Annotated in this window: 99 protein-coding genes, 3 tRNA genes, 1 other RNA gene and 8 pseudogenes (2 of these 111 only partly in view); 88 read left to right on the plus strand and 23 right to left on the minus strand. The window is 38.4% G+C overall.

Translation table 11 applies throughout. From position 1 onward, the window contains the following. The 9 genes from folB to C0J00_RS04355 all read left to right on the plus strand — a co-directional run. On the plus strand, positions 1 to 87 hold the end of the coding sequence (gene folB, locus C0J00_RS04315) for a dihydroneopterin aldolase (RefSeq protein WP_104967718.1). 273 nt of this gene lie to the left of the window's left edge; only the last 87 of its 360 coding nucleotides appear in the window; its start codon lies beyond the left edge, outside the window; its stop codon occupies positions 85 to 87. Beyond that, entirely contained in the window at positions 84 to 563 is a 480-nt protein-coding gene (folK, locus tag C0J00_RS04320; RefSeq protein ID WP_104967719.1) for a 2-amino-4-hydroxy-6-hydroxymethyldihydropteridine diphosphokinase, read from the plus strand. The genes folB and folK overlap by 4 nt, the downstream gene beginning before the upstream one ends. A 78-nt stretch (positions 564 to 641) precedes the next feature. Then, a complete protein-coding gene (gene murB / locus C0J00_RS04325; protein ID WP_104967720.1) occupies positions 642 to 1,541 on the plus strand; it encodes a UDP-N-acetylmuramate dehydrogenase in 900 nt (299 codons plus the stop codon). Positions 1,542 to 1,705: 164 nt separating this feature from the next. Then, positions 1,706 to 2,860 (plus strand): ABC transporter ATP-binding protein, encoded by a 1,155-nt coding sequence (locus tag C0J00_RS04330; RefSeq protein ID WP_104967721.1) that lies wholly within the window; start codon positions 1,706 to 1,708, stop codon positions 2,858 to 2,860. Then, positions 2,844 to 3,638 (plus strand): ABC transporter permease, encoded by a 795-nt coding sequence (locus C0J00_RS04335; protein ID WP_104967722.1) that lies wholly within the window; start codon positions 2,844 to 2,846, stop codon positions 3,636 to 3,638. Before C0J00_RS04330 ends, C0J00_RS04335 begins: the two co-directional genes overlap by 17 nt. After that, positions 3,635 to 4,411: an ABC transporter permease gene (locus C0J00_RS04340; protein WP_104967723.1), complete on the plus strand. Its 777-nt coding sequence runs from the start codon at positions 3,635 to 3,637 to the stop codon at positions 4,409 to 4,411. Before C0J00_RS04335 ends, C0J00_RS04340 begins: the two co-directional genes overlap by 4 nt. After that, on the plus strand, positions 4,404 to 5,471 hold the full coding sequence (locus C0J00_RS04345; RefSeq protein ID WP_104967724.1) for an ABC transporter substrate-binding protein: 1,068 nt from the start codon (positions 4,404 to 4,406) through the stop codon (positions 5,469 to 5,471). The genes C0J00_RS04340 and C0J00_RS04345 overlap by 8 nt, the downstream gene beginning before the upstream one ends. A 355-nt stretch (positions 5,472 to 5,826) precedes the next feature. Continuing rightward, positions 5,827 to 6,315 carry a GNAT family N-acetyltransferase gene (locus C0J00_RS04350; protein ID WP_104967725.1) on the plus strand — a complete coding sequence of 163 codons (489 nt, stop codon included), beginning with the start codon at positions 5,827 to 5,829 and terminating at the stop codon, positions 6,313 to 6,315. 2 nt (positions 6,316 to 6,317) lie between these two features. Beyond that, on the plus strand, positions 6,318 to 7,475 hold the full coding sequence (locus C0J00_RS04355) for an Mbeg1-like protein (protein ID WP_104967726.1): 1,158 nt from the start codon (positions 6,318 to 6,320) through the stop codon (positions 7,473 to 7,475). A 30-nt stretch (positions 7,476 to 7,505) separates the two neighbouring features. Here C0J00_RS04355 and C0J00_RS04360 read toward each other — a convergent pair whose 3' ends face one another. From C0J00_RS04360 to C0J00_RS04390, 7 genes are all read right to left on the minus strand, one after another. After that, complete coding sequence (locus C0J00_RS04360) at positions 7,506 to 8,045, minus strand: DUF3278 domain-containing protein (protein ID WP_104967727.1); 540 nt, start codon at positions 8,043 to 8,045, stop codon at positions 7,506 to 7,508. A gap of 311 nt (positions 8,046 to 8,356) precedes the next feature. Then, entirely contained in the window at positions 8,357 to 8,689 is a 333-nt protein-coding gene (locus C0J00_RS04365) for a hypothetical protein (protein ID WP_104967728.1), read from the minus strand. A gap of 5 nt (positions 8,690 to 8,694) precedes the next feature. After that, complete coding sequence (locus tag C0J00_RS04370) at positions 8,695 to 9,225, minus strand: DUF3278 domain-containing protein (protein WP_104967729.1); 531 nt, start codon at positions 9,223 to 9,225, stop codon at positions 8,695 to 8,697. A 21-nt stretch (positions 9,226 to 9,246) separates the two neighbouring features. After that, positions 9,247 to 9,774, minus strand: coding sequence for a DUF3278 domain-containing protein (locus tag C0J00_RS04375; protein ID WP_104967730.1), 528 nt, complete (start codon positions 9,772 to 9,774; stop codon positions 9,247 to 9,249). Next, entirely contained in the window at positions 9,771 to 9,977 is a 207-nt protein-coding gene (locus tag C0J00_RS04380) for a helix-turn-helix transcriptional regulator (RefSeq protein WP_104967731.1), read from the minus strand. Before C0J00_RS04380 ends, C0J00_RS04375 begins: the two co-directional genes overlap by 4 nt. Positions 9,978 to 10,169: 192 nt before the next feature. Then, positions 10,170 to 10,790 (minus strand): Pr6Pr family membrane protein, encoded by a 621-nt coding sequence (locus C0J00_RS04385; RefSeq protein ID WP_104967732.1) that lies wholly within the window; start codon positions 10,788 to 10,790, stop codon positions 10,170 to 10,172. Positions 10,791 to 10,860: 70 nt separating this feature from the next. Beyond that, positions 10,861 to 11,808, minus strand: coding sequence for a hypothetical protein (locus C0J00_RS04390; protein ID WP_104967733.1), 948 nt, complete (start codon positions 11,806 to 11,808; stop codon positions 10,861 to 10,863). Positions 11,809 to 11,918: 110 nt separating this feature from the next. Between C0J00_RS04390 and serB the strand changes: the two genes are divergently transcribed. The 3 genes from serB (at position 11,919) to C0J00_RS04405 (ending at position 14,114) form a co-directional block, all read left to right on the plus strand. Then, complete coding sequence (serB, locus tag C0J00_RS04395) at positions 11,919 to 12,563, plus strand: phosphoserine phosphatase SerB (protein ID WP_104967734.1); 645 nt, start codon at positions 11,919 to 11,921, stop codon at positions 12,561 to 12,563. Positions 12,564 to 13,033: 470 nt separating this feature from the next. After that, positions 13,034 to 13,396, plus strand: coding sequence for an iron chaperone (locus C0J00_RS04400; RefSeq protein WP_104967735.1), 363 nt, complete (start codon positions 13,034 to 13,036; stop codon positions 13,394 to 13,396). Further along, entirely contained in the window at positions 13,386 to 14,114 is a 729-nt protein-coding gene (locus C0J00_RS04405) for a pseudouridine synthase (RefSeq protein ID WP_104967736.1), read from the plus strand. Before C0J00_RS04400 ends, C0J00_RS04405 begins: the two co-directional genes overlap by 11 nt. A gap of 58 nt (positions 14,115 to 14,172) precedes the next feature. Here C0J00_RS04405 and C0J00_RS04410 read toward each other — a convergent pair whose 3' ends face one another. After that, complete coding sequence (locus C0J00_RS04410; protein WP_104967737.1) at positions 14,173 to 15,414, minus strand: aminopeptidase; 1,242 nt, start codon at positions 15,412 to 15,414, stop codon at positions 14,173 to 14,175. Between the two features lie 165 nt (positions 15,415 to 15,579). Between C0J00_RS04410 and C0J00_RS04415 the strand changes: the two genes are divergently transcribed. The 4 genes from C0J00_RS04415 to C0J00_RS04430 all read left to right on the plus strand — a co-directional run bounded on the left by C0J00_RS04415 (position 15,580) and on the right by C0J00_RS04430 (position 18,212). Continuing rightward, positions 15,580 to 15,711, plus strand: a complete 132-nt coding sequence (locus tag C0J00_RS04415) for a DUF4044 domain-containing protein (protein WP_018379768.1) — start codon at positions 15,580 to 15,582, stop codon at positions 15,709 to 15,711. A gap of 45 nt (positions 15,712 to 15,756) precedes the next feature. After that, complete coding sequence (gene obgE, locus C0J00_RS04420; RefSeq protein ID WP_104967738.1) at positions 15,757 to 17,070, plus strand: GTPase ObgE; 1,314 nt, start codon at positions 15,757 to 15,759, stop codon at positions 17,068 to 17,070. Between the two features lie 411 nt (positions 17,071 to 17,481). After that, positions 17,482 to 18,036: a GNAT family N-acetyltransferase gene (locus C0J00_RS04425; protein ID WP_104967739.1), complete on the plus strand. Its 555-nt coding sequence runs from the start codon at positions 17,482 to 17,484 to the stop codon at positions 18,034 to 18,036. A gap of 14 nt (positions 18,037 to 18,050) precedes the next feature. Then, the gene (locus tag C0J00_RS04430) at positions 18,051 to 18,212 is read left to right on the plus strand and encodes a hypothetical protein (protein ID WP_104967740.1); all 162 of its coding nucleotides are present in this window, start codon (positions 18,051 to 18,053) and stop codon (positions 18,210 to 18,212) included. A gap of 96 nt (positions 18,213 to 18,308) precedes the next feature. On the opposite strand, the gene C0J00_RS04435 is transcribed toward C0J00_RS04430, so the two are convergent. Further along, positions 18,309 to 20,063: a glycerophosphodiester phosphodiesterase gene (locus C0J00_RS04435; RefSeq protein ID WP_104967741.1), complete on the minus strand. Its 1,755-nt coding sequence runs from the start codon at positions 20,061 to 20,063 to the stop codon at positions 18,309 to 18,311. Positions 20,064 to 20,127: 64 nt separating this feature from the next. Beyond that, positions 20,128 to 21,633, minus strand: a complete 1,506-nt coding sequence (locus C0J00_RS04440) for an ATP-binding cassette domain-containing protein (protein WP_104967742.1) — start codon at positions 21,631 to 21,633, stop codon at positions 20,128 to 20,130. Positions 21,634 to 21,867: 234 nt separating this feature from the next. Here C0J00_RS04440 and C0J00_RS04445 point away from each other — a divergent pair, with 234 nt between their 5' ends. Next, a complete protein-coding gene (locus C0J00_RS04445; protein WP_104967743.1) occupies positions 21,868 to 22,371 on the plus strand; it encodes an AAA family ATPase in 504 nt (167 codons plus the stop codon). A gap of 30 nt (positions 22,372 to 22,401) precedes the next feature. Here the strand turns inward: C0J00_RS04445 and C0J00_RS04450 are convergent, their stop codons facing one another. Both C0J00_RS04450 and C0J00_RS04455 read right to left on the minus strand, forming a co-directional pair. Beyond that, positions 22,402 to 23,142 carry an amino acid ABC transporter ATP-binding protein gene (locus C0J00_RS04450; RefSeq protein WP_104967744.1) on the minus strand — a complete coding sequence of 247 codons (741 nt, stop codon included), beginning with the start codon at positions 23,140 to 23,142 and terminating at the stop codon, positions 22,402 to 22,404. Continuing rightward, positions 23,142 to 25,322, minus strand: coding sequence for an ABC transporter substrate-binding protein/permease (locus C0J00_RS04455; RefSeq protein WP_104967745.1), 2,181 nt, complete (start codon positions 25,320 to 25,322; stop codon positions 23,142 to 23,144). The genes C0J00_RS04450 and C0J00_RS04455 overlap by 1 nt, the downstream gene beginning before the upstream one ends. A gap of 374 nt (positions 25,323 to 25,696) precedes the next feature. On the opposite strand from C0J00_RS04455, the gene C0J00_RS04460 reads away from it, so the two are divergent. From C0J00_RS04460 to C0J00_RS04470, 3 genes and pseudogenes are all read left to right on the plus strand, one after another. Continuing rightward, complete coding sequence (locus C0J00_RS04460) at positions 25,697 to 26,623, plus strand: CPBP family intramembrane glutamic endopeptidase (protein WP_104967746.1); 927 nt, start codon at positions 25,697 to 25,699, stop codon at positions 26,621 to 26,623. A 455-nt stretch (positions 26,624 to 27,078) separates the two neighbouring features. After that, entirely contained in the window at positions 27,079 to 29,070 is a 1,992-nt protein-coding gene (gene uvrB, locus C0J00_RS04465) for an excinuclease ABC subunit UvrB (protein WP_104967747.1), read from the plus strand. Between the two features lie 19 nt (positions 29,071 to 29,089). Further along, a pseudogene (locus tag C0J00_RS04470) lies at positions 29,090 to 29,772 on the plus strand (GNAT family N-acetyltransferase). Positions 29,773 to 29,809: 37 nt separating this feature from the next. On the opposite strand, the gene C0J00_RS04475 reads toward C0J00_RS04470, so the two are convergent. The 3 genes from C0J00_RS04475 to C0J00_RS04485 form a co-directional block, all read right to left on the minus strand. After that, positions 29,810 to 30,646 carry a sugar ABC transporter permease gene (locus tag C0J00_RS04475; protein ID WP_104967748.1) on the minus strand — a complete coding sequence of 279 codons (837 nt, stop codon included), beginning with the start codon at positions 30,644 to 30,646 and terminating at the stop codon, positions 29,810 to 29,812. After that, entirely contained in the window at positions 30,646 to 32,007 is a 1,362-nt protein-coding gene (locus tag C0J00_RS04480; RefSeq protein ID WP_104967749.1) for a carbohydrate ABC transporter permease, read from the minus strand. The genes C0J00_RS04475 and C0J00_RS04480 overlap by 1 nt, the downstream gene beginning before the upstream one ends. A gap of 357 nt (positions 32,008 to 32,364) precedes the next feature. Further along, on the minus strand, positions 32,365 to 33,597 hold the full coding sequence (locus C0J00_RS04485; protein WP_104967750.1) for an extracellular solute-binding protein: 1,233 nt from the start codon (positions 33,595 to 33,597) through the stop codon (positions 32,365 to 32,367). A 693-nt stretch (positions 33,598 to 34,290) separates the two neighbouring features. Here C0J00_RS04485 and C0J00_RS04490 point away from each other — a divergent pair. From C0J00_RS04490 to C0J00_RS04510, 5 genes are all read left to right on the plus strand, one after another. Continuing rightward, positions 34,291 to 35,316 (plus strand): LacI family DNA-binding transcriptional regulator, encoded by a 1,026-nt coding sequence (locus C0J00_RS04490; protein WP_104967751.1) that lies wholly within the window; start codon positions 34,291 to 34,293, stop codon positions 35,314 to 35,316. 159 nt (positions 35,317 to 35,475) lie between these two features. Next, positions 35,476 to 37,017 carry a 4-alpha-glucanotransferase gene (gene malQ / locus C0J00_RS04495; protein ID WP_104967752.1) on the plus strand — a complete coding sequence of 514 codons (1,542 nt, stop codon included), beginning with the start codon at positions 35,476 to 35,478 and terminating at the stop codon, positions 37,015 to 37,017. Beyond that, entirely contained in the window at positions 37,010 to 39,271 is a 2,262-nt protein-coding gene (glgP, locus tag C0J00_RS04500) for a glycogen/starch/alpha-glucan family phosphorylase (RefSeq protein ID WP_104967753.1), read from the plus strand. Before malQ ends, glgP begins: the two co-directional genes overlap by 8 nt. Positions 39,272 to 39,477: 206 nt before the next feature. Further along, a complete protein-coding gene (locus C0J00_RS04505; protein WP_104967754.1) occupies positions 39,478 to 40,278 on the plus strand; it encodes a transporter substrate-binding domain-containing protein in 801 nt (266 codons plus the stop codon). A gap of 424 nt (positions 40,279 to 40,702) precedes the next feature. Then, entirely contained in the window at positions 40,703 to 41,521 is an 819-nt protein-coding gene (locus tag C0J00_RS04510) for a transporter substrate-binding domain-containing protein (RefSeq protein ID WP_104967755.1), read from the plus strand. 156 nt (positions 41,522 to 41,677) lie between these two features. Here the strand turns inward: C0J00_RS04510 and mnmE are convergent, their stop codons facing one another. Then, entirely contained in the window at positions 41,678 to 43,045 is a 1,368-nt protein-coding gene (gene mnmE / locus C0J00_RS04515; RefSeq protein WP_104967756.1) for a tRNA uridine-5-carboxymethylaminomethyl(34) synthesis GTPase MnmE, read from the minus strand. A 15-nt stretch (positions 43,046 to 43,060) separates the two neighbouring features. Next, the gene (locus C0J00_RS04520; RefSeq protein ID WP_104967757.1) at positions 43,061 to 43,777 is read right to left on the minus strand and encodes an XRE family transcriptional regulator; all 717 of its coding nucleotides are present in this window, start codon (positions 43,775 to 43,777) and stop codon (positions 43,061 to 43,063) included. Between the two features lie 138 nt (positions 43,778 to 43,915). On the opposite strand from C0J00_RS04520, the gene rpiA reads away from it, so the two are divergent. The 6 genes from rpiA (at position 43,916) to C0J00_RS04550 (ending at position 49,046) form a co-directional block, all read left to right on the plus strand. Continuing rightward, complete coding sequence (gene rpiA / locus C0J00_RS04525; RefSeq protein WP_104967758.1) at positions 43,916 to 44,587, plus strand: ribose-5-phosphate isomerase RpiA; 672 nt, start codon at positions 43,916 to 43,918, stop codon at positions 44,585 to 44,587. Between the two features lie 104 nt (positions 44,588 to 44,691). After that, entirely contained in the window at positions 44,692 to 45,903 is a 1,212-nt protein-coding gene (locus tag C0J00_RS04530; RefSeq protein WP_104967759.1) for a phosphopentomutase, read from the plus strand. A 12-nt stretch (positions 45,904 to 45,915) separates the two neighbouring features. Continuing rightward, positions 45,916 to 46,323, plus strand: a complete 408-nt coding sequence (arsC, locus tag C0J00_RS04535; RefSeq protein ID WP_104967760.1) for an arsenate reductase (glutaredoxin) — start codon at positions 45,916 to 45,918, stop codon at positions 46,321 to 46,323. A 16-nt stretch (positions 46,324 to 46,339) separates the two neighbouring features. Continuing rightward, positions 46,340 to 47,149, plus strand: a complete 810-nt coding sequence (locus tag C0J00_RS04540) for a purine-nucleoside phosphorylase (RefSeq protein ID WP_104967761.1) — start codon at positions 46,340 to 46,342, stop codon at positions 47,147 to 47,149. Positions 47,150 to 47,566: 417 nt separating this feature from the next. Next, complete coding sequence (gene deoD, locus C0J00_RS04545) at positions 47,567 to 48,277, plus strand: purine-nucleoside phosphorylase (protein ID WP_104967762.1); 711 nt, start codon at positions 47,567 to 47,569, stop codon at positions 48,275 to 48,277. Between the two features lies 1 nt (position 48,278). Then, positions 48,279 to 49,046 carry a LytR family transcriptional regulator gene (locus tag C0J00_RS04550; RefSeq protein WP_104967763.1) on the plus strand — a complete coding sequence of 256 codons (768 nt, stop codon included), beginning with the start codon at positions 48,279 to 48,281 and terminating at the stop codon, positions 49,044 to 49,046. A gap of 11 nt (positions 49,047 to 49,057) precedes the next feature. Here C0J00_RS04550 and C0J00_RS04555 read toward each other — a convergent pair whose 3' ends face one another. Continuing rightward, on the minus strand, positions 49,058 to 49,969 hold the full coding sequence (locus tag C0J00_RS04555) for a LysR family transcriptional regulator (RefSeq protein WP_104968836.1): 912 nt from the start codon (positions 49,967 to 49,969) through the stop codon (positions 49,058 to 49,060). A gap of 295 nt (positions 49,970 to 50,264) precedes the next feature. Here C0J00_RS04555 and pyrF point away from each other — a divergent pair, with 295 nt between their 5' ends. The 10 genes and pseudogenes from pyrF to C0J00_RS04605 all read left to right on the plus strand — a co-directional run bounded on the left by pyrF (position 50,265) and on the right by C0J00_RS04605 (position 58,166). Further along, positions 50,265 to 50,963, plus strand: a complete 699-nt coding sequence (gene pyrF, locus C0J00_RS04560; RefSeq protein WP_104967764.1) for an orotidine-5'-phosphate decarboxylase — start codon at positions 50,265 to 50,267, stop codon at positions 50,961 to 50,963. Between the two features lie 33 nt (positions 50,964 to 50,996). After that, entirely contained in the window at positions 50,997 to 51,626 is a 630-nt protein-coding gene (pyrE, locus tag C0J00_RS04565; protein ID WP_104967765.1) for an orotate phosphoribosyltransferase, read from the plus strand. An 81-nt stretch (positions 51,627 to 51,707) separates the two neighbouring features. Beyond that, positions 51,708 to 53,150: an amidase gene (locus C0J00_RS04570; protein WP_104967766.1), complete on the plus strand. Its 1,443-nt coding sequence runs from the start codon at positions 51,708 to 51,710 to the stop codon at positions 53,148 to 53,150. A 101-nt stretch (positions 53,151 to 53,251) separates the two neighbouring features. Next, the gene (locus C0J00_RS04575) at positions 53,252 to 54,118 is read left to right on the plus strand and encodes a transporter substrate-binding domain-containing protein (protein WP_407697199.1); all 867 of its coding nucleotides are present in this window, start codon (positions 53,252 to 53,254) and stop codon (positions 54,116 to 54,118) included. Between the two features lie 64 nt (positions 54,119 to 54,182). After that, complete coding sequence (locus C0J00_RS04580; RefSeq protein ID WP_104967768.1) at positions 54,183 to 54,851, plus strand: amino acid ABC transporter permease; 669 nt, start codon at positions 54,183 to 54,185, stop codon at positions 54,849 to 54,851. A gap of 87 nt (positions 54,852 to 54,938) precedes the next feature. Then, positions 54,939 to 55,439 carry a YbhB/YbcL family Raf kinase inhibitor-like protein gene (locus C0J00_RS04585; RefSeq protein WP_104967769.1) on the plus strand — a complete coding sequence of 167 codons (501 nt, stop codon included), beginning with the start codon at positions 54,939 to 54,941 and terminating at the stop codon, positions 55,437 to 55,439. Between the two features lie 9 nt (positions 55,440 to 55,448). Beyond that, positions 55,449 to 56,102 (plus strand): uracil-DNA glycosylase, encoded by a 654-nt coding sequence (locus C0J00_RS04590; RefSeq protein ID WP_104967770.1) that lies wholly within the window; start codon positions 55,449 to 55,451, stop codon positions 56,100 to 56,102. Positions 56,103 to 56,115: 13 nt separating this feature from the next. Beyond that, positions 56,116 to 56,478 (plus strand): annotated as a pseudogene (locus C0J00_RS10625) (DUF1398 family protein); the annotation flags it as partial. Between the two features lie 51 nt (positions 56,479 to 56,529). Next, positions 56,530 to 56,868 carry a MazG nucleotide pyrophosphohydrolase domain-containing protein gene (locus C0J00_RS04600; RefSeq protein WP_104968837.1) on the plus strand — a complete coding sequence of 113 codons (339 nt, stop codon included), beginning with the start codon at positions 56,530 to 56,532 and terminating at the stop codon, positions 56,866 to 56,868. A 29-nt stretch (positions 56,869 to 56,897) separates the two neighbouring features. Next, a complete protein-coding gene (locus tag C0J00_RS04605; protein WP_104967771.1) occupies positions 56,898 to 58,166 on the plus strand; it encodes a dihydroorotase in 1,269 nt (422 codons plus the stop codon). Between the two features lie 56 nt (positions 58,167 to 58,222). Here the strand turns inward: C0J00_RS04605 and plsY are convergent, their stop codons facing one another. Beyond that, entirely contained in the window at positions 58,223 to 58,858 is a 636-nt protein-coding gene (gene plsY, locus C0J00_RS04610; protein ID WP_104967772.1) for a glycerol-3-phosphate 1-O-acyltransferase PlsY, read from the minus strand. A gap of 379 nt (positions 58,859 to 59,237) precedes the next feature. Between plsY and parE the strand changes: the two genes are divergently transcribed. The 9 genes and pseudogenes from parE (at position 59,238) to C0J00_RS04655 (ending at position 67,695) form a co-directional block, all read left to right on the plus strand. Beyond that, on the plus strand, positions 59,238 to 61,187 hold the full coding sequence (parE, locus tag C0J00_RS04615) for a DNA topoisomerase IV subunit B (RefSeq protein ID WP_104968838.1): 1,950 nt from the start codon (positions 59,238 to 59,240) through the stop codon (positions 61,185 to 61,187). Between the two features lie 38 nt (positions 61,188 to 61,225). Beyond that, entirely contained in the window at positions 61,226 to 61,654 is a 429-nt protein-coding gene (locus tag C0J00_RS04620; protein ID WP_104967773.1) for a YkvA family protein, read from the plus strand. A 294-nt stretch (positions 61,655 to 61,948) separates the two neighbouring features. Next, on the plus strand, positions 61,949 to 64,408 hold the full coding sequence (gene parC, locus C0J00_RS04625; protein ID WP_104967774.1) for a DNA topoisomerase IV subunit A: 2,460 nt from the start codon (positions 61,949 to 61,951) through the stop codon (positions 64,406 to 64,408). Positions 64,409 to 64,633: 225 nt separating this feature from the next. Beyond that, a pseudogene (locus tag C0J00_RS04630) lies at positions 64,634 to 65,659 on the plus strand (branched-chain amino acid aminotransferase); the annotation flags it as partial. A gap of 116 nt (positions 65,660 to 65,775) precedes the next feature. Next, complete coding sequence (locus C0J00_RS04635; RefSeq protein ID WP_104967776.1) at positions 65,776 to 66,006, plus strand: DUF2969 domain-containing protein; 231 nt, start codon at positions 65,776 to 65,778, stop codon at positions 66,004 to 66,006. A gap of 58 nt (positions 66,007 to 66,064) precedes the next feature. Further along, positions 66,065 to 66,145 (plus strand) — tRNA-Tyr (locus tag C0J00_RS04640). 5 nt (positions 66,146 to 66,150) lie between these two features. Then, positions 66,151 to 66,222 (plus strand) — tRNA-Gln (locus C0J00_RS04645). Positions 66,223 to 66,344: 122 nt separating this feature from the next. After that, positions 66,345 to 67,553, plus strand: coding sequence for a 30S ribosomal protein S1 (gene rpsA / locus C0J00_RS04650; protein WP_104967777.1), 1,209 nt, complete (start codon positions 66,345 to 66,347; stop codon positions 67,551 to 67,553). A gap of 70 nt (positions 67,554 to 67,623) precedes the next feature. Beyond that, positions 67,624 to 67,695: transfer RNA gene (locus C0J00_RS04655), tRNA-Arg, on the plus strand. Positions 67,696 to 67,924: 229 nt separating this feature from the next. Here the strand turns inward: C0J00_RS04655 and C0J00_RS04660 are convergent. After that, complete coding sequence (locus C0J00_RS04660; protein ID WP_104967778.1) at positions 67,925 to 68,551, minus strand: DUF3862 domain-containing protein; 627 nt, start codon at positions 68,549 to 68,551, stop codon at positions 67,925 to 67,927. A gap of 106 nt (positions 68,552 to 68,657) precedes the next feature. Next, a complete protein-coding gene (locus tag C0J00_RS04665; RefSeq protein ID WP_104967779.1) occupies positions 68,658 to 69,266 on the minus strand; it encodes a TVP38/TMEM64 family protein in 609 nt (202 codons plus the stop codon). A 77-nt stretch (positions 69,267 to 69,343) separates the two neighbouring features. Between C0J00_RS04665 and ssrA the strand changes: the two genes are divergently transcribed. From ssrA to C0J00_RS04735, 14 genes are all read left to right on the plus strand, one after another. Beyond that, positions 69,344 to 69,691: a transfer-messenger RNA gene (gene ssrA / locus C0J00_RS04670) on the plus strand. Between the two features lie 74 nt (positions 69,692 to 69,765). Further along, a complete protein-coding gene (locus C0J00_RS04675; protein WP_104967780.1) occupies positions 69,766 to 72,870 on the plus strand; it encodes a DNA polymerase III subunit alpha in 3,105 nt (1,034 codons plus the stop codon). Between the two features lie 80 nt (positions 72,871 to 72,950). Next, complete coding sequence (pfkA, locus tag C0J00_RS04680; RefSeq protein ID WP_104967781.1) at positions 72,951 to 73,958, plus strand: 6-phosphofructokinase; 1,008 nt, start codon at positions 72,951 to 72,953, stop codon at positions 73,956 to 73,958. A gap of 74 nt (positions 73,959 to 74,032) precedes the next feature. Then, the gene (pyk, locus tag C0J00_RS04685; protein ID WP_104968839.1) at positions 74,033 to 75,535 is read left to right on the plus strand and encodes a pyruvate kinase; all 1,503 of its coding nucleotides are present in this window, start codon (positions 74,033 to 74,035) and stop codon (positions 75,533 to 75,535) included. A 235-nt stretch (positions 75,536 to 75,770) separates the two neighbouring features. Further along, entirely contained in the window at positions 75,771 to 76,328 is a 558-nt protein-coding gene (lepB, locus tag C0J00_RS04690) for a signal peptidase I (RefSeq protein ID WP_104967782.1), read from the plus strand. A 408-nt stretch (positions 76,329 to 76,736) separates the two neighbouring features. After that, positions 76,737 to 78,548 (plus strand): glutamine--fructose-6-phosphate transaminase (isomerizing), encoded by a 1,812-nt coding sequence (gene glmS / locus C0J00_RS04695; protein ID WP_104967783.1) that lies wholly within the window; start codon positions 76,737 to 76,739, stop codon positions 78,546 to 78,548. 133 nt (positions 78,549 to 78,681) lie between these two features. Further along, the gene (locus tag C0J00_RS04700; protein WP_104967784.1) at positions 78,682 to 80,451 is read left to right on the plus strand and encodes a PTS mannitol-specific transporter subunit IIBC; all 1,770 of its coding nucleotides are present in this window, start codon (positions 78,682 to 78,684) and stop codon (positions 80,449 to 80,451) included. Between the two features lie 86 nt (positions 80,452 to 80,537). After that, positions 80,538 to 82,487 carry a BglG family transcription antiterminator gene (locus tag C0J00_RS04705; RefSeq protein WP_104967785.1) on the plus strand — a complete coding sequence of 650 codons (1,950 nt, stop codon included), beginning with the start codon at positions 80,538 to 80,540 and terminating at the stop codon, positions 82,485 to 82,487. 1 nt (position 82,488) lies between these two features. Beyond that, on the plus strand, positions 82,489 to 82,926 hold the full coding sequence (locus C0J00_RS04710; RefSeq protein WP_104967786.1) for a PTS sugar transporter subunit IIA: 438 nt from the start codon (positions 82,489 to 82,491) through the stop codon (positions 82,924 to 82,926). A 13-nt stretch (positions 82,927 to 82,939) separates the two neighbouring features. After that, positions 82,940 to 84,091: a mannitol-1-phosphate 5-dehydrogenase gene (locus C0J00_RS04715; RefSeq protein WP_104967787.1), complete on the plus strand. Its 1,152-nt coding sequence runs from the start codon at positions 82,940 to 82,942 to the stop codon at positions 84,089 to 84,091. Positions 84,092 to 84,202: 111 nt separating this feature from the next. Beyond that, the gene (locus C0J00_RS04720; RefSeq protein WP_104967788.1) at positions 84,203 to 84,535 is read left to right on the plus strand and encodes a zinc ribbon domain-containing protein YjdM; all 333 of its coding nucleotides are present in this window, start codon (positions 84,203 to 84,205) and stop codon (positions 84,533 to 84,535) included. 260 nt (positions 84,536 to 84,795) lie between these two features. Beyond that, positions 84,796 to 85,437 carry an amino acid ABC transporter permease gene (locus tag C0J00_RS04725; protein ID WP_104967789.1) on the plus strand — a complete coding sequence of 214 codons (642 nt, stop codon included), beginning with the start codon at positions 84,796 to 84,798 and terminating at the stop codon, positions 85,435 to 85,437. A gap of 50 nt (positions 85,438 to 85,487) precedes the next feature. Continuing rightward, positions 85,488 to 86,117 (plus strand): amino acid ABC transporter ATP-binding protein, encoded by a 630-nt coding sequence (locus tag C0J00_RS04730; protein ID WP_104967790.1) that lies wholly within the window; start codon positions 85,488 to 85,490, stop codon positions 86,115 to 86,117. A gap of 15 nt (positions 86,118 to 86,132) precedes the next feature. Next, positions 86,133 to 86,969, plus strand: a complete 837-nt coding sequence (locus tag C0J00_RS04735; protein ID WP_104967791.1) for an amino acid ABC transporter substrate-binding protein — start codon at positions 86,133 to 86,135, stop codon at positions 86,967 to 86,969. A gap of 95 nt (positions 86,970 to 87,064) precedes the next feature. On the opposite strand, the gene C0J00_RS04740 is transcribed toward C0J00_RS04735, so the two are convergent. Further along, a complete protein-coding gene (locus C0J00_RS04740) occupies positions 87,065 to 87,736 on the minus strand; it encodes a hypothetical protein (protein ID WP_104967792.1) in 672 nt (223 codons plus the stop codon). Positions 87,737 to 88,065: 329 nt separating this feature from the next. On the opposite strand from C0J00_RS04740, the gene guaC reads away from it, so the two are divergent. The 13 genes and pseudogenes from guaC to C0J00_RS04815 form a co-directional block, all read left to right on the plus strand. Next, positions 88,066 to 89,049 (plus strand): GMP reductase, encoded by a 984-nt coding sequence (gene guaC, locus C0J00_RS04750; protein ID WP_104967794.1) that lies wholly within the window; start codon positions 88,066 to 88,068, stop codon positions 89,047 to 89,049. A gap of 163 nt (positions 89,050 to 89,212) precedes the next feature. Beyond that, a complete protein-coding gene (locus C0J00_RS04755) occupies positions 89,213 to 89,794 on the plus strand; it encodes a xanthine phosphoribosyltransferase (RefSeq protein WP_104967795.1) in 582 nt (193 codons plus the stop codon). A gap of 97 nt (positions 89,795 to 89,891) precedes the next feature. Beyond that, positions 89,892 to 91,433, plus strand: a complete 1,542-nt coding sequence (locus tag C0J00_RS04760) for an ABC-F family ATP-binding cassette domain-containing protein (RefSeq protein WP_104967796.1) — start codon at positions 89,892 to 89,894, stop codon at positions 91,431 to 91,433. A 227-nt stretch (positions 91,434 to 91,660) separates the two neighbouring features. After that, positions 91,661 to 94,036, plus strand: a complete 2,376-nt coding sequence (gene ldcB / locus C0J00_RS10735) for an LD-carboxypeptidase LdcB/DacB (protein WP_104967797.1) — start codon at positions 91,661 to 91,663, stop codon at positions 94,034 to 94,036. 285 nt (positions 94,037 to 94,321) lie between these two features. Beyond that, positions 94,322 to 95,029, plus strand: a complete 708-nt coding sequence (locus C0J00_RS04770; RefSeq protein ID WP_104967798.1) for a CPBP family intramembrane glutamic endopeptidase — start codon at positions 94,322 to 94,324, stop codon at positions 95,027 to 95,029. 167 nt (positions 95,030 to 95,196) lie between these two features. Next, complete coding sequence (locus C0J00_RS04775; RefSeq protein WP_104967799.1) at positions 95,197 to 95,619, plus strand: DUF1801 domain-containing protein; 423 nt, start codon at positions 95,197 to 95,199, stop codon at positions 95,617 to 95,619. A gap of 243 nt (positions 95,620 to 95,862) precedes the next feature. Next, complete coding sequence (locus C0J00_RS04780; protein ID WP_104967800.1) at positions 95,863 to 96,036, plus strand: hypothetical protein; 174 nt, start codon at positions 95,863 to 95,865, stop codon at positions 96,034 to 96,036. Position 96,037: 1 nt separating this feature from the next. Continuing rightward, a pseudogene (locus C0J00_RS04785) lies at positions 96,038 to 96,163 on the plus strand (replication initiator protein A); the annotation flags it as partial. Beyond that, positions 96,162 to 97,239: pseudogene (locus tag C0J00_RS04790) on the plus strand (phage tail tip lysozyme); the annotation flags it as partial. The pseudogenes C0J00_RS04785 and C0J00_RS04790, both read left to right, overlap by 2 nt. A 106-nt stretch (positions 97,240 to 97,345) precedes the next feature. Then, positions 97,346 to 97,939, plus strand: coding sequence for a type IV toxin-antitoxin system AbiEi family antitoxin domain-containing protein (locus C0J00_RS04795; RefSeq protein ID WP_104967801.1), 594 nt, complete (start codon positions 97,346 to 97,348; stop codon positions 97,937 to 97,939). Next, positions 97,936 to 98,778: a nucleotidyl transferase AbiEii/AbiGii toxin family protein gene (locus tag C0J00_RS04800; RefSeq protein WP_104967802.1), complete on the plus strand. Its 843-nt coding sequence runs from the start codon at positions 97,936 to 97,938 to the stop codon at positions 98,776 to 98,778. Before C0J00_RS04795 ends, C0J00_RS04800 begins: the two co-directional genes overlap by 4 nt. 6 nt (positions 98,779 to 98,784) lie before the next feature. Continuing rightward, positions 98,785 to 100,179: pseudogene (locus C0J00_RS04810) on the plus strand (hypothetical protein). A gap of 188 nt (positions 100,180 to 100,367) precedes the next feature. Further along, positions 100,368 to 102,286: pseudogene (locus C0J00_RS04815) on the plus strand (SspB-related isopeptide-forming adhesin); the annotation flags it as partial. A gap of 444 nt (positions 102,287 to 102,730) precedes the next feature. Here C0J00_RS04815 and C0J00_RS04820 read toward each other — a convergent pair. Continuing rightward, on the minus strand, positions 102,731 to 102,991 hold the full coding sequence (locus C0J00_RS04820) for a metal-sensitive transcriptional regulator (protein ID WP_104967803.1): 261 nt from the start codon (positions 102,989 to 102,991) through the stop codon (positions 102,731 to 102,733). A gap of 154 nt (positions 102,992 to 103,145) precedes the next feature. Between C0J00_RS04820 and C0J00_RS10655 the strand changes: the two genes are divergently transcribed. The 11 genes and pseudogenes from C0J00_RS10655 to C0J00_RS04870 form a co-directional block, all read left to right on the plus strand. Further along, a complete protein-coding gene (locus C0J00_RS10655; RefSeq protein WP_324761710.1) occupies positions 103,146 to 103,334 on the plus strand; it encodes a rhodanese-like domain-containing protein in 189 nt (62 codons plus the stop codon). Then, a complete protein-coding gene (locus C0J00_RS10660) occupies positions 103,303 to 103,476 on the plus strand; it encodes a rhodanese-like domain-containing protein (protein ID WP_324761711.1) in 174 nt (57 codons plus the stop codon). The genes C0J00_RS10655 and C0J00_RS10660 overlap by 32 nt, the downstream gene beginning before the upstream one ends. A 1-nt stretch (position 103,477) precedes the next feature. After that, positions 103,478 to 105,119: pseudogene (locus C0J00_RS04830) on the plus strand (FAD-dependent oxidoreductase). Then, positions 105,112 to 105,408, plus strand: coding sequence for a rhodanese-like domain-containing protein (locus tag C0J00_RS04835; RefSeq protein ID WP_104967804.1), 297 nt, complete (start codon positions 105,112 to 105,114; stop codon positions 105,406 to 105,408). Before C0J00_RS04830 ends, C0J00_RS04835 begins: the two are co-directional and overlap by 8 nt. Before the next feature lie 166 nt (positions 105,409 to 105,574). Further along, positions 105,575 to 105,988, plus strand: coding sequence for an Ohr family peroxiredoxin (locus C0J00_RS04840; protein WP_104967805.1), 414 nt, complete (start codon positions 105,575 to 105,577; stop codon positions 105,986 to 105,988). A gap of 185 nt (positions 105,989 to 106,173) precedes the next feature. Beyond that, positions 106,174 to 107,274, plus strand: coding sequence for an LLM class flavin-dependent oxidoreductase (locus tag C0J00_RS04845; RefSeq protein ID WP_233995874.1), 1,101 nt, complete (start codon positions 106,174 to 106,176; stop codon positions 107,272 to 107,274). Positions 107,275 to 107,482: 208 nt separating this feature from the next. Further along, entirely contained in the window at positions 107,483 to 110,482 is a 3,000-nt protein-coding gene (locus C0J00_RS04850) for a type I restriction endonuclease subunit R (protein WP_104967807.1), read from the plus strand. 312 nt (positions 110,483 to 110,794) lie between these two features. Further along, positions 110,795 to 112,186: a HEPN domain-containing protein gene (locus C0J00_RS04855; protein WP_104967808.1), complete on the plus strand. Its 1,392-nt coding sequence runs from the start codon at positions 110,795 to 110,797 to the stop codon at positions 112,184 to 112,186. Between the two features lie 508 nt (positions 112,187 to 112,694). Next, positions 112,695 to 113,537 carry a hypothetical protein gene (locus C0J00_RS04860; RefSeq protein WP_104967809.1) on the plus strand — a complete coding sequence of 281 codons (843 nt, stop codon included), beginning with the start codon at positions 112,695 to 112,697 and terminating at the stop codon, positions 113,535 to 113,537. 118 nt (positions 113,538 to 113,655) lie between these two features. Next, positions 113,656 to 114,885: a restriction endonuclease subunit S gene (locus C0J00_RS04865; RefSeq protein WP_104967810.1), complete on the plus strand. Its 1,230-nt coding sequence runs from the start codon at positions 113,656 to 113,658 to the stop codon at positions 114,883 to 114,885. 15 nt (positions 114,886 to 114,900) lie between these two features. Continuing rightward, positions 114,901 to 115,343, plus strand: the start of a protein-coding gene (locus tag C0J00_RS04870) for a P-loop NTPase fold protein (protein ID WP_104967811.1). The gene runs 1,441 nt beyond the window's last position; the window shows 443 of its 1,884 coding nt (coding positions 1-443); it begins with the start codon at positions 114,901 to 114,903; the stop codon falls past the right edge of the window.

The following is a 115,343-nucleotide window of genomic DNA, read 5'->3' on the forward strand; positions in this document are numbered from 1 at the left end:
TCAATCAATCTTGAAATTACCAAGGAAAATCCCCCTATCAATGGGCATTATGATGCTGTAGGAATTAGTTTGGAGCGACGCAGATGACAGTGGTTTACTTGAGTTTGGGTTCCAATATGGGAGATAAGCTGGCTTATTTGAAACAGGCTATTCAGCGTTTATCGCAATTACCCAAAACACGATTTGTAAAGGCGTCGTCTTTTTTCCAAACAGCAGCTTGGGGGAAGACTGATCAAGATGATTTCATCAATGCTGTTGTGCAGTTAGACACTGACTTAGAAGCCATAGAACTGCTTTATCAATGCCAAGAGATAGAGAAGGATTTAGACCGTGTTCGTCATGAACATTGGGGGCCACGTACCATTGATATTGATATCTTGTTGTATGGTGAGGCTACCTATCATAGTCCAGAGTTGATAGTGCCACACCCTTATATGATGGAGCGGGCATTTGTGCTCGTTCCTCTAGCTGAATTAACTGAGGATTTCGTGATACCAACTACAGGACAGACTATCTTGGAAGTATTGGCACAAATCAGTCATGATGATGTGGTGAAAATATAGAAATATACTGTCATATCAGTGATTTTTTGGTATAATGTAGCTTGGCTATGCCAATTTTGTCTGTATGAGGAAACTATAATGTTAAAAGAAATGGAAGAGGCCTTATCGGGTATTGATATTCGTGTCGATGAGCCTTTGAAAAATTATACTTACACCAAGGTTGGGGGACCGGCAGATTATCTTGCCTTTCCTCGCAACCGTTTTGAATTGGTTCGTTTGGTTAATTTTGCCAACAAGCATGATATTCCTTGGTTGGTCTTGGGAAATGCTAGTAATTTAATTGTCCGTGACGGCGGTATTCGTGGTATGGTGATCATGTTTGATCGTTTGAAGACAACGACAATTGATGGCTATGTTATGGAAGTTGAAGCAGGTGCTAATCTTAAGGAAACAACTAAGGTAGCGCGTGACCATAGCCTAACTGGTTTTGAGTTTGCTGCGGGGATTCCAGGGAGTGTTGGTGGAGCTGTTTTTATGAATGCCGGCGCTTATTGGGGCGAGATTGCCCATGTGCTTGTATCAGCTCAGGTTTTAACACGAGATGGTCAAGTCAAAACACTCGAAGCAAGAGACTTGAAGTTTGGTTATCGTCAATCAGCCCTTCAAACTTCTGGTGACATTGTCATTTCGGCTAAGTTTGCCTTGAAACCTGGTGACTATACTGTGATTAAACAGGAGATGGATCGTTTAAATCATTTGCGTGAACTCAAGCAACCCTTGGAATACCCATCTTGTGGATCTGTTTTTAAACGTCCACCAGGACATTTTGCAGGTCAATTGATTACAGAGGCTAATCTTAAAGGCTATCGCATTGGCGGTGTAGAGGTTTCTGAAAAGCATGCTGGTTTCATGATTAATGTTGACAATGCTACAGCTAAAGATTATGAAGACTTGATAGCCTATGTTATCGATACCGTTGAACAAACCTCAGGAATTACGCTCGAACGTGAAGTTCGAATCATTGGGGAATCACTTTAAGAAAAAATTTCAGCTCAGAAAGCTTACTTTCTGGGCTGATTAGTAGTTTAGAGTCTTTATGGCAAAAATGAACAGGATAACTGTTCAGACTATGCCTTTAATAATGAACAATTAAAAAAATATCACAGCTATAAGCTAGAAAATCTATGGAGGATTTATGACCATTGACTAATCCAATTATTGCCTTCAAAAATGTTTCAAAGACATTTGAGGATAGTGCGACGACCGTTTTAAAAGATATAAATTTTGAATTGGAAGAAGGGAAGTTTTACACCCTTCTTGGAGCCTCTGGTTCTGGGAAATCAACAATTTTAAATATTATCGCTGGACTTCTAGATGCTACGTCTGGGGATGTTTTATTGGATGGCAAACGCATCAATGATGTCCCAATCAATAAACGTGATGTTCATACCGTTTTTCAATCTTATGCGCTTTTCCCACATATGAGTGTTTACGAAAATGTTGCTTTTGCTTTAAAACTTAAGAAAGTGGCTAAGAAAGAGATTGACCAACGTGTTAAGGATGCCCTAAAAATGGTCCAACTTGAAGGCTATGAAAAACGCTCTATTCAAAAGCTCTCTGGTGGTCAGCGTCAACGTGTCGCTATTGCACGCGCTATTATTAATCAGCCAAGAGTTGTTCTCTTAGACGAACCCTTATCAGCGCTTGATTTGAAGCTTCGTACAGAGATGCAGTATGAACTGCGTGAATTGCAACAACGTTTAGGTATTACCTTTGTCTTTGTTACCCATGACCAGGAAGAGGCACTTGCTATGAGTGACTGGATTTTCGTCATGAATGAAGGTGAGATTGTTCAATCAGGAACACCGGTTGATATTTATGATGAACCCATTAACCATTTTGTCGCAACCTTTATTGGAGAATCAAACATCCTACCAGCGATCATGATTGAGGACTATTTGGTAGAATTCAACGGCAAACGTTTTGAAGCTGTTGACGGTGGTATGCGTCCTAATGAACCTGTTGAGGTTGTGATTCGTCCTGAAGATTTACAAATTACCCTACCAGATGAAGGAAAACTTCAAGTAAAAGTGGATACCCAACTTTTCCGTGGTGTACACTATGAAATCATTGCTTACGATGACCTTGGTAATGAATGGATGATTCATTCAACCCGTAAGGCTATCGAGGGTGAAATTATTGGGTTGGATTTCCAACCAGAAGACATTCATATCATGCGTCTCCATGAGACAGAAGAAGAATTTGATGCCCGTATTGAAGAATATGTTGAAACGGAAGAAGTAGAAGATGGATTGATTAATTTCATTGAGGAGGAGCGTCATGAAGAAAACGGCTAGCTTTTTCTCTGTACCCTATTTTCTTTGGGTCTTTCTCTTTGTTTTAGCACCAGTTGCTATGATTATCTGGAAGTCATTTTTTGACATCTCTGGTCATGCAACGTTAGGAAATTATCAAACTTTTTTTGGGTCTTGGACTTATTTAAAAATGAGTCTGAATTCTATCCTTTATGCTGGTTTGATAACCTTGGTAACTCTCGTGATTGCTTATCCGACAGCTTTCATTTTAACCCGTCTCAAGCATAAACAGCTTTGGTTGATGTTGGTTATTTTACCAACTTGGGTTAACCTTTTATTGAAAGCCTATGCCTTTATGGGGATTTTTGGCCAGCAAGGAAGTGTCAATACCTTCTTGAGTTTCATGGGATTGGGACCGCAGCAGATTCTTTTTACTGATTTTTCCTTTATCTTTGTAGCCTCATATATTGAAATCCCTTTTATGATTTTACCGATTTTCAATGCCTTAGATGATATTGACAGTAATCTCATCAATGCTAGTCGAGATTTGGGTGCAAATGATGTTCAAACCTTTACCAAGGTGATTTTTCCCTTATCCTTAAATGGGGTTCGTTCAGGTGTCCAGTCTGTTTTTATACCAAGTTTGAGTCTCTTTATGTTGACTAGACTTATTGGTGGTAACCGTGTGATTACGCTTGGTACAGCTATTGAACAACATTTCCTAACGACTCAAAACTGGGGAATGGGATCAACGATTGGAGTGGTCTTGATTGCTGCCATGTTAATGATTATGTGGGTAACGAAGGAGAGAAAATCATGAAAAAATTTGCTAATATCTATCTGATTTTTGTCTTTGTCCTCTTGTATGCGCCCATTTTTTATTTGATTTTTTATTCATTTAATAAAGGCGGCGATATGAACGGCTTTACCGGTTTTACTCTGGAACATTATCAGACCATGATTTCAGATAGCCGTCTTATGCTTATTCTGGCACAAACTTTCTTTTTAGCCTTTTTAAGTTCATTGATAGCGACTGTTATTGGTACATTTGGAGCTATCTTCATTCATGAGAGTAAAAAACGTTATCAAAATAGCATGTTATCGACTAATAATATCTTGATGGTAGCACCTGATGTTATGATTGGAGCCTCCTTTTTGATCTTGTTTACAACTATCAAGTTTCAATTAGGATTTGCAACAGTCTTACTCAGTCACATTGCCTTCTCGATTCCAATTGTTGTTCTCATGGTTTTACCAAGGCTAAAAGAGATGAATCAGGATATGATTAACGCGGCTTATGATTTAGGAGCTAGTCGTTCTCAAATGCTTAAAGAAGTTATGTTGCCTTATTTAACGCCAGGGATTATAGCGGGATATTTTATGGCTTTTACCTACTCTCTGGACGATTTTGCGGTCACTTTCTTTGTGACTGGCAATGGTTTTTCTACGCTTTCTGTTGAGATTTATTCTCGAGCTCGTCAAGGTATTTCGTTAGATATAAATGCCTTGTCAACCTTGGTCTTTTTCTTTAGTATTTTGTTAGTCATTGGCTATTACTTTATTTCTCAAGATAGGGAGGCTAAAGATGCGTAAATTAACAACCTTTCTGACGGGAATTATTGCCATTATTATCCTTTTGTGGGGAACTAGTTTTCTTCTTCAGAAGCAATCGGGTGATGTTTCAGACAAATTGGTTATCTATAATTGGGGTGACTATATTGATCCAGATCTGTTAACCAAATTTACCAAAGAAACAGGTATTAAGGTTCAGTATGAGACGTTTGATTCCAATGAAGCTATGTATACCAAGATTAAACAGGGTGGTACCACTTACGACATTGCAGTTCCAAGTGATTATACGATCGACAAGATGATTAAAGAAGATATGTTGATCAAATTGGATAAATCAAAAATAAAAGGTCTTCATCATATTGGTAAAGAATTTTTGGGCAAAAGTTTTGATCCTAAAAATGATTACTCCATCCCCTACTTCTGGGGAACGGTTGGTATTGTCTATAATAAGAAGCAACTAGATACCTATCCCAAACATTGGAATGACCTTTGGAAGTCTGAGTATCGTAACAGTATTTTAATGGTTGATGGTGCTAGAGAAGTGATTGGAATTGGCTTGAATAGCTTAGGCTATAGTTTAAATTCGAAGAATAAAGCTCAACTAAATCAAGCAGAGAAGAAGTTGAATCAACTCACTCCTAACATTAAAGCTTTAGTTGGTGATGAGTTAAAGGGTTATATGATTCAAGGTGACGCTCCAATTGGTGTGACTTTTTCTGGTGAGGCAAGTGAAATGCTTTATGAAAATGAAGATTTGGTCTACGTTGTTCCACCAGAAGGCTCTAATCTTTGGTTTGATAATATGGTTCTTCCTAAGACAGCTACACACACTGCAGAAGCTTATCAATTCATTAACTTTATGCTAGAGCCACAAAATGCAGCACAGAATGCAGAATACATCGGCTATTCAACACCTAACAATGCCGCCAAGACCTTGTTGCCAGATGATATCAAAAACGATCAAGCCTTTTATCCGAGTCAAGAAACGATAGATCATTTGGAAGTCTATGATAATTTAGGTCAAGAGTGGTTAGGCATTTATAACGACTTATATTTGCAGGTCAAAATGTATCGTAAATAGAATTGATCAGGGAGAAACGTTAAGTGTCGAACATTAAGATATGTAATGATATTCTACTTTGACATTTGATGACATAAAAAAGACATTTCAAGACTTAAATATTATTTTTTTATGAGAAAGTACTATAATTATTAATAGAGACATGTGGGAATTCTCTCTCAAAAATTCTCTCCTAAATCATCTCTCTCTCTTCAGATTTAGGAATCTTGATTTCACCTATCAACCCCATGTCTTACTTATTTCTCTCTCGTCTCAATATCATATTGAGACAAAACTCATCCTTTGGGATGGGTTTTTTTCTATGTTATTAGCTCTGAATTTATGATATGATAATAAAAACAATAAGGAGATAGCTATGATTAGGAGAGCTATTGTTGCTGATATCCCCAAACTTCAAAACTTATTATCCCAAATATTAAGTGTCCACCACACTGTACGACCTGATATTTTTAAAGCAAATGGCAGTAAATTCTCGGATCAAGAACTGGAAGATATCATGTCTAATGACCAACGTCCTATCTTTATTTATGAAGATGATAAAGGAGATCTCCTGGGGCATTTATTTTTGATCATCCAAGAGGCAAAAGGATTGGCTACGCAGCCCAAGAAAACGCTTTTTATTGATGATCTTTGCGTTGATGAATCAGCACGTGGTCAAAAAATAGGGGAGAAACTGTATCAGTTTGCTTATCAAAAAGCTATTGAATGGGGATGTTATAATCTCACGCTAAATGTTTGGAATGCTAATGAAGGAGCTGTTCGATTCTACGAACACATGGGAATGATTCCTCAATCAATGCGAATGGAGACCATTTTAAATCCTGAATGGAAAGATGTTAAATAGCTATGGAAAATCTCTTAGATTATGTCAAGAGTGTCTCTCAGTCACCTTTTTCCAGTTTACCCTTAACCGATTTAGATTTTGCTCTATTTAATGAATTAGGCTATTTATCTCTTATTGATTATTTCCAAAAGGATATGAAGCAAGAAGTATCCATCACCATCAGTGATTGGCTACCCATTTTTCAGCGCACTAAGCCAAATCTTCATTTTACATTTCTAAATACTAAAGAGCGTATTGAGCTTTTCGAAGCTGTGCTCAATAGTAAGAGATACCAACAAGTGACTATTAGCTCTTATGTCAATGATATTGATACTGAGTTTGAACGTCAATTTGCAGCGATGGTTTTTTCGATTCCTGAAGAAAATTGCAATCAAGTCGTTTTTCGAGGAACAGACGATAGTTTAATTGGTTGGAAGGAAGATTTTAAATTAACCTACATGCGGGAAATTCCCGCTCATCGTGCTGCGATACTTTATTTAAAAAACATTCTGCCGGGTTTGAGTGGTAGAGTAATTGTTTCGGGACATTCTAAGGGAGGTAATTTGGCTATTTATGCAGCAGCTCATTTACCTAAGTCGCTGAGAGAAAAGATAGATCTGCTCTATATGTTTGATGCTCCTGGCTTTCGTCAGAATTTTTTGCAAACACAAGGGTATCTAGCAATCAGAGAGAAAATTATCTCTATAAAGCCATTTGAGTCAGTCGTTGGTGTTATGCTTGAATCTGATTGCAAGGAACAAATTGTAGCTTCAAAAGATAAAGGCATGGCACAACATCTCATGATGAATTGGGCTGTTAATACAGGTAAAGGTCAGTTTGAATGTATCACGCAATTATCTTCGATGAGCCAAAATTTGGAAAAAACATTTGCGACTTGGAATGAGAGTCTGTCTCACTATGAGCTAAAAAATTTATTTGACTTACTATTTGACCAACTGATTGACCATGGTCTTACTAGCCTTGATGATTTTTCTGTAAAAAATCCTTTAGAAATGACTAAATATCTTGATGTTTACAAGGCTTTATCACCCCAACAAAAACAAACTTTTATGAAGGCTGTCCACTTATTTATCCAAGCTTACCGAAGCAATGCGCTAAACTCCCGAAAGACTAGCTTATCAAGCATTTTAACAAAATGGCAACAAACGAAATCAGACTAAAAGGTTATGGAAACTATTTTCCATAACCTTTTAATTTTTTTCTTTATCAATACTGAAATAGGCTAGAACGGTCATAAAGCCACCGAAAACACTACCGGCGATGAGAACTCCTCCGATTAACCAAGGATTTCTCAATAGGTCCAATAAGCTTTTACCATTTTCCATAGTAGCGAGGATATTTTGAACGAACATGAAACCGGTGAAGACGATACCAGACAGGATGCCTCGTTTAATGGCTTTTTGCCGTTCTCTTTTAAGGTCTTCCTCTGGAACTTCAATAAAACCACTGGTATCAATGTCAGCCTTATCCGTTTTCATTTTAAGGATTAGGGGAATGATAAATACAGTTACTAAGATATTTAGACCAACATAAATTCTTCCTGCATATTTGGGAAGAAAATCGTAAGTCAGCAGGAAAATAAGTGATGAGAACATGATGTAGTAAGTTAGGACAAGGTAGGCATGTCCCGCCAGTTGATAAGCAACCTGCTTAACATATTCATCAAAGACACCACTGATCCCCAAAAAGCGTGCGAATTGTTTTTCAAGTCGGTTAGATTTCTTTGCCATGATATTTTCCTTTCAAATAGCGTAAATAGATGAGGTGAGCGCTTATGCAACAAAAGTAAAAAACTAAGAGAGGATTAAGGTAGCCACGTATCCATTCAATAGTGAGAAGGAGTATTGAAGCGACATCAATAATGAGGTGCCAAGTAGCATTATGCGGGTGTCTTTGATAGTTTTTTGACAGAGTTGATAAGTTTGCGAAGAGAATGATTTGATATAAGATGGGTGGAATAGGATTGTTTTTCATAAGACAATAGCAGCTAAGCCCGATTATAGAAAGCAAAAGTATCGAAAAAATAAAGTGATTGCTCTTTCTAGTCATTAGTTTGTTTCCTCCTCCAGAAGATTAGGGAAAGCAGATGGCCAACCATGATGATTCCCATAAAGAGTAGAAAAGGACTCGTAAAACCTCTACTGATTTCGGTGCTAGCAAAGACAACAAAGCAAAGATCAAAAGCAAGTTGACTGAGGAAAAGTCGCTTGCTGTTCTGGTTTTTGAGAGGAAAATTGAGGGTGATTATCCACCAGAAAATCCAAGTGGCGTTATCTACCTTTACATGATCAATGATTTGTGATAAATAAAGGATAATCGATAGCACTATCCATGATACTAAGAACATAAAGTTAGTTTTTTCATTTTTAAACATAGAAACTATCCTTTTCTAAGTTTTCCTTTGGCTTTTCTTAATTGTGACCAATACATCAAGATATAAAAGAGACTGAAGGTGATGATAGCCCGTGCAATCTCTTTTATGGTTACCAATTTGTAGAAATCAACTCGTCCACTATCGAAGAAATCAAACAGAGTAGGTGCCAGATAATAAAAAATAGCCAAATATAAACAACTTCTTAATGTTCGTTTTCGAAGTTTTTGTCGATAGTCGGAAAAAGTCATTTCCTCTAGTTCAATAGTAAGCAAATCTTTTTCATTTAAAAAGTGACTGATCTTTGTAAGATGGATAAATAGCAGTAAAAAGTAACTGATGGCAAGAATAAAAGAAAATTTATCAAATTGCTGACTAGGCAGATAAATAATGAGCGCTACCCAGAAAATTACCTGACTTGTGACGACATAGGAAATAAAAAGTTTATTACCAAGTTGATTGACTTCTTGAAGGCGGTATTCATCTAGTTGATCAAGCCCATAGAACCATTTAATGAGAGTAAGCCAAACTGTGGACATAGTGCGAATCCTTTCTAACTATTATTTCGTTTCTTCGATAATGACGATATGTGAAAGATATTTTTGACGATTAGCTATAAATAATATAATTGTCACTATCAAACTGATGGCTCCAATACCAGCTACCATTTGATAAAAGGAACGATCAGGATAGTGAATGCTTTTAGCCTCAAATCCTAAAAGATAAATCCCTAAAGAAAATAAAACAATAAATTGTATGATTGCAAGCAAGGCTGCTCTTTTGGTGAGATATAGTCGTGCTTGTTTGAAGTCTTCAGGACTAACTTCTAAATGCTTAGTGCCCAATTTTTTGATGAACTGATATTTTGCCATCTGAATACCAAAGAAAGATAGAACAGGTATGAGCTGCCATTCAGTTTGGCCCGTTATGGCCGTCAAAATCATGCTTATCATAATGCTAGAGTTTAGAAGCATAAAACAGACATTTCCAAAAGCATTTATTTTTGCTATAGAATATTCATCCAAAGTTCCCAAAATATGGTAATTTAAGCGAATCCATTTTTTATAAAGGGTATCATTTTGATTCATTTGAGCCTGCCTTTCCTTGATTCCCAAAACAGAGTATTGAGGTCACTGTGTAGCGTTTCAGCGAGTTTGATACAAAGATCGAGTGAGGGGTTATATTTATCATTTTCAATCAGGTTAATCGTTTGCCTAGCTACGCCAATCGATTTAGCAAGAGCGAGTTGCGAAATGCCCTGTTTGATCCGAAACTCTTTGACACGATTCATGAAAATCCTTTCTATTCTAAGTGAAATATCTTTGATATAAGACACCTTAAGTTAAAAAAATAAGAAATTAGGTTTTGTGTCACATATATATTACATTTTTTATTATATCACTGAATGAAGTGATGTCAACTATATATGACATATTTTAAAATAAAAAAAAAACGATACCAAGATCGTTTTTAGTCATATCGATTATTGCTTTTTACCGAGCCCTTTTTTCAAAGTAAGGAGGACAAAGCCAACTATAATGTAAGCCAACAGGATAAAAATGGTATTTTTACCAACTTGAGCCCAGCCATATTTGTTAACATTGATAAAAAAATAAGCAAAGGGACTATCTTCAGCACCAGGAATCCGCCATTTAAGGACTGTCCCGTTAAAAAGGGCAAAGATAAAATAAACTAATGGTGCACCAGTCCACCAAAAGGGGTCATACCAACGATAACTTTTTTGACGATCAATAAAAAGGGTATCTGCAATAAAGCCGATAGGGACCAGGTAGTGAACAATCATGTTTCTAATATTCCAAAATTCATCAGGTTCTGCTAAAGGAGCAAGCATAATATGGTAAACTAAAAAAGTGATTGTGATACTCATTGTGACAGCAGCTTTGATTCTCAATGTTTTAGTATCAGAAATCTTCCCTGACTTAGCTTCTCTGACTGCCAGATAAAAAAGAAATGAGAAAACAAGGATATTGGAAAGAACGGTATAGTAGAGTAACATTCCCCACCCATCTTGATAAATTTGCATTGATACGCCGATTAGCCCAAGAATACCGAGGCATAAGCGATAGATAAGAGTTTTTGACATGATAATCCTTTCTGTATTAAGAACTAGTCTACTCATTTTTAGATCATTTTTCAAGGTCATTTTAGAAAAATCATCGTTTTCTCATAAAAATTGTCAACCTTTCAAGTAGTTCTTGGGATTTTTGATGTAATGGATAAGGTAGCGAAGGCCCATGTGTTTGCATGGCAGTAGTTAAAATCCTCTTATCTTCAGAAGACAAGATATTAATAGAGTGCCAGTAGTTCAGTATGTCCAGCGATAAATCATCAAGACGCAGATTTCGCCGATGTTTTCGCCGACGGCATAAGGTTTGTAAAGCTTTATACCCTTCAGGCAAAAGTGATTCCTTATCTGTTTTAGTTTTTGGGAAATCCTTCTGAGTTTGTAAGTTCAGAGCTTGACGTAACTGTTCATTTTCAGCTTGCAGTATCTTGAGTTGTTGCCGGTAGTAGTCCTCGCGGGAAGATGGTGACATACTTTCAATAAAGAATTCAGGGCGATCTTCCTCTAGTAAAAAAGGTTTGATATAAGCAGTCCAAAGTTGCGTTAATTTGGCAAATTCTTCGGAACTGTAGGCATTATTACTTCCACCTTTATAAATCAAATCCTTTAAAAGTTTGTAATCATTAAAGGCATGAAAGTTATTATCCGGTCGCTCTCGGAAGACATCATTTTCTAAAAGATAAGTGAGTAGAGGTCTCGAGAAATTAGTTTTAGTGAATTCTGGAACTTGATTCTGACTGGCAAGACGTTTTAGATTGCCTAGTTTCTTGATTTCTTTAGCCGGTAAATAGTCAGTTGCAGCTGTAAAATACTCAATACAGTTAGCACCAATGTGAATCAAACGTTTGCCATTTTTAGCGTTGACTAGTTCGTACCAATCCTTTATCCCTTTGGTACCACATAGACAACGTATGGAACTATCAATTTCATTGTGGATTTTAGCGATGCTCTGCCATTCCTTGATAGCTGTCGGTAAATGCTTTGAAACGGAATTCTCCAATATTTTATCGGCTAATGGTTGACGAATTTTTCCCAAAATATAACTCCTTTACAAGTAAAAAAATATTATAGCATAATTATGGTGAAATGAGTCTTGCTATTGTATGAGGCTTTCGATACAATAAGTGAAACAAGTGGAGGTATATCATGGAAGAAGTTAAGGGACTTTTAGTCATGGATGTTGATTCGACTTTGGTCAAAGAGGAAGTGATTGACTTGCTGGGTGAGGAAGCAGGTGTCGGAGATTTGGTTGCTGACATTACTGAACGAGCTATGCGAGGAGAATTAGACTTTGAGGAAGCTTTAGCGGAGCGAGTTGCCGTGCTGAAGGGATTACCAGAATCTATTTTGAATAGGGTTTATGGCAAGATTCACTTTAATAACGGTGCTAAAGCACTAGTCGATGAACTGCATGCGCGTGGCTACAAGGTTGGCTTGGTGTCAGGTGGTTTTCATGAAACCGTAGATCGCCTAGCTAAGGAGTTGGGGATTGACTATGTCAAGGCGAATCGTCTGGAAGTCGTTGATGGCTATCTGACAGGAAAAACTTACGGTGATATTGTGACCAAAGAAACTAAGGTGACTAAATTAAAAGAATGGGCAAAAGCCAATAACCTTAAGCTCTCCCAAACCATAGCAATGGGAGATGGCGCCAATGACCTTCCTATGATCAAAAAAGCTGGTATTGGCATCGCCTTCTGCGCCAAACCAATCGTTAGAGAAGAAGCACCCTATCAAATCAATAAACCAGATTTATATAAGGTGATTGAGATAATAGATAAGAAAAAGTAAAACGTGTCCCAAGAGACACGTTTTTTAAATCATTTCAAAAAAATAGCACCGAATCGGTGCTCACTTTTTCAAGTTGTGTACGGACTAGCCTTATTTTAACTTGCTGTGTTGTTTCGAATGGTTCCAAAACCTAGCTAAAACATACAACGTGCATCCAGCAGTTTTAGAGCTGTGTTGTTTTTAGCGTAGGCTATATGTCTAGGCTATTTTGTTATATCTCAAAATAAATCGTGAGAGGATCGACTAGGTTCTCTTTCTGATATACAGATGATTTATTTAATTTTTATTCAAGTTGATCAGTTCAGTCCATTATGGTTGTTGCTGAAAATATTTCTCTTTAAATTTAAAAAATTCTTTGATATAATCACTGTGTTTAGGGAAGTTGATACTTACAATCGTTTCAGACGTTTAATGGTTAGTGATAAATAAAAGAGTTAGTAGAAAGCAATGACAAAAGACAGGATAAGATTATGAAAGAAGATAGTCAAGCTGTAAAGAACTATATTGATATGCATCATGTAGCTCACCGTGATTTCCTATTAAGGTTACGGAGTATGATTAAAGCCTATCTGCCCAGTAGTTGTGAAGGCATAGCTTGGTCAATGCCTTCCTATTGGCAAAATACTTATTTGATTCATTTTCAAGCTTTTAAACATCATGTCAATGTTTATGTTGGTCCTGAAGCAGTAGCTTATCTCCAAGAGAACTACCCTGAATTATCCTTTACTAAGCGAGGGTTTCAGTTGCGCTATGATCAGGAAATTCCTACTAACCCCCTAAGAGCTGTATGTCAATGGCAATTACAAAAGTACGGAGATAATGATGAGGCTTGATAAATTTTTAGTCGACAGCGGAATAGGCTCTCGCACACAAGTAAAAGCCATTCTTAAAAAGAAACAGATTACGGTAAATGGAAAGATAGAATCATCTCCAAAGGTGCATATAACTCCTGAAACGGATCAAGTGTGTTACGATGGAGCACCTTTAATTTATGAGCAATTTCTTTACTATATGCTGCATAAACCTTCAGGGGTCATTTCAGCAACTGAGGATGCTCACCATAAAACCGTTCTAGATTGTTTGGATGATCTAGCAAAACAAAAAGCTGTCTTTCCAGTTGGGCGATTGGATATTGATACCGAAGGACTGCTTTTATTAACTAACAATGGTCAGTTGGCTCATGCAATGCTATCACCTAAGAAGCACGTTGATAAGCTCTATCAAGCAGAAGTAGCAGGTATAATGACTAAGCAAGATCAATTATCTTTTCAGAGTGGTATCACATTAAGCGATCATGATAGTTTACCAGCTCAGCTCGACATTATTTCTGTGAATGAAGAAAGACAGACTAGCCTGGTTAATATCATCATTCAAGAGGGAAAATTTCACCAAGTCAAACGGATGGTAAAAGCCTGCGGTAAAGAAGTTACTTACCTCAAACGTCTTTCTATGGGCCCCTTATTACTTGATAATAGTCTAGAAAAAGGTGACTGGCGCCGTCTGACTGAAGAAGAATTAGCTGCTTTGGAAGTGTTTGGTGTACCATTATAGATAAAAACATCTCGTTTTAAAGTAAACGAGATGTTTTTTATATTCAATACGACAATGCTTAGATAGCCCATTCTCCACCACGGAAGATTGGCACAACCTTACCGTCAGCAGTGATACCGTCAATATCCATTTGATCAGAACCAATCATAAAGTCAACGTGTGCCGTTGAACGATTGAGCCCAGCAGCTTCTAATTCTTCATTGGACATTTCTGTACCACCTTCAATACTAAAGGCGTAAGCTTGACCGATAGCTAGGTGGTTTGAGGCATTTTCATCAAAAAGAGTATTAAAGAAAGTTAACCCTGACAATGAAATTGGCGTCTTATGAGGGACAAGAGCTACCTCACCAAGAGAACGTGCACCGTCACTTTCTTCGACTAAACGTTTGATGGTATCCTCGCCTTTTTTAGCAGTCACATCAACGATTCGGCCATTTTCAAACGTAAATGTCATATCTTCGATGATAACACCAGCGTAGCTCAATGGCTTAGTAGAAGAGACATAACCATCAGCACGACGGTAATCAGGGGCTGTGAAGACCTCTTCAGTAGGCATATTTGCAATGAACTCTTCACCTTGAGCATTGATACTACCAGCAGCTTCCCATAGGTGATTTTTAGGCATGCCGAGTGTCAAATCAGTTCCTGGTGCAGTATAGTGGAGAGCATCAAATTGATATTTGTTCAAGATATCAGCTTTAGCAACCAAGTTTGCTTGGTGTTCATCCCATGCTTTGATAGGGTCTTCTTCGTAAACGCGGTTTAGTTTGAAGATAGTGTCCCAAAGGGCATCGATTTGTTCTTCTTCACTAGCTAAGTCAGGAAAGACAAGGGCAGCCCATTCTTTACCTGAAGCAGCGGCTAGGTTCCAGCTGACTTTATTAGATTGTGTTGCTTCACGTTGTGCGGCAAGAGCAATAGCTTGAGCTTGAGTAGCCTTAGACAAGCGCTCTTGATCAACAACGGAGAAAACATTTGGATCAGAAGATCGGATGACTAGTCGGCTAGCTTTTTTCTCTAAGAAATAATCTGATTTTGCAACAACATAGTCAGCAACACTTGTTACACGCTCTTCATCAGCGTGCAGGAAGCGATCTCTTGTGATCTGATCATCGATATAATCAACAACAACCTCAGCAGCCCCATATTGGTAGGCAAATTTGGTTAATAAACGAGCAAAATCAACCTGGTCAACACCTATAGAAATAACGAGAGTATGTCCTTTTTGGACATTCACACCTTTAGCAATCAATAATTCAGCGTACTTAGCTAAATGAGCTTGAAAATTTGGTAAAACCATAACGATCTCCTTTTCACATAATGGTTCTATTTTACCATAAAAACGCTTTAAAATCACAATTTTTCGACAATTTTACTCATGTAGGACTTGACTGGTATTAGTTGATATATGACTTAATTCATGGTATTATTTTAAGAGATAAATTCAGAAAAAGAGGTATATCTTTTGGCATTTGGTGATAATGGTCCACGTAAAAAAACAGCATTTCAAAAATTAACAATTGTAGTCGTCTTTTTGATGGTTATCATAACTGTTGCTGGTCTTGTTGTATCGGCACTAGGTTCATTAGGCTGGTAGAAAAACGCTGTAAAGCGTTTTTTTCTGCTAAGAAAAGAGGAAAATATGAGTATGTTTCTAGATACAGCCAAGATTTCGGTTAAGGCTGGACGTGGCGGAGATGGTATGGTTGCCTTCCGTCGTGAAAAATATGTCCCAGACGGTGGTCCATGGGGCGGTGATGGCGGCCGTGGCGGTAACGTTATTTTTGTTGTAGATGAAGGACTTCGTACCTTGATGGATTTTCGTTACAACCGTAAGTTCAAGGCTAAAGATGGCGAAAAAGGAATGACTAAAGGAATGCACGGTAAAGGTGCACAAGACCTTTATGTGAAGGTTCCCCAAGGAACCACAGTTCGTGATGCAGAGACTGGAAAAGTGCTAACCGACTTAATTGAAAACGGTCAAGAATTCGTCGTTGCCCGAGGCGGTCGAGGTGGTCGAGGTAATATCCGCTTTGCGACACCAAGAAATCCTGCACCAGAAATTGCTGAAAATGGCGAACCTGGTGAAGAACGTCAACTTGAACTTGAATTGAAAATTTTAGCAGATGTCGGTCTAGTTGGGTTCCCATCAGTTGGAAAATCAACGTTATTGAGTGTTGTTTCAGCAGCTAAACCTAAAATTGGTGCCTATCACTTTACAACTATTGTACCTAATATTGGTATGGTTCGCACTAAATCTGGTGAGAGTTTTGTCATGGCTGACCTCCCAGGATTGATTGAAGGAGCTCATCAAGGTGTTGGTTTAGGGACACAATTCTTACGTCACATCGAGCGTACTCGCGTTATTCTCCATGTTATTGACATGTCTGCTAGCGAAGGTCGTGATCCTTTTGAAGACTACAAGACAATCAATAACGAGCTGGAGTCTTACAACCTTCGTTTGATGGAACGTCCGCAGATTATTGTGGCTAATAAAATGGATATGCCTGAATCACAGGAAAATTTGAAGACATTCAAGGAGCAATTGGCAAAAGACTACGATGAATTTGACGAATTGCCGATGATTTTCCCAATTTCAAGTATTGCTCACCAAGGCTTAGAAAATCTGCTTGAAGCAACGTCTGAACTCTTGGATAATACAGATGAATTCTTGCTTTATGATGAATCAGATATGCAGGATGATGAGGTATATTACGGCTTCAATCCAGATGAACGCCCATTTGATATTTCACGTGATGATGATGCTACTTGGGTCCTTTCTGGTGAGAAACTTGAAAAACTCTTTGTTATGACCAATCTCGAACGAGATGAATCTCTCATGAAATTTGCCCGTCAATTGCGTGGCATGGGTGTCGATGATGCCCTTCGTCAACGTGGTGCTAAAGATGGGGACATCGTCCGTATTGGCAACTTTGAGTTTGAGTTCGTAGACTAGTATACAAAGTCCATTAATCAGTCACAATAAAAATAGGTGATTGAATGAAGAAGCGTAGCTTCTAGGAAAATCGATCTTTTTGTATAGAAGGTAGACCGTGTTCAATGTGACTAGTGTTGTAAGCTCTTCTAGTCACAAAGGTAACTGAAGAACTGCGGTAGATACTATGGTGGACTACCTATCAATCATACGATAGTCTTTTGAATTAACTTTGATACATCGTCGTTTTCAACTTGCCGTATTCTGGAACTGTCTACATCTCAGTTCTGTGTCTGAAACCTAATTCATTTGACTATAACTACGAAAACAGTAAGCTTAGCCCTTTCTCCTTTGTGTTCTATGTCATGAGTTGAGAAATGGCTAGCGAAGTGATTTGACGATGTCTTTCAAAATTAGTTGGAGTTTTAACAAATGAATCACAAAGGAACAGTGCAACTCGAAACAGACCGACTGATTCTAAGGAAATTTCAGTTTGAAGATGCTGAGCCCATGTTTGACAACTGTTGGTCTGAGCTTGATGTTTGGAAGTGGACAAGTTATGATGAAATGTCCTGTGTTGCTGATCTTGTAGAAAAAAATGGTTTATTCACAGATTGGTGGCTGTCTTTAAATGATCAAGCTAATCGTTATAATTGGGCCATTGTTTTACAATCAACCTCTCAACCCATTGGTCGTATCTTTGTCATAGAGCTTAGCGAGGAAAATGCAGAACTTGAAATTACCTATGAGATAGGAAAAAAATGGTGGTATCAAGGTTTAATGACAGAAGCACTGAAAGAAATCATTCGCTTTTTGTTTGAGGATGTTCAGGTTAACCGTATCGTAGCTTATCATGCTAAGGAAAATCCTGCCTCAGGCAAAGTTATGAAAAAAGTTGGTATGACATTTTGTAAAATGGTTCCAGGTGCCTATACTTGCCATGCAGGCACTTTTGATAGTTATTACTATTCGATTGAAAATCAATAAAGCAGGAGGTTGTTATGGGAGATAAACCTATATCTTTTAAAGATAAAGATGGTAATTTTGTTTCGGCAGCCGATGTTTGGAATGCTGCCAAGCTAGAAGAACTGTTCAATCAATTGAATCCCAATCGCAAATTGCGATTAGAGCGTGAAAGAAAAGCCAAACAAAATGATGAATGATTGCTAAAAAAAGCATGCCAATTCTCACGAGGAGAATAGCATGCTTTTTATTTATGTGAGTTTCAGTCTGTTAAACTTTGTCTATTTAGGTCTTGTTTAGTCCAAGTTAAAGAGACGGCTAATGACTGAAAGATAATCTTGATTTTCCATTAAATGCTTTTGTTTACGGCGGGCTTTATTAGGATAATCGGTGATAATACCGTCGACAGAAGATTGTAAATAGGTTTTCAAATCATCTTGATCGTTAATAGTCCAGATGTATAACTCTTTTTTTCTCTTATGGGCTAGCTTTGCCAGATGGTTACTATATGAAAATTCTTCAATGGCATAGAAATCAACCTTAGTTGAAGCAAAATCTCCAAATTGAAAAGTGATGACATGACCAGTTTCAATATCTGGGCGATGCTTTTCAATGCTTTCTATTAAAGGCAAATCAAGAGACATAATCTTACTTCCCGGATTTAGCGGTAGTGACCTTAATTCTTTTAGAAAAGCTGTTCCATAGTTTTTCTGATTTTTCGTGGTTTTTAACTCGATAAGCAAGGGCATCTTTAGCTTTGTAGCTTTTTCTAAAAATGTTTTCAGAGAGACGATTTGGCTTATATGGCCATTTTGACGGAGCCTTTTTCCAATAATATCTTTCGCTTTAGACTGACTGATAATAGTTGATTTACCACTTAAACGTTGGAGATTATCATCATGAACAACCACAAATTTTTGATCTTTGGTCATTAAAACATCAATTTCGACCATGTCAGCTTTGGCCTTTTTTGAGGCTTTGAGCCCTTCTAAAGAGTTTTCAACAGCCATGTCAACGAAACCTCGATGAGCAATAATGTCAACTTCCTTAGGATTGCTGCTACTAAGTATATTGATATTGTATAAAAAGGCTCCTAGAGCAATAAAGCAATTGAGAAGTAGCATCCTCACCCATCGACTCTTTTTTCGCTTAGGACTTGGTTCAATATCGACAACGTCATGTTGTTCGAGATCAAGTATCAAATAGGATACAGAAGCCAGTTTGATGAGAAGGCTGGCAATAAAAACAATAAACCAGACCAGACTGAGTAAGCTAACTTGAAGGAACCATAACTGACTACTATCTTTTGGAAATACAAGATAAACGATACCTAGAAGTAGTCCAGAGGTAATGAAAGCGACAAAGCTAATGACACCTGAAATAATAGCTAGACCACTTAACGTTAAAAATGAGCGACCGGAAGTCATTCTCCAGCTAGTCTTTAAATTTTCAGTAAAGTGTGTCTCTTTTTGAATAATCGTCAAGGGTAAGGTACAAATAAAGCGAGCATTGATGTAAAAAATCAGGATATAGGCTAGCATCAGACCGACTTGGCCCAGGCTTGTTTTTTGCAATTCCCCAGTAATAAATGTTGGAATGTATAGCCGTTCGATGAGAGCTGATGAAAAGAAAAAGCGAAGGACTGGGATGGTTAGTAATAAATAAGCTAGAAAACTTAACAAGTGGCGGCCACTAATACTAAATAAAAATTGCTTAAAATCAGTTTTTATTCGCTTAAATCCTAGCTCTATAGGCGTCTCTTTATAGCGTAGCATTTCCACCAAAAAGGAAAATTCCATAAAAACTAAGAGAGCTAGAATAATGAGATAAATGATTAAGAGTAAGAAAGTGACAGGATTTGCTAGAAAACTAAAGATATTATCCAGTGATAAACCAGGATAGCCAGAAGAAATCAAAATACCACGAAATAACCAAGATAAAAGATAAGACCCTCCAATCGTTAGAGTAAGCTGTAGGAAGGTTGTTCGGAGACTATAAATAATAAAATGTTTATAGATGTCATGTAAGACAGCAAGCAGTTTGATAATCATAGGATACTTTCTGTTGATGTGATTCTTCTATTTTATCAAAAAAGCTTGCATTGGTGGGAAGGAATTACTTTAATGGTTTAAGGTTTTGACGATTTAACTGATAACACTTACTTACACATTCTTTAATATAATACCTATCGTGGGAGACACTGATAATAACGCCTGGGTAGTTTTTTAACATTTCTCGAATGATGGGTTGACTAGTCGGTGAGAAGTGTCGAGTGGGTTCATCTAAAATAATCACACGATTATGGGCTAAGATCATTTTAGCCAAGAATAGTTTAGCTTTTTGCCCACCAGATAGTGCTGCTAAAGAATGACGTATTTCATCGGAGGTAAACCGTAGACTTGCTAGAAGTGTTTTGACTGTTTCTTCTTTACTTACCTCTATTAAAAACTCAAAAGTGGAAAGATTTGGAGGCATTAGCTCTTCATAATGTTGCGGCATATAGCCAACAGATAAACCTTCTTTTTCTCTCATTTCTGCTAAGATTTGTTTGAGTAATCGTGTTTTACCGATACCATTTTGGCCCGTAATGACTAGTTTATCTTGTCCACGTATCAGTAAATCAACAGTTTGTCCAGTTTCTAGTTGTTTATTTTCCCAGTGAAGCAGAACCTTATTGGAAGGAAGGGGTGTGATTTCTGAAAAGAAAAGGTTAATCGTATCCATATCTTGTGGGATTTCAGTGAAATTTTTAGCCTCTTTTTCATAACGTTTTTCTTGAGAAAGGACCGTTTTTAATTTTTGGGCTAGAAGTCTTCCAGCAACATCGTTTTTAGTATGTCGTAGTTGATGCTCTACGCTTTGATGGATGCGGTGACTTCGATCCATACGGTCTTGGTGTTCTTTTCGCTCTTTATTGGCGAGTTGTAGCTGTCGTTGGTATGTCTTTCTGCGATTTTCCTTGTAATCCTTATAGTTTCCATGAAAATAGCTGGCGCGTGGACTGGTCCGTTTTTTTAGAAGTTCTAAATGGAGAATAGCAGTTGCTGTATTTTCTAGAAAAACGTCATCATGAGAGATAAAAATAATGGTTTTATCAGATTGAGCAATAAATGATTCTAACCAATTCAAACTGTCTAAGTCTAAATCACTAGATGGTTCATCTAAAATTAATAAATCTGGATCCTGTGCTAAGAGTTTTAGTAGCTGTATTTTTATTTTTTCACCACCAGATAAACTAGCCATGGTTTGATGGTTAGTTTCGAATCTTTCGATATCCATATGGAAATGATCAGCTAATTTGTAAAATAAAGAAAAATCGAAAAGACTATAGTCAATGTCTTGATAGATAAAATCCGTCACTAACTGCTCAAGTTGATTTCTTGAAAGGCTCTGTGGTAAGTAAGCTATATTGTGAAAGTGATTGATAACCTTTCCTTGACTATCTAGATAATCTGAAATTAATTCAACATCAATAATAGCTTTGATGAGACTGGATTTCCCTGTTCCTTCCTCTCCGATAATAGCTAATTTATCACCACTATTGACAACTACATTTAGGTCTTTAACTAAATCTTGTAGATCTTTTTGGTGAGTCAGTGTTAAATCTTGAATGTGTAACATAAATACCTCCTTGAACAAATTAAAAACTCCCTACTTTATCAAGTAGAGAGTTTGGGTATGCAAAGAGACCTGCAAATATAACAGACAGGAATAAAAGAGCACACTAAAAAACAAAACTTGATAAAGTTATCATATTTTGTTTTTTTAGTGAATCATGTGCTCCCTACCTCCAAATATTATTAAATTGATACTAACACAATTTGAAATCGCTGTCAATTCTGTTATGATAGACTTATGGAAAAAATTATTATTATTGGATGTCCTGGTTCAGGGAAATCTACTCTGGCAAGACGACTCGCAAGACTAACTAAACTATCCTTGTATCACTTGGATATGATGAATTGGCAGGTAGATAAGACCACGGTGGCAACAGAGGTATTTATAGAGCGCCAAATGCAGGTTCTTAGTCAAGATACTTGGATTATTGATGGCAATTATGGTAGTACTTTAGATCTGCGTATCAAAGCTTGCGACACTATTGTTTTCTTGGATTATCCTTTGGACATTTGTTTAGAAGGGGTTAAAAATCGGATTGGTAAAGTCAGACCGGATATGCCTTGGGTTGAAGAATCTCTAGACCAAGAATTTGTGGAGTTTATCAAAGGCTTTTCCCAGACTAGCCGTCCTAAAATCCTAAACTTTATGAAGCTTTATCCGAAAAAGACATGGTACCAATTCAAAAGCAGGGAAGAAACAGAACTATTTTTAAAGACAATCAAAAAATCATTCAAGTCATAGACCTGAATGATTTTTGATTATTATTGAAAATTAGTGACTAAGTACTTTATCAAGGAAATCTTTAAGTCGAGGGTGTTGAGGATTATCAAAGATTTGCTCTGGTGTACCATCTTCGATGAATTGTCCACCATCGGTAAAGATAACACGGTTTGCAACTTGACGAGCAAATCCCATCTCATGGGTAACAATCAACATGGTCATGCCTTGCTCGGCTAGATCTTTCATAACATTGAGAACATCTCCAACCATTTCAGGGTCAAGAGCAGATGTTGGTTCATCAAAAAGCATAATATCAGGGTTCATTGCTAATGAACGAGCAATGGCAACACGTTGTTTCTGACCACCCGATAAACTCTCTGGGAGAGCGTCACGTTTTTCAGCTAAACCTACTTTTTCAAGGAGTTCCATACCTTGTTTTTCAGCTTCAGCTTTACCTAATTTACCAAGTTCAATAGGCGCAAACATGATGTTTTCAAGAACCGTCATGTGTGGGAATAAATTGAAGTGTTGGAAAACCATCCCGATGTTTTCGCGAGCTTTGTCGATGTTAGTTTTTGGATCGGATAATTCAAAACCATCAACGATAACCTTACCACTTGTGATTGTTTCTAGTAGGTTTAAGGTCCGAAGGAAAGTTGATTTCCCTGAACCAGAAGGTCCGATGATACAAACCACATCACCTTCATAAAATTGAGCATCAATCCCTTTTAGGACTTCGTTATCGCCATAGGATTTGTGCAAATCTTGGACATCAATTTTTAATTCTGCCATTATTTAAGCCTCTTTTCTAGACGTTTTGCTAACTTAGTCAATAGAGTAATGATGACTAGGTAAATGATTGCAAGGATTGCATACATACGGAATGATTGGTAGTTACGAGCAATGATAATCTTACCAGTTTGGAAGAGTTCAACCAAGCCAATAGCTGAAACGATAGTTGTATCTTTTAATGAAATAACAAACTGATTGATGAAGTTTGGAAGCATTAATTTGACAGCTTGAGGTAAAACAATCTTACGCATGGTCGTTTTGTAAGGAATACCAAGGCTTCGGCTAGCTTCCATTTGCCCACCAGGAACAGCTTCAATACCACCACGAACAATTTCTGCAATGTAAGCTCCGCCATTCAAAGAGAGAGCAATAGTTGCTGCGACAAAGTCATTGATTGGTGATTGCTTGCCTGTGATACTTTCAATCAAGTTAGGAATTCCCCAGAAGATGAAGGCTGCTACAATCATCAATGGGATACCACGTACGACATCTACGAAGACAGATGACATGACACGGAGTACCTTGTTCGGAGCTACAGCCATCATACCAAAGATAATACCGATAATCATAGCGATAGCAAATGAAATGAGGGTCAGACTAAGCGTTGTACCAAGACCTGAAAGGAGTTGGTTGTAGTTGTTTTTAATCAAACCAAGGATAGTTGTCTCATCAATAGTTTTTTCTTTATTATCTTCAGCACCTGTTGAAGTAGCAAGGTATTTTTTGACTAGCTTATCGTAGGTACCATCTTCTTTGAGGGCAGCCATACCATTGTTGAACATTTCGATAAGTTCCGGATTCGTTCCTTTTTTAACAGCAAATCCAACTTGACCAGAAGGCTCTCCCTTGATTGGTGTTTCAAATTGACGTCCTTGTTGGATGGCGTAAGCCAAAACAGGTTCATCATCCATAAGCGCATCGATTGAGCCTGAGTTCAAGCTGTCGTACATCGTAGACGCTTCATCAAAGGCTTTTAACTTATAGCCATATTTATCTTTGTTGCTAGCAAGGAAATCGTAAGAAGAAGTACCGTTTTTAGCACCAACGGTTTTTCCTTTCAAATCTTTATATGAAGAAACATCTGTTCCTTTTTTAATAGCAAGGATGATATTGGTTGTGTAATATGGATCAGAGAAATCAAAGGTACCTTTACGTTCGTCGGTGATTGTCATACCGGCAATAGCACCATCAGCTTGACTAGACTGAACAGCATTAAGTGCAGCATCGAAGCCGACATTGTTGATTTTGATTTTGAAGCCTTGTTGTTTAGCAATTGCCTTAATCAAGTCCATATCAAAACCAGTATATTTACCAGAATCATCTTGGTATTCAAATGGTGCAAAAGATGTGTCAGAAGCGATGACATATTGCTCTTTTTGTGGTTGTGCCTTGGCATTAGCATCACCAGTTGATTCTAGTTTAGCAATTGTTGCTTCTTTACCGAGCCATTTGGTCATGATTTCATCGTAGGTACCATCTTTTTTCATGTCAGCAAAAGCTTCGTTGAAATCTTTGATGAGGTACTCATACTGACTACCTTTTTTAACAGCAAAGGCAAAACTTCCGACTTTTTCGCCATCCATATTGATAGCGTAATTTTTACCTTGTTTAATCGCAAATTGAACAACAGGTTCATCATCCATAGCTGCAACAATAGAGCCTGAATCAAGACTGTTATTCATGAGATCACCGGTATCGAAAGTTTTTACTTTGAAGTTATATTTCTTCTTGATGTTATCTAAGAAAGTTTGAGCTGCAGTACCGTTTTTGACACCAACAGTTTTACCTTTTAACTGACTGTATTTTGTAATGTCGTTACCTTTTTTAGTATAAAGAACGACAGCAGTGTCATAGTAAGTATCAGAGAAAGTAAAGACTTTTTGTCGTGGTTCAGTAACTGTTGTACCAGCCATCAAGGCATCAGCTTGGCCAGCTTGTACAGCATTTACTGCGGCATCAAAGCCAGGGAAGGTCATATTAATATCCCAATTCTTACGTTTCGCAACTTCATTGATAATATCAACATCAATTCCTTTGTAAGTTTGGTCAGAATCTTTGAATTCAAAAGGTGCATAAGCAGTATCAGATACAATATCAATCGTATCTGCAGCAACACGAGCACCGAACACAAAGAAAACAGAAACAAGCGTTAACAGAAATGCTTTAAATTTCGTCTTCATGTTCATCTCCTTATATAAAAAAATTATAGCTCATTATAGCAAAAAAAATGAAAAAGAGCAATATTTTGATAAGGCTGTGTTATAAAACCTAACATATCGATTGTTTTACTTAAAAATCCATGCGATTAAGTTAGTTCCATTCAGCAATAATGATCATCTGTATTCTTTTCATTCTTGTTAATGTTCTTCGTTTTTCTACCTTCAAAGGCATTAAAGGACCTTTCTTGATGAGCGGTTTAGGAAATCGTTGGTTGGTATGTAAGGAGATAAGGATTAAAAATCACAACTAAACTCATAAAACAGTTGGATAATGTAATTAAAAAAGAAATTATAATATAATAAAATAATTATAAAAGCTAGGAGGAAGCTAAAAAATGAAAAAACTATTAATAAATCGATTTGATTCCTATCAAAAATGGCCCACTTGGCTTCTAGTCTTACTAGGATGTGGTTTCGTTGAAGCCTGTTTTTGGGTAGGAAATATTATCTTTGGAATTGTTTTGATTTCTTGTTTACTACTTTTCATTCTATTGACTGGTCAGCCCTTAGATTTTAATGCTTTTATGGATGATGTTCATATTGATTTGATATCATTTGCTTTTGTGGCAATGATTCTGTTTGTATGGGTGAAATGGGTTGAAAAACGTTCACTAGTGACGCTTGGCTTCTATAAAGAAAAATGGTTGAAAGAGTTACTTATAGGTTTCGGAGTAGGTGCTTTACAGTTTAGTTTGTCCCTGTTATTGGTGTATTTGTTAGGAGGAAGTCAGTTCAAAGGAGTAGACGTTTCAAGTACAACACTTTTGTTTGTTTTATCAATTATTCCTTTCTGGTTGATTCAAGGTGGAACAGAAGAACTCCTAACTAGAGGATGGTTACTTCCCTTGATTCATAGCCGACTAGGGTTGCCTATAGCTATCGGTATTAGTAGTTTCTTATTTGGGTTAATGCATCTAGGTAATGATCACATAACATTCTTTGCATTCCTAGATTTGATTTTATCAGGGATTGTTATGGCTCTATACATGTTATATCGTGATAATCTGTGGAGTGTTGTTGGCTTACATGGGGCTTGGAATTTTGTTCAAGGGAACATTTATGGCATTGAGGTATCAGGAAGTGATCCCGGAGTTTCCATTTTTCATTTTGCTAGCAATCCTAATGCCCCAACTTGGCTATCAGGAGGAGGTTTTGGCATTGAAGGTAGCTTGATAACTTGTTTAGTAGAGCTAGTATTTATTTTGGTTATTCTTTATCTGATGAAAAATAAGGATAAGATAGCGGATGGAAGTAACATCTAAATTTGTTATATGGAATTCCTTATAATACCTTACGGCAGTGGTTGGTGGGAGCCCTGTTTAGCAATAGATCACTTTTAGAGTTTATCCTGCACAGTTACTTAGCTACTTTAATTCCAATCAACCGTCGCTGAGTGGCTTTTGCTATCTTCAACCTCAAAACGACTTTCAGACCTCAATAGCTTTTCGTATTTCTAACCCCATGGTCATTTCCCTTGACTGTGGGAACTGTGTTGAGTATTAAAAAAGGTTAGGGAAAGAAATGAAGTTTAGTTTGTAAAATAGCTGTAAAAAACTATCCAGCGGACAGTTTTAGATGAGATATAAAATAGGATCGCACAGATAAATGTCTTTTAATTATTGGGAGTCCTTTCCCATGTAAGATGATTGTCGATACGTCATTTTCTTGTGTAAACTTTTTTTCTATCGATAGTAAAATACTATGATAAAATAGAGGCATGATAGATAGACAAGAACATAATACTTTCAAATTAGTATCTAAATACCAACCTTCAGGAGATCAACCTCAGGCTATTGAACAGTTAGTTGATAATATTGAAGGGGGTGAAAAATCACAGATTCTCTTAGGAGCAACAGGCACTGGTAAAACCTATACCATGAGTCAAGTCATTAGCAAGGTTAATAAGCCAACTCTTGTGATTGCTCATAATAAAACGCTGGCAGGTCAGCTCTACGGCGAGTTCAAAGAATTCTTTCCAGACAATGCGGTAGAGTACTTTGTTTCTTACTATGATTATTATCAGCCGGAAGCTTATGTGCCGTCATCAGATACTTATATTGAGAAGGATTCGTCGGTTAATGATGAGATTGATAAATTAAGGCACTCAGCAACGTCAGCGCTTTTGGAGCGTAATGATGTTATTGTCGTTGCATCCGTCTCTTGTATTTATGGGTTGGGGTCACCTAAAGAATATGCCGATTCAGCTGTTTCTTTGAGACCTGGTCAGGAGATTTCTCGAGATCAGTTGCTCAATCAACTAGTGGATATTCAGTTTGAACGAAATGATATTGATTTCCAACGTGGTCGTTTTCGTGTGCGTGGTGATGTGGTAGAGATTTTCCCGGCTTCTCGGGATGAACATGCTTTCCGTGTTGAATTTTTCGGCGATGAAATCGACCGTATCCGTGAAATTGAAAGTCTTACAGGAAAAAATTTGGGTGATGTCGAACACTTAGTGCTCTTTCCAGCCACGCACTTTGTGACCAACGATGAACACATGGAGCAGTCTATTGCTAAAATCCAAGCAGAATTAGAAGAACAACTGAAGCTCTTTGAATCAGAAGGTAAACTGCTAGAAGCCCAGCGCCTAAAACAAAGAACAGAATACGATATCGAAATGTTGCGTGAAATGGGTTATACCAACGGGGTTGAAAACTATTCCCGTCACATGGATGGTCGTAGTGAGGGGGAGCCACCTTATACCTTACTTGATTTTTTCCCCGAAGATTTCATGATTATGATTGATGAGAGTCACATGACCATGGGACAAATTAAGGGCATGTATAACGGTGACCGGTCTCGTAAGCAGATGCTGGTTGACTATGGTTTCCGTTTACCATCAGCACTTGATAACCGACCTCTTCGTCGTGAGGAATTTGAAAGCCATGTTCATCAGATTGTTTATGTATCAGCGACACCTGGTGATTATGAGAATGAACAGACGGATACAGTGACTGAGCAAATCATTCGTCCGACAGGTCTCTTGGACCCTGAGGTTGAAATTCGTCCGACCATGGGACAAATGGACGACCTCTTAGAAGAGATTACCATTCGTGCGGAAAAGGGCGAGCGGACCTTTATCACGACTTTGACCAAAAAGATGGCGGAGGATTTGACCGATTATCTCAAAGAAATGGGTGTCAAGGTCAAATACATGCACTCGGACATTAAAACACTTGAACGGACGGAGATTATTCGTGATCTTCGCTTGGGTGTCTTCGATGTTCTTATCGGAATCAATTTACTCCGTGAGGGAATTGATGTCCCAGAAGTTAGCTTGGTAGCGATTTTGGATGCTGACAAGGAAGGATTCCTCCGAAACGAACGTGGGCTTATCCAGACTATTGGTCGTGCTGCCCGTAACTCAGAAGGGCATGTGATCATGTATGCGGATAAGATTACCGAATCCATGCAGCGCGCCATGGATGAAACGGCTCGTCGTCGTGAGATTCAGATGCGCTATAATGAGGAACACGGTATCGTTCCACAGACCATTAAGAAAGATATTCGTGATTTGATTGCTATTTCCAAAGCTTCTGATACGGAAGTTGCTGAGGAAACAGTTGACTACACAGCTATGAACAAGTCAGAACGTCAAGAAGCCATCAAGAAACTGCAAAAACAAATGCAGGAAGCAGCAGAATTACTGGACTTCGAATTGGCGGCACAGATTCGCGATATGGTTTTGGAATTGAAGGCCATGGATTAGCAATTAGTGAGGTAGTAGGATGAAAACAAATCATTTTGGACAGTTAGTTGGTGATTCATTGGCCATTGTTTCTCCAGGGAGATTTCCGGACATTGAAGTGCTATCTGGTCAGACAGTCAGGATTGAAAAAGTAAACGTAAGTCATTTTGATGATCTTTTTGCTGTTTATAGCTCCTTGACTTCTCCGGAAAAGTTTACCTATATGCCATTCAGTCAATTCGAGGATAAAGAAGAGTTTGGCGCTTTTTTTCAAGAATTACTAGTCCCTATTACTTAGCGATTATTGATCAGTCGACAGGAAAAGTAGTTGGATGTTTCTCTCTGATGCGTATTGATACTCGAAATCGAGTTATTGAGATGGGTTGGGTAATCTATTCTGATAGACTTCAGAAAACCAAATTGGCTACAGAAGCACAGTACTTAGTAATGACATATGTTTTTGAAGACTTATGTTATCGAAGGTATGAGTGGAAGTGTGACTCTTTGAATGAAGCTTCTAGGAGAGCAGCGGAACGACTCGGTTTTACCTACGAAGGAACGTTTAGACAAGCAGTTATCTATAAAAATCGAAACAGAGATACCAATTGGTACTCAATTATTGATAAAGAATGGTCGGAGAAAAAAAGCCGATTAGAAGCTTGGTTAGATGATAGCAACTTTGATACTAATGGAAAACAGATTAAGCCACTCAGAGAATGTTAGCAGTAAAAAAACTTTGGAAGAGCTCCAAAGTTTTTTCTTATTTAACAGAACCACCAGTAATCCCTTCAACATAGTATTTTTGCATAAACATGAAGAGGAGGGTAATCGGAACGGCAATGAGGACAGAACCTGCTGTAAATGACATAAACCATTTATTGATAGTATCGGGTTGAAGCATTGAGAAGAGTCCAATGGCAACCGTATATTTACTAGTGGCATCACCAAGAATAACTTGGGCAAAGATGAAATCCATCCAAGGACCAATAAAAGCTATAAGGGCTGTATAAACAATGATTGGTTTTGAGAGCGGTAGCGTAATCTTGAAGAAAATATCCTTACGGGTCGCACCATCAATCATAGCAGATTCATCCAGAGAGTATGGAATGGTATCAAAGAACCCTTTGGCAATGTAAAAACCGAGTGCTGCTCCAGATGAGTACACTAAGACTAAGGCTGTTAAGGATTGTGTTAAATTAAGAGCTTTTAAAATATAATAAACAGCAATCATGCTCATAAAACCAGGGAACATATTCAATACAAGTGCTAGTTTTAAAAAACCGTTGCGGAATTTAAATTTAATACGGCTGAGTGAGTAAGCCATGGCAACTGTGATAAACGTTGAAATGATACATGTTGCTAATGCGACAATAAGGGTATTGATAAACCATTTCCCAAATGGGAAAGACTCATTTGTAAAGAGATTAATGTAATTCTCTAAAGTCCAGGTTTTGGGGATGAAATAATTAACGTAAGCAGTACCCTCGCCACGCAAACTAGTTAAGATGACCCAGGCGATAGGAAAGAGCCAAATAATGGAAAGGACAATGAGTAGGGTATAAATAAATCCTAATTGCATACGACGTTTTGATTTCATTATTTAACAACTCCTTCCTTATAAGATGCTGTGCGCGTGTAAGCTAGTAAGCTAAAGCTAGCTGAGAGCACAAAGATCAAAATACCGATAACAGAAGCTAGGTTGTAGTCTGCAGCTGTAACGGTCAGTTTGTAGAGCCATGTTACCAAGAGGTCGGTAGAGCCTGCTTGATAGAATTTTGAGTTAACAGGTCCACCACCCGTGAGGAGATAAATAACGTTAAAGTTATTGATATTTCCGATAAATTGTTGAATCAAGGTCGGTGTCATGATTAAGAGAATCTGTGGGAAAGTGATGGATTTGAAGATCTGGAACTTGCTAGCACCATCGATTTCGGCAGCCTCGATTTGCTCTTGTGGGAGATTCATGATGATACCGGTTGCAACAAGCATGGTAACAGGGATACCTACCCACATGTTAACAAATATAATAGAAAATTTAGCCCAGAGCGGGTCTGACAGAAATGGTAGCCCTTGGCTAATGAGACCAAGTTTTTGAAGCAAGATATTGAGAGGCCCTTCATCATTAAGCAAATTACGCATGATGAGTAGGGAAATAAATTGTGGTACTGCCATAGTAATGACAAAGATAGTCCGCCACATTTTTTTGAATTTTAGACCTTTGGTATTAATCAAAAGGGCTAGAAGAATACCAAAAAAGAAGTTCGTTACCGTTGCGAAAACTGCCCAAATTAGGGTCCAAGAAAGGACAGGGAAGAAAGTACCAGCCATACGACCACTTAGGATATTTCCAAAATTGGTAAAACCAACCCAGTCAAAGAGTGATTTAGGTGGCAAATGATTGTGATCGTAATTGGTAAAAGCCAATGAAATCATATAAATCAAAGGCAAAATGGTAAATAAAAGTACCCCAATCATTGGAATTGCCATAAGAGTCATATGAAAGCGACCGTTAGATAAGGTTGCTAGATCTTCTTTAAAACTAGGGATTTTAGTATTGTCGCGTTTAATGACATAAAGATTACGGGCACTTTTTAGATTACACCAATAAATATAGGCAAAAACCAAACAGAAGATGATAGAGGCGAGTCCAAAGATAAGCATGAGCATGGAGTTATCACCTTCAACAGCCACGGCAATTTCGATACCATTGACAGTCTTAGTCGCCATACCTTGTTCCTTGGTGCCAAGTGTGATTAAATTTCCAAATGCTGGAATAACTTGTGTGACAAGGGCAATCAGAAATACGACTTCAGTTGCTAAGAATAAGATGCCCTTTATGATTTGTTTGTTAGCCAGATTGGCGAATCCCATAATGAGGGCAGATAACTTAATATCCCATCCACCTTTAGAAAGTGCTTGAGGGACACTGACGTCATCGTAAAAGTGGGACTTAGTCATAGTTTTCTCCTTTAAGTGTGATTGAATTTCTACTGGATAAATCAGCTAAATACGGAGGTTAGTCAATTTAGCGAATAGGAATTCAGATAAATATATCAAATGAACTAACAGTTTATTTGATTCCTCACTCAGTTAAACTATCCTTAAGAAGCCTGTCTAGGGCGCAGATAACTTTCTAGTTAGTTAGAAATATAGCTAGTTTGTTAGCTAAAATCTGACTTCCAAAACTATAAATTAGAATGAAAAATCTATCGCTGATAATTCAAAAGAATATAAAAAGGCGGAGTGTTCTCACAACACATCTGTTGGAGTTAATCTCCGCCTACTAGATTGATTGCAATGACAACTTAATAAGGATTATTTAGAGTCAGCTAGATCTTTATCAAGTTGTTTTAATTTTTTGAGGTAATCGGCTTCTTTAATTTTACCATTGTAAGTGTCAGAAAGGATAGCGGCACTTTCTGTCCAGAAGGCTGTCATTTGACTAAGTTTTGGCATAACAACAGTATATTTATCTGAAGAGCCCATGGTAATAACTGTCTTGGCAAGTTGATCGTTTTGAACGTCGTCAGATTCTTGAACGTCCTTGTTCGAAGGGACAATAGAACGTTTTTCAAATTGATTTTCTTGGCTGTCTTCGCTAGTTAAGTACGAAGCTAGCTGATAGCTAGCAGCAATGCGTTCTGCATTACCTTTAGCAGGTGCTTGGTTGACAGCGTAGAGTTTAACACCCAAGAAGGCTTTTTGCTGTACATCTTTATCGCCAATTTTGATAGTTGGGTAGGCTGCGATACCAAGTTTGTCTTCACCGATGGATTCTTTGGCTGTTTCGTAATCCCATGGTCCTGATTCAAAAGCAGCGATTGAGCCATCACCAAACTTAGACATGGTGTTGTTAGCATCTACGTTGACAAAACCTTTGTTATCTTTTTGACTAGCAATCCATTTTAGAACGCTGACACCGGCTTCATTTCCCCAGTTTGTACCTTTAACATCTTCTCCGTCCTTACCAAATAGTGTATTGCCGACAGACATAAAGAGTGGGGCGATGTGGTAGGCATTGACTTCTTTTAAATTAGCACCAAAGGTAGCATTGTCTGTGATACTTTCGTATGATTTGACTTGTTCTTCAGAAAGTTTTTCTTTGTTGTAGTAGAGAACTTGTGATTCGATCCCAAATGGGAAGGCATAAGTTTTCCCTTTATATTGTGCACCGGCAAGAGCTTGTTCAGTTGATTCTTTTTTTATTTCCTTAGCGTATTTTTTTGGAAGGGCTTGGATAGCGCCAGATTCTACCAATTGACCGAGTTGGTCATGCGGAAGGGAGAAAACGTCTGCAGCAGCGCTAGGGTCCTTTTTAATTTTTTCTTGAGCTTTTGGATCTTCAGATTCAACAACTTTAACTTTGAAGCCTGAATCTTTTTCAAATTCTTTAACAATTTTTTGATAAGATTTTTTAGCTCCTGTTGGTACCCAAAGTTTAATAGTATCTTTTGAAGCAGCATTGACTTCGGTTGTACTTGTGACAGCGACTCCACCAATAAGTGAGAGGCTTGCTCCGAATAATGCGACTTTTTGCCATGATTTCATAGCGTTTTCCTCCTAAGAAAATTATTGATATCTTTATTATGCAATCGCTTGCAAAAAATGTCAAGTCTTATTTTACAAAAATCAAAAAAATTTTTAAATAATCCTTATGTTAAGTTTAAGTTTTTTGTTCAAAAATATCTATAACTTAAAGCAATCGATTGCGTATAACGGGGTGTTTTAGCGATAGAATTCAAAAATATAAAATCTTTCAACGCTTTAGAAATACTTTGATTTTTTGGTTTGCAAGACCAATCGACGAGTGATATGTTGATAGTGATAGAATGAAGGTGGTTTTAAATAATCGTCTTTGAAACTATAATTAGCAGCTTCTTAGTCAGTTTCTCTGAATAGTTATTATCTAAAGCAAGATGATGCTAAAGGAATACCACTTGTAAAGAATACTATTTGGTTGTTTGTAGACCTCTTGCTCAAACTAGAGTTTTGATGACCATTATACTCAAACAGCTTTCTTTTAACGTCAGTCTTTTGATGGAGGAATTGCCAATTTTACTCAGTCAAAAAGCTAAAAAGCAATCGCTTGCAATGTGATAAATGCTTTTAATACAGGTATAAAAGCATCGTAGATAACATGACAATAAGATGTTTATTGCAAAAAATGGCAAAAGTATTGAAAACGCTTGTGAAGTATTGTAAACTAGAACAATCAAAAGTATAGGTAAAGGAGTTTAGACCATGGCTACTATAAAAGATGTTGCAGAAAGAGCTGGTGTAAACCCATCAACTGTTAGCCGAGTCTTGAAAGATAACCGTTCTATTTCACAGAAAACGAAAGATAAGGTTAGAAAAGCTATGGCTGAGTTAGGCTATGTCCCTAATGTCGCTGCTCAAATGCTAGCAAGTGGTTTGACTCATAACATTGGTTTGGTTTTCCCGCCACTAGCAACACCGGACCGCTTAAGCGAACCCTTCTTCATGCGCATTCTTTCGACGATTACGCATGAAGCGAAGTTGAAGGATTTTACCATTTCGATCGCAACAGGTACTTCGCTAGATGATTTACTAGATCAGGTAACCTTGATGCACCAGCAAAAACGAGTTGATGGTTTTATTATTTTGTATTCTGATCAGAATGATCCTATTAGGGATTATTTATTGAAAAATAAACTACCTTTTGTGATCGTGGGAGCACCAGAGGGCAATGAAACACAGATTACATACATTAATAATGATAACCAACTGATGGGAAAAAGTGCTGTCGAACATCTTTACGAAAAAGGGCATAAAGATATTTATTTTATCACGGATGATTTAAAATCAGAAGTTGCTTCGGAACGTTTTATGGGGTATGTCAAAGGTATGATGCGACTAGATTTAACTTATCACCCAATGTTTCTATTTGACCCAGCAGATGCTAAAAAAGTGGATGAGCTAATGACTGCAATTGAAACTGAAAGGCCAACAGCTCTGGTTGTTATTTCTGACCGGGTGACGATTCGCTTAATGCAATTGCTTTCTTATTATGGCTTAAAAGTACCGGATGATATTTCCATTATCACCTTTAACAATTCCATCTTTTCAAAGCTTATACACCCCTATCTAACCACTTTTGATATTCATGTGGATCATTTAGGAGAGACTAGCTTTAAGCGATTATTGACTATTATTCAGTCTAAGCAAGAAGAAAAAAGTGAACAAATTATTGTTCCTTTTACGCTGAAAGAGAGAGAGTCAGTTAGAAATTTAAAGAAAAATCAGTAAATTCCAAACATTTCACAAAAATCAATGTAAAAGCCTTGCCATCAAGGCTTTTTTAGTTATGATAAAAGAGAAAAATAAAAATTCGAAAAAATCATTGACTTACGCAAGCGTTTGCGTTATGCTTTTTATAGCAAAACAAAATAAAAAGGGGAAAGTAGTATGAGTCAACGTGAAAGTGGTATCCTCATGCATATTTCTTCTTTACCCGGTCAATTTGGGATTGGCTCGTTTGGTAAAGAGGCTTATGACTTCGTGGATTTTTTAGTTGAGACGAAACAGACCTATTGGCAAATTCTGCCGTTAACAACAACTAGTTATGGCGACTCGCCTTATCAATCATTTTCTGCTATTGCCGGAAATACACACTTTATTGATTTGGCTTATTTAGCAGAGTCTGGCTATTTATCAACGGATGATTATCAGGGGATTTCATTCGGGGATAATCAAGAAGAAGTAGATTATGCTTTAATTTACAAAAGACGTCGTCCAATTTTAGAAAAAGCTGTAAAGGGTTTCTTGTCAAGCACAGAAGGGCTATCCTTATTAGAAACTTTCGAGTTTGAAAATAGCTGGGTTTCAGACTTTGCTGACTTTATGGCTATTAAAGAACACTTCGGTAGTAAGGCCCTTCAAGAGTGGGAAGACAAGGCTATTGTTCAGCGAGATAAGTTTGCATTGGAAAGTTATCGTGAGAAACTTTCAGATGTCATTCTCTATCATAAAGTGACACAATATTTCTTCTACTCACAGTGGCTAGATTTGAAGACTTACGCTAATGAGAATGGTATCCAAATTATTGGTGATATGCCAATTTACGTATCAGCTGATAGTGTTGAAGTTTGGACGATGCCAGAGTTATTCAAACTAGATGCTGAACGGCGTCCACTCTTCATTGCAGGTGTCCCAGCAGATGAATTTAGTGATACTGGTCAACTTTGGGGAAACCCTATCTATAATTGGAATCTTCATGAAGAAACTGGCTATGCTTGGTGGGTTTATCGTATTAAAGAGAGTTTTAAAATCTATGATAAGCTCCGCATTGACCATTTTAAAGGTTTTTCTGATTTTTGGGAAATCCCTGGAGGGGACGATACAGCCATCAACGGTCATTGGTCAGAAGGTCCTGGCTATAAGCTGTTCGAGGCTGTCAAAAATGAACTTGGTGAATTGCCAATCATCGCTGAAAACTTGGGATACATCGATGAAAAAGCTGAGAAATTACTGGCTGAAACGGCTTATCCAGGTATGAAAATCATGGAGTTTGGCTTCTATGATATTGAAGGACAAAGTATTGATATTCCACACAACTATACGCCGGATACAGTTGCCTACACCGGGACACATGATAATGAGGTAGTCAATGGTTGGTACGCCAATCTAAGCGAGGAGCAACAAGCCTTTCTAAATACCTACATCCATCGCAGTCAGGATGAAAAAATCACAGAAGCCATGCTACGAAGCTTGTACGCTAGTGTGAGTCATATTACCATTGCCACCATGCAAGACCTACTGGATAAAGATGAGACCTCACGGATGAACACCCCAAATACGCTCGGTGGTAACTGGCAATGGCGGATGCTTGCAGAAGATTTAACACAAGACAAGAAGGACTTTTTAACAAGCATCACTGAGCTATATGCTCGTGCTAACACATCACTCGTCACAACAAAGAAACAATTAGAGGAAGAGGACAATGACTAAAGCATTTACAACCTACTTAAACGATAAGGGGCAGGATTTAGCCTCACTAAGTAACGAAGCAATCTATCAAGAATTGCTCCATTATGTTAAAGAAACTGCCGAAAACATGCCAAAAAATACGGCAAAACGAAAAGTTTATTATATTTCAGCTGAATTTTTGATTGGTAAATTACTCTCAAATAACCTTATTAATTTAGGTGTTTATCAAGAAGTTAAAGAGGCTTTATCAACTGTTGGAAAATCAATCAGCGAGGTTGAGGATTTAGAACCAGAACCATCTCTTGGAAATGGTGGCCTAGGTCGTTTGGCATCTTGTTTTATTGATTCAATGTCAACTTTGGGCATTAACGGCGAAGGTGTTGGTCTCAATTATCATTTTGGGCTCTTTAAGCAAGTCTTCAAGGACAACCAACAAGGAGCGGAGCCAAATGATTGGATTCAGGATGAGTCATGGCTCATTCCAACAGATGTACACTATGACGTACCCTTCAAGGATTTCACCCTTCGTTCACGTTTGGACCGTCTGGATATTCTAGGTTATCATCGAGACAGCAAAAATTATCTTAACCTTTTTGATATTGATGGGCTTAATTACGACTTGATTGAAGACGGCATCACTTTTGATAAAACAAAAATCAAAGAAAACCTCACCCTCTTCCTTTACCCAGATGATTCGGATAAGGCTGGAGAATTGCTCCGTATCTACCAACAATATTTCATGGTGTCTAACGCAGCGCAGTTATTGATCGATGAAGCCATTGAACGTGGGTCAAATGTCCGCGACCTTGCTGATTATGCTTACGTGCAAATCAACGATACGCATCCTTCAATGGTTATTCCAGAATTGATTCGTCTCTTGACGGAAAAACATGGTTTGACATTTGAAGAAGCAGTGACGATTGTTAAAGAGATGGTGGGGTATACCAACCATACTATTTTGGCAGAAGCCTTGGAAAAATGGCCGCTTGATTACCTCAATGAAGTAGTGCCACACTTAGTTACCATCATTGAAAAACTAGATGCACTAGTTGCCAAAGAGGTTTCAGATGTTAATCTCCACATTATTGATGAGTCAGGCCGTGTTCACATGGCGCATATGGATATTCACTTTGCAACAAGTGTTAACGGTGTTGCAGCGCTTCATACTGAAATTCTTAAAAACAGTGAATTAAAGGATTTCTATGAGCTTTATCCTGAAAAATTCAATAATAAGACTAATGGTATTACCTTCCGTCGTTGGCTGGAATTCGCTAATCAAGACTTAGCAGCTTATGTGAAAGAATTGATTGGTGATGACTACTTGACTGATGCGACAAAACTTGAAAAATTAGTGGCATTTGTGGATGATTCAACTGTTCATGAACAATTGGATGCTATTAAATATCAAAATAAATTACAGCTAAAACGTTACCTCAAAGAACACAAAGGAATTGATTTGGATGAGCATTCTATTATTGATACCCAGATCAAACGATTCCATGAGTACAAACGTCAACAGATGAACGCTCTTTATGTCATCTACAAATACATGGAAATCAAACGTGGACATCTTCCAAAACGCAAGTTGACCGTTATCTTTGGAGGTAAAGCTGCGCCGGCCTATATTATCGCTCAAGATGTCATTCACTTGATTTTAAGCTTGTCAGAATTGATTAATAATGATCCAGAAGTTAGTCCTTATCTCAATGTTCATTTGGTTGAAAACTACAATGTTACTGTGGCAGAGCATTTAATTCCAGCAACGGATATTTCAGAACAGATTTCTCTAGCTTCTAAAGAAGCCTCAGGTACTGGTAATATGAAATTTATGCTTAATGGTGCCTTGACTTTAGGAACAATGGATGGTGCTAACGTTGAGATTGCTGAATTAGCAGGAATGGATAATATTTATACATTCGGGAAAGATTCTGATACCATTATTGACCTTTATGACAGGGCTGGATATGTTTCTCGTGATTACTATGAATCTGATGAGAGAATCAAAGAAGCAGTCGACTTTATTCTCTCAGAGGACTTGCTAGCAGTTGGTAATCAAGAACGTTTAGAGCGTTTATATCATGAATTGCTTAATAAAGACTGGTTCATGACCTTGATTGACCTTGCAGAATACATTGATATCAAAGAGAAAATATTGACAGATTATGAAGATCGTCAAGCATGGAATCGTAAAGTTGTGCATAATATTGCTAAAGCAGGTTTCTTCTCTTCTGACAGAACGATTGCTCAATATAATCAAGATATCTGGCATAGTTAAGCTATAAAATAGCTTATATGTCATGATTAAGGAGTTGGGAAACCAGCTCTTTTTTACTGCTCTTATCTAGAATTGAACAACAAATGTTGTATAATTAAACTAAAATATACGTTAAATGCGGAAAAATATAAAATAATGCTTGACTTTTGAATAAAAATGAAATATTATTTTTTAAAAAATAAATAATATTCATTAAGGGGATTGTTATGAAAAAAGTTTTATTAAGCGTCACAGCAGTATTGTTAAGTGCTAGTTTGGTAGCCTGCTCATCAAACGCAAAGGAAGATCAATTAGATAAGATAACGAAAAAAGGGAAAATGGTTGTTGCTATGAGCCCAGAATTTGCTCCCTTTGAATTTAAAACACTAATTGATGGAAAAGATACCATTGTTGGGGCTGATGTTGAAATAGCCAAAGCAATTGGGGAGGAACTTAATGTTGAAGTGGAGTTTTCAGCGATGAGTTTTGATAACGTCTTGGCTAGTCTGAAATCCGGTAAAGCTGATATAGCCATTTCGGGGATTTCAGCCACGAAAGAGCGTCAAAAGTCCTATGATTTTTCAGATAGTTACTATGAGTCTAAGAATGTTATGATGGTACTAAAAGATAAACTTCAAGATTATAAAACATTTGGTGATTTTGACAATCAAGCAGTTGTCGTTCAAAAGGGAAGTATTCAAGAGACCATTGCCAAAGACACGCTTAAAGATGTTAATATCACACCCTTGACAAAAGTAGGTGAAATGGTGGCCGAGGTATCAAATGGAAAAGTTCAGGCTCTTGTACTAGAAGAAGCTATTGCGAAAGGCTATGCCGAAAAGAATAAAGACCTTGCCATAGCAGAAGTTGAATTACCTTCAGATGAGGCAGATTCGTATGCTGTTGCTATGCCAAAAGGTAGCAAAAAACTAACCAAGAAAGTCAATGATATTATTAAATCCTTGAAAGAAGAGGATAAAATCAATGCTTTTGTTCAAGAAGCCTATGATTTGTCAGTAAAACAGTAAGGTATTGATTAGGAAAATAGCTTACTTTGGACTACTTGGAGGATACTTGAATAACAGATAAGATCTAGGTGATAAGATACGACAGCGTAGCGGTAATAGTGTTAATTGACGCTTCAAAAGAATTCTGTAAAAGAACAGCTAATTAAAAGTTTATTTAGTGACCTTGTTTATCACATTGGCTAAGTTAAGAAATGGCTTAATTCGTCGAAAACTTTTTTCAGGTGTTTGTTACCAAAACGGAAATTCCCTTAATTACTAATCAGTTTAGGGATGTAGTATGATTTGCTAGAAATCCATTATTTGAAAGATGCGGTTATATAAATTATCTACATTCAAGGGATATTTGAATAAAAATACAGATTGTTGTTGACTTTTATCGAAAATACTGTATAATATCATTATTATAAGATATCGAGGATTAATTATGACATTGAAAAAATTAATTTTAGGAGCGACTCTCCTTGTTTCTGCTGTAACCCTTACAGCTTGTGGCTCTTCTGAATCATCTGATTTACAAGAAGATATTAAAAAAGATGGCAAATTAGTTGTTGCCGTCAGCCCAGACTATCCTCCATTTGAGTTTAAAGCTTTAGTAGACGGTAAAGATAAGGTTGTTGGAGCTGATATTGATTTAGCGCAAGATATTGCTGATGAATTAGGTGTAAAGCTTGAAGTATCAACCATGAGTTTCGATAATGTTTTAGCGAGTTTAAAAACTGGTAAAGCAGACATTGCCATTTCAGGATTATCAGTGACTGAGGAACGTAAGAATGCTTATGCATTTTCTGAAGCTTACTACACAACAGAAAATGCTATATTAGTCCGCAAAGAAGATGAAGGAAAATATACTAACTTAGATCAATTAGCTGGTAAAAAGGTTGCGGTTCAAAAAGGCAGTATTGAAGAAAATCTTGCAAAGGAACAATTGAAAGACTCTCAAGTTGTTCCGCTAACAGCGATGGGTGAAGCTATCAATGAATTGAAGTCTGGTGTTGTTGATGCTGTTGATTTGGAAAAACCAGTTGCAGAAGGTTATATCGCACAAAATAATGATATTGCCTTAGCAAAAGTTGCCTTGAAAGTTGGAGATGGTGATGCTAAAGCAGTTGCTATGCCAAAAGGTAAAGGAAGTCAAGAACTACAAAAAACAATTAATAAAGTTATTGCTAAAATGGAAAAAGATGGTATTTACAAACAGTACATCTCTGATGCGGCAAAATTAACTGGAAAAGCAGTCGACTAATCTCAAAGAAGTGGTTTGACAAAAATAAGAACACAAAATGGCTAAGAATAACGTTTTTTTAACGATGTTATTCTTAGCCATTTTATCTTGTTCAATTTTTCAATAGAAATCCTAAACTTGATTTAAGTTTGAAATAGAGGAACTCTGTCTTAGTTTTTATTTACCGAGACAGAATTGGCTGAAAAGTTGGGTAATGAGTTCATCAGGGGCAGCATCTCCAGTGATTTCTCCTAAAATCTCCCAAGTTCTAGTCATGTCAACCTGAAGAAGATCTACGGGCATCCCGAGTTCTAAACCTTCGTTAACAGCTTTTAAGCTATCAAGGGCTTTTTCAATTAAGGAGATGTGACGAGCGTTTGATAGGTAGGTAGCGTCTTTTTCAACCAAGCCTGCGTTTTCAAAGAAAAGTTGGTTGATACGCTCTTCAATCTGATCAATATTTTCATTTTTTAAAACAGAAATGGCGATGACATCGTCAGGCAGTTGTTCGGTTTCAATCTGCTGCTCTAAGTCTGTCTTATTTAAGAGTACGATACGATTGCTATCTTTACTTATCTCTAATAGTGTGCGATCTTGTTGAGTTAAAGCTTCAGAAGCATTTAACACTAGAAGCACTAAATCAGCTTCATTAAGAGCTTTTTTAGAACGCTCTACCCCAATGCGTTCAACGATATCATCGGTATCACGAATACCAGCTGTATCGATCAGCTTAAGGGGAACGCCTTTGATATTGACGTATTCTTCAATCACATCGCGTGTCGTTCCTTCAATATCAGTTACAATGGCTTTTTCTTCACGGAGTAGATTATTAAGGAGACTTGATTTACCGACATTGGGACGACCAATGATAGCAGTCGACAGTCCCTCACGAAGGATTTTCCCACGCTTAGCTGTCCGTAAAAGATTTTCTAAAAGCGCTTGAAATTCTTGTGTTTTTTCCCGCATGAGAGCAGTTGTCATTTCTTCAACATCATCGTATTCAGGGTAGTCAATGTTAACTTCAACTTGTGCTAGGGTGTTTAGAATTTCTTGACGAGTATTATCAATGAGTGTTTTTAAGGAACCATCCAATTGTTGAACGGCAACCGCCATAGCCTTGTCAGTCTTAGCTCGAATCAAATCCATAACAGCTTCAGCTTGGGTCAAGTCAACTCGGCCATTTAGGAATGCTCGCTTGGTGAATTCACCAGGTTCAGCCATACGAGCGCCTGAGCGAATCAAGAGTTGGAGGATTTCATTGGTGACTGCTACCCCGCCGTGGGTATTAATTTCAACAACATCTTCGCGTGTAAAAGTCTTGGGTTCACGCATGACACTAACCATAACCTCGTCAATAATGTCATTATTGTCAACGATGTGACCATAGTTAATGGTATGACTAGGGACGTCGTTGAGATTTTTCCCTTTAAAAACTTTCTGAGCAATCGCAATAGCCTGACTTCCAGACAGGCGGACGATACCAATAGCCCCTTCTCCAAGAGGAGTAGAGATAGCTGTGATGGTATCAAATTCTTTGGTAATCATAGAGTTCCTTTCTGATTAAATAGCCACAGTTGTATCACGACCAACAACTTGATAAATTTTGATATGAGTATCTTCTTCGGGTGGGAAGGGAAGAAGGATGTCGTCATAGTCTGGATTAATAGAAACTAGCCGGAGTTGTTCCTTCTCCAAATAAACTTGTTTTAAAAAGGTTTGGTCATTAATGGCTACGGCACAAACCTCACCATTATAAGAGGTAAAGCCACGGTCAACGAGATAGACAACATCTCCGCTTCGATAGGTTGGATACATGGAATCACCATTAACGATAGAGGCGAGATCATAACGGGGAGGTTGAGAGGAAACATGAACCGTTTCAAACTCATAATCGTTAAAAGCATAACCGAGTCCAGCAGCTAGTCGGGTAACAGTTTTAACGGGATAAAGCGATGAGATGGTTTCTTGTTTTTCAGCTTCTTGTTGAGCCAGTTGCTGACTGAGAAAATCCAAAACTTGCTCTTGACGCTCTTGATCAAGTTTTTGGAAAATAATTTGATAATCTTCTTCTGAGATACCTAAGAGCATCTCCGGTGATAAATCTAGTGCTTCAGCAAACTGGGGAAGGCGATTTAGTGGAAATTCTCTTGTTTTATTAAGATAACAAGAGACAGCTGATTTAGCCATGCCTACTTGTCTGGATAATTGACTTAGTGATAAGTTTAATTCTGACTTTCGTTGATTGATTAGCTCGATGATCTCGTTATTGGTGTTCATGATTTCTCCTTATGACAATGCTTGCTTATTATAGCACCGTTCTCTAAAAAGAACAAGCCTAAAAAGTCAACAATAATTCGTTAACAAGGATTCGCTTTCATGTTATAATAGGTGTAAGTATTCTATAAGGAGTTTTTAATGGAAGCGTTGAAAAAATTAGCTGGTCTAAAAGCCGCTGAGTATGTCACTGATGGTATGATAGTTGGTCTGGGAACGGGATCAACTGCCTATTATTTTGTCGAAGAGTTAGGCCGTCGTGTCAATGAAGAAGGTCTCTCCATAATTGGGGTGACAACATCTAGTCAGACAACAAAACAGGCAGAAAGTTTAGGCATTCCATTGAAAGCTGTTGATGATATTGATATCATTGATCTTACGGTCGACGGTGCAGATGAGGTGGATCCTCAATTTAATGGTATCAAAGGTGGAGGTGGTGCTCTACTTATGGAAAAAATCGTCGCAACGCCAACCAAAGAATACATCTGGGTTGTTGATGAGTCCAAGATGGTTGAACAACTTGGTGCCTTTAAATTACCTGTTGAAGTCGTTCAATACGGTGCTGATCGTCTTTTCCGTTATTTTGAAAAAGAGGGATTCAAACCATCTTATCGCCAAACAGATGATCAACGTTTTGTCACAGATATGCAAAATTACATCATTGACCTTGATTTAGGAAAAATCGAAGATCCAATCGGTTTTGGTAAGCAACTAAAAGCTATGGTTGGTGTTGTTGACCATGGACTTTTTAACGGAATGGTTAATAAAGTTATTGTTGCAGGTCAAGACGGTGTTAAGGTCTTAGAAGCCTAACCTTATTCTCACTGACAGTTCTGATTATTTCGTTAATTATTTTATAACAAGTTGTTATACAGGTAGTAGGGTGCTAACCGTAACCACCCTTAGATAGGAAAAATATGTCTACATTTGATCGTATTCACTTAGTGGTACTGGATTCTGTTGGGATTGGTGCTGCACCAGATGCCAATAATTTTGTTAACGCAGGGGTTCCTGATGGGGCTTCTGACACCTTGGGTCACATTTCCAAAACGGTCGGTCTCAATGTGCCAAATATGGCTAAAATAGGGCTTGGTAACATCCCCCGTGAGACACTACTTAAAACCGTTCCTGCTGAGGAAAATCCTACTGGTTACGTGACCAAGTTGGAAGAAGTTTCTCTGGGTAAAGATACCATGACCGGTCACTGGGAAATCATGGGGCTTAATATCACCGAGCCATTTGATACTTTCTGGGATGGTTTTCCGGAAGACATTTTGACCAAGATTGAAGAGTTTTCCGGTCGAAAAGTCATCCGTGAAGCTAATAAACCTTACTCAGGAACTGCTGTTATCGATGATTTTGGTTCTCGCCAAATGGAGACAGGAGAGCTTATCATCTATACCTCAGCTGATCCTGTGCTACAAATCGCTGCGCATGAAGATGTGATTCCCTTAGAGGAACTCTATCGTATCTGTGAGTATGCTCGATCTATCACCCTTGAACGCCCAGCGCTTCTTGGTCGTATCATTGCTCGTCCATATGTTGGAGAGCCAGGTAACTTCACACGTACGGCAAATCGTCGTGACTTAGCCGTTTCCCCATTTGAAGAGACGGTTTTGAATAAATTGGCTAATGCAGGGATTCCAACTTATGGTGTCGGTAAAATCAACGATATCTTCAACGGTTCAGGAATTACCCATGACCAAGGGCATAATAAAGATAACAACCATGGGGTGGATACTTTGCTCAAAACCCTTCAAGATCCAGCATTTACCAAAGGTTTCTCATTTACTAATCTAGTCGATTTTGATGCTCTTTACGGTCACCGTCGTAATGCTCATGGCTACCGCGATTGTTTAGAAGAATTCGATGCCCGCTTGCCAGAAATCACAGATCTCTTGGGGGACAAGGACTTACTTCTCATCACAGCAGACCACGGCAACGACCCAACCTATGCTGGAACGGACCATACGCGTGAGTACATTCCGCTCTTGGCTTACAGCCCATCCTTTACAGGTAGTGGTGTTATTCCACAAGGGCATTTCGCTGATATCTCAGCAACCGTTGCGGACAACTTTGGTGTTGACACCGCCATGATTGGGGAGAGTTTCTTGAATCACTTAAAATAAAGGAGATTGGGAATGGAAGAAATTACTATCTATCACAACCCAAATTGTGGCACTTCACGAAATGTCTTGGCTATGATTAGACATGCTGGTATTGAACCAACAGTCATTGAGTATTTAAAAACACCACCTAGTCGTGAGCAGTTGCTTGATTTACTGGATAAGATGGGCATCACTCCTGGAGAACTATTAAGAAAAAATGTTCCTGAATTTGATAAGCATGGCTTATCGGATCAGACTTTATCTGATGAAGTCATTATTGATGCCATGATGGCAGATGCTATTTTAATTAACAGACCGATTGTTATGACCAGTAAGGGAATAAAATTATGTCGTCCATCTGAGGCATTGCTGGATATTCTTCCGGTTCCTTTACCAAGTCCATTCATAAAAGAGGATGGTGAAAGCATTCACCCTAAATAATAAATAAGGAGATAGTATGTCATTATTAGAGAAAATTAGAGTTACACAATCATTCCTAGAAAGTAAAGGAATTCAATCACCAGAATTTGGCTTGATTTTGGGTTCGGGTCTTGGAGAATTGGCAGAAGAAATCGACAATGCAATCGTTGTCGATTACGCTGATATTCCCAACTGGGGACAATCAACGGTTGTTGGCCATGCCGGGAAATTAGTATATGGTGAATTAGCTGGACGTAAAGTTTTAGCACTTCAAGGACGTTTCCACTTCTACGAGGGGAATCCTATGGAAACAGTCACTTTCCCTGTTCGTGTCATGAAAGCATTGGGTTGTGAAGGTGTTCTTGTGACAAATGCAGCAGGAGGCATTGGCTACGGCCCGGGTACCTTAATGGTTATCAATGACCACATTAATCTGACAGGAACAAATCCTCTTATTGGTGAAAATTTAGAAGAGTTTGGCCCACGTTTTCCTGATATGTCAGATGCCTATACTAAAGCATACCGAGAAGTGGCTCATCGGGTCGCTGAAAAACAAGGTATCAAGTTGGAAGATGGGGTTTATATAGGTGTTACGGGTCCTACTTATGAAACACCTGCAGAAATTCGCGCCTTTAAAACAATGGGAGCAGATGCTGTCGGTATGTCAACAGTACCAGAAGTTATCGTAGCAGCACACTCTGGCATGAAAGTTTTAGGGATTTCAGCAATTACGAATTTTGCAGCTGGTTTCCAATCAGAGTTAAATCATGAAGAGGTCGTAGAGGTTACAACACATATCAAGGAAGATTTTAAAGGCTTGGTCAAAGCCATCTTGGAAGAATTATAAAATGCAGTATTTCAATACTATCTGATCGAACAAAATTGTATTTAAATACTATTGCCATTGAGAAGATTTAGCTTACCACATTGTCTATTAACATTAGTTCACTTTCTAAAAGTTGCTAACTTTTTACTGCTAAACAGAAACTAGCAGATGTGAGTTCTCTATATTTTAATTCAATCTATAAACGTCGATAAAAATACTCTCTATTAGATGTAATCGCGGTTACTTACCTTCCTATATGAGCTTATTTTCTATCATTAAGCTAAAGGGGAAAGAACGTTTGTTCGTTTTGATTTTAATTTAATCTTTTTCTTTAAAAATCGGCTATTAACTTACGTTTTTACTTCAACATTTTATATAAAAAAATAAGAAAGGAAAGAGAGCTTGTTCATTTTCTGATCACTCTCTGTATCATAACTTATGTCTATTCATATTTCCGCCGCTAAAGGCGATATTGCTGATAAAATTCTTCTTCCAGGAGATCCGCTACGTGCTAAATTTATTGCAGAAAATTTCTTGGAAGATGCGGTTTGTTTTAACGAAGTTCGTAACATGTTTGGATACACTGGAACTTACAAGGGTCAGCGTGTTTCGGTTATGGGCACTGGGATGGGGATGCCTTCGATTTCTATCTATGCTCGTGAATTGATTGTTGATTATGGAGTTAAAAAGCTAATTCGTGTTGGTACAGCCGGGTCTATTGATCCAAATGTCCATGTTCGTGAATTGGTTCTTGCTCAAGCAGCAGCGACAAATTCTAATATTATTCGCAATGATTTTCCAGAGTACGATTTTCCTCAAATTGCCAATTTCCAATTACTTGATAAGGCTTACCATATTGCTAAAGATCTGGGTCTAACAACACATGTTGGTAATGTCTTGTCTTCTGATGTCTTTTATTCAAACATGCCAGAACGTAATATGAAGCTGGGCGAATTGGGTGTTAAAGCCATTGAAATGGAAGCAGCAGCTCTTTACTACCTTGGAGCACAACATGGTGTTGATACCTTGGCTATCATGACAATTTCTGATAGTTTAGTAAATCCAGACGAGGATACAACAGCTGAGGAACGTCAAAACACCTTTACGGATATGATGAAGGTGGGACTAGAAACACTGATTTCAGATTGATATGAGTATAGATACTGATAAAATTGCTGTTCTCCTCGACTTATATGCCTATCATCAATTGTTAGAAATTTTAGATGAAACAATTAATGATGAAACTTTCTTTCTGTTGGAAAGTTTGAAGGAGCGTCGTGAGTTAAATGTTGCCTATCTGTTCAAGAAAGAAGACGAAAGAAAACAATGCGAAACGTATTTTAATCAGCCATTGCTATCTAATGCTTACGAGGAAGAGTTACTAGCTAATTATATTTTTGATTTGGAAGCGAAGTTGCGTAATGGTAAGATTATTGACTTTGTTAGAGCTGTTAGTCCTATTTTGTATCGCTTGTTTTTAAAAGTTCTTGAAAATCAAGTGCCAGAATTAGCCGACTATATCAATAATTCTAAGTCATCTCAATATGATACTTGGAATTTTCATAAGATGCATGCGTCTCGCAATAACATAATCACTTCATATGTTTCTGAAAAACGCGATGGCAAGGTAACCTCCAGTAGTTTATCAGAGTTAATTCAGTATACTGATTTGGATGAGAGAATCAAAAAGACAGTTTCTGAATTAAGAGAATTTGAAAAATCTGTTCGAAATCCTTTAGCGCATTTAATACTCCCTTTTGATGAGGAAGAGTTACATCGAACCACCGGTTTCTCATCACAAATCTTTTTAGCTAAAATTATTGATTTAGCTAGGAATTGTGGTGTGGTTTATGATCGAGAAAACTTTTATTTTGATCAAATGAATAGTCTTATATTAAGAGAATTAAAAAATGATTGACCAAATGTCAATCATTTTTTTTTGAATTGTACCTCTTCAAGTAAATAGTCGATGAATTTTTCACCCATTTTGGAGAGGTTAGCTTTTTCGTGTTTTAGATAAACAATATCAATTTGGTCGTCAACATCTAAGGGGATTGATACGATGTTATCACCGTTGAGTTTACTATTCAATACTCCCGTAGCAATCGTATAGCCATCAAGGCCAATCATTAGATTGAAGAGGGTTGCTCGGTCTGATACTACAATGGATTTAGGGTGAGGAATTTGAGCCATTATTTCTTCAGAAAAGTAGAAAGAGTTGTGAACTCCTTGGTCATAACTGAGGTAAGGGAAGTCTACTAAATCCTCTAATTGGATAATCTCTTTGTTTGCTAGTGGATTATCTTTGCTAACAAAAATATGTGGTTGTGTAGAGAAGAGATTGGTTGCTACCAGATGATTATCATCGAACATTTTGGTTAAGACATCTCTATTGTAGCTATTGAGGAAAAGGACACCAATTTCAGAGCGAAAGTTTTTAACGTCATCAATGATTTCATAAGTTCTGGTTTCACGTAAGAAAAGTTCGTACTTGGTCATATCGGTTTTGTTTAATAGTGAAACAAAGGCGTTGACAACAAAAGCATAGTGTTGAGATGATACGCTAAAAAGTTCCCTTTGGGTTGTCGGATTTTTATAACGTTCTTCGAGAAGATCGGTTTGCTCAATGACTTGTCTAGCATAAGAGAGAAATTCTACGCCATCCTTAGTCAAAGTGATTCCTTTAGGATTGCGAATGAAAATCGTAATTCCCATCTCTTGCTCTAAGTCACGAACAGCATTGGAAAGGCTAGGCTGGGTAATATAGAGTTGTTTAGCTGCCTCATTCATTGAGCCAGTTTCTACAATCTTAATGATGTATTGTAATTGTTGAATTCGCATAAAGATATTGTAACACAAAGGAGACTGAAAGATAAGTTAATTTCAAAAATTCTCATTAAAAGTCTCAAAAAGACAGATTATATTTTGACATCCCTTTGATAATTGGCTATAATGAATGCAACTAAATCACCTTTAACTAAGTCCAGAGAGGCATAGAAGGTTGTGGTCTGCGGATCACTTTCGAAATAAGATGACCAGATTCTTTATAAGAACTGGTTTAAAAAGGGATTGATCCTTGTTTTCGTAAAGCCTTGCCGTATCTGGTGAGGCTTTTATTTTGCAAAGGAGACAGTAATTGTTTGAAACGAGACCCATCATTGCCCTTGATTTTCCTGATTTTGACAGTGTAAAGGCATTTCTAAAGAAATTTCCAAAAGGAGAAAGTCTTTATGTCAAAATAGGAATGGAACTCTATTATGCTTGTGGCGCTGAGATTGTTTCCTATGTTAAATCCTTGGGACATAGTGTATTTCTGGATTTGAAGCTACATGACATACCTAATACCGTTGAGTCAGCCATGAAAGTTTTAGCTAAGCTAGGGGTTGACATGACCAATGTGCACGCAGCTGGTGGTGTTGAGATGATGGCTGCAGCCAAACGTGGTTTCGGTGACCAGGGAGTTCTCATTGCTGTGACGCAGTTAACGTCAACTAGTCAAGAACAGATGCAAGACAATCAGAATATCCAAACTACTTTGGAGGAGTCTGTCAGACATTATGCTCGAAAAACGGCAGAAGCTGGCTTGGATGGTGTGGTATGCTCAGCACATGAAGTGATTTCTATTAAGGACGCCACGTCATCTAACTTTGTCTGTTTGACACCTGGAATTCGTCCAGCTGGTTCAGAAATTGGCGACCAAAAGCGCGTGATGACTCCGAGCCAAGCTAAGGCTGCTGGTTCAGATTATATTGTTGTTGGAAGACCGATAACACAGGCTCAAGACCCCTATCAAGCTTATCAAGCGATTAAGTCTGATTGGAATGCTGCATTATAAAAAATGATGATAAAAATTTAAAAGGAGACTATTATGACACTTGCGACACAAATTGCATCTGATTTATTAGACATTAAAGCTGTTTACCTACAACCTGAAGAGCCTTTCACTTGGGCATCTGGTATTAAATCCCCTATTTATACGGATAATCGCATCACGCTTTCCTATCCTGAAACACGTTCTTTGATCGAAAATGGTTTTGTAGAAGTGATTAGGGAGCATTTTCCTGAAGTAGAAGTGATTGCTGGTACAGCAATTGCAGGAATTCCTCATGGGGCCATCATTGCAGACAAGATGAATTTACCATTTTCTTATATTCGTTCAAAACCTAAAAATCACGGTGCTGGAAACCAGATTGAAGGGCGCGTGATTAAAGGACAAAAAATGGTTATCGTTGAGGATTTGATTTCCACTGGTGGTTCTGTTTTAGAGGCTGTCAAAGCTGCTCAGACTGTAGGTATTGATGTTTTAGGTGTGGTTGCGATTTTCACTTATGAATTGCCTAAAGCTCAAGCTAACTTTGAAGAAGCTAATGTCAAACTAGTGACCCTTTCAACTTACAGCGAATTGATCAAGGTTGCCAAAGTTCAAGGCTACATCAACGTTGATGGCTTGACACTCTTGAAGAAATTCAAGGAAGACCAAGAAAACTGGCAAGATTAGATGATTGAGAAGCAGAGCTAGCCAGCTTCTTTTTGGTATAGTAGTTATCGATAAAGGCGATTTAAATAGAAAGAGGTTGGAATGTATAAAGATGCAACGGATATGGCAGAAGCAATTCGATCAGGTCAGGTGTCTCCAAAGGAAATGGTCTTAGAGACAATCGAGAAGGCAGAAAGTGAAAATCCGAGATTGAATGCAATCACTAGCACGCGCTATGAGAAAGCACTTTTGGAAGCCGAAGAGGGTAAGTTTGCTGGTAAACCATTTGCAGGAGTTCCGATTTTCTTAAAAGACTTGGGTCAAGAGCAAGCTGGGGAGGTATCGACATCAGGTTCCATCTTGTTTGCTAACTACCGTGCACAACAGTCTGATAACTATGTTAAAAAATTGGAATCATTGGGCTTTATTGTTTTAGGAAGAACGAATACACCAGAGTTTGGTTTCAAAAATACGTCTGACAGTCAACTGCATGGGACGGTTAACCTTCCTGATGATGTCACACGCAATGCGGGTGGCTCGTCTGGTGGTGCTGCGGCACTCGTGGCTTCAGGTGTTAGTCCTCTTGCCGGGGCAAGTGATGGTGGTGGTTCTATTAGGATTCCGGCTTCTTTTAATGGTTTGATTGGTCTCAAACCAACACGTGGTCGTATTCCAGTTGGACCAAGTTCTTATCGTGGTTGGCAAGGTGCCTCAGTTAATTTTGCCTTAACTAAAACGATCAGAGATACAAAAACTCTTTTAGAGCAGTTTCAAATCTGCCAGATGGAAAGCCCCTTTGTCTTACCTAGGCTGTCTCATGAGGATTTGTTTGAAAAATCCTTAAAACCTTTGAGAGTAGCGCTGCAATTGATGTCTCCGGTAGGTGGACAAGTATCGGCTGAAGCTATTAGTGCTGTAAAAAAAGCTGCGCAATTCTTGGAGAAAGAAGGACATGAGATTATTGTTTTAGATAAGCTACCACTAGATGGTATTGAAGCCATGAAGTCTTACTACATTATGAATTCCGTTGAAACAGCAGCTATGTTTGATGGGATTGAAGCCAGCATAGGACGCCAAATGACACAAGCTGACATGGAAGTCATGACCTGGGCTATCTATCGAAGCGGACAAAAGATTCCAGCTAAGACCTATTCGAGCATCTTGTCACAATGGGACCAGTATAGTCGAATCATGTATGATTTTCATCGAAGCTATGATATTCTCTTGTCACCAACGGTTGCCGAGGTAGCCCCAAAACATGGTCAGTTTGATCTATCAGACCAGTTGAAAGACAAGCTGAGACACATGGATGACTTTAATAGTAAAGAGCAGCAAGATCTCATTTGGCAGATGTTTGAGCATAGTTTGGATTGGACACCGTTTACGCAACAAGCTAATCTAACAGGACAGCCATCAATTAGTTTACCGGTTTATCGCACTGAGGATGGCTTGTCTATTGGGGTGCAAGTAACAGCAGCTAAAGGAAGAGAAGACTTGCTCTTGCAAATCGGTGAATTATTTGAAAATAAGAATCAGTTTATGTGATATTTTTCAAGAAAAATAACTTGAAAGAAGCAAAAAAATACAGTAAACTATAAAAGTAAGCCTTTTCAGTCTTATAGAAAAATTAAAAGGATATTATGATGATTAAGAAACTTACTGCACTTGTATCACTAGGTTTGGCTGCGAGCTTGATGGCTGCTTGTTCAAATGATAAAGCTAGCCAAAATGAATCTAGTTGGGACAAGGTTAAAAAAGCTGGTGTATTAGAAGTTGCGACGCCTGGAACGCTCTATCCCACGTCATATTATGACGATAATAAAAAACTTATCGGCTATGAAATTGATATGATGAATGAGATTGGTAAGCGTCTTGATATCAAGGTGAATTATCAAGAAATTGGAGTAGCTGAAGCTTTTACCTCTGTTGATAGTGGGAAAGTTGATGTTGCTGTCAATAATTTTGATACGACACCAGAGCGCCTTGAAAAATATAATTTCTCGATTCCGTACAAGTATTCAGTTGGTGGAATGATTGTTCGCGAAGATGGTTCTTCTGATATCAAAGCCAAAGATCTATCTGACTGGAAAGGCAAAAAAGCTGGTGGTGGCGCTGGAACTCAGTATATGAAAATTGCTGAAAAACAAGGTGCTGAGCCTGTCATCTATGATAATGTTACTAACGATGTTTATCTTCGTGATGTATCAACAGGACGTACAGATTTCATACCAAACGATTACTATACTCAAAAAGTAGCTGTTAAGTTTGTTACTAAACAATACCCTGATATTAAAGTTAAAGTTGGAGATGTCAAATACAATCCAACAGAACAAGGGATTGTTATGAGTAAAAAAGATAAATCTCTTAAGAAAAAACTTGATGGTGTGATCAAAGAGATGAAAGAAGATGGCACGCTCAAGAAGATTTCTGAGAAATATTACGCTGGTCAAGACCTAACAGAACCAGAAAAGGGAACTGAAGATTTACCAACGATTGATGTTTCTAAAAAATAAGAAAAATGATTTGAAGACTGGGAGATAACTCGGTCTTCTCTTTTAATAATAACTGGGAGAATTTATGTCAATTAACTGGCAAGCATTATTTAATCTGGATCTAGCTATTGAAGCGGTCCCTGTCATTTTAGAAGGGCTTCCTTATACCCTCGCCCTATCTTTAATCGGTTTTTTCTTGGGAACAATTCTAGGATTTTTTGTTGCCCTTTGTCGGATGTCACACCTTTGGCCCTTGAGATGGTTGGCAGCAAGTCATGTCTCACTCATGCGAGGAATTCCCCTTATGGTCTTACTTTTCTTTATCTATTTTGGTTTGCCATTTATGGGGATTGAGCTTGATGCTATTGCAGCTACCATTATTGCCTTTACCTTTATGTCTAGTGCTTATATTTCTGAAATTATTCGTTCGTCCTTGGCAGCAGTGGATAATGGTCAGTGGGAAGCAGCGCGTTCTTTGGGGCTTAGAACACCAATTATTTATCGCAAAGTTATTATTCCTCAGGCTATTCGTATCGCTTTACCTCCGCTTAGTAACGTCCTTTTAGATATGGTCAAAAGCACAGCATTAACAGCTATGATTACTGTTCCAGAGATGTTTAACAAAGCTAAAATCATCGGTGGTGCCAAGTCAGACTATATGACTGTCTATATCGTAGTTGCCCTCATGTACTGGGTGATTTGTACCCTATACGCTATTGGACAAGACAAGATGGAAAAGCATTTGGCTTTTTAAGGTTACACCAAGGTTTGGATACCCTTCCAAGCCTTATTTTTCTTGCCATTATGATAAAATAGAAGTCAGAAAGTTGAGGTGCTTGTGATGAACATTCAACATCATTTTGAAAATAATACCCTGCCAGATTTGTATAGTAAACACACGGACAAACCTGTTGATGGTTTTTCGGTGACATCATTCCCTTTTGAGATTACTACTTTACCTGAAAATACTGTTAGCCTAGCTTGGAGTTTTACAGATAAGGATGCTATTCCTGTCTGCGGTTTTGAATACATTCACTGGGTGGTTGCCAATGTTTCCCCAGAACAACGTCAGATTAGCGAGGATTTCGCAAGCCAAGATAAAGGCCATCTCAAAGGTTCAAATAGCCTGACTAGTAAGTTTATGGCTAAAGATTTTGGAGATTTATCCAAAACTTATATCGGTCCCTGTCCTCCCGATAAAGATCATCTTTACACGTTAACAGTTTTTGCCTTGGATAAGGAGTTAGATTTAAAAGAAGGATTCTTTCTCAATGAGCTTCATCATGCTATGAAGGGACATATTTTGGCTCAAACTAGCCATGATTTTGTCGGAAAGGCATAGGAGTGGTGTATGGAACATTCAAAATGGCATGATTTATTAAAAAAACAGTTACCAGCAGATTATTTTTCGCAAATCAATCATTTTTTAGATGATGTCTACCGTCAAGGAATAATCTATCCCAAGCGCGAAAATATTTTTAAGGCACTTTCTAAGACAGATTACGATCAGGTAAAGGTGCTTATCTTAGGTCAGGATCCTTATCATGGTCCAGGACAAGCTCAAGGTCTATCTTTTTCAGTACCTGATGATATGCCTGCTCCTCCATCTCTACAAAATATTTTGAAAGAACTGGCTGATGATATTGGGTTACGGTCCCACCATGATTTAACCACTTGGGCTGAAGAAGGTGTCTTACTTTTAAATGCTTGCTTAACTGTACCTGCAGGCCAAGCAAATGGTCACGCTAATCTAATTTGGGAGCCCTTTACTGACGCTGTTATTTCCCTACTTGACCAGCGAGAAGAACCACTTGTTTTTATCCTTTGGGGAGCCTATGCTCGCAAGAAAAAGACATTGATCAAAAATTCTAAGCATCTTATTCTTGAAGCACCACATCCTAGTCCACTCTCAAGTTATCGTGGTTTTTTTGGTAGCAAACCTTTTTCTAAAACCAACCAGTTTTTAGAAAAACATCATCAACATCCAATCAACTGGTTGCAGTAGCAAAGGAAATCTTATGTTAAACATTATTGATATTCAGAAGGCCCACGAAACCTTTACAGGACCTGATTTTCCAAAATTGATTCAAGCATTTAAGGAGATGGGGATGGTAGCAAATACAGTCTCTCTTGAGAAAGGACTGGTAACTTATACCGATTTGGTAGGTGACTCTGTTCAACAAACAGGCTACCAAGTTCACACCTTAATTGCACTTCAAGCAGACAAGGAACAAGCTCAAGCTGATTTGAAAGCTCATCAATCAGGTCAGACTACATTTCCAACTTTTTGCGAAGATATGGCTAAATCAGGCATTGCCTACTGGACCATTGATTTAGAAGCGATGACCTGCACTTATTATGACCAAAACGATAAAGCAGTTATCATAGAGAATATTCCAAGTGTCTCATTTCAGAATCAAGGAGAGAACGCCATGTCATTAACATTATCAGATTTACAAGACTATTTAGCTAATCATTACGGTGATGATCGAGATGAACAAGGTTTTTTTATGAAGTTAGTTGAGGAAGTGGGGGAAGTTGCTGAACTGCTCAATAAAAGAGCTAAGCGGAAAAGTTCAGGTTCTGAAAATTTGCAAGAAGAGCTGGGCAAAGAGTTGGCAGATCTTATCCACTATGTTGTTGCTATTGCTACGGTGAATCAAATTGATTTAACCAGTGTCATTATTGAAAAAGATAGAAGTGCAGCTCTTAAGTACCAGCATGAAGAGAATTTAGAAACATTTTTGTCCAAGCTTCATTCAAATTTGTAATGATTGCAATAGTTAAAAAAGGAGAACCTATGTTACTCATAAAAAACGGTCGTGTTATTGATCCCAATTCCAAGTTTGATCAGGTTTGCGATATCTTGATTGATGGTCAGAAGATTGTCAAAATAGCCAAAGATATTCAGGTCAAAGATGCACAAGTCATTGAGGCTAGTGGTAAAATCGTGGCGCCTGGCTTGGTAGATATTCATGTTCACTTTAGAGAACCAGGACAAACGCATAAAGAAGACATTCATACGGGCGCTAAGGCAGCAGCAGCTGGTGGCTTTACAACGGTTGTTATGATGGCTAATACTAACCCTACTATTTCAACAGTGGAAACCCTGAAAGAGGTTTTAGAATCAGCTGCCAAGGAAGCCATTCATATCAAGTCTAATGCTTCAGCTACTCTGAATTTTGATGGCAAAACTATAACTGACTTTGAAAATCTTCTTAAGGCTGGAGCAGTAGGGATTTCAGACGATGGTATTCCTTTAGAAAATGCTGGTGTTGTCCGTCAAGTTTTCAAAAAAGCTAAAGCCTTAGACGCAGTTATCGCTCTTCATGAGGAAGATCCAAATCTCAATGGTATTTTGGGGCTAAATGAAACGATTGCTAGATCTCATTTTGATTGTGGAGGTGCAAGAGGGGTTGCTGAGTACTCCATGATGGCACGTGATGCCATGATTGCTTATGAAGTAGGTAATAAATTTCATGTACAGCATTTGTCTAAAGCGGAATCCGTTAAGGTAGTTGCCTTCGTTCAAGGATTGGGGGCTAAGGTAACGGCAGAAGTATCGCCTCAACATTTTTCGAAAACAGAAAACCTCCTCCTTGAAAAAGGAGCTAATGCTAAGATGAATCCCCCTCTGCGCTTGGAAGAAGACCGTTTGGCTGTCATTGAAGGGCTGAAATCAGGTGTCATCTCAATCATTGCGACTGACCATGCTCCCCATCATAAAGATGAAAAAAATGTAGACGATGTCACCCAGGCTCCTTCTGGAATGACTGGTCTAGAAACCTCTCTTTCTCTTGGTCTGACTTACTTGGTCGAACCACGACATCTGACATTGTCAGAACTCTTAGCAAAAATGACGATTAATCCTGCTAAACTTTATGGTTTTGATGCAGGTTACTTAGCAGAGAATGGACCAGCAGATTTAGTGATTTTCTCTCAAGAAGACCGAACGATTACTGAAGATTTCAAATCAAAAGCTTCTAATTCCCCCTTTATTGGAGAGACATTAAAAGGTAAAATTATCTATACCATCTGTAATGGGCAAATCGTCTATCAAGATAATTAGCATTTAACGATAAAAAACCTCCTTGTTACTTCATTTCTGACAAGGAGGTTATTTCTTTATTTAGGTTGTTGCTTGGTAATATTTAGACCAAATGGGACAAGGTTTTCTTTCTTAGCCTTGATACGTTTGATATTATCTTGGTGACGATAGACAATCACACCTGCCATGGCTAATACAACCAGAGTAAACAAGGGGTCATAATCCTTTAGAATAAAATCAAAAATAGGAAAGAGTAAGGCGCTTGCAGCTGCAATGAGAGCCACTGTGATACTAGTAAAGGAAATCATACTAGACAGTAAAAGTGTCACAATAAAAACGATAAGAAGGTAGAAGAGGAAAATTGGCGCAAAGCCAAGTAAGACACCCGCACTAGTTGCAACGGCTTTGCCACCTTTAAACTGAGCAAAAATCGGATAAGTGTGGCCGATAATAGCAAAGAAACCAACGAGGAGAGGCGAAATAGAACTGCTAAACCAAATCGCTAAAAGAACAGCTAAGGTTCCTTTTAATAAATCAACAGCAAGTGTGACAATACCCGCCTTTATTCCTAAAATACGGAAAGTATTGGTTGTGCCCATATTGCCAGAACCAAAATCACGCAAATTGATCTGGTAAAAATATTTACCAATCCAAAGTCCAGTAGGAATAGAGCCTAAGAAGTAGGCGATTAATACAAGTAAAATTGTTTTCATATATTCATTATAGCATAGCAGTCAAAACGAACAAACTTATTTTTAAGATTAATCTCTAAAATCGGAACGCCGACAACGTTTTTGAGTTTGTCTCGCCTTTACCTAATAAGTTTATGTCTGAAAGCATGTTAATCAAAAAACTATCGAACACATGAAATTATAATGGCTTAAACCTTTCTATTACGATAGGATGGTCTTGGTTATAACCAACTTTGTTTTTTCAGCATTATTCTTTGATTCTCGTAGAGGTTTGTAAAGCAACATCAGCATTGCAAATAGCTCTGCCTCTATGCCATTTTATAAAGAATACCTTAAATTTTTTTGCAAATTTTTGGGAAAACTTGTAATATAGGAAAGATGAAACTATTTGGAGGCTATTTTGGCTAAAAAAGAAATTAATATAAACAATTACGGCGATGATGCCATTCAAGTTTTAGAAGGGTTGGATGCGGTTCGTAAACGTCCTGGTATGTATATCGGGTCGACCGATGCGACAGGCCTCCATCATTTGGTTTGGGAAATCGTTGATAATGCTGTCGACGAAGCTCTCTCAGGATTTGGGGAAAAAATTTCAGTAACACTGAACAAAAATGGTTCCGTTAGTGTTGCGGATAATGGTCGCGGTATGCCAACAGGGAAACACGCCATGGGGATTCCAACCGTTCAAGTTATTTTCACGGTTCTCCATGCCGGTGGTAAGTTTGGTCAAGGTGGCTATAAAACATCAGGTGGGCTACACGGGGTTGGCTCTTCCGTCGTTAATGCCCTTTCTTCTTGGCTCGAAGTTGAAATTACCCGTGATGGAGCTGTTTATAAACAACGTTTTGAAAATGGTGGTAAGCCAGTCACAACCTTGAAAAAAATTGGCACGGCTCCCAAGTCTAAGACAGGGACAACCGTTACCTTTATGCCAGATGCTAGCATCTTTTCAACGACAGATTTTCGATTTAATACCATCTCAGATCGCCTCAAAGAGTCTGCCTTTCTCTTAAAGAATGTAACAATGACTCTTACTGATCTTCGTCCAGAAGAAGAGATTCACGAAGAGTTCCATTACGAAAACGGTGTAGAGGATTTTGTTGCCTACCTCAATGAAGACAAGGAAACCTTGACACCGATTATCTCTATTGAAGGAAGTGATCAGGATTTCCAAGTGGCTATCGCCATGCAGTACAACGATGGTTTTTCAGATAACATCCTTTCTTTTGTCAATAATGTCCGCACTAAAGACGGTGGAACACATGAGACAGGACTAAAGTCAGCTATTACCAAAGCGATGAATGACTATGCCCGTAAAACAGGATTACTAAAAGAAAAGGATAAAAACTTAGAAGGGTCTGATTATCGTGAAGGACTATCGGCAGTATTGTCCATCCTAGTTCCTGAAGAACACCTTCAGTTTGAAGGGCAAACTAAGGACAAACTGGGTTCACCATTAGCAAGACCAGTCGTTGATGGGATTGTCTCTGAAAAGTTGACCTATTTTCTTCTGGAGAATGGCGAAGTAGCTTCAAACCTTATTCGTAAAGCCATCCGTGCTAGGGACGCACGTGAAGCAGCCCGAAAAGCGCGTGATGAAAGCCGCAATGGCAAAAAGAACAAGAAGGATAAGGGGCTTCTATCAGGTAAATTGACGCCAGCACAGTCTAAAAATGCTAAGAAAAATGAACTGTATCTCGTCGAAGGGGATTCAGCCGGCGGTTCTGCCAAACAGGGACGTGACCGAAAATTCCAAGCTATTTTGCCGCTTCGTGGTAAGGTCTTGAATACTGAAAAAGCTAAAATGACTGATATCCTCAAAAATGAGGAAATCAACACTATGATTCATACGATTGGTGCAGGTGTGGGGGCTGATTTTAGCTTGGATGATATCAACTATGATAAAATTATCATCATGACCGATGCCGATACTGATGGTGCTCACATTCAAACACTTCTTTTGACCTTCTTTTATCGTTATATGAGACCGTTAGTAGAAGCAGGGCATGTCTTTATCGCTCTTCCTCCGCTCTATAAGATGTCTAAAGGTAAAGGTAAAAAAGAAGTGGTAGAGTACGCGTGGAGTGATGGCGAACTTGAAGAACTGCGTCAAAAATTTGGTAAAGGTTCGCTCTTGCAACGTTATAAAGGTCTTGGTGAAATGAATGCTGACCAGCTTTGGGAAACTACTATGAATCCCGAAACCCGCACTCTTATCAAGGTCACCATTGATGATTTGGCACGTGCTGAACGTCGTGTCTCAGTTCTTATGGGAGACAAGGCTGCTCCACGTCGCCAATGGATTGAAGACAATGTCAAGTTTACTTTGGAAGAAAGTACAGTATTTTAACTAGACTGGGTGACAAAAGAAATAGAATAAGAGGTGATATGATGAAACTAAACAAATCATTTAATAAACAACAAGCACTTGAAGAATTGCAAAGCCGTTATCAGAAGGCTGATGCCCTATTAAGAGATGATGCTAAAATGGAACCTTTTCTTGAAAAACTAGAAAAGAAACTAAAATGGATTCCTTTTGTTCGTCAAGAACTCAAAATGATTCCTATCTTAATCAGTATGGTTCGTAGCTATTGGAAAAAGGATTACACTCGTGTTCCTAGAAGAACCATGTTGGCCATCGTTAGTGCTCTTATCTATTTTCTATCTCCAATTGACGTTATTCCAGACTGGATTCCAGTATTAGGTCAAATGGATGACGCTCTTGTTGTAGCAACTTGCTGGAAGTTGGTTAATAAAGATGTTGAAGACTACCGTCAGTGGCAGAAAGAGCGAAAGAAACAGCAACTGACTAAATAGTTTATTTTAGTTGTGGACAGATGCTGTCTTTCTCATTAAAATGGACGATAAGGCTCTTCTGAATCACTTACAGATGAGTCAATTTAGCCACTTTTGATGAAAATACCAAGAAACCAAAATAAAAAAGGAATATTCCTTTACATACAAAGAAACAAGAAAGGACTGTTAGTTAGTCTTTCTAACTGAACACGCCCTGAAGGCTGTGTCAAGAAGATAAATCGTTTAGAAAATCAGGATTTTCTGCCGATTTCCTTTTTTGACTGTGCCTTTTTAAGGGGCTTTGTATCTTAATTTATGAGCAATATTCAAAACATGTCCCTTGAGGACATTATGGGAGAGCGCTTTGGTCGCTACTCCAAATACATCATTCAAGAACGTGCCTTACCGGACATTCGTGATGGTTTGAAACCCGTCCAACGACGTATTCTTTATTCTATGAATAAAGATGGCAATACCTTTGATAAGGGCTTTCGTAAATCGGCAAAGTCTGTCGGTAATATCATGGGGAATTATCATCCACACGGGGATAGTTCTATTTATGATGCCATGGTCCGTATGTCTCAGGATTGGAAAAACCGTGAAATTTTAGTTGAAATGCACGGAAATAACGGTTCTATGGATGGTGACCCTCCTGCGGCAATGCGTTATACAGAAGCTAGACTATCGGAAATAGCTGGTCATCTTCTGCGTGATATCGAGAAAAAAACAGTCCCTTGGGCATGGAACTTTGACGATACTGAAAAAGAACCGACCGTTCTACCAGCTGCCTTTCCAAACCTCTTGGTCAATGGAGCAACAGGTATTTCAGCTGGTTATGCCACCGATATTCCACCTCATAACTTATCAGAAGTTATTGATGCTGTGGTTTATATGATTGACCATCCGTCGGCTAAATTGGATAAATTGATGGCATTTCTACCTGGACCTGATTTTCCAACGGGAGCCATTATCCAAGGTAAGGATGACATTCGCAAGGCCTATGAAACGGGTAAAGGACGTGTTGTTGTTCGTTCACGTACGGAAATTGAAACCCTTCGTGGCGGTAAAGAACAAATCATTATTACTGAAATTCCTTACGAAATCAACAAGGCAGTTTTGGTCAAGAAAATTGATGACGTCCGTGTCAATAATAAAGTACCTGGTATTTCTGAAGTTCGTGATGAGTCTGACCGTGAGGGTTTGCGCATTGCTATTGAACTCAAAAAAGATGCCGATACTCAAACCATCTTGAATTACCTCTTCAAATATACCGATTTGCAGGTTAATTATAATTTCAATATGGTAGCCATTGACAACTACACACCTAAACAAGTTGGTCTCAAGAAAATCTTGTCCAGCTACATTGCCCATCGTCGTGATGTCATCGTTGCTCGTTCTAAGTTTGATAAGGAAAAAGCGGAAAAACGCCTTCATATTGTAGAAGGACTAATACGTGTTATATCTATTTTAGATGACGTGATTGCCCTTATCCGTGCTTCAGAAAACAAGTCTGATGCCAAAGAAAATCTCAAAGTATCCTACGAATTTTCCGAAGAACAGGCAGAAGCCATTGTGACCTTGCAACTTTATCGTCTGACCAACACGGACATTGTGACCTTGCAAAATGAGGAAGCCGAATTGCGTGAGCTAATTGCTACCTTAGCAGCAATCATCGGTGATGAAAGAACCATGTATAATGTTATGAAGCGTGAGTTACGTGACATTAAAAAACACTTTGGTAATCCACGTCGCTCGGACCTCGAAGCAGAAGCTGTTGCTATTGAAATTGACACGGCTAGTCTGATTGTTGAAGAAGAAACCTTTGTCAGTGTTACACGTGGTGGTTACATCAAGCGAACTAGCCCCCGCTCTTTCAATGCTTCAACAATAGAAGAGCTAGGTAAACGTGATGATGATGAACTCATTTTCTATACCCAGGCTAAAACAACTCAACACCTACTGATTTTCACCAACAAAGGTAATGTCATCTATCGCCCAGTCCACGAATTATCGGACATTCGTTGGAAGGACATTGGGGAGCACATTTCACAAAATATCACTAATATCAGTAATGATGAAGAAGTGCTCTACGCTGAAATTCTAGATGATTTTGAATCTGGTATTTACATGGCTGCTACTCAAGAAGGGCAAATTAAACGCTTCGAACGAAAAGAATTATCGCCATGGCGTACTTATCGTACAAAATCGGTTAAATTTGCTAAGCTAAAAAGTGACACTGATCAAGTCGTGACAGTCACGCCGATTAACTTAGAAGACATTATGGTTATCACACATAAAGGTTATGCTTTGCATTTTAGTGTGGAAGAAGTTCCAGTTGTCGGACCAAAAGCTGCAGGAGTTAAGGCTATTAACCTTAAAGATGATGATGATATCCAAAATGTCTTCTTGACCAATACATCAAGTTTCTATCTCCTTACTCAGAGAGGAAGCCTCAAGCGTATGAAGACAGCTGATATTCCACTCAGCAAACGTGCCGGTCGCGGATTACAAGTCCTTCGGGAATTAAAATCAAAACCACACCGTGTCTTCCAAGCAGGACCTGTTTATGCTTCAGACGGCAATCTCGGAGGTGAAATAGACCTTTTTACAGAGCCTATTGAAACAGAACGAGTCATTCTAGAGATTATTTCAAATACTGGAGAAAAAGCTGAAATGGATTTGGCAGTCTTGCCACTTTCAGAAAGAACAAGCAATGGTTCATTTGTGTCTGATACAATTTCAGAACAAGGTGTTTTTTCAGCAAAGATACTTTAAATTGACATTTGAATCGGATAATCAGTAGTCATCTAACAAATAGATAAAAGAGTTTGGCAAGTGTACTGCTCCAAAAATTTAGATACTAAATCTAAGGGTTGAGACGCAGTTCAATTGGCCAGCCTCTTTTCTTATTGTAAAAATTATCAGAATTTTGCAAAAAACTATTGAAAACTAAAAAAAAATGAGCTATACTAGTCAACAACTTTTAAAGAAAAGAGGTCGCTTATGGTAGTAGAACTAGATTGGGAAAATCTTGGATTTTCGTATCACAAATTACCTTACCGATATGTTTCACATTTTAAAGATGGTAAGTGGGATGAAGGAGAGTTAACGGAGAATGCGACACTAACCATTTCAGAAAGTTCACCGGCTCTTCATTATGGACAACAAGCTTTTGAAGGCTTAAAAGCCTATCGTACAAAAGATGGTAGTATTCAACTCTTTCGACCAGATAAAAATGCAGAACGCTTGCAAAACACTGCAGATCGACTACTAATGCCACAAGTACCTACTGATAAGTTTGTTGAGGCTTGTAAAGCTGTGGTAAGAGCAAATCATGAGTATGTCCCTCCTTATGGAACAGGTGGAACGCTCTATATACGTCCTTTATTAATTGGTGTAGGTAATGTCATTGGTGTTCATCCTGCTGATGAATATATTTTTACTGTATTTGCTATGCCAGTTGGGTCATATTTTAAGGGTGGACTTACTCCAACTAACTTCATCGTCTCAAAAGATTTTGATCGCGCAGCCCCTTATGGGACAGGAGCTGCTAAAGTCGGTGGTAACTATGCTGCCAGTCTTCTCCCAGGAAAGAAAGCCAAAGCTGCAGGTTTCTCTGACGTTATCTACCTAGATCCTGCCACTCATTCAAAAATCGAGGAAGTTGGAGCAGCAAATTTCTTTGGTATCACTGCAGATAACAAGTTTGTAACGCCGTTGAGTCCATCAATTTTGCCATCAATTACGAAATATTCGTTATTAGAACTTGCTGAGACACGTCTGGGTATGAAAGCCATCGAAGGTGATGTTCCAATTGATCAGCTAGACCGCTTTGTAGAAGCAGGAGCTTGTGGAACAGCAGCGGTTATTTCCCCGATCGGTGGGATTCAGTATCAAGATAAGCTTCATGTCTTTTACAGTGAAACTGAGGTCGGTCCAGTAACACGTCGATTGTATGATGAACTTGTTGGCATTCAATTTGGTGATGTTGAAGCGCCAGAAGGATGGGTTGTCAAAATAGATTAATAAGAAAGTGCTTGCACTCTTGCAAGCTCTTTTGTTTTTCGGTAAAATACTTTCTAGTAAGATAAGGAAAGGATGTAGTTTTTACTTCTAGAGTTTAAAACTACTCTGTAATTGAAATGAGCAAAAAAGAGAAAAAAATTGAAATTCAAGTTAGCGACGCACAAGTAGTGCTAAACAAGCAAAAAGTAGACGGCTACCAGTTACAGGCAGGTAAAAAAGTGATTGGTGAAATTGCTGAATTGGATAACCGCTTTGCTATTGTTGATAAAGAAACAGTGACTACATTTCACAAAACATTGGACGAAGCGGTTCAAGAAGTGATTGCTAATTATAATTTAAACCATTAAAAATTGTTAAACCTCTTGCAGCTTAACAAAAACTATGATAGAATAGTTTTTGTCGTTTGGAGAGATAGCGAAGTGGCTAAACGCGGCGGACTGTAAATCCGCTCCTTCGGGTTCGGGGGTTCGAATCCCTCTCTCTCCATTTTTTGGGGTATAGCCAAGCGGTAAGGCAAGGGACTTTGACTCCCTCATGCGTTGGTTCGAATCCAGCTACCCCAGTCATGGTATGTGGCAAAGCCTAATTGTCTTAGCGATCAGTTGTGCCCTTGCGAGTTACCTTGAGAAAATATATTGGTATCAAAAATCAGAATAGGCTGATTTTTGTTGGAGGATTTTTTAGAATGAATGAATTTGAAGATTTGCTAAACAGTGTTAGCGAAGTTAACCCTGGTGACGTTGTCACTGCAGAAGTTTTAACAGTTGATAACGATCAAGCAAACCTTGTCATCGAAGGTACTGGTGTTGAAGCCGTTCTTACTCTTCGTGAATTGACAAACGACCGCGATGCAGATATTAACGAACTTGTTAAAGCTGGCGAAACACTTGAAGTACTTGTTCTTCGTCAAGTAGTAGGTAAAGACACTGACACAGTAACTTTCCTAGTATCTAAAAAACGCTTGGAAGCTCGCAAAGCTTGGGACAAACTTGTTGGACGTGAAGATGAAGTTGTAACTGTTAAAGGTACTCGTGCTGTTAAAGGTGGCCTTTCAGTAGAATTTGAAGGTCTTCGTGGATTTATTCCAGCATCAATGATTGATACTCGTTTTGTTCGCAACACTGAACAATTTGTAGGTCAAGAATTTGATGCAAAAATCAAAGAAGTTGATCCAGCAGAAAATCGTTTCATCTTATCACGTCGTGATGTTGTTGAAGCAGAAGCTGCAGAAGCACGTAAAGAAATCTTCTCAAAAATTGAAGAAGGTTCAGTAGTTACTGGTAAAGTTGCTCGTTTAACAAGTTTTGGTGCTTTCATCGATCTTGGTGGTGTTGACGGACTTGTTCACGTAACTGAATTGTCACACGAACGTAACGTATCACCTAAATCAGTTGTTTCAGTTGGTGATGAAGTAGAAGTTAAAGTTCTTTCTATCGATGAAGAAGCTGGACGTGTATCACTTTCACTTAAAGCTACAACACCTGGCCCATGGGATGGCGTTGACCAAAAATTGGCTAAAGGTGATGTTATTGAAGGTAAAGTTAAACGTCTTACAGACTTTGGTGCCTTTGTAGAAGTTCTTCCAGGTATTGATGGACTTGTTCACATTTCACAAATCTCACACAAACGTGTTGAAAATCCAAAAGATGTTCTTTCAGTAGGTCAAGATGTTAGTGTTAAAGTTCTTGAAGTTGACTCTTCAGCAGAACGTGTATCACTTTCAATCAAAGCTCTTGAAGAGCGTCCAGCACAAGCTGAAGGTGAAAACAACAACGGAGAAAAACGTCAATCACGTCCTCGCCGTCCAAAACGCGAAGCTAAACGTGATTACGAATTGCCAGAAACACAAACTGGATTCTCAATGGCTGACCTCTTTGGTGACATTGAATTGTAATTAAAAGATAAAAGGCTTGCTTAGCAGGCTTTTTATTATCTTGGGTCTTATTTATAATGATCCAAGTTTTCCACCTTTAGTGTAATGGATATCACGTAAGATTCCGGTTCTTGAGATGGGGGTTCGATTCCCTCAAGGTGGATAAAATATACTTAATCCCATTATTTAAAAGTGGGATTTTTGTTTTCACTAAAAACTTGTCATGGGATGTTGGATTCTAATTTTTCAATACTATTTCATTCGTGCTTAGTATATAGGTGGATAATTATTTTTGATTCATTTTAAAATGGATGTTTTATTTTAAATATTAAACTTCTATTCTTAACTCTATGGCTTAATTAAAAAGGTTAGAGCTACAATGCTCCAACCTTTTATTCTAGACCTTTTTGTGATTTTTCACTAAGCTTACCATTTTTGAAAATTAATTCTATTTGTCTTGTGTTATCTTTTCCTTTTAAATTACTAGACCATAAGGCTTGTAACTGTTCTCCATCGGAAGAAACGGCTTGGGACATAACATCGGGTTGTCCAATAATTTCAGTTACCTCTGTGAATGTTAAATCATTAGGTAATTTTTCATCGTAAATTTTTTTGGTAACGGTTTGTTTTCGGTCGAAAGCAAAATTTGAGATAGCTCGAGCAATAGTGCTATCTTCAAACAATTGTGCACTGATTATCACACCATCAACATCCCAAGTATAGACATCTAGGGTAACATCTCCTGCAGGTTTTGTTGTATGGGACTTTGGCTCACCATACAAAGCTTTTATTTGTTCAAGGGGAGTACCGCCTTTAAAGTCATCAGCAGCGGTAGCAGTTTTAATATCATTAAATTTCAAGCGGACTTGTGGATCTTGTTGGGGTTCTGTTTTAGATTGAAGAGTATTTAATGCTTCCTTATTAGCTTGCGGCTTTGTGTTTTTGTTTGATGAGCAGGCTGAAAGACTGATAAGTGCTAATGTAATAGTAGTTATTAGTAAAAGTTTTTTAGATTTCATATCGATTCCTTTGTGATTTTGTATGAGTATTATAGCATATCTAGCAGTGAATTATCAGTTTATTAGGTAGAAAAAATATCCCCAAGTTCGAAAACTTGCGGATACTTTATAGAAATTTTTTAGCCCAATCTCCGCCGTATATCCATAATGCACTGTAACCAATAATTGAAAAAGGTTTGGCGATAAGGATTATGGTAATGAATCGTTTTAAGCTCATATTAGTGAGAGCAGTGACCATCACCATGATATCCGCAGGGGAAACTGGTGCAATCATACTTAAAATAAAAAGATTCTCAAAATGTTTACTCTCTAGTTTTTGTTCATACTTAAAAAAGGTATCTTCCTTTAGAAAAAGAAGAATAAATTTCCTGCCAAAGCGTTTAACGAGTAGGAATAAAATAATACTCCCAACAATTATGCCAATGTAGTTGTAGATAAATCCTTGCCACCAGCCAAAAACCCAAAAGCCTACCACAGTCGTTAATCCACCAGGGATAACCGGAAAGACAACTTGAATAATCTGGATGATGATAAAAATGAGGGGGCCTATAAGATCATGTTTTTGAATAACAGTTTTTAAAACATTTGTATCATTTAATATGCCGATATGATAGAGCCAGAGGATTAAGACACCTGTTGCAATCAGACAAAGAAAGCCAATAAATCGGATTATTTTTTGCCATAATCGGTAGCGCTTGCTATATTTCATTTCCATAGCTTAATCATACCATAACGGACTTTTTTTTGCTATTTGAAATCACATTTGATATACTATTATTATCACTTTTGTTTGGGGTCGTTACGGATTCGACAGGCATTATGTGGCATATTCTGCGACTCATCGTGCGGATGTAAAACGTCAGTTAAATATAACTGCAAAAAATAACACTTCTTACGCTTTAGCTGCCTAAAAACCAGCGGGTGTGACTTGCTTGGAATTGCTTGTGTTTCGAGTCAAGTCTTATTTTAGCAAGCTACGTTTAAGTATTGTCTAGCTACTTAAAAAGAGATTGATAGACTCGCTTAGTGTAGGGTTGAGTTATGTGTCGATACTAAGTTAAATAAAAGCATAACCTATAGTTGTAGACGAATATGATGGCAGGTGTTTGGACGTGGGTTCGACTCCCACCGGCTCCATAATGTCCCCTTTATCAGAGATGGTAAAGGGGTTCTTTTTTAAGGTTAATGATTGGTAAGGTTTTGGGGAGAAGTATATGTTTATACCATTAGAAACAAAGACTGTCTATAGTTTTATGGAAAGTCTCATAGATATAGATACTTATATTTCCCGAGGAAAAGAACTTGGTTATTCAAGTTTAGGGATTATGGATAGGGATAATTTATATGCTGCCTATCATTTTGTGAAACAATCTCAATTAGCAGGAATTCAAGCAATTGTTGGTCTTTCAACCCACTTGTTTTATCAGAATTATCAAATAGATTGTCGCTTAGTTGCGCTCAATTCTCATGGTTATCGAAACTTGATGAAACTATCAACGGAAGTTATGTCAGGCAATCGCCAACTGAATAGTTTATTGGATTATTTCGAGGATATATTGACGATTATTCCTTATTACGAGGCAGTTGATACTTTAGAGCTTCCTATTTCATTTGCGATTGGTGTTGATTTGGAGACACCTCCTCAAACATTTACGAAACCAATTCTCCCTCTTTTTCAAGTAACTGCTTTTGAGTTTGAAGATAAAGAAACCCTTCAAATGCTTAAAGCTATAAAGGATAACCTTCCTTTAAAAGAGGTTGAGGTCAATCAAAAGCCATCTATTTTACCAGATGCAAAGCAAATGTCAGAAGCCTTTGACAATCGATTTCCTGGAATTATAGAAGAATTAACAAAAATTACTAAAGACATCTCCTATACGTTTGATACGAATTTAAAATTACCGAGATTTAACCGAGATAAAGAGGCATATATCGAGTTAAGAGAGCGAACCTTTGCCGGTCTTCAAGAGAAGGGGTTAACAGATGCTATCTATCAAGAGCGACTAGAAAAAGAACTAAAGATCATCCATGATATGGGATTTGATGATTATTTCTTGATTGTTTGGGATTTGTTATCATTTGGGCGTCAGCAAGGTTACTACATGGGAATGGGACGTGGTTCTGCGGCGGGGAGCTTAGTTGCTTATGCGCTTTCTATAACTGGAATTGATCCTGTTAAAAATGACTTGTTATTTGAACGTTTTTTAAATGCTGAGCGTTATAGTATGCCGGATATTGATATTGACTTGCCAGATATTTATCGCAGTGAGTTTCTACACTATGTTAGGGATCGTTATGGTTCTGATCATGCTGCACAAATAGTCACCTTTTCAACTTTCGGAGCCAAGCAAGCCATTCGTGATGTTTTTAAACGCTTTGGTGCTGCTGAATATGAACTTACCAATATCACTAAGAAGATTTCATTTCGTGATAATTTGACCAGTGTTTATGAGAAAAATATGTCTTTCCGGCAGATTATCAATAGCAAACCTGAGTATCAAAGAGCTTTTGAGATAGCCAAAAAAATTGAAGGAAAGCCCCGTCAAACATCCATTCATGCGGCGGGTGTTGTGATGAGTGATGATTTACTGACAGATCATATTCCCTTAAAATCAGGTGAAGAGATGATGATTACCCAGTATGATGCTGGTGCTGTTGAAGCTAACGGTCTTTTAAAGATGGATTTCCTTGGTTTACGGAATCTGACTTTCGTTCAAAAGATGAAGGAGACAGTAGCTTCTGAATTAGGGAAAGATATTGTTATTGAAGAAATTGACTTAGAAGATCCAGAAACCTTAAAACTCTTTGCTTCTGGACGAACCAAAGGGATTTTTCAATTTGAACAAGCAGGAGCCATCAATCTGTTAAAACGTATTAAACCTGCACGTTTTGAAGAAGTTGTTGCAACGACAAGTTTGAACCGACCAGGTGCGAGTGATTACATTGATAATTTCATTGCTCGAAAATACGCTAAAGAAGCTGTTGATTTGATAGATCCCGTGGTAGCACCTATTTTAGAGCCAACGTATGGGATTATGTTGTATCAGGAGCAGGTTATGCAAATTGCTCAAGTATTTTCTGGCTTTACACTTGGAAAAGCGGACATGCTTCGCCGGGCCATGTCTAAGAAGAATCTTGCTGAGATGCAGACGATGGAAGCTGATTTTTTATCAGGAGCTGAAGAATTGGGTAGGAATCCTGAAACAGCTAAACGTTTATTTGAAATGATGGCTAAGTTTGCTGGTTATGGTTTTAACAGGAGTCATGCTTTTGCCTACTCAGCATTAGCCTTCCAATTAGCATTTTTCAAAGCACATTATCCGTCTGTTTTTTACGATGTTATGCTCAACTATTCAAGTAGTGATTATCTAAGTGATGCTTTAACTTCTGGTTTTAGTCTTTCTAAATTATCCATCAATCATATCCCCTATAAAGATAAAATATCAAATGGACAGATTTATCTAGGGTTAAAGAATATCAAAGGCTTACCGAGAGAATTAGCTTATTGGATTATCGAAAGTAGACCCTTTCAAGGGGTAGAAGATTTCTTAACCCGATTACCAGAGAATTTTCAAAAATCTGACTTAGTACTTCCTTTGATACAAGTTGGTTTATTTGATCAGTTTGAGAAAAATCGACGTAAAATTGAATTGAACTTGGAAAACTTACTTTTATTTGTTCAGGAACTGGGAAGTCTCTTTGCAGAATCTTCCTATAATTGGATAGAAGAGACAGATTACTCTAACGCTGAGAAGTATCGTCAAGAAGTAGCGATATTAGGGATTGGCATTAGTCCACATCCCTTGAAAGAGTTAATGTTAAATCAGTCACGTTCAGTAGATAAAATAGAGCATCTAACTGCTAATCAGACAGTTACAGTTTTAGGGCAGATTGAGTCTATAAAAATCATTCGAACAAAGTCAAGTGGTCAACAAATGGCCTTCTTACGAATAACTGATACGGAGAGGCGACTGGATATAACCTTGTTTCCAGAAACATATCATCATTTATCGAGCCAGTTAAAAGAAGAAGGGATATATTATTTTACTGGTCGCACACAAGAACGTGACGGCCGTATCCAACTAATCTTGAACCAATTGGAGATAGCCAGTACTGAGAAATACTGGATCCAAGTTCCAAACCATGATCACGATATAGTTATTGCTAGGATCTTAAAGGAACATCCAGGGAAAATTCCAGTGGTCATTCACTATCAAGAGAGTCGTGAAACGATTCAAAGCAAGGTCTATTTTGTTGAAAAATCACAAGCTTTGGATGATAGCTTAAAACCCTATGTTATGAAAACGGTTTTTCGTTAAATTATGATAGAAATCCTCCCGTTTCAAGGCTTAATGTGCTATAATTAAGAAGTTAAAAATGTAAAGGAGTAACATGCAAAATGAAACGTATTGCTGTTTTAACTAGTGGTGGTGACGCTCCTGGTATGAACGCTGCTGTTCGTGCAGTAGCTCGTAAGGCAATCACAGAAGGAATGGAAGTTTTCGGTATTAACCGCGGTTACGCTGGTATGGTCGAAGGTGACATTTTCCAACTTGAAGCCGGCACAGTTGCTAATATTCTTTCTAATGGAGGTACCTTCCTTCAATCAGCTCGCTATCCTGAATTTGCGACTTTAGAAGGTCAATTAAAAGGTATTGAACAATTAAAAAAACACGGTATTGAAGGTGTAGTTGTTGTGGGTGGAGATGGCTCTTACCATGGTGCTATGCGATTGACAGAACATGGTTTCCCAGCTGTTGGTCTTCCAGGAACAATTGACAATGATATTGTTGGGACAGATTATACAATCGGATTTGATACTGCTGTAAGCACAGCTACAGAAGCTCTTGACCGTATTCGTGATACATCTGCATCACATGATCGTACTTTTGTTGTTGAAGTAATGGGTCGTAATGCTGGGGATATCGCACTTTGGTCTGGTATCGCGTCAGGCGCTGACCAAATTATCATTCCTGAAGAAGATTATGATATCGATGAAGTTGTTGCTAAAATTAAAGAAGGCTATAGTCGCAACAAAAAACACCATATCATCGTTCTTGCTGAAGGTGTTATGAGTGGTGAAGAATTTGCTGCTAAGTTGAAAGAAGCAGGAGATGATTCAGATCTTCGTGTCACTAACTTAGGACACTTGCTCCGTGGTGGTGCACCAACTGCTCGTGATCGTGTGTTAGCTTCATGGATGGGAGCTCGTGCTGTTGAACTTCTTAAAGAAGGTCGTGGTGGAGTTGCTGTTGGTATTCAAAAAGAAGCTTTGGTTGAAAGTCCAATTCTTGGAACAGCTGAAGAAGGTGCTTTATTCTCTCTTGAAGGTGATAAGATTGTCGTTAACAATCCTCATAAAGCACGCTTAGATTTCGCTAAATTGAACAAAGATTTGGCAAACTAATATCAAGATCATTTTTAAATTATAGGTAACCGTCGATAATCGACAAAAAATAAAGGGAGTTTTTATATATCATGATGAATAAACGTGTAAAAATCGTTGCAACACTTGGTCCAGCCGTTGAAATCCGTGGTGGCAAACGTTTTGGAGAAGATGGCTACTGGGGTGAGCAACTAGATGTTGAAACATCTGCAGCAAAAATTGCTGAATTGATTGAAGCAGGAGCTAATGTTTTTCGTTTCAACTTCTCACATGGTGATCATGAAGAGCAAGGTGCTCGTATGGCTACTGTACGTCGTGCTGAGGAGTTGGCACGTCAAAAAGTTGGTTTCCTTCTTGATACAAAAGGACCAGAAATGCGTACAGAGCTTTTTGAAGGAGACGACAAAGAATTTTCATACGTAACTGGAGAAAAAATTCGTGTTGCTACAATTCAAGGACAAAAATCAACTCGTGATGTTATTGCATTGAACGTAGCAGGCGCTCTAGATATCTATGATGAGGTATCAGTAGGAAATACTATTCTTATCGATGATGGTAAACTTGGTTTACGTGTTGTTGAAAAGGATATTGCAAAACGTGAGTTCGTTGTAGAAGTTGAAAATGATGGGATTATTGCTAAACAAAAAGGTGTTAACATCCCAAATACTAAGATTCCTTTCCCAGCACTTGCTGAACGTGATAATGCTGATATCCGTTTTGGTCTTGAGCAAGGTCTTAACTTTATCGCTATCTCATTTGTACGTACAGCAAAAGACGTTGAAGAAGTTCGTGCAATCTGTAAAGAAACTGGTAACGAACACGTTCAATTGTTTGCGAAAATTGAGAACCAACAAGGTATCGATAATATCGATGAAATCATCGAAGCAGCTGATGGTATCATGATTGCTCGTGGTGATATGGGTATCGAAGTTCCATTTGAAATGGTTCCAGTATTCCAAAAAATGATTATCACTAAAGTTAATGCGGCTGGAAAAGCAGTTATTACAGCAACAAACATGCTTGAAACAATGACTGATAAACCACGTGCAACTCGTTCAGAAGTATCTGACGTTTTCAACGCTGTTATCGATGGTACTGATGCAACAATGCTTTCAGGTGAGTCAGCTAATGGTAAATATCCAGTTGAAGCTGTTAAAACAATGGCTACTATTGATAAAAATGCACAAGGACTTCTTAATGAGTATGGCCGTTTAGATTCTTCAACATTCCCACGTACTAATAAAACTGATGCTGTTGCTTCAGCAGTTAAAGATGCTTCACGCTCAATGGACATCAAACTTGTTGTTACAATCACTGAATCAGGTAATACTGCACGTGCTATTTCTAAATTCCGTCCAGATGCAGACATCTTGGCAGTTACTTTTGATGAAAAAGTACAACGTTCATTGATGATGTATTGGGGTGTCATTCCAGTTGTAACTTCAAAACCAGATACAACTGATGATATGTTTGAATTAGCTGAAAAAGTTGCTCTTGAAACAGGACTTGTACAATCAGGTGATAACATTGTTATCGTTGCAGGTGTACCAGTTGGTTCAGGTGGTACTAACACAATGCGTATCCGCACTGTTCAATAAGCAGAAAATTGATATATTGATTAGAGGCTGGGCTTATGTCCAGCCTTTTGAGGTGATATTTATTAGGTTAGGTTAACCTATAGGATTATTGTTATCATCGTTTTAAAGCTGATGGCAGTGAATTTTTGGGGAGTTGAGAAAATGAGTTCAATTTGTTTAGGTGAGTTCATTTCCACTCCTTTTTTTATACTGGGAAACATGCTATAATAATAATTGAAGTAAGGAGTCGTTAAGTATGGTAAAGCGTGATTTAATTCGGAATATTATTTTAGCAATTATTTTTTCTCTGGTTCTTTTTTTTATTGGGAGATTTTATATATCTACTGTAAAAGTTACTCAAGAAAATGAAAATAGTTTTTTGAAGGCTGGGGATGTTCTCATTTATACTAAACAAACAAAGCCTAAAGAAAATGATTTTATTGTTTATGATGTGGATGGTAAGACTTACATTAGTCGTTTCATTGCTAAAGGTGAAGATAGTGTAACTTCAATGGATGATGTTCTTTATATCAATGGTAAAATCAAATCGGAACCTTACATTGAGAAATTGAAGTCTGCTTATCTGACAGAAAATAATCATCAAATGAATTTTACAACGGATTTTAACTTAAGGGTAGTGAACAAGGCCATGAAGGCTAAGACTGATAAAGATTCTTATTTTGTATTGAATGACAATCGTCAAGATTTAAAGGATAGCCGGACATTCGGTGTGATCAGTCATGCTCAGGTAAGAGGAGTGTTAACTTTTAAGGTCTTTCCGTTTGAATCATTTGGCTTTATTGAGAGTCAATAATTAGTAAAAGAGGTCGGGCAAAAAGTCCGGCTTTTTCATATATTTTGAGAGATCAAGTTGATGTAGTGGTTGAGGGAAATCCTTAGCGATTTATCGCTTTTAGCGCTTCTGATGCACCAGTTGGTTAGGGACTTCTATTCTAAGAAAGCAAGACTGTCCAGTGGGCACCTTCAGACTCAAACCTTCAAATTTAAAGAAGCAGAGAACAACTCTTACTTGCCTTCAGGAGTTCTTGCTCACTGCCTCTTGATTTTTCAAATAAATGACTATACCAATTTTTTATGTTGACATAATCAATATAACGTTATATACTAACAATGTCTTATTTTTGAGGTATAAATGACTATACCAATTTAGAATTAAAAAAGGAGGAGTAGTTATCCATTTAAGATAACTATAAAGAAATTTATGTGTGGAATTGTTGGTGTTGTAGGAAATCGTAACGCAACAGATATCTTGATGCAAGGTCTTGAAAAATTAGAATATCGTGGTTATGACTCAGCCGGTATTTATGTTGCTAACGGTGATAATTCTAGTCTTGTCAAATCAGTTGGTCGTATTGCTGACCTACGTGCTAAAATCGGTATTGATGTTGCTGGTAGTACTGGTATTGGTCATACTCGTTGGGCAACACACGGCCAAGCAACTGAAGATAATGCGCACCCACATACATCAGCAACTGGGCGTTTTATTTTGGTTCACAATGGTGTTATTGAAAACTACCTTCAAATCAAAGAAGAGTACCTTTCAGGTCATGACTTAAAAGGTCAAACGGATACTGAAATTGCTGTTCATTTGATTGGACAATTTGTAGAAGATGGTTTATCTGTTCTTGAAGCTTTTAAAAAGGCTCTAACAATCATTGAAGGGTCATATGCATTTGCTTTGGTTGATTCTGAAGATACAGATACTATTTATGTCGCTAAAAATAAATCACCACTCTTGATTGGTTTGGGTGATGGCTACAACATGGTTTGCTCAGATGCTATGGCCATGATTCGTGAAACTTCTGAATTTATGGAAATTCACGATAAAGAGTTGGTTATTTTGACAAAAGATTCAGCAACAGTTACTGACTACGATGGTAACGAAATTGAACGTGATTCTTACACAGCTGAACTTGACCTTTCAGATATCGGTAAAGGAACTTATCCATTCTATATGCTGAAAGAAATTGATGAGCAACCAACTGTTATGCGTAAGTTGATTTCAACTTATGCTGATAGCGAAGGAAATATGACTATTGATCCTGCGATTGTTAAGTCTGTTCAAGAGGCTGACCGTATTTACATCCTTGCAGCAGGTACATCATACAATGCAGGTTTTGCTTCAAAAGCAATGCTTGAAAAACTGACTGATACGCCAGTTGAACTTGGTGTTGCATCTGAATGGGGCTACAACATGCCACTCCTTAGTGAAAAACCAATGTTCATCTTGCTCAGCCAATCAGGAGAAACAGCAGATAGTCGTCAGGTTCTTGTGAAAGCAAATGAAATGGGTATTCCAAGCTTGACAGTGACAAATGTGCCTGGATCAACCTTGTCACGTGAAGCGACTTACACAATGTTACTTCATGCTGGACCTGAAATTGCAGTTGCTTCGACAAAAGCTTATACAGCTCAAGTTGCAGCACTTGCCTTCTTAGCTAAAGCAGTTGGTGAAGCAAATGGTAAAGCAGAAGCGCTTGAGTTTGATTTGGTACATGAGTTGTCATTAGTTGCCCAATCTATCGAAGCTACGCTTTCTGAAAAAGATATGATTGCTGACAAAGTTGAAAAACTTCTCTCAACAACTCGCAATGCTTTCTATATCGGTCGTGGTAATGACTACTATGTTGCTATGGAAGCATCACTAAAATTGAAAGAAATCTCATATATTCAATGTGAAGGATTTGCTGCTGGTGAATTGAAACATGGTACGATTTCATTGATTGAAGATGGTACACCAGTTATTGGTTTGATTTCTTCAAGTGAATTGGTAGCAGCGCATACTCGTGGTAATATCCAAGAAGTCGCAGCTCGTGGTGCAAACGTCCTTACTGTGGTAGAAGAAGGACTAGAACGTGAAGGTGATGATATTGTTGTCAATAAAGTTCACCCATTCCTCGCAACAATTGGTATGGTGATCCCAACACAATTGATTGCTTATTACGCATCGCTTCAACGTGGTCTTGACGTTGATAAACCACGTAACTTGGCTAAGGCTGTTACAGTTGAATAAGTTAAGATAGTGATAAAAAATGTCTGATTTGTGTCAGGCATTTTTTTGGCACAAAAATTGTGTCAAAGTTTGAGTGTGACAGAAAACGCTTTAATGTTATGATTAGTGAGTAAAAAATTTAGGAGGCGTTCTTATGGAACAACAATCATCATTAAAAGTGAAAATCCAAAAACTTGGAACTTCGCTTTCTAATATGGTCATGCCCAATATTGGGGCATTTATCGCCTGGGGGGTAATCACGGCACTCTTCATTGAAGCTGGTTATCTACCAAATGAAAAATTAGCTACAGTCGTAAGTCCGATGTTGACTTATCTACTTCCAATTCTTATCGGTTATACTGGTGGTTATAATGTTTATGCTCAACGTGGAGGCGTGGTAGGTGCTATCGCAACATTTGGAGCAATCGCAGGCTCATCAGTTCCTATGTTTATTGGAGCTATGATTATGGGACCTCTTGGTGGATGGCTCATCAAAAAATTTGATGAAAAATTCCAATCAAAAATCCCAACTGGATTTGAAATGTTGGTGAACAACTTCTCAGCTGGTCTTATTGGTTTTGGCTTAGTCCTTATCGCATTCTTTGCTATTGGACCTGTCGTTGCAACCTTGACAGGTTGGGTTGGTGACGGTGTTCAAGCAATCGTTGATGCCAAACTCTTACCAATTGCTAACTTGATTATTGAACCTGCAAAAGTTCTATTCTTGAACAACGCGCTTAACCATGGTATCTTTACACCACTTGGTACAGAACAAGCAGCAGCTACTGGAAAATCAATTCTTTACCTTCTTGAAGCAAACCCTGGACCTGGTCTTGGTATCCTTCTTGCTTATGGTATCTTTGGAAAAGGCTCTGCCAAATCATCATCATGGGGAGCAACAATCATCCACTTCCTTGGTGGTATCCACGAAATTTATTTCCCATACGTTATGATGAAACCAGCTATGTTCTTAGCGGCTATTGCAGGAGGTGTAACTGGTACTTTCACTTTCCAACTTCTTGGAGCTGGATTGACATCACCATCGTCACCGGGATCAATCATTGCGATTATGGCAATGGCTCCTAAAGGATTTGGACCACACTTAGTTGTCCTTGCTGGTGTTTTAGCTGGAACAGTTGCTTCGTTCCTAGTTGCTTCTGTAATCCTTAAAACAGACAAATCTATTGCTAATGACTTAGAACAAGCTCAAGCAGCAACCGCAGCCGCTAAGGCTCAATCTAAAGGTCAATCAACTTCAACAGCGTCTGTACCAACCACAGAAGATATCTCAGCTAAAAATATTGATCAAATTATCTTCGCCTGTGATGCAGGTATGGGTAGTTCAGCAATGGGAGCTTCAATCCTTCGCGATAAGGTGAAAAAAGCAGGGCTTAATATTCCTGTTACAAATAAGGCTATTTCAAATCTTACCGATGTTGACCGCACCTTGATTGTGACTCAAGAAGAGTTAACACCACGTGCTTACCAACGTACACCACGCGCCGCACACGTGTCAGTGGATAATTTCTTGGCAACACCAAAATACGATGACATTGTTTCACTGTTAACTGAAGAAGCAGTAGCTACTTCAACACCAAAAAAGGAAGAGACTTCCTCAGATGAGAAAGTCAACTTGAACCAGATTGATGAAGTTGTCTTTGCCCATGGAAAAGCTGAAGGCTCTGCAACAATGGGACAAGCAACCCTTTCTGCCATTTTTAAAAACAAAAATGTCGGTATTCCAGTATCAAAAGCGACCTTTGCTGACCTTGATCGTTTCAATGCTAAAAACATTTTAGTTGTTACAACTATTGCTAATCAAATTGATGTACAATCAGCTGCACCAGAAGCGCAATTGCTTGTTGTTGATAGTCTTGTTACAACGCCAGAATACGACAAAATGGTCGATAGAATAACAAAATAATACTTCCCCAACCCAAGCATGTTACTTAGAGGAACCCTTTTAAAGTAATATTGAAAGCAAGAATAGGAAAGTAGTATAATAAGTTTATGCTATTGTCAAAACGAGAAGAACAATTGTTGAAAGCTTTCCAGGAATATGGAAAGCTTTCCGTCAATCAACTAACCGATATTTTACAAGTATCTAAGCGAACCACTTATCGAACGATTGCTGATTTGACTGAGAGTTTAAATACGATTCAAATCAGTATTTTGAAAGAATCTGGTAAATATTACCTATTTGGTGAATTAGACCATCTTGAACAGTATTACTCCCAAGAAAACTATTCTCAAAAAGAAAGACTTTCCTTGATAGCCCTCTCTTTATTGATGGAGCAGGAGCCCTTAACGAATGACTTATTGCAGGAACAATTTGCTGTCAGTAATGTAACTATTATTCAAGATATTTCGATGATTGAGCAACGGTTTCATGATTTCTCACTTCGTATTAACCGTCAGGGAGGCTATTCACTGGAGGGTGATAATGGCTTGAAGAGATGGCTAGCGGCTGTTATATTGACACAAAGTTTAGCAGTTTCTGACTTTAGTAAACTGGAACTATTACAGTTACCATGGTTTGATGTCAAGCAGTTTAAAATTGCTAAAAAACTATTTGAGCAAATTGGAGATCAGTTGCCTGAGTTTGACATGATTATGGGGCATTTCTTGATTGTGCTCTTGACCTTGGCTAATGTTAACCAACTTGAACTTCAAAGTCGTCCAGTGAGTAAAGAATCACTTGATCAAACACAATCCTTATTTAATGATTATGCGAAACAGTCTGGTCAATTCTTTAACGTACAAGAGATTTTGTATTTCTCCCAACGTCTAGATGAATTTGTTATCAAACGCCAACCTGTTCCACTTTTTCAGGAACAAGTAGACAGTGAGTTTTATTACAATATTTCAAACTTAATTGATAAGGTATCTCTCTATACAAAAATTAATTTTGCTAAAGATCAAGTTCTGTTCAAGTTTCTCTTTAATCACATTCGTTTGAGTTTAGCTGTTCCAGAAATTTTTGGGGAGTCAGGTCAAAATGTTATAGCACATCGTGCTTTAAAGCATAGTTCCCATTTGCATAGAGTTGTCAGCTTATTGGTAAAAGATATCTTTCCACCGTATTTGCAGACAGAAAATGAATATGAGCTAATTACATTGCATTTTGCTTCTAGTTTAAGAAGAAGTCCTGATATTTATCCAATACGTCTCTTATTGTTGAGTGACGAGCGTCCCTTGGCTAGGGAGCTTTTAATAACTAAGATTAAAAACCTAGCTCCCTTTATCGAGCGATTAAGCGTAACCTCACCGAGTCAGTTTGAAAAGTCAGCTATTCAGCAGTATGATGCTATTTTAACCACTCAACCTACAAAGGAAAAATTCTATTTTATCTCGATTTACCCTGATGGGAAGGAACTCCTTGCTTTGCAGGATTACTTACAGAGTGTTCAAGAAAATCGTGATGTCGTGGTTAGGGAGGACTTGCCGATAGAAGTTAATTTTGATGTTCAAGATTATCTAATGATTAGCCAAGACTTGTTGCAGCATTTCGATGTCTTCCAGCTTGCCAATGAAGCCTCATTCGAAGATGCAGTGGTGTCAGTTGTAAATGCTTTACCGGGGATTACAGATCGTACTTATTTATCTTCAAAGTTAATTCAACGCTTTGAGCAGAGTCCAATGGCAATTCCTGAGACTGGCTTGATGCTTTTACATACGCAGTCTAGCAGTGTCAAACAGTCAGGTTTTTACATTTGTGATTTAGAACAGCCTGTATCAGCTATCTCTATGAATAGAACACCTGAAGTTATTTCAAGGGTACTAGTCATGCTGACAGGCATGAATGAGAGCGATACTGTTAGGGAACTGATGACTGCAATTGGTCAATCAATCATTGAAAACCATCTGTATACAGAGATTTATAAAACTGGTAATAAAGCGATTATCTATCAGTTGCTGAACCAAATTTTCACAGAAAATATCAAGAAATTGGAGAATTAACATGCAATTTGAAAAAGAACTAATTAACTTAAATCAAACTTTTGAAACTAAAGAAGAAGCGATTCGCTATTGTGGAAATCTTCTCAAGGATGGGGGTTATGTTAACCCATCATATGTTGATGCTATGATCACACGAAACGAAGAATTATCTGTCTATATGGGAAACTTTATTGCTATCCCACATGGTACAGATGAAGCAAAAAAAGAAGTTTTAAAATCTGGAATCACAGTTGTTCAAGTTCCTAAAGGGGTAAACTTTGGAACTGCTGAAAATCCTCAAATAGCTACTGTTTTATTTGGTATTGCTGGTATAGGGGATGAGCACTTAGATATGATTCAAAAGATTTCAATCTTCTGTGCTGATGTCGACAATGTCGTCAAATTGGCAGATGCTCAAACAGAAGATGATGTTATTCGTTTATTGAACAGTGTTGCATAAGAAGGAGAACATAATGAAAAAAGCAGTACACTTCGGTGCAGGTAATATTGGACGTGGTTTTATCGGAGAAATTTTATTTGCTAATGATTTTGCCATTAATTTTGTAGATGTCAATGAAACGATTATTGATGCTTTAAATGATCGCCACAGCTATGATATTGAAATTGCTGAAGATGGTAAGCGCCATATTACTGTTTCAAATGTTTCAGGGATTAACAACGCTAAAAATCCTGCAGATGTTGTCGCAGCAGTAGCAGAAGCTGATTTAATTACGACAGCTATTGGACCCAATATTTTACCATTTATAGCAGAATTAATTGCAGATGGTTTGAAAGTGCGTAAGGAATCTGGTAGTACACAAGCTATTGATGTTTTAGCCTGCGAAAACATGATCGGTGGTTCGCAATTCTTGTATGAAGAAGTCCAAAAATATCTCTCAGGAGACGAATTAGCCTACGTTGAAGAGTATGTTGGTTTTCCTAATGCAGCTGTTGACCGTATTGTACCAGCCCAAAGTCATGAAGATCCTCTCTTTGTTGTCGTTGAACCATTTAACGAATGGGTTGTTGAGACAAGTCGCATGAAAAATCCTCACTTAAAATTGGAAGGTGTACATTACGAAGAAGATTTAGAACCCTTCATTGAACGTAAATTATTCTCTGTTAACTCAGGTCATGCAACTTCAGCTTATACAGGTGCTTATTATGGTGCCAAAACCATTCTTGAAGCTCTTCAAAATAAAGATGTTAAAGCACAGTTAGAGGCTGTACTAGCTGAAATACGTTCTCTTCTCATTGCTAAGTGGGGATTTGATGAATCAGACCTAAAAGCCTATCATGATGTGATTATTGGTCGTTTTGAAAACCCTTATATCGTTGATGATGTTGTCCGTGTGGCTCGTACACCGATTCGTAAACTTGGCTTTGATGAACGTTTTATCCGTCCAATTCGTGAATTACGTGACCGCGGATTATCCTATAGTAATCTCCTAAAAACAGTCGCATACGTCTTTGCTTACCAAGACAGTAACGATGAACAAAGTGTTCAATTACAAAAGTTATTAGCTGAAAAATCATTGAGCGATGTGGTTGTCGAAGTAACAGGACTTGAAGATCAAGGACTTGTTGCTGAAATCGTTAGTAGTGTCGAAGGATTACAAAAATAAGCATTTGGGCTAAAGATGGCAATAACTGTCATCTTTTTTGCTTTTTAAAGGCTTGCCAAATCAAGGATTCTAAAGTAAAATAAGAAGTATTATTTTTATCTAGGAGATATGATGTCATTACCAAATTGTCTAAAATGTAATTCAGAGTATGTTTATGAAGATGGAACCTTACTCGTTTGCCCTGAATGTGCTTACGAATGGTCACCAAGTGAAGTAGCTGAAGAAGAGGGATTGGTTGTTAAGGACAGCAATGGTACTCGTCTAGCAGATGGTGATACTGTTACTGTTATTAAGGATCTTAAAGTTAAAGGTGCTCCAAAAGATATTAAACAAGGTACTCGTGTTAAAAATATTCGCCTAGTTGATGGTGATCATAATATTGATTGTAAGGTCGATGGTTTCGGAGCTATGAAACTTAAATCAGAATTTGTAAAAAAACTTTAAGCATGATGGAGTAATAGACCAAAGTGGTTTCATTAAACTGCTAATAACACTTTATTTGCCAGTAGTTAACACTCAATCAGTGTCCCTTTCTAAAAATGGAGTGGTATATTGAACTTTAGACAATTAGAAAAGTTCGATATCACTTCTTTTTGCATTTTAAACTATTTTTGATGAATTTTAAGCTGTATTTCTCAATATTTTCTTCTAAAACATCTAAAATTTTGATATAATATACAGAAATAATTTTTTTGGAGTCACCTATGACCTATTTAACAGAGGTACTGCCTAGCTTATTACAAGGGGCTTTAGTTACCTTACAAGTATTTTTTATTGTCATTATATTATCCATTCCGATTGGAGCCGTGCTTGCCTTTTTGATGCAGGTTAGATTTAAGCTATTAGAGTGGTTTATTACGCTTTATATCTGGGTGATGCGTGGTACACCGCTCTTATTACAGCTCATTTTCTTCTATTATGTCTTACCAAGTGTTGGTATAACAATGGATCGTATGCCAGCAGCTATTCTTGCTTTTACCCTTAATTATGCAGCCTATTTTGCAGAAATCTTTCGTGGGGGAATTGAAGCTATCCCTAAAGGGCAATACGAAGCTGCAAAAGTGTTGAAATTTAGCCCCTTCCAAACGGTTCGCTACATCATTTTACCGCAAGTATTCAAAGTCGTTTTACCAAGTGTCTTCAATGAAGTCATTAATTTAGTCAAAGATTCTTCTTTGGTTTATGTGCTAGGTGTTGGCGATTTATTATTAGCCAGTAAAACAGCTGCAAACCGTGATGCAACCTTAGCTCCAATGTTTATTGCAGGTGCTATCTACCTTATTTTGATTGGGCTTGTTACCATCATTTCTAAACAAGTTGAGAAAAAATTCAACTATTATAAATAATAAATGTTTTAGTGACTATCGCTCTATGGTCGCATTAGAAAGGAAGCCTTATGTTAGAATTGAAAAATATTTCTAAAGCTTATGGCTCGAAAGTTATTTTTGAAAATTTTAATTTGACTATATCTCAAGGCCGTATTCTAGCTTTGGTAGGTCCGTCAGGTGGAGGAAAAACAACCCTTCTACGTATGCTGGCTGGTTTGGAAAAAGTAGATTCAGGACAAATCATTTATAATGGTGAAGAAGTTGCAATTGACCATCTTGAAGAGCGCAATTTACTTGGTTTTGTCTTCCAAGATTTTCAACTTTTCCCACACATGACTGTTTTGGAAAATTTAATTTTATCACCTATGAAAACCATGGGTACCTCAAAAGATGTCGCTAAAGAAAAAGCGATTGGCTTGTTAAATCGTTTAGGTTTGGGGGAACATGTTGAGGTGTATCCCCACTCCCTATCTGGTGGTCAAAAACAAAGGGTCGCCTTGGCGCGTGCGATGATGATTGATCCACAGATTATTGGTTATGACGAACCAACATCTGCTTTGGATCCTGAGCTTCGAAAAGAAGTAGAACAGTTGATTTTACAAAACCGCGAAACGGGTATTACCCAGATCGTGGTGACGCACGATTTGGCCTTTGCTAAAAATATTGCAGATGATATTTTAAAGGTCAATCCCAAGTAACAAAGGGGAAGAAATATGATTAAGAAATTAATGACAGTTTTGACGCTAGCTGTTGCAGCCTTGTTTTTAGTTGCCTGTGGTTCAAATAAAGCTAAAGAAAAGACTTCAAAAGATAACTGGAAAACCTATCAAGAGAAAAAAACAATCACAATCGGTTTTGACAATACTTTTGTACCCATGGGTTATAAAGATAAATCAGGTAAAAATGTTGGTTTTGATATAGATCTCGCTAATGCTGTTTTTAAGGAATATGGCATTAAGGTGAAATGGCAAGCTATTAACTGGGATTTAAAAGAAACAGAGCTTGACAATGGAAATATTGACATGATTTGGAATGGTTATTCTGTCACCAAAGAACGTGAAGAAAAGGTTGCCTTTACTAACTCATACATGAAAAATGAGCAAGTGCTGGTATCTAAAAAATCTAGCAATATTACAGATTTTAAAGATATGAAGGACAAGGTTTTGGGAGCACAGTCAGGCTCATCTGGTTATGAAGCCTTCTCAGCTAATCCTAAAGTATTAAAAGATTTCGTTAAAGATGGGGATGCCACTCAATACGAAACCTTTACCCAAGCTCTTATTGATTTAAAAAATGATCGCATTGATGGTCTTCTTATTGACCGTGTCTATGCTAACTATTATCTTCAAGAAGAAGGGGACATTGATCAGTATAATATCGTAACAGGAGATTTCGAAGGAGAAGCCTTTGCAGTAGGTGCACGTAAAGCTGATAAAACTTTGGTTAATAAAGTTAATGCAGCCTTCAAGAAATTGTATGAAGAAGGAAAATTCCAAGAAATTTCAAACAAGTGGTTTGGCGAAGATGTCGCAACAGATCTTGTTAAATAAACAAAAAAATGAGATAGAACCCAAAGTTCTATCTCATTTTTTATACAACACTATCTAAATTATTATCAGACACACCCATCACTCATTGACTGATTTCAATCCTCAAATAGATTATTTGTTATAGAGGCTCCTGATGTGGTATCAGACCATCCAACTAAGGCTTGTCCAGAGTCTTCTAGGTACGCTTCCAATAAAGGCTTCAGATCAATAACTTGTGAGAAAGTACCGAAGAAGTTTCCATCTTGATCATACAAACCTCGATAGTCTTGAATTAAAATGTGATCAAAAGATGGTGATGGGACAGTTAAGGTGAGGTGATGCTTAGTATCATTTTTTATTTTCTCTTGAATCCAGTCTTCCAAAAGTTGAGCTTCTTGATTGAAAGAAAAGAAATTACCATCGAATCCTTTATTATCATAAACAACTTGACCATTTTCATCAAAAAAAGTAAGCTTCATAGGGTGTTTATCCGGATAAGTGTTTAATACTTGATAAAATTGTGTTAGTTGTTGACTTAATTGAAGGATAAATGAAGCATTATCAGAGAAATCCTCAGGAATGTTGAGTAGGATCTCTTGATTGGCTGAGTAGAGAAGAAGTTGTTGATTTTTATTTAATGATATATAGTGACCTACTTGGTTGTTAGTAACAGTACCTTTTACTAAGATTAAATCAAAGAGATTGCTAAAAGAAGATTGTAGCCATTCAAGAAAGATTTCATCATTCTCTAGGAAGTAGTAGCATTTTAATTTGACGGGATATAACATAATCCTATTGTACTATTTAGAAAGTAAGGCTGCAATTTATGAGTTTTATAAATGAGGAGTAGGAATAATGTTCGCTAAAAACGAATATTATTTGATAAAACAAAGAAAAAATTGTAAAAAACTGACAACTTTAGTAGTATATAAGGAGGAAGAGCAGAAAAACTGCTTAGCGATGCTACGAATTCGTAGTTATAGGAAGGTCATTATAGTTTTTAAGTGTTGCAGGTTCTTAGAATGCTGTAGGTTTTTGACGAAGAATGACCGAAAAATAAGACATTTTCCTCATTTTAGTTGTCATGGCCTACCCTGCAATAGAAATGAGGATTTTTATGTTTAGTGATTTACCAGTTTTTGACTATGAAGATATTCAATTAGTGCCTAATAAATGTATCATCAACAGCCGTTCTGAAGCTGATACAACTGTATCATTAGGTAAATATACTTTTAAAATGCCTGTTGTACCTGCTAACATGCAAACTATTATCGACGAAGAAGTTGCTGAACAATTGGCTAAAGGTGGTTATTTCTATATCATGCATCGTTTTGATGAAGACGCACGTAAACCCTTTATTAAACGCATGCATGATCAAGGGTTGATTGCTTCTATTTCAGTAGGTGTTAAAGAATATGAATATGATTTTGTAACGTCTTTAAAAGATGATGTGCCAGAATTTATCACCATTGATATTGCTCATGGTCATGCTGATAGTGTTATCAAAATGATTAAACATATCAAAGCTGAACTTCCAGATACTTTTGTGATTGCTGGTAATGTTGGAACGCCAGAAGGTGTTCGTGAATTGGAAAATGCTGGTGCAGATGCTACGAAAGTTGGTATTGGACCAGGTAAAGTATGTATCACAAAAGTTAAAACTGGTTTTGGTACTGGTGGTTGGCAATTGGCAGCGTTACGTTGGTGTTCGAAAGCTGCTCGTAAACCAATTATTGCTGATGGTGGTGTGCGTACTCACGGTGATATTGCTAAATCAATTCGTTTTGGTGCAAGCATGGTTATGATTGGTTCTCTATTTGCTGGACACATTGAGAGTCCAGGGAAAACCGTTGAAGTTGATGGAGAAACCTTCAAAGAATACTATGGTTCAGCATCAGAATACCAAAAAGGCGAACACAAAAATGTTGAAGGTAAAAAAATCCTTCTTCCAACTAAAGGTCATCTTCAAGACACCTTGACTGAAATGCAACAAGACTTGCAATCATCAATCTCATATGCAGGTGGTAAAGATGTTGAAAGTCTGAAGTTTGTTGATTATGTCATCGTAAAAAACTCAATTTGGAATGGTGATTCTATCTAAGATTATTCGTAATAGGGCGTTTTCTAACGCTCTTTTTTTGTTTTTAACTAGGCAAATGCTGTAAAAAATGATAGGATAATTAGCATAATTATTACTGTTTACTTGATTGAATTAAAGAAGTCGCTTTATTAGTATAAATTAAGTATCATAAGAAAGGAAAAGCATGCAGTTATTAGAAGAACGTATTTTAAAAGATGGTCAGATTTTAGGAGATAATATCCTTAAAGTCGATTCTTTTTTAACGCACCAGGTGGATTATAAATTGATGAAAGCTATCGGAAAAGTGTTCGCAGAAGCTTACAAAGAAGCTGGTATTACCAAGGTGGTTACTATCGAGGCATCAGGTATTGCTCCGGCAGCTTATGCCGCTGAAGCGCTTGATGTGCCAATGATTTTTGCCAAAAAACATAAAAATATTACCATGACAGAGGGGATCTTAACAGCTGAAGTTTATTCTTTTACCAAACAGGTGACCTCAACCGTTTCCATTGCAGGGAAATTTTTGGATAAAGACGATAAGGTTTTAATCGTCGATGATTTCCTTGCTAATGGACAAGCTGCTAAAGGCCTGATTGAAATCATTGAACAGGCTGGTGCAGCTGTTGAAGGTGTTGGTATTGTGATTGAAAAATCTTTCCAAGATGGACGCCAATTGATTGAAGATATGGGGGTTAAGGTTACGTCACTAGCTCGCATTGCTAAGTTTGAAGATGGTAAGTTGGTATTTGCCCAAGCAGATGCTTAATCAGTTAGAATGGCTAGATTTCTTATCTAGCTATTTTATTTTTAACTTAATTTACGTTATAATAGTAAGGATTGAATTGACAATGTAGAGGATTATTATGAGTATTTTAGAAGTTAAGAATCTAAGTCACGGTTTTGGTGATCGTGCTATTTTTGAAAATGTATCGTTTCGTCTCTTAAAGGGGGAGCATATTGGACTTGTTGGTGCTAATGGTGAGGGAAAATCAACTTTCATGAGTATCGTGACAGGGCATTTGCAACCTGATGAGGGCAAAATTGAATGGTCAAAATATGTCACAGCTGGTTATTTGGATCAGCATACTGTTCTTGAAGCAGGTCAATCCGTTCGTGATGTTTTGAGAACAGCCTTCGATGATCTCTTCAAAACAGAAGCCCGTATCAATGACATTTATATGTCTATGGCTGACGAGGGAGCTGATGTTGATTCTCTTATGGAAGAAGTTGGGGAGTTGCAAGATCGCTTAGAGTCTCGTGATTTTTACACTTTGGATGCTAAGATTGACGAAGTAGCTCGAGCGCTAGGTGTCATGGATTTTGGGATGGATTCTGATGTGACAGAGCTTTCAGGAGGGCAACGAACTAAGGTTCTTTTGGCAAAACTTCTTCTTGAAAAACCAGATATTTTGTTGCTTGATGAGCCGACCAACTATTTGGATGCCGAACATATTGACTGGCTCAAGCGTTATTTGCAGAATTACGAAAATGCTTTCGTGCTTATTTCTCATGATATCCCATTCCTTAACGATGTGATTAACATTGTCTATCATGTTGAAAATCAGGATTTAGTGCGTTATTCTGGTGATTATTATCAATTCCAGGAAGTTCATGCTATGAAAAAAGCGCAAAAAGAAGCAGCTTACGAACGTCAACAAAAAGAAATCGCTGACTTACAGGATTTTGTTCAACGAAATAAAGCGCGTGTGGCAACCCGTAACATGGCCATGTCTCGCCAGAAGAAGTTGGATAAGATGGATTTGATTGAGCTTGATAAGGAAAAACCAAAACCAGAATTTCATTTCAAGGAATCTCGCACACCAAGTCGTTTTATCTTCCAAACCAAGGATTTAGTGATCGGTTATGATCGTCCGCTGACCAGAAAGCCTTTAAATCTAACTTTTGAACGTAATCAAAAGGTTGCTATCACAGGAGCTAATGGTATCGGGAAAACAACACTTTTAAAGAGTCTTTTAGGGCAAATTAATCCTCTTGAAGGATCTGTTGAAACAGGTGATTTCTTAGAAATTGGTTACTTTGAGCAAGAAGTTGCTGGTGGCAATCGTCAAACGCCATTAGAAGCGGTTTGGGATGCCTTTCCTGCGCTTAACCAAGCTGAAGTTCGTGCAGCTTTAGCCAAGTGTGGTTTGACATCAAAACATATTGAAAGTCAAATTCAAGTCCTATCAGGCGGAGAACAAGCCAAAGTACGTTTTTGTCTGCTCATGAATCGTGAAAACAACGTTCTTATTCTTGACGAGCCAACCAATCATTTGGATGCAGATGCAAAAACCGAGCTAAGTCGAGCTTTACAAGCTTACAAAGGATCAATTCTCATGGTCTGTCACGAACCTGAATTTTATCATGGTTGGACAGAAGTCTGGGATTTTAATGAAATGATTTAAGAAAAAAGTCGTCTTCGTGTTGAAGATGGCTTTTTTGATACATTTAAGAAAGTCTTTAGAGTTGGTGAAAATAATAGGATAACAAACTATAAACAAATTATTACGAATATAAAGATGACAGTTAATTAAAATATTTCATTTGTATTACATATGTTACAAATATATTTGACAAATGACAAATTGAAGATTATAATGAAGGTGAAAAATAAGGAAATGAGGATGAGGATATGACAAAATCTTTTGTTACCAATCAAAAACAACGTTTTTCAATTCGAAAGTATTCTATTGGAGCTGCATCAGTTCTTGTAGGAGTGACTTTGGTTTGTGCTGGTCAGGTTTCAGCTGACGATAGTTTAGTTCCAAATGTGGTAGTTAGGGATGACAATCAGATTGTGAATTTAAGTAACAAAGGAGCTTTAATATCATCTTCTGAAATCCCTTCTTCTGATAGTATGAGCCAAGTCTTTATGACTTCGGAGCCTATGCTTTCTTCGGAAGTTCTGCCTTCTTCTCAAGTTCTTTCTGAATTGTCAATGACAGCTAGCAGTGAAGTAAGGAGTCAAGAAGTTGTTTCATCACACGTTTTATCTGAAAATGTCGTAGAGATTAGCGAGTCAACAGTAACTTCTGAATCAACCTCAGCCAGTCAAGCAGCTTCAGAAGCTATGGCAGAAGAAGTTGTGATACCAAGTCTTCCCAAACAGGGGACTTACATCTATCCAGAACGCACAGAAGTTCGTAATGAGCCAAAATTGTCAGCGCCAGTCCAATTTTATGTCAACAAGGGCGACAAGGTGTACTATGATAATCTTGTGATCAAGGATGGTACCAACTGGTTGACTTACCTTTCTTATAGTGGGGTTAGACGTTATGCCCCTATTGGTAAGGTAACGGTTAATCCTCCTAAAACAGACACGAAAGATATTGACGAGGAGACAAAACCCAGTCAGTCTCTTCCGAAAAGTGGCACTTATCGTTTCACTGAAGAAGTTGCTGTGAAAAACACCCCTAAGGCTACTGCCAAGACAGAATTTACCTTTGCTAAAGGTGAGTCTATCCATTATGATCAAACCTTGATTGCAGATCAGGTGCAATGGTTGTCTTATGTCAGTTACAGTGGTGTCCGCCGTTATGTCGCCCTCTCAAAGGTTCAGGATGTCCCAGTGAAAACACCAGAGGCTACTCCGAAACCAACGCCAACTAAGGAAGAAGAAGCAAAAGCCATTGCCAAATCAGGAACTTATACCTTTACTCAGGACAGTGCTATCAAGAACAAGCCTGAAGTAGCCGCTAAGACAGAGTTTATTTATCGCAAAGGTGATAAGGTTAACTATGATCGCTACCTTGAAAATGACGGTCATCACTGGTTATCTTATGTTAGTTATAGCGGTATTCGTCGCTATGTGGATTTAGGCAAAATTAAAGGAACTACTGACAAACTAAGTCCGAAACCAACTAAGGAAGTAACACCGACAAGTAGTGTCAAGCTTTATGGTCGCATGGCTGTCACAGATATCTCAAGTGCTGGTTTCACTATTACCATTTCAGAAGTAGCTTCTCCAAATACTATCCAGTCAATTAAAGTTCCTGTTTGGTCAGATCAAGGTGGTCAGGATGATTTGGTCTGGTATAAGGCACAGAAACAAGGGGACGATACTTACAAGGTGGAGGTTGCTACTAAAAATCACAAAGATAATACTGGCGATTATCATGTCCATCTCTATTATGATTATGGAAATAGTCAATTGAAAGGGATTTTATCAACGAAGGTTACATTGCCAGCAAAAGCAGTAGTGACTCCGACAGCTACAAATTCTTCAAAGCAAAAGGTTACCTTTAATGGTTCATACTATAGCGTGGCTGGAAAATATGATGAGGTTATCGTCGTTAATAAAAAATACCCACTATCTGCTCAGTACAATCCAGGTGAGAATCCGACTGCTAAGGCCGCTTTCATCAAACTGCGTGATGATATGATTGCAAAAGGTTACAATGTCGGCTATGGTTACAGTGGTTTTAGAAGCTACAATACACAAGCTGGATTATATCAATCATATGTCAGACGTGATGGACAAGAGGCAGCGGATCGCTATTCAGCAAGGCCAGGTTACAGTGAACACCAAACAGGATTGGCTTTTGACCTAACAGATAAAAATGGTCGACTTCTGGAAGATAAGGCTGCTAGTACTTGGCTTCAACAACATGCTCATGAATATGGCTTTGTTGTCCGTTATCAACCAGGTAAAGAAGCTGTGACGGGCTTTATGCAAGAAGTTTGGCATCTTCGCTATATTGGAAAAGAAGCTAAGGATATTCATAATTCAGGGTTATCACTTGAAGAGTACTACGGTTTCCAAGGTGGTGACTATGGCAGTGTAAAACCCAATACTGGATCACGTCAGACAAACTTACCTTCGCAAGGGACTTACACCTTTAAGAAACGTACTTCTATCAAGGGTGAGCCAAAATTATCAAGTCCAGAATTAGCTTACTATAACGCTGGTTCAACGGTTAACTATGATAAAGTAGTGAGTTCAGATGGATATCAATGGTTATCTTATGTTAGCTTTAGCGGTTTAAGAAGGTATGTAGCTATTACTTAATCTGAATGATGGTGTATGAAAAAAATAAAAAAGGTGTTGTTGGCTAATCTTGAATGGTTACTGATGATGCCTTTTTGTTTCAGTGATTGTATCAAAAAATTGAATGCCTTAGGATAAAAACGACCATTCAGGACGTTTGAATGACTGTTTAGGATTTCAAGGTTCATCGTTTAATTGATGTGGTATACTGACCATATTGTTAACTCGTATTTGATGATAGTGACATAAATAGTAACTTAAAAAATAATGGGTTTAACACAAATAATATTCAAAAGGAGTTTTAAAATGTCTTTAGTGAAACGCATTTTTAAGTTTATTGGTTTAGTTCTCTTGGTGCTTGTACTCAATTTGACACCTATGATTTTAATTGGTAATCAGGACAAGACACCAGTTAGTCTGCAGTGGCTTTTTAGTATTTTGTATCTTATAGTTGCTTTTTTGATTATCTGGCAGGTTTGGAAGGCTTATGTAGAAAAAGAATCTTACATGATTACAGGAAGACCATTCACTTGGGAGCGATTTGGAATGGCACTCTTATTTTTTCTTGCGACACGTGTTGTTGCATTTTTAGGGACATTGTTATTACAAAAAGTGACTGGCAATATGATGTCAGCTAATGATGCTGCTTTGCAAGCCACAGCTAGTGATTTGAAACACATGTTTCCTATGTATTTTGTAGCCTTTCACGTCATGATTGCCTTTTTTGCACCAGTTTTAGAGGAGTTGACTTTTAGAGGATTTTTCAGTCGTTATTTCTTTAAAGCAGATAATAAATGGGCGAAATGTCTGGTTAGTTCCTTGATATTTGCCCTATTACACGCGGTTATGCCTCTAGAGATTATTATTTACTTAGCACTTGGCAGTATTTTCTTTTTCGCCTTCAATCGTGAGGGCAATATTCGAGATTCCATTGGTGTTCATATATTAAATAATGGCTTGATTGTTCTTGTATCAGTTGTTAACTACATTCTTTTGTTAATGGGTATTATTTGATTTTTGATAGTATTTCCATAGAGACGAGAATTATTTAATTATTCATCAAATAAGTTTTCTTGTTAGAAAGCTTATTTTTTATGCCAACGACCTACGACCTGTTCTGATTTCATGGTATAATAATATAGATTATCGTATTCAGATGGTAAGTGTTTATGAGGGATGTTATGGCTAAGTTTGCACCGACAGGTCAATCTGTTGAGGAGCTGATTTCTAGTTTGAAGACTAATCGTCAACAGGATGAGGCTCGTCAACTGTTGGGATTATATCAAAAAGTCAGTCAAGAGGAAGCAGTGGTTTGGTATCCTGGGATTATTGGTTTTGGCAACTATCATTATCGTTATGAGACGGGTCATGAAGGTGATTCACCTCAGTTGTCTTTTGCTCCAAGACAGGCGAAAATCACTCTTTACATTGATCAGGATTTACCTAATCGAGCTAGTCGTTTGGAAAATTTAGGTAAGTACAAAACAGCGGTTGGCTGTGTCTATGTCAATAAATTGGCTGATATACACCTTGATGTTTTGGAAGATATCTTGACCTTATCACTGGAGCATTTGAATAAAAAAATTGAAACAGAAAAGGAATAAGAAATGGCTACTATTCAATGGTTGAATGGGAGCCATGTGGAATTGAAAAATCAAAAAATGAGAAATATAGCCCAAAAGCCTTGACTTATCAGGGCTTTTCCTATTTTAATTTTTGTTAAGTAACTTTAGTGTTAAGCAATAATACGCAAAAATAATCAATTTTTGGTGCCTAGTTTGGTGCCTAGAATTTTACGAGAACATTTTAATAAGTGTTCTCGCTTTTTTATTTTCAGGAGGAAAATCATGCAAAAGAATGAACAGTCATCACGACAAATTGTGATGTGTCATCTCATGGCTATCATAGGAATCGATATTGAGAAAGCAAAGGGGATAGTTGCTGAAATGGAGGAGAAAGAACTCATTCAATTTGATGAGTTGGGAAATGTTGGTCTGTTAGTCTTGGAGGGACAATCATAAAATGTATCACAGCAGATCACATCAAACGTCAGAGCGTTACTATAAGCTCCCAAAACTCTTGTTTGAGAGTGAACGCTACAAGGACATGAAACTTGAGGTTAAGGTTGCTTATGCTGTTCTAAAAGACCCTATTTAATAGTCATAGTGGTCGAGTGACAGACGGTCAGAAAGTCCAAGCAGGGAAAGTGATTGGTCAAACCAAGGATGGTGCTGGTCTAAAAGCGACCAATCAAAAGGTTGACGATGATTCAGAGAAACTGGTCAGTAGAATCATCCATTAATCTCAAACGAGCTGAAGGGGACTACTTATCGCCTTCTGTTGGAGCAACGGATAGTTCTTGGGACGATGAGGGATGGTTGTCTCTAAATGGTCCAGCTATCTATAATGGCAGGTACCCGAATATTCTAAGACGTGGCTTGGGCTTAGAGTAGTGGACAGATACTGCAGATGGGTCACGCAGACATACCTTATTATTAGAGTATGCCAACCGAAAAAAGCAGAAGTGGTATGACTTAGGCTTACAACTGGATTTCATGCTCCATGGGGACAATCCTTACTACACCAACTGGTTAAAAGACTTTTTCAAAAACTCAGGAAGCCCAGCCAGTCTTGCCCAACTCTTTCTCATTTATTGGGAAGGAAATAGTGGTGATAAGCTCTTAGAACGTCAAACGAGAGCTACAGAGTGGTATTACCAAATTGAGAAAGGCTTTAACCAACTAAATGGTTGAACCGCCCAGAGTGATCCAAAAGCGCTGGAAGCGGTTCGAGGAGTCCTTTATGACAACTCCATTCCAGGTGGAGGTGACGGTATGGGTTATGCCTATGGGCAATGTACGTGGGGAGTTGCCGCTCGGATTAACCAATTGGGCTTGAAACTCAAAGGACGAAATGGTGAGAAAATCCCAATCATTAGTACCATGGGGAATGGTCAAGACTGGGTGGCAACAGCAGCACGCCTTGGTGGAGAAACAGGTAAGATACCAAAAGCAGGAGCGATTATTTCCTTTGCGGGAGGAGGTCATGGATCGCCAACAGAATACGGTCATGTCGCCTTTGTCGAGAAAGTTTACCCAGATGGATCTTTCCTTATCTCAGAAACGAACTATAATGGCAATCCTAATTATACTTTCCGTAAGTTATCAGGAGTCGATGGTACGATTAGTTTTGCCTATACAATGAAACAGAAAACAATATGCTAACAAATTAATAATTTGTTAGCATATTGTTTTGTTTGTGATTGATTTTTCCTAAACAATATGCTAACATTGTAGTGAAATGTTAGCATATTGTTTAGGAGGTGGTAATGTGGATTTGTTAGAGAAACCTGTCTATAATTACATAAAAAAAAATCATGGCATTATAACTTTTCGTGATATGGAAGAGCTTAACTTTTCTTACCAACAATTGAATCAATTGGTCTCAAAAGGTAAAGTGGAATCAATTGAAAGAGGGATTTATCATCTGCCTGATACCTATATTGATGATTTCTTTAGTTTACAGTATCGTTTTCCAAAAGGAATTTATTCCTTAGAAACAGCACTATGGTTACATGGCCTTTCCCTCACTGTTCCATTTGAACCTGTGATGACTTTTCCTTTTGGGACTAACACGAGGCTAATGAAAGAAGCTGGTGTTAAGCCGATTGTTGCTAGAAATCATCATGAAATCGGTATTATAAAACTAGAGCGACAGGCTGGACAGTTTATCTTAGTATATGATATGGAACGAACTTTGGTAGAGTGCTTGCGAACAACCTATCATGTTGATGTTCAAGTCATTGCTCCAGCGTTTCAAGCTTACTTTAAAAAAGGAGCTGTGAATTATGCCAAGTTGTACCACTATGCACAACTATTTAAAGTCACTGAAAAGCTACAATCTTATGTGGAGGTCTTGTCGTGAAATTTTCAAATGCTAATAGTTTCAAAGCCAAAATCAAGAATATTGCAAGAGAAAAAGGGATACCTGCTCAACAAGTTCAGCAGAACTATTTGATTGAGCAAGTACTAAAACTGATCTCTGGGAGTCAGTATAAAGATTCCTTCATTGTGAAAGGTGGTTTCCTTATCGGACAGATGATTGGCCTAGATAAACGGACAACAATGGATTTAGATGTTACCTTGAAAGGTCAACCTCTTAGTGAAGAAAATATTCAAATAATCTTCAAAGAAATTGTGAAGCGACCTTCTGAAGGTTTCCAATTTGAAATTGATATGCTGGAACCGATTCGACAAGATGACGAATATGGGGGCTTTACACTCAAACTCAAGGCGACATTCGATACCCTACGTGAAGTTGTCTTTATAGATATAACAACAGGTGACCAGATAACGCCACGAGAAATTACTTATCAATTGCAGTCTGTTTTTTCAGAGAATAAACTAGAAGTTTGGACTTATAATTTAGAAACTGTTCTTGCTGAAAAATTAGAAACGATTATTCGTCGAGGAGCTGCTTCAACTAGACCTCGTGATCGTTATGACCTCTACACATTATATTACCTTCGAAAAGATGAGATTGATATCCCAATATTGAAAACTGCTCTAAACAATACTGCTAAAAAAAGAGAAAGTTTAGATATTTTGACAAATTGGGAAAGTCAACTAGGGGAAATCCGTAGCTCAGACTATCAGAAAAAGCTTTGGTCTCGCTATCAAAAATCATTCAGATATGCCAGTGAAATGAGTTTTGAGGAATCAGTGGAAGTGGTGGCAATTATTTTAAATCAATTAGGGGGTTAGTAGTGTATGCTGACAGGAACTTTGCAGATGATGGGTTATGAATTTTTCTTTACGTTCGCTGAAGAAAGATTATCCTTGATTCCCAAATAAGGGAACAAAGATGAGATTAGGCATTCCTGGTTCTATACTAAATTAGGAGCAGGAATCTTTTCTTGGCCAGGGAAGCCTAAATTCGTAGAAGAAAACTTTCTTTATGGACGGACAAATGAAACAAATCGAGTTATTACATTTCTAACAAATAAACACACGCAACTGCAGGAAAATAACGGTATCATTACAGTGCCGATTTTGGCCTATTTTTTTAGTTATTCTGACAGACCTAGGATTAGTCGAATATCATTTAGCGGGTTAGAACTAAACTATATTCATCCAATTAATCGTACTTTTGAAATTTCGTATAAACCTGAAGAACACGATGGGAAAATAAATATTAGTACCTATGATTTTGACTCAACAACGACAGAAGAACAGAAATTTAATGTTTTTGGAAAAGAAGTTCAAGTTTATTTCGGCGTCACTAGAACAACAAGTTTATCTATCGAAAAGCCACCTCTAGCGTTATCATCGTCAATGGTTTTTCATTTTGAAGAAACTCAAGATTATTCTTTTGTACGAGAGTTATATCGTATCGCAAAGGAGTTTATCCAATTTCTTTGTAATCGAAGAAATGTTAATTTTACTGATATTCGGTTGTCAAATAATCAAGGAAAGGTTGGGGAATCCAATGTGATTGAAGAAAGTATTGAGATTGAGATGAAGCCATTGAAAGATGGAAGATATATTCAACAAAAATATATTGCTGGTTATGAGGGAAAGATATTAGATGACATAGCTGAAAATAATCTATATCTCAGACATCTAGGTAAGAGTTTTAGGGATAGTCGGATAATTGATGCTGCTAGTTTTGTATTAAGAACCGCTGCATTTGAATGGGAGTTTAGTAGACTATTTTCAGAAGATGAATGGAAAAGCGAGCAACGAAAAAAACTGGAAGAAGAAGCTAGTAAAGAATTAGAGCGTTTGATTGAAAATTCAACAGGTAAGCTGAAAAAAATTTACAAAGATTTGAAAAAATCAGTTGTATCCTATTTATCTCTTTCTCAAAAGATTGGTCAAATATTTGAAGAATACGGTGCATCTTTATTGAATTTATTTGGACAATCCATATATAAATTAAACAATATTTCTTATAATCACTCTGAAATTGCAGAGCGAATAGGCAAACAAAGAAATAATTTTGCTCATGGAAATTTAGATAAGGAATTTATAAATGAGTCTTTGCTAGATGTGGTGTTCCTTGAACAAATTGTCCTAGCTATGCAACTACAATATTTTGGAATAGATGAAATAGAAACCCAAAAAATTATAAATGAAGTATTTCACCATAATTTGGCATTATAGAGTGGTTCTGGGAGGGTCTGATGCGTCAGTCCTCTCCTTTTTTATAGGGATTTTCAGAAGTTATCGGTAGTGCTACTGATAGCTTTTTTCTTTGTTTTTGATGTGATACCAAAATCAAGTCGTCTTTTTTATGATGAGGAGAGAGTGACAGATTGTTGCTACTTATCAAAAGAAAAGAAGGACTTTTTATGACCAAACAATGTCATCATCACTTTTAGTCAATCAGGAACAAGCAGAAAAACACGTCTTCCGTAAAAGTAAGAAGTACCGGACACTTTGTTCGGTGGCTCTTGGAACTATGGTGACGGCTGTTGTCGCTTGGGGTGGCCAAGTAGCACAAGATGATGAAGTGGTAACACCCTCGCTGGATAAAACAACCGTTCAGTTGACAGAAAATCCTGCGACCAACTTACCAGAAGCTCAGCCAGCTCCAGTTGTTGAACAGACGGATAGCCTTGCCTCAACTGGTCAATCAGATGGGGCTATTACAGTCACCGTTCCTCATGCTGTTGTGACACAAGCTGTCAATCAAGCAACAGCTGAAGGGGTTACGACCATTCAGGACCAACCTATGGACTTGGGAAATACAACTTCTGCGAGTGAGACCAGTAAGCAATTGGATAAGGCGGAAGCGGATGCTGCTAGGCAGGCTGAAGCCATTACTCAGGTGACCAATACCTATAAAGCTGACAAAGCGACTTATGAACAAGATAAAACACGTGTTGAACAAGGGAATGCTGCGTTGGCTGCTAGTCATAAAGACGCCACTCAAGCAGGAAAAAACTTGAACCATTCAGTGGATAGCACAGTTTCAAAAATCAAAGGCCAAGATCAGTCGGCTAATGTGACCGTTACCACTCAAACAGTACCATCAGGAGATGGTTCAACTGTTTCAGGCTATCAGGATTATACCTCTGCGGTAGTTGCTATTGATAAGCAAAATAAGGACAATCTATCTGAATACGAATCAAAGAAAAAAGATGCAGATGCCATTGTCGCAAAGAACTTAGTGACTCAAAAGGAAAATGAAGCGGGTCTTGCTAAAGCAAAGGCTGATAATGAAGCTATTACTAAACGCAATCAAGCTGGGCAACAAGCGATAGATGACGAAAATAAGGCTGGTCAAGCTGCTGTGGATGCCTACAATAAGAACCAACAAAAATTGGTGACAGACCGTGAAGCTGAGATTGCTGCTATTACGAAACGCAATAAGGAATCATTGCGAAGGGTGATGCCATGCTTGGTGGGTATTCTAAAATCCTAGATTCTACTGGTTTCTTCGTCTATGATACCTTTAAAACAGGAGAAACCCTTTCCTTTACCTATCAAAATCTTCAAAATGCTCGCTTTGATGGTAAGAAAATCACAAAAGTAGCCTATGACATTACAAACCTTGTTTCTCCAGCTGGAACTAATGCCGTGCAGTTAGTCGTGCCAAATGACCCAACAGAAGGCTTTATTGCCTACCGTAATGATGAGACAGGCAATTGGCGAACAGACAAGATGGAGTTTCGTGTCAAAGCCAAGTATTTCTCCTAAAGGGGCTTTCCAAGTCTTTATGCCTAATGACAATCAAGACTTTTATGACCAGTATGTCAAAACAGGAACTTCTTTAAACCTTCTCACCAAAATGACCGTCAAAGACAGCCTTTATGGTCAGACGAAGACTTATCGAAACAAAGCCTACCAAGTGGATTTTGGCAATGGCTATGAAACCGATGAGGTGATCAATACCCTTGTTAGCCCAACACCTAAAAAACAAAACCTTAATAAGGATAAGGTGGACATTGACGGAAAACCGATGATAGTGGGTTCACAAAACTACTATACCTTGTCATGAGACTTAGACCAATACCGAGGCACTAAGGCCGATAAGGCTCAAATTGTACAAGGTTTCTACTTTGTGGATGATTATCCCGAAGAATCTCTATTACCAGATGAAGCAAGTATTCAACTTGTGACAACTGACGGAAAAGCAGTGTCAGGTGTGACGGTAAAAACTTATACGAGCTTATCAGAAGCCCCTAAACCCCTACAAGCAGCTCTTTCAAAACGCAAGATTGCGCCTAAAGGAGCCTTCCAAGTCTTTATGGCAGAAGATCCGCAAGCCTTCTATGATTCTTATGTAACGCAAGGTCTGACCTATTCAGGCCTACCCCTGGATTTCAGTCAGCCCTTGACTATCGGCCAGTCTCAGTTTCGGATGAATATGGAGTGCATGAGGCCAGACTATGACACACTTGAGATGGTTCAGCGGGTGGTTGGTCAGATGACTGAGGATGTGGTTGAGCTCTTTGTCTTCCCCCCAGGTTACCTCGATCAGGACCTGTTAGATCATTCCAGCCTGACCTTGCCTCGGCCTAAGGAAGTTGCCATGCTCATCGCTCCTGCCACCAAAGAGTGGTTGAAGGAGCAGCGCGTTGAGCTGATTGATTATAGGGATTTGTAAACTGGTAAAAAGAATCCTCGCTCACAGATGTGGGCGAGGGTTTACGCTATCAAGCGACAGGTGCGACAGAGGGCTAAGTATAGCTCTGGTAGTTTTTATGACCTATTTCTTAATAATCATGTCGATGACTTGTTCCAGGTTAGCTTCAAAGTCCTCTGGTTTTTGGTCAGGGTCTTCAAAGATTTGGTGCATCTTGGTACTGATGACCAGACCAAGGGTGCGGTTGATGCTGGAGCGGACAGCTGTCAGCTGGGTCACGATGTCAATACATTCTTGTTCGTCTTCAATCATTTTTTGGATGCCTCTCAGCTGGCCTTCAGCCCGCTTGAGACGGTTGAGAATATTTTTTTGATCTGTTTGCATAGGAACCTCACTTTAGGATCATTATACGTCCTAGGGGTATTTTTGTCAAATTGGAAAGTCTTTTCTTGACGAAGAGGTCACTATTTGGTATTCTTTTAATATACCCCTATGGGTATTTAATGGATTACCCATCAAATAAGAAAGGACTGTGGTCATGATCTGTTTGTTTCAACGGCTCTGTCAAAATAGGCTGAAAAGTATTGCTATCAATGACTTAGATAGGGTTTTACAAGAACCTAAGTCAGTTGTTTTAGATGTTCGGATGAAAGAGGAATACCAGAGGGGGCATATCAAGGGGGCGCAATATCCCTTTGGATCAACTATCACATTTTCAAGGCACTAAAGACCAGGTACATTATGTTCTGTGTCAGTCAGGTGTGAGGAGCAAGCGCGCGGCGCGTGTCCTTCAAAAGAAGGGCTATCAAGTGGTTAATGTCAAGGGCGGCATGTCTGCCTATACTGGAACTATACAAGGAGGAAAGTAAGATGAAGATTTTGATTATTGGTGGGGTTGCGGGAGGTATGTCTGCTGCAACACGTTTGCGTCGCCTTATGGAAGACGCTGAAATTATTGTCTTTGACAAGGGCCCCTATGTTTCCTTTGCCAACTGTGGGCTGCCTTATCATGTTTCTGGGGAAATAGCGGAGCGGTCTAGCTTGTTGGTACCGCCTCAAGGCGCGGTTTAACCTGGATGTCCGACCAGAGTCAGAGGTTCTCTCCATCGATCCAGCAAGTAAATCAATTGTGGTCAAAACTAAGACAGAAACCTATACGGAAAGCTATGACAAGTTGATCCTGTCACCGGGTGCCAAACCCTTTGTCCCACTGATGACGGGTCTTGATCAGGCTGAGAATGTCTTTACCCTGCGTAGTATTCCCGATTTGGACCAGATCATGGCTCAGCTAGAAGGAAAAACAGCAGGTGTAGCAACAGTGATTGGTGCAGGCTTTATCGGCCTGGAAATGGCTGAAAACTTTGCTAAAAAAGGGCTTGAAGTCACCATTATTGAAAAAGCTCCCCATGTTCTACCACCTCTGGACCAAGAAATGGCCGCCTTTGTGGAAGCCGAACTGGTCAAACAGGGAATTAGGGTCATCACAGGCCAGTCAGCGCAAGCCTTTGAAGACCAAGGCAAAACCCTTGTCTTAGAAGACGGTCGCCGCCTGCCATCTGATGTGACCATTTTGTCGGTCGGGGTGCAACCGGAAAACGGACTAGCTCAGTCAGCAGGTCTTGAGCTTGGTCTCCGTGGTGGGATCTTAGTTAATGAGCAGTATCAGACCAGTCAAGAGGATATCTATGCTGTCGGTGATGCGGTTGTGGTTAAGCAGCAAATTACTGGCCAAGACGCCCTCATTGCTCTAGCTAGTCCTGCCAACCGCCAGGGCCGTCAAGTGGCGGATGTGATTGCTGGGCTTCCTGCCCAAAACAAGGGCAGTATCGGGACAGCTATTTTCCGTGTCTTTGATATGGTGGCTGCCTCAACTGGGCTGAGTGAACGGGTGGCTCGTCAGACCTTTGATAAGGTTGCAGTAGTTCATACCAGTGGCAATGATCACGCTGGCTACTATCCAGGTGCAACGACCATTATCCTCAAGTTGATTTTTAACCCTGAAACAGGAGCAATCTATGGGGCCCAAGCCGTCGGCCAAAAAGGGGTTGATAAGCGGATTGACATCTTGGCAACGGCCATCAAAGCTGGTCTAACTATTGACGATTTGCCAGAGTTGGAATTCACCTATGCACCGCCATTTGGCTCTGCCAAAGACCCTGTCAATATGATCGGCTATGCTGCTATGAACCTTGCTCAAGGCTTGAGTCACAACGTTCAGTGGTACGACCTCTCTGATGAACTCTCTAAAGGCAAGGTGCTCCTTGATGTCCGCAATCCTGGTGAACTCGCCGCAGGGCGCTTCCCGGATGCCATGGCCATTCCCTTGGATGACTTGCGCGATCGTCTCGGAGAGCTCGATAAGAGCCAATCTTATATCGTCAGCTGCCATAGTGGCCTACGCTCCTATGTAGCAGAACGCATCCTCAAGCAAGCAGGTTTTGAGGTTGCTAACTTAGACGGGGCCTATGCCCTCTACAAAATGGTCAAACCGGAGGACCTGATTCATGATTAAAAGCCAAGCCTTAGCAGACTTAGTAGCTGCCATTGACAGCCAATCTCTATCCTTGATTGATGTCCGTGAAGTAGATGAATACCAAGCGGGCCATGTGCCTGGCGCTCAGTCTCTCCCTTTGAGTGAACTGGCAGAACGCTACACTGAGTTAGACAAGAATAGGCCTTACCACCTGATCTGCCATTCAGGGGCTCGCTCTGCTAGAGCCTGCCAATTTTTAGCTGGTCAGGGTTATGACGTGACCAATGTCGAAGGGGGAACCATCGCTTGGACAGGCGATTTGGAATAGTAATGCTTATAAACAAGAAAACCGTCAGCCTGTGTGGCTGACGGTTTTTGGATAGGGGTGACTGTTCTAAAATTATTTTACGGAATGTTGGCGAGTCATATTTTTTTTAAGGCAAGAGGCCGTCTTTCTGCTATAATAGAAAAAACAATAATTAGGGAGAAGTGAGATGAAAAAAATCTATTCAACCAAAATGATTAACACGGGTGGCCGTACAGGTGAAGTCCATGCGCCGGATAACTCGATTCAGTTCCAAGTGGTGCAGCCAGGGCAAAAAGTAGAGGGTGCAACCAACCCTGAGCAATTATTTGCGGCAGGTTTTAGCAGCTGCTTTAACAGTGCATTGAGCTACGTTCTCTCAAGTAAGCAGTTGACCAATAGCAGCACCGTTTCAGCGACTGTTTCTATGTACAACTTGAGCACAGGCCCAGTACCAGATGTGACGCTTGGTGTTGACATCGAAGGCCATATCGAAGGTTTGTCCTTGGACCAAGCGCAAGCTTTGCTAGAAGAAGCCCACAAAGTCTGCCCATACTCACGCGCAGTAGCAGGCAATATTGAGGTGACAGTCAAAGCGGTTTAATGGTTTTGGCACCCATGACAAGAATGTAAAAAAAGAGACCAGGACAACCGAAGGGTTTGGGTCTCTTTTTGTCATTTTGTATGGACTACTTTTCAAGCCGTAGCAAAGCTGAGAAAAGAACCTTAAAACGTGGTATAGTAAAAGTGAAAAAAACTAGAAGACGATGTTGATAAAGTCTAGCAAATATGAGTAATAGCTATACAAACTGTTCCAAAAGAAAGAGAGAAAGCAAGATGAAACTGTCAGTCTTAAACTTAGCCCCGTTACGGGAAGGACAAGGGTTCAAAGAGGCCATGGATGATTTGGTTGACTTGGCCCAAAAGGTAGAAGGCATGGGCTATGAACGCTATTGGATTGCAGAACACCATAATTCTAAAACCATCGCCAGCAGTGCCACTCAGCTCCTCATCCAACGTACCTTGGACCAGACTAAGACCATTCGTGTGGGGTCTGGTGGGGTCATGCTCCCCAACCACACGCCCTATATCGTGGCCGAGCAGTATGGGACGCTGGAAACCCTCTATCCTAATCGGGTCGACTTAGGTCTGGGTCGGGCACCGGGAACAGACCAACAGACAGCGCGTGCCATCAGACGAACCGACAACCTCAATCCGCACTTTGAGGAGGATATCATGGAACTGCAGGGCTACTTTGCGGACACCTTGCCGGTCCATGCCTACCCGGCAGCTGGACTAGATGTGCCGCTCTATATCTTGGGCTCTAGCACGGACAGTGCTCACCTGGCTGCCAAGCTTGGCCTACCCTATGTCTTTGCAGCCCATTTTGCCCCACGGATGCTGATGGAAGCGGTAGCCATTTACCGTAGGGAATTCAAACCTTCTGAAACCTTGGCTGAGCCTTATGTCATTCTTTGCGCCAATGTCATTATGGCCGATACAGACGAGGAAGCCCAACGCTTAGCGACCACGCAGACCATAAGTTTTGCAGGGATTGTCACCAACAGGGCCCAGAAATTACAACCACCGAAAGAGTCAGATGAAGCTGTTTGGGAAGCCATTTTGCCGTCAGGAGAAGTGCCACACTTTGGACCAGTGGCCTTTAGCGCCCAACTCTCCCACACCCGCATCAAACAAGCCGTCAGCCAGATGACCGCCTGCACCTTTGTCGGGGACAAGGCGTCAGTGGCTGCCCAGATAAAGGCCATGCAAAAACAAGTGTCCTTTGATGAACTCATGGCCCACAGCAACATCTTTGACCAAGAGGCCCAAGCTCACTCTTACCAACTCTTGGCTGACGTCGTGGATCAAGAATTTGCAGACGAATAAAACTACTACTGAACCGTAATCATTTCGCCCACTGTTGTGGGCTTTTTTTAATGTTTAACTACTGAAAAACGCCTAAAAAACGTGTCTAAATATGGTATAATAAAAGGTAACGAAAAATTAGAAAAAACCAGAAAATCAGGCTCTCTGCTGTTCAAAAACAGTTGAAAAGCTAGATTTTCTAAAGATATGAAATAAGGAAGCATCGCATATGCAGTATACCGGTGAATTATCCATCGAGCAACAGCTCATTGACCAGCTGACAACAGGGACCGGCCAGTGGACCTACCGCAAGGATTTGAAGACCGAAGAAAGCCTTTGGGACAATTTCTTTGCCAAGCTAGAGCAGAATAATGTAGCTATCTTAAACGGCACCCTCTTAACGGACCAAGAAAAAGCTCAGGTCAAAAACCAGCTCAACTTTGTCAATTACTACGAAGCGGCCAAATGGTTGGCTGGGGAAAATGGCATTGCCAAAGTCCAAGTCCAACGAGAGGACGCGACCCTAGGCACCATCCGCTTATCTGTCATCTGGCGGGACAATGTCGCTGGTGGTAAATCCAGCTATGAAGTGGCCCATCAAGTCAAGCGCCCCAAGGCTAATCCGACAGACCAAGACAGACGGCTGGATGTGACGCTCTTGATCAATGGCCTGCCCATGATTCAGATTGAGCTCAAAAGTGCCAATAATCCTTTCATGGATGCCTTTCGCCAGATTCAAAAATACGACCGGGAAGGCAAGTTCCGCGGGATTTATTCGACTCTGCAAATGTTTGTGGTCTCTAACCTGACAGATACCCGCTATATCGCTGCCGCCAAGGAAAACAAGCTCAATGAGACCTTCCTCACCAAGTGGGTCAATACCAGCAATCAGCCGGTGCCAGGCCTCTACGCCTTTGCTAAAGAGGTCCTCTCAATCCCTCGCGCCCATCAGATGGTCATGCAGTACTCGGTCATTGATGATGACAAGAAGGCCTTGATCTTATTACGACCTTATCAGGTACATGCCATCGAAGCTGTCCAAGAAGCCAGCAAGGCCCAGCAGTCTGGCTATGTCTGGCACACGACAGGTTCTGGTAAGACCCTGACGTCCTATAAGGTGGGGCGCAACCTCCTGCAAATCCCGTCCATCACCAAGACCATCTTTGTCGTGGACCGCAGTGACTTGGACCAGCAGACGACCTCTAGCTTTACCTCCTATGCGGCCAATGATGTCATCGACATCGATGAGACCGACAACACCCATCACTTGGTCAAACGCCTAGTGGCTGATGACAAGCGCGTGGTGGTGACGACCATCCAAAAGTTGGCCACCATGATCCGGAAGATGGAGGAGGGTAAGTACGCCAAAGAGGTAGCGAAGCTAAAGCAACTCAAGGTTGCCTTTGTCGTTGACGAATGCCACCGGGCCGTCACGCCACAATCCCAACAAAAGCTCTCTAGCTTCTTTATCCACTCCCTCTGGTATGGCTTTACAGGGACACCGATCTTTGCGGAAAACAAACGCCAACAACTCGGCGATCTGGCCCAAACAACCGAAGAGCAATACGGCAAGCGCCTGCATGAGTACACGGTTAAGGAAGCTATTCATGATAAGGCCGTTCTCGGTTTCAAAGTCGACTATAAAAACACCCTCCTCCTGTCCAAAGATGTCCCTGAAGAGGACATCCCGGACAGTGCCTATGAAAACGAGGAGCATATGCTGGAAGTGCTAGATGTCATCCTCAACCAGTCTCGTGGCAAACTGGGTTTTCAAAATGGGGTTGGAAAAACCTATAATGCCATCCTGACCGTCAAGTCTATCGCCATTGCTCAGAAATACTATGACCTCTTAAAGTGGGTCAAACGAGGCGAGACCCGTATCAAGATTTCCGAGCGGACCAAGCAAACCTTACCGGACTTTCCAAAGTTCACCATTACCTACTCCGTGACGGAAAACGAGGAGGACTCTACGCTTAACCAGGACAAGATGAAAGAGGCTTTGATCGACTATAACCAGGAATTTGACACGCACTACACGTTAGCTGACCTGCGAGGCTTTAACGCCGATGTCAACAACCGCTTAGCCCGTAAAAAAGACAAGTACCTCTTCCGGGAGGAACAGCTAGACCTGGTCATCGTGGTCAACCGCCTGCTGACAGGGTTTGATGCCCCTTGCCTCTCGACCCTCTTCATCGACCGCAAGCCTATGCGGCCTCATGATTTGATCCAGGCCTTTAGCCGGACCAACCGTATCTTTGATCAGGCTAAAAAATTCGGTCAAATTGTGACCTTCCAAGCGCCAAATGCTTTCAAAGAAGCTGTGGATAAAGCCCTGCGTCTATACTCTAATGGCGGGGAAAACAGTGTCCTAGCCCCAGAATGGGCAGAAGAAAAGGCCAATTTCGATGAGAAACTGGCCAACCTCCAAAGCCAAGTCGCTATGGATGGTGATATGGGACTGGACATCGACAGTGCCAGTGACGAATTACTGAAAAAATTTGCCAAATCCTACCAAGAATTTGACCGCTATTTTGCCTCTATCAAGGTCTACTCTGAGTACAACCAGGAGCAAGTCTTTGCTGAAACAGGCCTGACAGAAGACCTGCTTGAGACCTATATGGGCACCTACCAAAATGTCCTAGAAGAAATCAAACGCAGACGAGATGGCGGAGATAAGACAGATGAGGACCCGCTGGATATCTACTATGAGCTCGAGTCCGTCCATATGGATGAGATCAATTACGAGTACATCATCTCCCTCATCCAAGCCTTTATCCCGCAGGACGATGATGCCCAAAAAGAATTGACCGCAAAAGACATCGCAGCCGTGGATGCCTACATCGCTGACCTGGCTAAGACCAACCCAGGCCTCGCCCAAGTCATCGCCGACCTCTGGCTCCAAATCCAGATGGACCCCGAAAGCTACCGTGGCCAATCCATGGCCAATATCCTCGACCAGATGATCGAAGCCGTCATCCAAAAAGAAGTCAAACAACTGGCCAAGAAATGGTATATCGGCTATGACGAACTCATGTATATGGTCAAAAACTACCGCAAAGGCGAAGGCAAACAACTCGGCGAAAGCGAACTCAGCCAAAGCCAACGCTACCAAGACTACAAAACCGAAGTCGCCGAAGCCCTCAACCCCCTCAAATACAAAATCGAACTCAAAAAAGCCTACACCCAACTCATCGAGGACGTGATTGAACCCTTGAGAGTGAGGAGGTAAATCAAGATACAAAGAATCGGTTCGCTAAAGCGAAAATTCCTGACTGAAAAATAGGGAATTGGCGCTGTTTGCTTGCAAACAAGCCAAGTCATCTTTTTTCCGAAGGAATTAGGTTCGTGTTCAGTTGATGAAGATACAGAGCCGTTAAGCGATGCCAAGCAAAATAGGAACCATGACTAAGACGACTTGCGTCTAGGAAATGGTTATCTTTTTGCACAGCATCGTAGGCGAGTTCAGTTCAGATACCTTGATTTCAGGTTTTCAGTCAGTATGTAATTACTTTGACAATAAAAATAAAGGAAGTTATATTTTATGTCTAGAATTGAAAAATTCAATAATGTTGACGAATTTGAAATCGCTGGTTTTTTCAAAATAAGTAATGATCAAGCGATTTTTGGGAAGCTGTTCCATTCAATAGATGGCATGTTTCTTGAATTACCTATTAGTGAAGATGAAGTTGCTGAAAAGATAGAGTGTTTAATTGGCGAAAATAAACACGAAGTTATTTCCTTGTTTGGACTTACTAGACAGGCTTATTATGTCAAAGATATTGATATGACTAAATTCCGAGTGAATTATATGATATGTGATTCAAAAGCACATACTGATTTAGAAGGGCGGAGTTTTTCAAAAGTCCATTTTTCCTATAAATATTTGAGTTCATTTATAAGTAAGCAGCCAGATGAAGCTAAATCGTTTTACATAGGAGCTCTAAATGCTGAATTAAAAGAGTGGATTTCTGAGAGTAGTAGATCTGGTCAATCTTCTAGGGATGGCTTTGAGAGTAGTAAACAAATTAAGCCAAATTATAGTATCAATTATAATATTGCAAAACCACTTTTAGACATAAAAGATGATATTATTAAATTTCAAAAATTTCTTTCCATTTTAACTGGGGTATACATGCCTGTTAGCTTTTTTAGATTTAATTCAGAAACGAAAGATTTAGAGGGAAATATGCCATTCTGTGGAAGATTTTATTTTTCTCAAGCTAGTGGAGAACGTAAAGTTCCTAACTTCTTTTCATCGTATAACTATAAAGCGCTTGAAAATCACTTTGCAGAACTTTTAAGTGAGTATTTCGTTCAATATGAGAGTTATGAAGCTATTCTCATAAATTTGACAACAAATTTAAGGTATAATAATTTAGTTGAAACGCAGTTTTTTGATGCTATTTCATGTGTTGAAGAAATCGCTAGACTAACAATGGATAATACTAGGCAACTTTCTGAACAGGTGATTAAATATAGAGAACAAGTGATATATACTATTGGAGAAAATGTGTCCGATAAATCAGAACAAGACCTGATTATTAGAGCCCTTCAATCAATGGATGAAATCTCATTAGTTAGTAAAATAAAACGATTGTGTAAGGACTTACCACAAGAATTAAGAGGTAAAGTAAAGTTAAATAATAAAAAGATTCTAATCAATAAAGATTTCATTGGAATGTTTTCATCAAAATGTGTTAATACAAGAAATTACCATGCTCATGGAAGTATTGATAGAAGTGATAAAACTTTTTCACCTAGTGAAATGTTTTATGTAAGTAAGATTTTAAATCTAATTACAGAGTGTCACTTTATGAAAAAGATTGGTGTAGAAGATAATGTAATTGTCGATGCTATTTTACAAAAAAGAAATTATTATTCTGTTATTGAACCATATGGTTATGAACCTCCTATGAGAAAAATTAAATTTTAGAAGTTGTTCAGACAGATGATAGATTTTAAATTTGATGGAGTAATGTTTAATTTTACGATAAGAGATTAATTTGATTTAATTTCCTAAAACTGTTATGATATTAATAACAAAGCGACTAGAGCGCTTGAAAAGAGTGGTGCCTACGGGTGTCACTCTTTTTTATTAAGAAGAATATAGGCTCTTGAATCAGACGACTATATATTGTGTTTTTTTTTATTTAAAAATTAATTTACCACAAGATATTGTTTTTTTTAGAAACAATATAGTATCATAGAAAATGTAGAAAAAGACGATAGCGGCAACTATCGTCTAATGGGGTATATGATTACAAGAAGAGCATGATAAGGCGCAATTCTGATTAATCAACTATAGTTTATCATTATTTCAAAAAAATTTAAACCTCGCTCTTTTGTGAATCTTTACTCTCTTTTTCTACAAAATTAATAGAAAAGAGGAAAATATTATTCATATATCTGAATTTTTAAATAGAAAAGAAATTCAAAAAGAGTTGGATTTCTTAGATGTTGACGTTGAAACGGATGTGAAGCTTTTTGTGGATCCGTTGCTTTTACCTGCTAACTTGGAGAAAATTATATTTGACTTTATACAGACTGTTTATGATAAATATAGCAGTGGCCAGAAAAATGAGGCTTTGGGCTTATTTGTTTATTCAAAAGAGTGCAACGCTACGCATATTGGCTATTCTTCTGGTAAATCAAGAGGTACAGGTGTCTCAAAGGAAATGCTTGACCAATTCTTTACTTATGTCATGAAAGCTACAGATCGGTTAAAAGAAAAGTTGTTAACACCGGTTTCTCTCCCTTTGTTCATCAAGAAATTCTCGAAGGATAGGATGTCGGATCTACTGATCAGTATTTTAAAAAGAGAATTAATACTTTTTTCGTTAGATCAGGCTAAGATACACAACTTGCCGATTAGTTCTCAAAAAGCCAAGTTTGAATTTTGGAATATCGAGAAACATCAATGGGATGTTTTCGAGAGTTACTATGTTTTAGATTATGTGGGAAAAGAACTCATCTTACTTCCCAAAACTATTGTTAACCGTAGGTTTGAGGTAACTCCTGCAAAATATATTTCCGTGATTTTTTCACATCTCCAAACTAAGGAAGTTTATCAAAATCCTGACGGTTCTCCATTTACAAAAAAGAAATTACGGCAGCTTGAGATATCTGATTCTTATAAGTTTAATAAGGAAAAAAAGTATATCCTGGATACAACAGGAGCTCTGCCGGAACTTTTTGAGGAGTTTTATGAGCAATCTCTCCGGTTCCGAAGCTTTAAATCATTAACGGATGAACAATTGATAGAGCAACTTACAAAAGACTCCTAATCTAAAACTATGAATAGCGCCTAAGCCATCTTTTGGAAGATGGTTTTTTATTTATTCACATATTATTAGAAATAATTGGTATAATGAAGGAGAGTCAATTTATGAAAGTAGAAGAAGTATGACAAATAAAAATATACCAAAACTTAGATTCAAAAATTTTGATGATGAGTGGGAAAAAGTTTTATTAAATGAAATTGTAAGAATTGTTGGTGGCGGTACTCCAAGTACTTCAGTAGATGAGTATTGGAATGGCGATATCAATTGGTTCTCGCCGACTGAAGTTGGAGGATCTGTCTATGCTAGTGAAAGTGATAAGAAAATTACTCAGTTGGGATTGGAAAAAAGTTCCGCAAAGATTTTACCTGCTGATAAGACTATTTTATTTACCTCACGTGCGGGCATTGGCGATGCAGCGATTTTAAAAACAGACTCAACAACTAATCAAGGTTTTCAATCTTTAGTTTTGGATGATAAAACTGATATTTACTTTCTTTATAGCCAAAAAGAAAACCTTAAAAGATATGCTACTAAAAATGCTGCTGGGTCAACGTTCTTGGAAATTTCAGGCAAAGAATTGGGTAAGATGCCTATCATACTTCCCTCACTCCCCGAACAATCCGCTATCGGCACGCTCTTCCAAACGCTTGACGAGCTCTTATCTGCCTATAAGGATAATTTGGCTAACTATCAAGTCTTTAAGGCGACCATGTTGTCCAAGATGTTTCCAAAGGGAGCACAGACCACGCCTGAAATCCGCTTAGATGGGTTTGATGGGGAGTGGGAGGAGAAGACATTGGGTGATGTGACTGAAAGAGTGCAAGGTAATGATGGGAGAATAGATTTACCAACGTTAACGATTTCAGCAGCGAATGGTTGGATGAATCAAGAAGATAGGTTTTCACAAAATATCGCAGGCAAAGAACAGAAAAATTATACCCTCTTAAAAAAGGGAGAGTTATCTTATAATCACGGGAACTCGAAACTTGCTAAATACGGAGTTGTTTTTGAGTTAGAAACCTATGAGGAAGCTTTGGTTCCAAGAGTTTACCATAGTTTCAAAACAATAGACAAACTCTCTGATCCAAAGTTTATAGAAATTATGTTTGCAACTAAGAAACCTGATAGAGAATTAGGTAAATTAATTTCATCTGGTGCGAGAATGGATGGACTGTTGAACATTAACTATTCAGAATTTATGGGAATCAAAATTGTTATTCCATCTTTCGAAGAACAACGTGCCATCGGTGCTTTCTTCGCCAACCTTGACGATTTAATCGCTTCTCAGCAAGCCAAAATCACAGAACTCGAAACCTTGAAGAAAAAACTTTTACAGGATATGTTTATTTAGGAAAAATGAAGTGTTATGGCTAAAGAAAATAAATTTATAAAGTTAGAAGATATTGACACATCAACTGCGGAAGAAAATTTTTCCAAGCTATTGAATGAAAAAAAGACATATTTTTTAAATGGTAGTTGGGGTTCTGGTAAAACAACATTTTTAGGAAATATTGATAAAAAATACGATAAGAAATTGATTTTTATTGATTTATGGCAGATTAACGATAGTAGGCCTCTCTTGGAAATTGTGTTTTCTAAACTACACCCCGTTATTTATTGGGGATTCTTAGCATTTACTATCGGTCTGGTTTCAATTTCAATTTTATCCACTAATGTTGTTAATTTAGGACTTGAACAATATTTCGGAATGATTCCCAAAATTAGTATGTGGGTAGGAATTGTAGCACTAGTAGTTGCCGTCTTTCAATTCTTTAAATTTAAAACAGACATTTTCTACGCTTGGTTATT

This window comes from Streptococcus pluranimalium (assembly GCF_002953735.1).
GTDB classification, from domain to species: domain Bacteria; phylum Bacillota; class Bacilli; order Lactobacillales; family Streptococcaceae; genus Streptococcus; species Streptococcus pluranimalium.

Bases quoted from the DNA above. Each gene is read 5' to 3' on its own strand.
- C0J00_RS04845 (WP_233995874.1), top strand. From the start codon at position 106,174: ATGAGTAATAGCTATACAAACTGTTCCAAAAGAAAGAGAGAAAGCAAG.
- C0J00_RS04385 (WP_104967732.1), bottom strand. From the start codon at position 10,790: ATGTCAAAAACTCTTATCTATCGCTTATGCCTCGGTATTCTTGGGCTA.
- C0J00_RS04585 (WP_104967769.1), top strand. From the start codon at position 54,939: ATGAACATTCAACATCATTTTGAAAATAATACCCTGCCAGATTTGTAT.
- C0J00_RS04600 (WP_104968837.1), top strand. From the start codon at position 56,530: ATGTCATTAACATTATCAGATTTACAAGACTATTTAGCTAATCATTAC.
- murB (WP_104967720.1), top strand. From the start codon at position 642: ATGTTAAAAGAAATGGAAGAGGCCTTATCGGGTATTGATATTCGTGTC.
- C0J00_RS04440 (WP_104967742.1), bottom strand. From the start codon at position 21,633: ATGTTACACATTCAAGATTTAACACTGACTCACCAAAAAGATCTACAA.
- C0J00_RS04475 (WP_104967748.1), bottom strand. From the start codon at position 30,646: ATGAAATCAAAACGTCGTATGCAATTAGGATTTATTTATACCCTACTC.
- rpiA (WP_104967758.1), top strand. From the start codon at position 43,916: ATGGAAGCGTTGAAAAAATTAGCTGGTCTAAAAGCCGCTGAGTATGTC.
- C0J00_RS04340 (WP_104967723.1), top strand. From the start codon at position 3,635: ATGAAAAAATTTGCTAATATCTATCTGATTTTTGTCTTTGTCCTCTTG.
- ldcB (WP_104967797.1), top strand. From the start codon at position 91,661: ATGACAAAATCTTTTGTTACCAATCAAAAACAACGTTTTTCAATTCGA.
- C0J00_RS04620 (WP_104967773.1), top strand. From the start codon at position 61,226: ATGATGAAACTAAACAAATCATTTAATAAACAACAAGCACTTGAAGAA.
- C0J00_RS04345 (WP_104967724.1), top strand. From the start codon at position 4,404: ATGCGTAAATTAACAACCTTTCTGACGGGAATTATTGCCATTATTATC.
- C0J00_RS04715 (WP_104967787.1), top strand. From the start codon at position 82,940: ATGAAAAAAGCAGTACACTTCGGTGCAGGTAATATTGGACGTGGTTTT.
- C0J00_RS04700 (WP_104967784.1), top strand. From the start codon at position 78,682: ATGGAACAACAATCATCATTAAAAGTGAAAATCCAAAAACTTGGAACT.
- folK (WP_104967719.1), top strand. From the start codon at position 84: ATGACAGTGGTTTACTTGAGTTTGGGTTCCAATATGGGAGATAAGCTG.
- C0J00_RS04400 (WP_104967735.1), top strand. From the start codon at position 13,034: ATGAAAGAAGATAGTCAAGCTGTAAAGAACTATATTGATATGCATCAT.
- serB (WP_104967734.1), top strand. From the start codon at position 11,919: ATGGAAGAAGTTAAGGGACTTTTAGTCATGGATGTTGATTCGACTTTG.
- C0J00_RS04840 (WP_104967805.1), top strand. From the start codon at position 105,575: ATGAAAAAAATCTATTCAACCAAAATGATTAACACGGGTGGCCGTACA.
- C0J00_RS04480 (WP_104967749.1), bottom strand. From the start codon at position 32,007: ATGACTAAGTCCCACTTTTACGATGACGTCAGTGTCCCTCAAGCACTT.
- C0J00_RS04835 (WP_104967804.1), top strand. From the start codon at position 105,112: ATGATTAAAAGCCAAGCCTTAGCAGACTTAGTAGCTGCCATTGACAGC.
- C0J00_RS04380 (WP_104967731.1), bottom strand. From the start codon at position 9,977: ATGAATCGTGTCAAAGAGTTTCGGATCAAACAGGGCATTTCGCAACTC.
- C0J00_RS04405 (WP_104967736.1), top strand. From the start codon at position 13,386: ATGAGGCTTGATAAATTTTTAGTCGACAGCGGAATAGGCTCTCGCACA.
- C0J00_RS04850 (WP_104967807.1), top strand. From the start codon at position 107,483: ATGCAGTATACCGGTGAATTATCCATCGAGCAACAGCTCATTGACCAG.
- C0J00_RS04410 (WP_104967737.1), bottom strand. From the start codon at position 15,414: ATGGTTTTACCAAATTTTCAAGCTCATTTAGCTAAGTACGCTGAATTA.
- pyrE (WP_104967765.1), top strand. From the start codon at position 50,997: ATGACACTTGCGACACAAATTGCATCTGATTTATTAGACATTAAAGCT.
- C0J00_RS04770 (WP_104967798.1), top strand. From the start codon at position 94,322: ATGTCTTTAGTGAAACGCATTTTTAAGTTTATTGGTTTAGTTCTCTTG.
- C0J00_RS04445 (WP_104967743.1), top strand. From the start codon at position 21,868: ATGGAAAAAATTATTATTATTGGATGTCCTGGTTCAGGGAAATCTACT.
- C0J00_RS04350 (WP_104967725.1), top strand. From the start codon at position 5,827: ATGATTAGGAGAGCTATTGTTGCTGATATCCCCAAACTTCAAAACTTA.
- C0J00_RS04455 (WP_104967745.1), bottom strand. From the start codon at position 25,322: ATGAAGACGAAATTTAAAGCATTTCTGTTAACGCTTGTTTCTGTTTTC.
- C0J00_RS04460 (WP_104967746.1), top strand. From the start codon at position 25,697: ATGAAAAAACTATTAATAAATCGATTTGATTCCTATCAAAAATGGCCC.
- C0J00_RS04735 (WP_104967791.1), top strand. From the start codon at position 86,133: ATGATTAAGAAATTAATGACAGTTTTGACGCTAGCTGTTGCAGCCTTG.
- C0J00_RS04755 (WP_104967795.1), top strand. From the start codon at position 89,213: ATGCAGTTATTAGAAGAACGTATTTTAAAAGATGGTCAGATTTTAGGA.
- C0J00_RS04605 (WP_104967771.1), top strand. From the start codon at position 56,898: ATGTTACTCATAAAAAACGGTCGTGTTATTGATCCCAATTCCAAGTTT.
- obgE (WP_104967738.1), top strand. From the start codon at position 15,757: ATGAGTATGTTTCTAGATACAGCCAAGATTTCGGTTAAGGCTGGACGT.
- C0J00_RS04550 (WP_104967763.1), top strand. From the start codon at position 48,279: ATGAGTATAGATACTGATAAAATTGCTGTTCTCCTCGACTTATATGCC.
- C0J00_RS04365 (WP_104967728.1), bottom strand. From the start codon at position 8,689: ATGTTTAAAAATGAAAAAACTAACTTTATGTTCTTAGTATCATGGATA.
- C0J00_RS04760 (WP_104967796.1), top strand. From the start codon at position 89,892: ATGAGTATTTTAGAAGTTAAGAATCTAAGTCACGGTTTTGGTGATCGT.
- glgP (WP_104967753.1), top strand. From the start codon at position 37,010: ATGACTAAAGCATTTACAACCTACTTAAACGATAAGGGGCAGGATTTA.
- C0J00_RS04540 (WP_104967761.1), top strand. From the start codon at position 46,340: ATGTCATTATTAGAGAAAATTAGAGTTACACAATCATTCCTAGAAAGT.
- C0J00_RS04520 (WP_104967757.1), bottom strand. From the start codon at position 43,777: ATGAACACCAATAACGAGATCATCGAGCTAATCAATCAACGAAAGTCA.
- arsC (WP_104967760.1), top strand. From the start codon at position 45,916: ATGGAAGAAATTACTATCTATCACAACCCAAATTGTGGCACTTCACGA.
- rpsA (WP_104967777.1), top strand. From the start codon at position 66,345: ATGAATGAATTTGAAGATTTGCTAAACAGTGTTAGCGAAGTTAACCCT.
- guaC (WP_104967794.1), top strand. From the start codon at position 88,066: ATGTTTAGTGATTTACCAGTTTTTGACTATGAAGATATTCAATTAGTG.
- C0J00_RS04425 (WP_104967739.1), top strand. From the start codon at position 17,482: ATGAATCACAAAGGAACAGTGCAACTCGAAACAGACCGACTGATTCTA.
- C0J00_RS04555 (WP_104968836.1), bottom strand. From the start codon at position 49,969: ATGCGAATTCAACAATTACAATACATCATTAAGATTGTAGAAACTGGC.
- plsY (WP_104967772.1), bottom strand. From the start codon at position 58,858: ATGAAAACAATTTTACTTGTATTAATCGCCTACTTCTTAGGCTCTATT.
- C0J00_RS04435 (WP_104967741.1), bottom strand. From the start codon at position 20,063: ATGATTATCAAACTGCTTGCTGTCTTACATGACATCTATAAACATTTT.
- C0J00_RS04355 (WP_104967726.1), top strand. From the start codon at position 6,318: ATGGAAAATCTCTTAGATTATGTCAAGAGTGTCTCTCAGTCACCTTTT.
- C0J00_RS04490 (WP_104967751.1), top strand. From the start codon at position 34,291: ATGGCTACTATAAAAGATGTTGCAGAAAGAGCTGGTGTAAACCCATCA.
- C0J00_RS04370 (WP_104967729.1), bottom strand. From the start codon at position 9,225: ATGTCCACAGTTTGGCTTACTCTCATTAAATGGTTCTATGGGCTTGAT.
- C0J00_RS04780 (WP_104967800.1), top strand. From the start codon at position 95,863: ATGCAAAAGAATGAACAGTCATCACGACAAATTGTGATGTGTCATCTC.
- C0J00_RS04675 (WP_104967780.1), top strand. From the start codon at position 69,766: ATGTTTATACCATTAGAAACAAAGACTGTCTATAGTTTTATGGAAAGT.
- lepB (WP_104967782.1), top strand. From the start codon at position 75,771: ATGGTAAAGCGTGATTTAATTCGGAATATTATTTTAGCAATTATTTTT.
- C0J00_RS04725 (WP_104967789.1), top strand. From the start codon at position 84,796: ATGACCTATTTAACAGAGGTACTGCCTAGCTTATTACAAGGGGCTTTA.
- C0J00_RS04450 (WP_104967744.1), bottom strand. From the start codon at position 23,142: ATGGCAGAATTAAAAATTGATGTCCAAGATTTGCACAAATCCTATGGC.
- C0J00_RS04375 (WP_104967730.1), bottom strand. From the start codon at position 9,774: ATGAATCAAAATGATACCCTTTATAAAAAATGGATTCGCTTAAATTAC.
- mnmE (WP_104967756.1), bottom strand. From the start codon at position 43,045: ATGATTACCAAAGAATTTGATACCATCACAGCTATCTCTACTCCTCTT.
- C0J00_RS04740 (WP_104967792.1), bottom strand. From the start codon at position 87,736: ATGTTATATCCCGTCAAATTAAAATGCTACTACTTCCTAGAGAATGAT.
- parC (WP_104967774.1), top strand. From the start codon at position 61,949: ATGAGCAATATTCAAAACATGTCCCTTGAGGACATTATGGGAGAGCGC.
- C0J00_RS04430 (WP_104967740.1), top strand. From the start codon at position 18,051: ATGGGAGATAAACCTATATCTTTTAAAGATAAAGATGGTAATTTTGTT.
- C0J00_RS04530 (WP_104967759.1), top strand. From the start codon at position 44,692: ATGTCTACATTTGATCGTATTCACTTAGTGGTACTGGATTCTGTTGGG.
- C0J00_RS04580 (WP_104967768.1), top strand. From the start codon at position 54,183: ATGTCAATTAACTGGCAAGCATTATTTAATCTGGATCTAGCTATTGAA.
- C0J00_RS04590 (WP_104967770.1), top strand. From the start codon at position 55,449: ATGGAACATTCAAAATGGCATGATTTATTAAAAAAACAGTTACCAGCA.
- uvrB (WP_104967747.1), top strand. From the start codon at position 27,079: ATGATAGATAGACAAGAACATAATACTTTCAAATTAGTATCTAAATAC.
- pyk (WP_104968839.1), top strand. From the start codon at position 74,033: ATGAATAAACGTGTAAAAATCGTTGCAACACTTGGTCCAGCCGTTGAA.
- C0J00_RS04720 (WP_104967788.1), top strand. From the start codon at position 84,203: ATGTCATTACCAAATTGTCTAAAATGTAATTCAGAGTATGTTTATGAA.
- malQ (WP_104967752.1), top strand. From the start codon at position 35,476: ATGAGTCAACGTGAAAGTGGTATCCTCATGCATATTTCTTCTTTACCC.
- C0J00_RS04485 (WP_104967750.1), bottom strand. From the start codon at position 33,597: ATGAAATCATGGCAAAAAGTCGCATTATTCGGAGCAAGCCTCTCACTT.
- C0J00_RS10655 (WP_324761710.1), top strand. From the start codon at position 103,146: ATGATCTGTTTGTTTCAACGGCTCTGTCAAAATAGGCTGAAAAGTATT.
- C0J00_RS04730 (WP_104967790.1), top strand. From the start codon at position 85,488: ATGTTAGAATTGAAAAATATTTCTAAAGCTTATGGCTCGAAAGTTATT.
- deoD (WP_104967762.1), top strand. From the start codon at position 47,567: ATGTCTATTCATATTTCCGCCGCTAAAGGCGATATTGCTGATAAAATT.
- C0J00_RS04660 (WP_104967778.1), bottom strand. From the start codon at position 68,551: ATGAAATCTAAAAAACTTTTACTAATAACTACTATTACATTAGCACTT.
- C0J00_RS04360 (WP_104967727.1), bottom strand. From the start codon at position 8,045: ATGGCAAAGAAATCTAACCGACTTGAAAAACAATTCGCACGCTTTTTG.
- C0J00_RS04865 (WP_104967810.1), top strand. From the start codon at position 113,656: ATGACAAATAAAAATATACCAAAACTTAGATTCAAAAATTTTGATGAT.
- C0J00_RS04820 (WP_104967803.1), bottom strand. From the start codon at position 102,991: ATGCAAACAGATCAAAAAAATATTCTCAACCGTCTCAAGCGGGCTGAA.
- C0J00_RS04635 (WP_104967776.1), top strand. From the start codon at position 65,776: ATGAGCAAAAAAGAGAAAAAAATTGAAATTCAAGTTAGCGACGCACAA.
- C0J00_RS04510 (WP_104967755.1), top strand. From the start codon at position 40,703: ATGACATTGAAAAAATTAATTTTAGGAGCGACTCTCCTTGTTTCTGCT.
- C0J00_RS04710 (WP_104967786.1), top strand. From the start codon at position 82,489: ATGCAATTTGAAAAAGAACTAATTAACTTAAATCAAACTTTTGAAACT.
- C0J00_RS04570 (WP_104967766.1), top strand. From the start codon at position 51,708: ATGTATAAAGATGCAACGGATATGGCAGAAGCAATTCGATCAGGTCAG.
- glmS (WP_104967783.1), top strand. From the start codon at position 76,737: ATGTGTGGAATTGTTGGTGTTGTAGGAAATCGTAACGCAACAGATATC.
- C0J00_RS04335 (WP_104967722.1), top strand. From the start codon at position 2,844: ATGAAGAAAACGGCTAGCTTTTTCTCTGTACCCTATTTTCTTTGGGTC.
- C0J00_RS04505 (WP_104967754.1), top strand. From the start codon at position 39,478: ATGAAAAAAGTTTTATTAAGCGTCACAGCAGTATTGTTAAGTGCTAGT.
- C0J00_RS04775 (WP_104967799.1), top strand. From the start codon at position 95,197: ATGGCTAAGTTTGCACCGACAGGTCAATCTGTTGAGGAGCTGATTTCT.
- C0J00_RS04665 (WP_104967779.1), bottom strand. From the start codon at position 69,266: ATGGAAATGAAATATAGCAAGCGCTACCGATTATGGCAAAAAATAATC.
- pfkA (WP_104967781.1), top strand. From the start codon at position 72,951: ATGAAACGTATTGCTGTTTTAACTAGTGGTGGTGACGCTCCTGGTATG.
- C0J00_RS04705 (WP_104967785.1), top strand. From the start codon at position 80,538: ATGCTATTGTCAAAACGAGAAGAACAATTGTTGAAAGCTTTCCAGGAA.
- C0J00_RS04855 (WP_104967808.1), top strand. From the start codon at position 110,795: ATGTCTAGAATTGAAAAATTCAATAATGTTGACGAATTTGAAATCGCT.